General features: G+C 72.6%; 97 protein-coding genes, 1 tRNA gene and 1 pseudogene (2 of these 99 only partly in view). 40 read left to right on the top strand and 59 right to left on the bottom strand.

Features of this window, described 5'->3' with window-relative positions:
* The 5 genes from JOL79_RS04825 to JOL79_RS04805 all read right to left on the bottom strand — a co-directional run.
* Nucleotides 1-827, bottom strand: the 5' portion of a protein-coding gene (locus JOL79_RS04825) for an MFS transporter (RefSeq protein WP_210154424.1). Its footprint begins 583 nt before the window's first position; the window shows 827 of its 1410 coding nt (coding positions 1-827); the start codon lies at nucleotides 825-827; its stop codon lies beyond the left edge, outside the window.
* Between the two features lie 116 nt (nucleotides 828-943).
* Nucleotides 944-1315: a hypothetical protein gene (locus JOL79_RS04820; RefSeq protein ID WP_210154423.1), complete on the bottom strand. Its 372-nt coding sequence runs from the start codon at nucleotides 1313-1315 to the stop codon at nucleotides 944-946.
* Nucleotides 1312-1740 carry a roadblock/LC7 domain-containing protein gene (locus JOL79_RS04815; protein ID WP_307848314.1) on the bottom strand — a complete coding sequence of 143 codons (429 nt, stop codon included), beginning with the start codon at nucleotides 1738-1740 and terminating at the stop codon, nucleotides 1312-1314. The genes JOL79_RS04820 and JOL79_RS04815 overlap by 4 nt, the downstream gene beginning before the upstream one ends.
* Nucleotides 1737-2687, bottom strand: coding sequence for a MarR family transcriptional regulator (locus JOL79_RS04810; protein ID WP_210154422.1), 951 nt, complete (start codon nucleotides 2685-2687; stop codon nucleotides 1737-1739). Before JOL79_RS04810 ends, JOL79_RS04815 begins: the two co-directional genes overlap by 4 nt.
* A gap of 3 nt (nucleotides 2688-2690) precedes the next feature.
* Nucleotides 2691-3062: a roadblock/LC7 domain-containing protein gene (locus JOL79_RS04805; RefSeq protein ID WP_210154421.1), complete on the bottom strand. Its 372-nt coding sequence runs from the start codon at nucleotides 3060-3062 to the stop codon at nucleotides 2691-2693.
* A gap of 251 nt (nucleotides 3063-3313) precedes the next feature.
* On the opposite strand from JOL79_RS04805, the gene JOL79_RS04800 reads away from it, so the two are divergent.
* Nucleotides 3314-3817, top strand: a complete 504-nt coding sequence (locus tag JOL79_RS04800; protein ID WP_210154420.1) for a 2-thiouracil desulfurase family protein — start codon at nucleotides 3314-3316, stop codon at nucleotides 3815-3817.
* A 22-nt stretch (nucleotides 3818-3839) separates the two neighbouring features.
* On the opposite strand, the gene JOL79_RS04795 is transcribed toward JOL79_RS04800, so the two are convergent.
* Nucleotides 3840-5078, bottom strand: coding sequence for a DUF4032 domain-containing protein (locus JOL79_RS04795; protein WP_210154419.1), 1239 nt, complete (start codon nucleotides 5076-5078; stop codon nucleotides 3840-3842).
* 57 nt (nucleotides 5079-5135) lie between these two features.
* Between JOL79_RS04795 and JOL79_RS04790 the strand changes: the two genes are divergently transcribed.
* Complete coding sequence (locus tag JOL79_RS04790; RefSeq protein WP_230984224.1) at nucleotides 5136-6710, top strand: DUF885 domain-containing protein; 1575 nt, start codon at nucleotides 5136-5138, stop codon at nucleotides 6708-6710.
* Here the strand turns inward: JOL79_RS04790 and JOL79_RS04785 are convergent.
* Entirely contained in the window at nucleotides 6700-7317 is a 618-nt protein-coding gene (locus JOL79_RS04785; RefSeq protein WP_210154418.1) for a class II aldolase/adducin family protein, read from the bottom strand. The two genes, JOL79_RS04790 and JOL79_RS04785, sit on opposite strands and share 11 nt — an antisense overlap.
* A gap of 61 nt (nucleotides 7318-7378) precedes the next feature.
* On the opposite strand from JOL79_RS04785, the gene JOL79_RS04780 reads away from it, so the two are divergent.
* Nucleotides 7379-7645: a 4a-hydroxytetrahydrobiopterin dehydratase gene (locus JOL79_RS04780; protein ID WP_210154417.1), complete on the top strand. Its 267-nt coding sequence runs from the start codon at nucleotides 7379-7381 to the stop codon at nucleotides 7643-7645.
* Between the two features lie 786 nt (nucleotides 7646-8431).
* Entirely contained in the window at nucleotides 8432-9784 is a 1353-nt protein-coding gene (locus JOL79_RS04775) for an HNH endonuclease signature motif containing protein (protein ID WP_210154416.1), read from the top strand.
* A 325-nt stretch (nucleotides 9785-10109) separates the two neighbouring features.
* Here the strand turns inward: JOL79_RS04775 and JOL79_RS04770 are convergent, their stop codons facing one another.
* Nucleotides 10110-10814: a class I SAM-dependent methyltransferase gene (locus JOL79_RS04770; protein WP_210154415.1), complete on the bottom strand. Its 705-nt coding sequence runs from the start codon at nucleotides 10812-10814 to the stop codon at nucleotides 10110-10112.
* A gap of 84 nt (nucleotides 10815-10898) precedes the next feature.
* Between JOL79_RS04770 and JOL79_RS04765 the strand changes: the two genes are divergently transcribed.
* Nucleotides 10899-11678: a TetR/AcrR family transcriptional regulator gene (locus JOL79_RS04765; protein ID WP_210154414.1), complete on the top strand. Its 780-nt coding sequence runs from the start codon at nucleotides 10899-10901 to the stop codon at nucleotides 11676-11678.
* On the opposite strand, the gene JOL79_RS04760 is transcribed toward JOL79_RS04765, so the two are convergent.
* Nucleotides 11644-12486, bottom strand: a complete 843-nt coding sequence (locus tag JOL79_RS04760) for a spermidine synthase (protein ID WP_307848313.1) — start codon at nucleotides 12484-12486, stop codon at nucleotides 11644-11646. The two genes, JOL79_RS04765 and JOL79_RS04760, sit on opposite strands and share 35 nt — an antisense overlap.
* Before the next feature lie 31 nt (nucleotides 12487-12517).
* Between JOL79_RS04760 and JOL79_RS04755 the strand changes: the two genes are divergently transcribed.
* The 3 genes from JOL79_RS04755 to lat all read left to right on the top strand — a co-directional run bounded on the left by JOL79_RS04755 (nucleotide 12518) and on the right by lat (nucleotide 16218).
* Nucleotides 12518-14104 (top strand): penicillin-binding transpeptidase domain-containing protein, encoded by a 1587-nt coding sequence (locus JOL79_RS04755; protein ID WP_230984223.1) that lies wholly within the window; start codon nucleotides 12518-12520, stop codon nucleotides 14102-14104.
* Nucleotides 14105-14267: 163 nt separating this feature from the next.
* The gene (locus JOL79_RS04750) at nucleotides 14268-14846 is read left to right on the top strand and encodes an HdeD family acid-resistance protein (protein ID WP_230984222.1); all 579 of its coding nucleotides are present in this window, start codon (nucleotides 14268-14270) and stop codon (nucleotides 14844-14846) included.
* Between the two features lie 97 nt (nucleotides 14847-14943).
* On the top strand, nucleotides 14944-16218 hold the full coding sequence (gene lat / locus JOL79_RS04745; protein WP_210154412.1) for an L-lysine 6-transaminase: 1275 nt from the start codon (nucleotides 14944-14946) through the stop codon (nucleotides 16216-16218).
* Here lat and JOL79_RS04740 read toward each other — a convergent pair.
* The 7 genes from JOL79_RS04740 to JOL79_RS04710 form a co-directional block, all read right to left on the bottom strand.
* Nucleotides 16204-16449, bottom strand: a complete 246-nt coding sequence (locus tag JOL79_RS04740) for a helix-turn-helix domain-containing protein (RefSeq protein ID WP_210154411.1) — start codon at nucleotides 16447-16449, stop codon at nucleotides 16204-16206. The two genes, lat and JOL79_RS04740, sit on opposite strands and share 15 nt — an antisense overlap.
* 274 nt (nucleotides 16450-16723) lie before the next feature.
* A tRNA-His gene (locus JOL79_RS04735) sits at nucleotides 16724-16799 on the bottom strand.
* A 77-nt stretch (nucleotides 16800-16876) separates the two neighbouring features.
* Nucleotides 16877-17473, bottom strand: a complete 597-nt coding sequence (gene orn / locus JOL79_RS04730; RefSeq protein WP_210154410.1) for an oligoribonuclease — start codon at nucleotides 17471-17473, stop codon at nucleotides 16877-16879.
* 21 nt (nucleotides 17474-17494) lie between these two features.
* Nucleotides 17495-18658 (bottom strand): DUF2510 domain-containing protein, encoded by a 1164-nt coding sequence (locus tag JOL79_RS34895; protein WP_210154409.1) that lies wholly within the window; start codon nucleotides 18656-18658, stop codon nucleotides 17495-17497.
* A 19-nt stretch (nucleotides 18659-18677) separates the two neighbouring features.
* On the bottom strand, nucleotides 18678-20156 hold the full coding sequence (locus JOL79_RS04720) for a protein kinase family protein (protein ID WP_210154408.1): 1479 nt from the start codon (nucleotides 20154-20156) through the stop codon (nucleotides 18678-18680).
* A 13-nt stretch (nucleotides 20157-20169) separates the two neighbouring features.
* Nucleotides 20170-21783, bottom strand: a complete 1614-nt coding sequence (locus JOL79_RS04715; protein WP_210154407.1) for a serine/threonine-protein kinase — start codon at nucleotides 21781-21783, stop codon at nucleotides 20170-20172.
* 181 nt (nucleotides 21784-21964) lie between these two features.
* Nucleotides 21965-22723, bottom strand: coding sequence for a pyridoxamine 5'-phosphate oxidase family protein (locus tag JOL79_RS04710; protein WP_210154406.1), 759 nt, complete (start codon nucleotides 22721-22723; stop codon nucleotides 21965-21967).
* Nucleotides 22724-22782: 59 nt separating this feature from the next.
* On the opposite strand from JOL79_RS04710, the gene JOL79_RS04705 reads away from it, so the two are divergent.
* Entirely contained in the window at nucleotides 22783-24375 is a 1593-nt protein-coding gene (locus JOL79_RS04705; RefSeq protein ID WP_443674001.1) for an aminotransferase-like domain-containing protein, read from the top strand.
* On the opposite strand, the gene JOL79_RS04700 is transcribed toward JOL79_RS04705, so the two are convergent.
* From JOL79_RS04700 to JOL79_RS04690, 3 genes are all read right to left on the bottom strand, one after another.
* The gene (locus JOL79_RS04700; protein WP_307848312.1) at nucleotides 24350-24835 is read right to left on the bottom strand and encodes a hypothetical protein; all 486 of its coding nucleotides are present in this window, start codon (nucleotides 24833-24835) and stop codon (nucleotides 24350-24352) included. The genes JOL79_RS04705 and JOL79_RS04700 overlap by 26 nt on opposite strands.
* A gap of 293 nt (nucleotides 24836-25128) precedes the next feature.
* Entirely contained in the window at nucleotides 25129-26862 is a 1734-nt protein-coding gene (locus JOL79_RS04695) for an RNA polymerase sigma factor (RefSeq protein WP_210154404.1), read from the bottom strand.
* Between the two features lie 198 nt (nucleotides 26863-27060).
* Entirely contained in the window at nucleotides 27061-28905 is a 1845-nt protein-coding gene (locus JOL79_RS04690) for a substrate-binding and VWA domain-containing protein (protein ID WP_230984221.1), read from the bottom strand.
* 263 nt (nucleotides 28906-29168) lie between these two features.
* Between JOL79_RS04690 and JOL79_RS04685 the strand changes: the two genes are divergently transcribed.
* Nucleotides 29169-30029 (top strand): TrmH family RNA methyltransferase, encoded by an 861-nt coding sequence (locus JOL79_RS04685; RefSeq protein ID WP_210154402.1) that lies wholly within the window; start codon nucleotides 29169-29171, stop codon nucleotides 30027-30029.
* Between the two features lie 49 nt (nucleotides 30030-30078).
* Here JOL79_RS04685 and JOL79_RS04680 read toward each other — a convergent pair whose 3' ends face one another.
* Together JOL79_RS04680 and JOL79_RS04675 are read right to left on the bottom strand one after the other, a co-directional pair.
* The gene (locus tag JOL79_RS04680) at nucleotides 30079-31029 is read right to left on the bottom strand and encodes a D-alanyl-D-alanine carboxypeptidase family protein (protein ID WP_210154401.1); all 951 of its coding nucleotides are present in this window, start codon (nucleotides 31027-31029) and stop codon (nucleotides 30079-30081) included.
* A gap of 4 nt (nucleotides 31030-31033) precedes the next feature.
* Nucleotides 31034-31549, bottom strand: coding sequence for a DedA family protein (locus tag JOL79_RS04675; RefSeq protein WP_210154400.1), 516 nt, complete (start codon nucleotides 31547-31549; stop codon nucleotides 31034-31036).
* Nucleotides 31550-31705: 156 nt separating this feature from the next.
* On the opposite strand from JOL79_RS04675, the gene JOL79_RS04670 reads away from it, so the two are divergent.
* Nucleotides 31706-32050, top strand: coding sequence for a hypothetical protein (locus tag JOL79_RS04670; protein ID WP_210154399.1), 345 nt, complete (start codon nucleotides 31706-31708; stop codon nucleotides 32048-32050).
* A gap of 18 nt (nucleotides 32051-32068) precedes the next feature.
* On the opposite strand, the gene JOL79_RS04665 is transcribed toward JOL79_RS04670, so the two are convergent.
* The 3 genes from JOL79_RS04665 to JOL79_RS04655 all read right to left on the bottom strand — a co-directional run bounded on the left by JOL79_RS04665 (nucleotide 32069) and on the right by JOL79_RS04655 (nucleotide 37740).
* Entirely contained in the window at nucleotides 32069-35410 is a 3342-nt protein-coding gene (locus JOL79_RS04665; protein WP_210154398.1) for an ATP-binding protein, read from the bottom strand.
* 220 nt (nucleotides 35411-35630) lie between these two features.
* Complete coding sequence (locus JOL79_RS04660; RefSeq protein ID WP_210154397.1) at nucleotides 35631-36752, bottom strand: lysylphosphatidylglycerol synthase domain-containing protein; 1122 nt, start codon at nucleotides 36750-36752, stop codon at nucleotides 35631-35633.
* Nucleotides 36753-36873: 121 nt separating this feature from the next.
* Nucleotides 36874-37740 (bottom strand): PIG-L family deacetylase, encoded by an 867-nt coding sequence (locus tag JOL79_RS04655; RefSeq protein ID WP_230984220.1) that lies wholly within the window; start codon nucleotides 37738-37740, stop codon nucleotides 36874-36876.
* A gap of 91 nt (nucleotides 37741-37831) precedes the next feature.
* On the opposite strand from JOL79_RS04655, the gene JOL79_RS04650 reads away from it, so the two are divergent.
* Nucleotides 37832-38920, top strand: a complete 1089-nt coding sequence (locus JOL79_RS04650) for a glycosyltransferase family 4 protein (RefSeq protein WP_210154396.1) — start codon at nucleotides 37832-37834, stop codon at nucleotides 38918-38920.
* A 410-nt stretch (nucleotides 38921-39330) separates the two neighbouring features.
* Here the strand turns inward: JOL79_RS04650 and JOL79_RS04645 are convergent, their stop codons facing one another.
* From JOL79_RS04645 to JOL79_RS04625, 5 genes are all read right to left on the bottom strand, one after another.
* Nucleotides 39331-40293, bottom strand: coding sequence for an alpha/beta fold hydrolase (locus JOL79_RS04645; protein WP_210154395.1), 963 nt, complete (start codon nucleotides 40291-40293; stop codon nucleotides 39331-39333).
* A gap of 144 nt (nucleotides 40294-40437) precedes the next feature.
* Nucleotides 40438-41370, bottom strand: a complete 933-nt coding sequence (locus tag JOL79_RS04640) for an RNA polymerase sigma factor (RefSeq protein WP_210154394.1) — start codon at nucleotides 41368-41370, stop codon at nucleotides 40438-40440.
* A gap of 95 nt (nucleotides 41371-41465) precedes the next feature.
* Nucleotides 41466-42401: a nucleoside hydrolase gene (locus tag JOL79_RS04635; protein ID WP_210154393.1), complete on the bottom strand. Its 936-nt coding sequence runs from the start codon at nucleotides 42399-42401 to the stop codon at nucleotides 41466-41468.
* A 40-nt stretch (nucleotides 42402-42441) separates the two neighbouring features.
* Nucleotides 42442-43797: a cysteine--tRNA ligase gene (gene cysS / locus JOL79_RS04630; RefSeq protein ID WP_210154392.1), complete on the bottom strand. Its 1356-nt coding sequence runs from the start codon at nucleotides 43795-43797 to the stop codon at nucleotides 42442-42444.
* A gap of 132 nt (nucleotides 43798-43929) precedes the next feature.
* Nucleotides 43930-44214, bottom strand: coding sequence for a hypothetical protein (locus JOL79_RS04625; RefSeq protein ID WP_210154391.1), 285 nt, complete (start codon nucleotides 44212-44214; stop codon nucleotides 43930-43932).
* A 240-nt stretch (nucleotides 44215-44454) separates the two neighbouring features.
* Between JOL79_RS04625 and JOL79_RS04620 the strand changes: the two genes are divergently transcribed.
* From JOL79_RS04620 to JOL79_RS35735, 5 genes and pseudogenes are all read left to right on the top strand, one after another.
* Complete coding sequence (locus JOL79_RS04620) at nucleotides 44455-45939, top strand: helix-turn-helix domain-containing protein (protein WP_230984218.1); 1485 nt, start codon at nucleotides 44455-44457, stop codon at nucleotides 45937-45939.
* Nucleotides 45939-46850 (top strand): phosphotransferase enzyme family protein, encoded by a 912-nt coding sequence (locus JOL79_RS04615; RefSeq protein WP_307848310.1) that lies wholly within the window; start codon nucleotides 45939-45941, stop codon nucleotides 46848-46850. Before JOL79_RS04620 ends, JOL79_RS04615 begins: the two co-directional genes overlap by 1 nt.
* A gap of 362 nt (nucleotides 46851-47212) precedes the next feature.
* Nucleotides 47213-47416, top strand: coding sequence for a cold-shock protein (locus tag JOL79_RS04610; protein WP_210154390.1), 204 nt, complete (start codon nucleotides 47213-47215; stop codon nucleotides 47414-47416).
* 95 nt (nucleotides 47417-47511) lie between these two features.
* The gene (locus JOL79_RS04605) at nucleotides 47512-49188 is read left to right on the top strand and encodes an alpha-amylase family protein (protein ID WP_230984217.1); all 1677 of its coding nucleotides are present in this window, start codon (nucleotides 47512-47514) and stop codon (nucleotides 49186-49188) included.
* A 72-nt stretch (nucleotides 49189-49260) separates the two neighbouring features.
* Nucleotides 49261-49746: pseudogene (locus tag JOL79_RS35735) on the top strand (DUF998 domain-containing protein); the annotation flags it as partial.
* Between the two features lie 243 nt (nucleotides 49747-49989).
* Here the strand turns inward: JOL79_RS35735 and JOL79_RS04595 are convergent.
* The gene (locus tag JOL79_RS04595; protein WP_210154388.1) at nucleotides 49990-50967 is read right to left on the bottom strand and encodes a malate dehydrogenase; all 978 of its coding nucleotides are present in this window, start codon (nucleotides 50965-50967) and stop codon (nucleotides 49990-49992) included.
* Between the two features lie 313 nt (nucleotides 50968-51280).
* Between JOL79_RS04595 and JOL79_RS04590 the strand changes: the two genes are divergently transcribed.
* A complete protein-coding gene (locus JOL79_RS04590; RefSeq protein ID WP_210154387.1) occupies nucleotides 51281-53122 on the top strand; it encodes a glycoside hydrolase family 6 protein in 1842 nt (613 codons plus the stop codon).
* 236 nt (nucleotides 53123-53358) lie between these two features.
* On the top strand, nucleotides 53359-55116 hold the full coding sequence (locus JOL79_RS04585; protein WP_230984215.1) for a family 43 glycosylhydrolase: 1758 nt from the start codon (nucleotides 53359-53361) through the stop codon (nucleotides 55114-55116).
* A gap of 131 nt (nucleotides 55117-55247) precedes the next feature.
* Here JOL79_RS04585 and JOL79_RS04580 read toward each other — a convergent pair whose 3' ends face one another.
* On the bottom strand, nucleotides 55248-55427 hold the full coding sequence (locus tag JOL79_RS04580) for a hypothetical protein (protein ID WP_210154386.1): 180 nt from the start codon (nucleotides 55425-55427) through the stop codon (nucleotides 55248-55250).
* 91 nt (nucleotides 55428-55518) lie between these two features.
* Nucleotides 55519-56547: a 2,3,4,5-tetrahydropyridine-2,6-dicarboxylate N-succinyltransferase gene (gene dapD, locus JOL79_RS04575; protein WP_269143717.1), complete on the bottom strand. Its 1029-nt coding sequence runs from the start codon at nucleotides 56545-56547 to the stop codon at nucleotides 55519-55521.
* Between the two features lie 260 nt (nucleotides 56548-56807).
* On the opposite strand from dapD, the gene JOL79_RS04570 reads away from it, so the two are divergent.
* From JOL79_RS04570 to egtD, 4 genes are read left to right on the top strand one after another with little or no spacing between them, the layout of a single operon-like run.
* A complete protein-coding gene (locus JOL79_RS04570; protein ID WP_230984214.1) occupies nucleotides 56808-57935 on the top strand; it encodes a glutamate-cysteine ligase family protein in 1128 nt (375 codons plus the stop codon).
* Nucleotides 57932-59263 carry an ergothioneine biosynthesis protein EgtB gene (gene egtB / locus JOL79_RS04565; RefSeq protein WP_307848308.1) on the top strand — a complete coding sequence of 444 codons (1332 nt, stop codon included), beginning with the start codon at nucleotides 57932-57934 and terminating at the stop codon, nucleotides 59261-59263. Before JOL79_RS04570 ends, egtB begins: the two co-directional genes overlap by 4 nt.
* Complete coding sequence (gene egtC, locus JOL79_RS04560) at nucleotides 59264-59971, top strand: ergothioneine biosynthesis protein EgtC (RefSeq protein WP_210154385.1); 708 nt, start codon at nucleotides 59264-59266, stop codon at nucleotides 59969-59971.
* Nucleotides 59972-59980: 9 nt separating this feature from the next.
* Nucleotides 59981-60961, top strand: a complete 981-nt coding sequence (gene egtD / locus JOL79_RS04555; protein ID WP_210154384.1) for an L-histidine N(alpha)-methyltransferase — start codon at nucleotides 59981-59983, stop codon at nucleotides 60959-60961.
* 22 nt (nucleotides 60962-60983) lie between these two features.
* On the opposite strand, the gene JOL79_RS33745 is transcribed toward egtD, so the two are convergent.
* The 5 genes from JOL79_RS33745 to JOL79_RS04530 form a co-directional block, all read right to left on the bottom strand.
* Nucleotides 60984-62411 carry a sensor histidine kinase gene (locus JOL79_RS33745; RefSeq protein WP_210154383.1) on the bottom strand — a complete coding sequence of 476 codons (1428 nt, stop codon included), beginning with the start codon at nucleotides 62409-62411 and terminating at the stop codon, nucleotides 60984-60986.
* A gap of 282 nt (nucleotides 62412-62693) precedes the next feature.
* Nucleotides 62694-63200, bottom strand: a complete 507-nt coding sequence (locus tag JOL79_RS04545; protein WP_210154382.1) for a DUF6789 family protein — start codon at nucleotides 63198-63200, stop codon at nucleotides 62694-62696.
* A gap of 98 nt (nucleotides 63201-63298) precedes the next feature.
* Nucleotides 63299-64234, bottom strand: a complete 936-nt coding sequence (locus tag JOL79_RS04540) for an NAD-dependent epimerase/dehydratase family protein (RefSeq protein WP_210154381.1) — start codon at nucleotides 64232-64234, stop codon at nucleotides 63299-63301.
* 45 nt (nucleotides 64235-64279) lie between these two features.
* Nucleotides 64280-65227, bottom strand: a complete 948-nt coding sequence (locus JOL79_RS04535) for a glycosyltransferase (protein ID WP_210154380.1) — start codon at nucleotides 65225-65227, stop codon at nucleotides 64280-64282.
* Nucleotides 65228-65248: 21 nt separating this feature from the next.
* Nucleotides 65249-65914, bottom strand: a complete 666-nt coding sequence (locus tag JOL79_RS04530; protein WP_210154379.1) for a D-glycero-alpha-D-manno-heptose-1,7-bisphosphate 7-phosphatase — start codon at nucleotides 65912-65914, stop codon at nucleotides 65249-65251.
* A 182-nt stretch (nucleotides 65915-66096) separates the two neighbouring features.
* Between JOL79_RS04530 and JOL79_RS04525 the strand changes: the two genes are divergently transcribed.
* From JOL79_RS04525 to JOL79_RS04485, 9 genes are all read left to right on the top strand, one after another.
* Nucleotides 66097-67737, top strand: a complete 1641-nt coding sequence (locus tag JOL79_RS04525) for a carbamoyltransferase family protein (RefSeq protein WP_210154378.1) — start codon at nucleotides 66097-66099, stop codon at nucleotides 67735-67737.
* Complete coding sequence (locus JOL79_RS04520; RefSeq protein ID WP_210154377.1) at nucleotides 67734-68789, top strand: glycosyltransferase family 2 protein; 1056 nt, start codon at nucleotides 67734-67736, stop codon at nucleotides 68787-68789. The genes JOL79_RS04525 and JOL79_RS04520 overlap by 4 nt, the downstream gene beginning before the upstream one ends.
* Nucleotides 68786-69817, top strand: a complete 1032-nt coding sequence (locus JOL79_RS04515; RefSeq protein ID WP_210154376.1) for a glycosyltransferase family 9 protein — start codon at nucleotides 68786-68788, stop codon at nucleotides 69815-69817. Before JOL79_RS04520 ends, JOL79_RS04515 begins: the two co-directional genes overlap by 4 nt.
* Complete coding sequence (locus JOL79_RS04510; RefSeq protein ID WP_210154375.1) at nucleotides 69814-71025, top strand: glycosyltransferase; 1212 nt, start codon at nucleotides 69814-69816, stop codon at nucleotides 71023-71025. Before JOL79_RS04515 ends, JOL79_RS04510 begins: the two co-directional genes overlap by 4 nt.
* Before the next feature lies 1 nt (nucleotide 71026).
* A complete protein-coding gene (locus JOL79_RS04505) occupies nucleotides 71027-71578 on the top strand; it encodes a D-sedoheptulose-7-phosphate isomerase (protein WP_210154374.1) in 552 nt (183 codons plus the stop codon).
* Nucleotides 71575-73029, top strand: coding sequence for a PfkB family carbohydrate kinase (locus JOL79_RS04500; RefSeq protein WP_210154373.1), 1455 nt, complete (start codon nucleotides 71575-71577; stop codon nucleotides 73027-73029). The genes JOL79_RS04505 and JOL79_RS04500 overlap by 4 nt, the downstream gene beginning before the upstream one ends.
* A 95-nt stretch (nucleotides 73030-73124) precedes the next feature.
* Nucleotides 73125-73811 carry an SDR family oxidoreductase gene (locus JOL79_RS04495; protein ID WP_372446724.1) on the top strand — a complete coding sequence of 229 codons (687 nt, stop codon included), beginning with the start codon at nucleotides 73125-73127 and terminating at the stop codon, nucleotides 73809-73811.
* The gene (locus JOL79_RS04490) at nucleotides 73781-74806 is read left to right on the top strand and encodes a glycosyltransferase family 9 protein (protein ID WP_307848306.1); all 1026 of its coding nucleotides are present in this window, start codon (nucleotides 73781-73783) and stop codon (nucleotides 74804-74806) included. Before JOL79_RS04495 ends, JOL79_RS04490 begins: the two co-directional genes overlap by 31 nt.
* Entirely contained in the window at nucleotides 74803-75822 is a 1020-nt protein-coding gene (locus JOL79_RS04485) for a UDP-glucuronic acid decarboxylase family protein (protein ID WP_210154371.1), read from the top strand. The genes JOL79_RS04490 and JOL79_RS04485 overlap by 4 nt, the downstream gene beginning before the upstream one ends.
* On the opposite strand, the gene JOL79_RS04480 is transcribed toward JOL79_RS04485, so the two are convergent.
* The 7 genes from JOL79_RS04480 to betA form a co-directional block, all read right to left on the bottom strand.
* Nucleotides 75777-76331, bottom strand: a complete 555-nt coding sequence (locus JOL79_RS04480; protein ID WP_210154370.1) for a sarcosine oxidase subunit gamma — start codon at nucleotides 76329-76331, stop codon at nucleotides 75777-75779. The two genes, JOL79_RS04485 and JOL79_RS04480, sit on opposite strands and share 46 nt — an antisense overlap.
* Nucleotides 76324-79266 carry a 2Fe-2S iron-sulfur cluster-binding protein gene (locus tag JOL79_RS04475; protein ID WP_210154369.1) on the bottom strand — a complete coding sequence of 981 codons (2943 nt, stop codon included), beginning with the start codon at nucleotides 79264-79266 and terminating at the stop codon, nucleotides 76324-76326. Before JOL79_RS04475 ends, JOL79_RS04480 begins: the two co-directional genes overlap by 8 nt.
* The gene (locus tag JOL79_RS04470) at nucleotides 79263-79532 is read right to left on the bottom strand and encodes a sarcosine oxidase subunit delta (protein WP_210154368.1); all 270 of its coding nucleotides are present in this window, start codon (nucleotides 79530-79532) and stop codon (nucleotides 79263-79265) included. Before JOL79_RS04470 ends, JOL79_RS04475 begins: the two co-directional genes overlap by 4 nt.
* An 81-nt stretch (nucleotides 79533-79613) precedes the next feature.
* The gene (locus JOL79_RS04465; protein ID WP_210154367.1) at nucleotides 79614-80828 is read right to left on the bottom strand and encodes a sarcosine oxidase subunit beta family protein; all 1215 of its coding nucleotides are present in this window, start codon (nucleotides 80826-80828) and stop codon (nucleotides 79614-79616) included.
* A 52-nt stretch (nucleotides 80829-80880) separates the two neighbouring features.
* Nucleotides 80881-83298: a GcvT family protein gene (locus JOL79_RS04460; protein WP_210154366.1), complete on the bottom strand. Its 2418-nt coding sequence runs from the start codon at nucleotides 83296-83298 to the stop codon at nucleotides 80881-80883.
* Between the two features lie 183 nt (nucleotides 83299-83481).
* Nucleotides 83482-84930: an aldehyde dehydrogenase family protein gene (locus tag JOL79_RS04455; RefSeq protein ID WP_230984287.1), complete on the bottom strand. Its 1449-nt coding sequence runs from the start codon at nucleotides 84928-84930 to the stop codon at nucleotides 83482-83484.
* A 19-nt stretch (nucleotides 84931-84949) separates the two neighbouring features.
* A complete protein-coding gene (gene betA / locus JOL79_RS04450; protein ID WP_210154364.1) occupies nucleotides 84950-86587 on the bottom strand; it encodes a choline dehydrogenase in 1638 nt (545 codons plus the stop codon).
* A gap of 104 nt (nucleotides 86588-86691) precedes the next feature.
* Here betA and JOL79_RS04445 point away from each other — a divergent pair, with 104 nt between their 5' ends.
* Complete coding sequence (locus tag JOL79_RS04445; protein WP_210154363.1) at nucleotides 86692-87483, top strand: IclR family transcriptional regulator; 792 nt, start codon at nucleotides 86692-86694, stop codon at nucleotides 87481-87483.
* A 110-nt stretch (nucleotides 87484-87593) separates the two neighbouring features.
* Here JOL79_RS04445 and JOL79_RS04440 read toward each other — a convergent pair whose 3' ends face one another.
* Entirely contained in the window at nucleotides 87594-88214 is a 621-nt protein-coding gene (locus JOL79_RS04440) for a hypothetical protein (protein WP_210154362.1), read from the bottom strand.
* 122 nt (nucleotides 88215-88336) lie between these two features.
* Here JOL79_RS04440 and JOL79_RS04435 point away from each other — a divergent pair, with 122 nt between their 5' ends.
* Nucleotides 88337-89830 carry a trypsin-like serine protease gene (locus JOL79_RS04435; protein ID WP_210154361.1) on the top strand — a complete coding sequence of 498 codons (1494 nt, stop codon included), beginning with the start codon at nucleotides 88337-88339 and terminating at the stop codon, nucleotides 89828-89830.
* A 106-nt stretch (nucleotides 89831-89936) separates the two neighbouring features.
* Here JOL79_RS04435 and JOL79_RS04430 read toward each other — a convergent pair whose 3' ends face one another.
* The 3 genes from JOL79_RS04430 to JOL79_RS04420 form a co-directional block, all read right to left on the bottom strand.
* Nucleotides 89937-91061 (bottom strand): aromatic ring-hydroxylating oxygenase subunit alpha, encoded by a 1125-nt coding sequence (locus JOL79_RS04430; RefSeq protein WP_210154360.1) that lies wholly within the window; start codon nucleotides 91059-91061, stop codon nucleotides 89937-89939.
* Between the two features lie 105 nt (nucleotides 91062-91166).
* A complete protein-coding gene (locus JOL79_RS04425; RefSeq protein ID WP_210154359.1) occupies nucleotides 91167-92378 on the bottom strand; it encodes an NAD(P)/FAD-dependent oxidoreductase in 1212 nt (403 codons plus the stop codon).
* Nucleotides 92375-92725, bottom strand: a complete 351-nt coding sequence (locus tag JOL79_RS04420; protein ID WP_210154358.1) for a bifunctional 3-phenylpropionate/cinnamic acid dioxygenase ferredoxin subunit — start codon at nucleotides 92723-92725, stop codon at nucleotides 92375-92377. Before JOL79_RS04420 ends, JOL79_RS04425 begins: the two co-directional genes overlap by 4 nt.
* 251 nt (nucleotides 92726-92976) lie before the next feature.
* Between JOL79_RS04420 and JOL79_RS04415 the strand changes: the two genes are divergently transcribed.
* Complete coding sequence (locus JOL79_RS04415) at nucleotides 92977-93597, top strand: DJ-1/PfpI family protein (RefSeq protein WP_210154357.1); 621 nt, start codon at nucleotides 92977-92979, stop codon at nucleotides 93595-93597.
* Nucleotides 93598-93655: 58 nt separating this feature from the next.
* Here JOL79_RS04415 and JOL79_RS04410 read toward each other — a convergent pair whose 3' ends face one another.
* Nucleotides 93656-94585, bottom strand: a complete 930-nt coding sequence (locus JOL79_RS04410) for a carbohydrate kinase family protein (RefSeq protein ID WP_210154356.1) — start codon at nucleotides 94583-94585, stop codon at nucleotides 93656-93658.
* Between the two features lie 57 nt (nucleotides 94586-94642).
* On the opposite strand from JOL79_RS04410, the gene JOL79_RS04405 reads away from it, so the two are divergent.
* Together JOL79_RS04405 and JOL79_RS04400 are read left to right on the top strand one after the other, a co-directional pair.
* Nucleotides 94643-96016 carry a 6-phospho-beta-glucosidase gene (locus JOL79_RS04405; protein WP_307848305.1) on the top strand — a complete coding sequence of 458 codons (1374 nt, stop codon included), beginning with the start codon at nucleotides 94643-94645 and terminating at the stop codon, nucleotides 96014-96016.
* A 3-nt stretch (nucleotides 96017-96019) separates the two neighbouring features.
* Nucleotides 96020-99235, top strand: coding sequence for an alpha-mannosidase (locus JOL79_RS04400; RefSeq protein ID WP_210154355.1), 3216 nt, complete (start codon nucleotides 96020-96022; stop codon nucleotides 99233-99235).
* 91 nt (nucleotides 99236-99326) lie between these two features.
* Here the strand turns inward: JOL79_RS04400 and JOL79_RS04395 are convergent, their stop codons facing one another.
* The 3 genes from JOL79_RS04395 to JOL79_RS04385 form a co-directional block, all read right to left on the bottom strand.
* Nucleotides 99327-99674, bottom strand: a complete 348-nt coding sequence (locus tag JOL79_RS04395; RefSeq protein ID WP_210154354.1) for an SPW repeat domain-containing protein — start codon at nucleotides 99672-99674, stop codon at nucleotides 99327-99329.
* Nucleotides 99675-99795: 121 nt separating this feature from the next.
* Complete coding sequence (locus JOL79_RS04390; protein WP_210154713.1) at nucleotides 99796-100458, bottom strand: NAD(P)H-binding protein; 663 nt, start codon at nucleotides 100456-100458, stop codon at nucleotides 99796-99798.
* 72 nt (nucleotides 100459-100530) lie between these two features.
* A complete protein-coding gene (locus tag JOL79_RS04385) occupies nucleotides 100531-101358 on the bottom strand; it encodes an SAM-dependent methyltransferase (RefSeq protein ID WP_210154353.1) in 828 nt (275 codons plus the stop codon).
* A gap of 195 nt (nucleotides 101359-101553) precedes the next feature.
* Here JOL79_RS04385 and JOL79_RS04380 point away from each other — a divergent pair, with 195 nt between their 5' ends.
* Complete coding sequence (locus tag JOL79_RS04380; RefSeq protein ID WP_230984213.1) at nucleotides 101554-102333, top strand: bestrophin-like domain; 780 nt, start codon at nucleotides 101554-101556, stop codon at nucleotides 102331-102333.
* A 1-nt stretch (nucleotide 102334) separates the two neighbouring features.
* Nucleotides 102335-102880, top strand: coding sequence for a hypothetical protein (locus JOL79_RS04375; protein ID WP_210154352.1), 546 nt, complete (start codon nucleotides 102335-102337; stop codon nucleotides 102878-102880).
* A gap of 125 nt (nucleotides 102881-103005) precedes the next feature.
* Here JOL79_RS04375 and JOL79_RS04370 read toward each other — a convergent pair whose 3' ends face one another.
* From JOL79_RS04370 to JOL79_RS04355, 4 genes are all read right to left on the bottom strand, one after another.
* Complete coding sequence (locus JOL79_RS04370) at nucleotides 103006-106320, bottom strand: helicase HerA domain-containing protein (RefSeq protein ID WP_230984212.1); 3315 nt, start codon at nucleotides 106318-106320, stop codon at nucleotides 103006-103008.
* The gene (locus JOL79_RS04365; RefSeq protein WP_210154351.1) at nucleotides 106317-107051 is read right to left on the bottom strand and encodes a PIN domain-containing protein; all 735 of its coding nucleotides are present in this window, start codon (nucleotides 107049-107051) and stop codon (nucleotides 106317-106319) included. Before JOL79_RS04365 ends, JOL79_RS04370 begins: the two co-directional genes overlap by 4 nt.
* Entirely contained in the window at nucleotides 107044-108288 is a 1245-nt protein-coding gene (locus JOL79_RS04360; protein WP_210154350.1) for an endonuclease domain-containing protein, read from the bottom strand. The genes JOL79_RS04365 and JOL79_RS04360 overlap by 8 nt, the downstream gene beginning before the upstream one ends.
* Nucleotides 108289-108950: 662 nt before the next feature.
* Complete coding sequence (locus JOL79_RS04355) at nucleotides 108951-109688, bottom strand: TetR/AcrR family transcriptional regulator (protein ID WP_210154349.1); 738 nt, start codon at nucleotides 109686-109688, stop codon at nucleotides 108951-108953.
* A 63-nt stretch (nucleotides 109689-109751) separates the two neighbouring features.
* Between JOL79_RS04355 and JOL79_RS04350 the strand changes: the two genes are divergently transcribed.
* The gene (locus tag JOL79_RS04350; RefSeq protein ID WP_210154348.1) at nucleotides 109752-111236 is read left to right on the top strand and encodes a hypothetical protein; all 1485 of its coding nucleotides are present in this window, start codon (nucleotides 109752-109754) and stop codon (nucleotides 111234-111236) included.
* 15 nt (nucleotides 111237-111251) lie between these two features.
* Here the strand turns inward: JOL79_RS04350 and JOL79_RS04345 are convergent, their stop codons facing one another.
* The 3 genes from JOL79_RS04345 to JOL79_RS04330 all read right to left on the bottom strand — a co-directional run.
* Complete coding sequence (locus JOL79_RS04345; protein ID WP_210154347.1) at nucleotides 111252-113021, bottom strand: bifunctional metallophosphatase/5'-nucleotidase; 1770 nt, start codon at nucleotides 113019-113021, stop codon at nucleotides 111252-111254.
* Between the two features lie 157 nt (nucleotides 113022-113178).
* Complete coding sequence (locus JOL79_RS04340; RefSeq protein ID WP_210154346.1) at nucleotides 113179-114393, bottom strand: site-2 protease family protein; 1215 nt, start codon at nucleotides 114391-114393, stop codon at nucleotides 113179-113181.
* Nucleotides 114394-114571: 178 nt separating this feature from the next.
* Nucleotides 114572-114583, bottom strand: partial view of a HAMP domain-containing protein gene (locus JOL79_RS04330; RefSeq protein WP_230984211.1) — the 3' portion only. 4221 nt of this gene lie beyond the right edge of the window; only the last 12 of its 4233 coding nucleotides appear in the window; its start codon lies beyond the right edge, outside the window — the gene reads right to left on this strand; it ends in the stop codon at nucleotides 114572-114574.

Genomic DNA, 114583 nt, shown 5'->3' with positions numbered 1-114583 from the left:
CCCAGGGCGGAGAATCCGGCCACCGCCCCGACCGCGGCCCCGGCGAACGGCGCGCTACGGAAGAACCGGACGTCGATGAGCGGCTGGTGACGCCGCGACTCGTAGAGCACCAGCCCGGCGAGGGCCGCGGCGGCCACGGCGAAGCAGGCGGCGCTCACGGCGGCCCCCGCGGCCGGGCCCTCGATGATCCCGTACGTCAGCGTCCCGAGCATCGTGATGACGAGCAGCTGGCCCACCGGATCGATCCTGCGCGCCCTGGGCGCCTTCGACTCGGGCACGAACAGCCGGGTGAGCACCAGCGCGGCCACGCCGATCGGCACGTTGATCCAGAAGATGGCCCGCCAGTTGACCGAGTCGGTGAGCAGGCCGCCGACGACCGGGCCGAGGGCCATGCTGACGCCGACGACACCGCCCCACACGCCGATGGCCTGCGCCCGTTCCCGCCGGTCCGTGAACGTGTTGGTGATGATCGACATGGCCACCGGGTTGAGCATCGAGCCGCCGACCGCCTGCACGACCCGGAAGCCCACCAGCCACCCGAGGCTCGGGGCGAGACTGCACAGCAGCGAACCGGCGGAGAAGACCACCAGCCCGATCTGGAAGACGCGCCGCCGCCCGACTCGGTCGCCCGTCGAGCCGGCCAGCATCAGCAGACTGGCGAGCGTCAGCGTGTAGGCGTCCACGGTCCACTGGAGCCCGGAGACGGGCGCGCGCAGGTCGTGGCCGAGGGAGGGGAGCGCGACATTCACGATCGTGTTGTCGAGCGCCACGATGAGCAGGCTCATGCAGCAGATGAGAAGAACCAGGATCCGCCTGCCCCGGCTCATATGGCGCCCTCCCCCTGGTTAGCTGGACTAACGACACTATATGTGTACTGATCGGGCGCATCCGGACGGGGGAAGAGGGCCGGGAGACGGCGGGCGGGCGTCTCCCGGCCGCCGGTTCAGACCTCCAGCCGGTCCTCGATGGACCGGAGGTGGTGCCGGGCCATGGCGAGGTTGGCCCGCCCACGGTCCAGGGCGAGATAGAGGAACAGGCCTTTGCCCGCCCGCCCGGACAGCGGGCGGATGAGGTGATACTGGCCGCCGAGCGTGATGAGGATGTCCTCGATGGTGTCGTTGAGCTTCAGCGCGTCCATCGCCCGCAGCTTGGCCTTGACGACCTCCGTGTTGGCGGCGGACGCCACCTGGAGGTCGAGCTCCTTGGAGCCGCCCAGTGTGCCCAGCGCCATGCCGCTGCCGTAGTCGACCACCGCGGCCCCGATCGCGCCGTCGATGGCCATCATGTCCTTGAGGGACACGTCCATGTTGCTCATGTGCTCTTCTCCGTTCCGCGTTCGACGATGGCGGCGAGTGTGGCCGCCGTCTTGCGTCCCTCGATCCGCAGCAGGCCCAGGTTGGCCCCGTGGCCCGCGAGTACGGTGAGGACGAGCTTGGGCCCCGCGGCGTAACAGGCGGCGTGGCCGTGGGTGGCGGAGATCAACGTCTCCTCGAGCGCGCCGATGCGGGCCAGGCCGGCCATCCGGCGGCTCATGGACAGCAGGGCGGAGGTCAGCGCCGCCGTCTGCTCGGTGCCCTCGGGCAGGTCGGTGGTGACGAGCATCCCGTCGACCGTGCATGCCAGAACGCCGACGATCTCCGGTGTGCGCAGGCGCAGCCGGACGAGCTCCTCGTGCACGTCATGGCGCAGGTCCATCGAGACAGCCTTTCCGGTCCGCTTGAGCCAGGTACGTGTGATCACCGCAGCGCCTCTAGCGCGTCGCGCAGCCTGATGAGCAGCTCGACGTCGGAGGCGTCGCCTGTGACGGACGGCAGCGCTCCCGGCCCCGCGCCCTGGCGGGTCGATCCGGCCGGCCGATCTGCCTGATTCGCCTGGCCTGCCCGATCGCGCTGCGCCTTGGTCGCGCCGGGAGTCCGCCGGGCAAGTGCCACCGTTTCCGACGCCCCCGATGCCCCCGATGCCCCCGCCGGTGTCGCAGGTGCGGCGGAGCCCGCCGGGGGATCGGGTGACTCGCCGTCCGCCGGCTCGTCGGGGGACGCGAGCAGCCCGGCCGCCGCCAGTTCCCGTACGGCGAGCAGGACGCCGTACATCGGACGACCCAGCCTGCGGGCCAGATCCGCCGGGGTGGCCTGGGCGTCCGCCGCGACCAGCAGCTCCCACTGGAGGGACGTGAGCACCACCCGTGCGCCCGGCGGCCGGCGGACCGGGACGACCGGCAGGGCGTCCAGCGCTGGGGACGGCCAGGCCCGCTCCAGCCGTGCCCGGCGGCGGGCGCACTCCCTGAACAGGCCGGACACGGTGAAGAACCAGTGACTGCCGAGCCAGTGCGCCTCGCCGTCCTTGAACCGGGGGCGGGCGGACGACGGCCGCAGCAGGAAGAACGCCGCGTCCAGCGTGGCTCCGAGCACGCAGAACTGGAGCTCGCCCCTGCTCAGCACGCCTCGGCGCACCAGCAGGTCGCCCCCGCCGCCGGGTCCGGCCGTCTGGCGCGCCCCGCGGATCCCGCCCGCGGCGATGCGGCCGGAGGCGGCCAGCAGGTCCTCCACGCCCGGCGTCACCGCGCACTCGGCGTACGAGACCCGGCCGCGGTCGAGGAAGAGGGTGCCCTCCTTGCCCACACGCAGCGCGCCGGTGGCTCCGCCCTCGGCCAGGTCGGTGAGAAGGGCGTCGATGGTCGGTGCGGCCATGACTCAGCGGGCCGCACGCTCGCCCGGGACGGCCCGCAGCCGGAGCCGCGCGAGCGCGAGGTTCGCGCGGTCTCCGTCGAGGCGCAGGCACAGCAGCAGGGGACCGTCGACCACCGTCTCGACCGGGCGGATGAGGTGGTAGCCGGCGTCCGTTGTCACGATGACGTCCTCGACGCGCGCCGCCTGCTCAGGGGAGGCGAGGGCGATCCCGTCGAGGACGGCGCGGAAGACGTCGCCGAGACCGTCGGCCGCCCGCACCGGATCGGGCACGCCCTCGGCCGCCACCGGCATGCCGCTGGTGTGGTCCACGAGAACGGCGCCCACCGCGCCGGGTATGGACATGGCCTCGGAGAGGCATTCCTCGATTCCGATCACCCGTGACTCCTCGCCGCCGATTCAGCGGCCAACATTAGAGGAGCCGGTCCGTCTTCTCCGATAAACCCGAAACGGGTGGGATAAGCGTATTAGTAACCAGGAATAAGGATTCTTCTCCCTGGGTGGATGATTCGATTTTTGTGAGAATTTCTCGATTTTTCCGGATGCGGTTATCGGTTCCTCGAGCCGGCCCTCGGGCCGGGTCCAGAAGTAGTACAGACAGTCGTACAGAGTCGTACAGAATGGGAGGCGTGGAGCGGATTCTGGTCAGCGCGTGCCTGCTCGGCAGCCGGGTGCGGTACGACGGAGGGGCCAAGACCAGCGACGACGAGGTGCTCACCGCGTGGCGGGCGGAGGGGCGGCTCGTGTCGTTCTGCCCGGAGGTGGAGGGCGGGCTGCCGATCCCCCGGCCCCCTGCGGAGATCGAGGGCGGGGCGGGCGGCGCGGCCGTTCTCTCCGGGGCCGCCCGGATCCGCACCCCGTCCGGGGACGACGTGACCGCCGCCTACCTCTCCGGCGCGCAGCAGGCCCTGGCGGTCGCCAGGTCCTTCGGGATCCGGGTCGCGATCCTGAAGGAGGGCAGCCCGTCCTGCGGGTCGCTCCGGATCCACGACGGATCCTTCCGCGGCCGGACGACCCCCGGCCAGGGCGTGACGACCGCGCTGCTGGAGGCCAACGGCATCCGGGTCTTCGCCGAGGACCGGATCGCCGACGCCGCCCGCCACCTGGCCGATCTCACCAGATCTGACGTTTGACCGACCCGAGGTTCACGAGTGGTCAGGGAGACAGCGGGTCGGGCAGCGGCTCGCTGACCGTGATGACGGCCTTCTCGTCCGGCTTGTGCACCAGGACGTTGTCGATGTACGACTGCACCGCCGCCTCCAGCCCCACGTCCTTGCCCGCCGCCTCGGACATGTACCAGCGGTGGTCGAGCACCTCGTGGAAGAGCTGGGCCGGCTCCAGCTTGCGCCGCAGGTCGGCCGGGATCGCGTCGACGACCCGGTGGAACACCTCGGCCAGCCATCGGTGGGCCACGATGGCCTCGTCCTCGTGCCGCAGGCCCATGGACACCCGGTAGGAGTCGAGGTCGTTGAGCAGCCGCCTGGCCTGGTTCTCCTCCACGTCGAGACCCGTCAGGCGGAGCAGCCGGCGCTGATGGTGTCCCGCGTCGACCACCTTGGGCCTGACGATGAGCCGTGACGTGCCCGCCTTGCGGCGGATCATCATCTCGGCCACGTCGAAGCCGAGCGAGTTGAGCCGCCGGATCCGCTGGTCGACCCGGTGCCAGTCGACCTCCTCGATGATCTCGTCCTGGGTGAGCTCGTCCCACAGCCGGGTGTAGCGCTCGACCAACTGCTCGGAGAAGGCCAGCGGGTCGATCGTCGGGTGCAGCAGGCCGCCGGCCTCCAGGTCGAGCATCTCGCCGTAGATGTTGATGTGCGCGACGTCGATGTCGTGCGTCCGCTGGCCCTCGCTGATCGCCGGGTGGAGCTCGCCGGTTTCCGCGTCCACCAGGTAGGCCGCGAAGGCCCCGGCGTCGCGCCGGAACAGCGTGTTGGACAGCGAGCAGTCGCCCCAGTAGAAGCCGTTCAGGTGGAGCCGTACGAGCAGGACCGCGAGGGCGTCCAGCAGGCGGGTCAGCGTGTCGGGCCGGACCGACCCGGAGAGCACGGCGCGGTAGGGAAGCGAGAACTGCAGGTGCCGCGTGATCAGGGCGGAGTCCAGCTCGGCGCCGTCCGGGGTGGTCCGCCCGGTGACGACGGCGACCGGCTCGACGGCCGGCGCGTCCAGCCGGGCCAGATCCCACAGCAGCTTGTACTCCCGCTTGGCGTACCGCTCGCTGATCTCCTTGATCGCGTAGACGCGGCCCGACAGCCGGGCGAACCGCACGACGTGGCGGGAGATGCCGCGGGGCAGCGTCACGAGATGGTGGACGGGCCAGTTTTCGAGGGGGACGTCCCAGGGCAACCGGATCAGGTCCGGGTCGCTCGGCGCGCCGGTTATCTGCAGGGGCACCAATTGCTCCTTTTTCGGGGTCTTCACCACCCAGTGTCGTGGATAGAGTCTGGCGCTATGACGCTGGTGGAGGAGTTCCTGGACTGGTACCTGTCGGAGAACCCGATCAGGGCGGCGCTTCTGGGCGCGGACGGATACGACCGGACCCTTGGCGACTTCAGCGAGGCCGCCTACCTCGCGCGCGAGCGCGCGGAGCGGGACTGGCTGGAGCGGCTGTCGGCGGAGACCCCCGCCACGCCGGACGACGAGATCGACCGCGACCTCGTCGTCTCCCATCTGCGGGGAGCGCTCGCCGAGGCCCGCTGGCCCGAGTGGCGGCGTGATCCCGCGCCGTACCTCGGTGCGATCTTCGGCTCGATGTTCACGCCGTTCCAGCAGCGGCTCAAGCCCGAGGCGGAGCTGGTGGAGGCCGCCTGCGCCCGGCTCGGCGAGGTGCCCGGAGTGCTCGCCGCCTGCCGCAAGAACCTCGATCCCGACCTCGCGGCCGCCCTGCTCGTCCGGCGGGGCCTCGACCAGGCCCGTACGGCGAGGAACTTCCTGACCGTGACCCTGCCCGCCGAGGTGGCCGACCCCGGCCTGCGGGCGCGGCTCGCCGAGGCGGCCGCGCCGGCGGCCGACGCGTTCGACGAACTGGTCGGATTCCTGGACGGATTCGAGGCGCACGGCACCTGGCGCATGGGCGAGGAGCTCTACTCCACTCTGCTGCGCGAGCGGGAGATGCTCGGATACGGCGCGGCGGAACTGCACGAGAAGGGCCTTGGGGCCTGGGACGAACTCGATGCCCGGATGCGCGAGGTCGCGGCCCGGCTCGGCTCCGGCGACTGGCGGGCCGCCATGGAGTCCCTCATGGACGACCACCCGCCGACGCCGGAGGCCATGCGCGAGGAGTACGAGGCCGAGACCAAGCGGGCCCGCGACTTCGTCGCCGAGCGCGGCCTGGTGACCTTCCCCGAGGGGGAGGAGTGCCTGGTCCAGCCGTCGCCGGAGTTCCAGCGGCCCATCCTCGCCGTGGCGAGCTACCTCACCCCGCCGCCGCTCACGCCGTCGAGGACCGGCGTCTTCTTCGTGCCGTTCACCCCGGCCGGGTTCACCGAGGAGCAGGTGCGCCAGCGGCTGCGCACGAACTCCCGGGCGCAGATGCCGTCGATCTCCGTCCACGAGGCCTACCCCGGCCACCACTGGCACCTGTCGTGGATGGCCGGCAACGACCGGCGGGCGCGGAAGATCTTCCGTACGCCGTACTTCGTCGAGGGCTGGGCGCTCTACGTCGAGAAACTGATGCAGGAACAGGGATACTTCGACACCCCGCAGACCGAGCTCGCCCACCTCGACTGCCGGATCTGGCGAGCCGCCAGGATCGTGGTCGACACCGCCCTGCACTGCGGCGACATGTCGATCGAGGAGGCGGAGACGTTCATGACGACCAAGGCGTCGCTGTCGCCAGGCACGGCAGCGGGCGAGGTGAGCCGCTACTGCGCCTGGCCCACCCAGGCCCCCTCCTACCTCACGGGCGGGCTGGAGATCGAGCGCATCCGCGACGACTACGACGGCGACCTGCGGACGTTCCACGACACGATCGCCGGGTCGGGCGGGCTTCCGCTGGGCCTGGCCCGCAAGGCGGTCACGGGCTGAGCGCCCGCTCGATGACGGCGACGAGCTGCTCCTCGGTCAGGACGTGAGGGCTGCCCACGCCCAGCGCGCGCACGTAGACCTCGCACAGCCACTCCAGCAGGCGGGTCGCCTCGAAGGCCTGCTCCAGCGTCGCCCCGATGGTCACCCCGCCGTGGGAGGCCATCAGGGCGGCCTGGCGGCCTTCCAGGGCCAGCCTGACGTTCTCCGCGAGCTCCGGCGTCCCGTACGTCGCGTAAGGGGCGACCCGTACGGTTCCGCCCAGCAGCAGGGCGTTGTAGTGAATCGGCGGAAGCTCGGTCTTCGTGGTGGCGACCACGGTCGCGAAGATCGAGTGCGTGTGCACGATGGCCCGCGCCCCGGTCGACGCGTACAGCGCCAGATGCATCGGCGTCTCGGAGGACGGCTTGAGGCCGCCGTCCACCACCCGGCCGTCAAGGCCCACGATCGGGCAGTCCTCGGGCCGCAGCCGGTCCAGCGCCACCCCCGACGGGGTGACCGCCACCAGATCGCCGTCCCTGGCGCTGAGGTTCCCGGACGTGCCGATGACCAGTCCAAGGGCGGCTGCCCGCCCGCCGTATTCGCACAGCTCCCGCCGTAGCTCCTCCACGCGGCGAATCTACACAATCCGCCCAGTGGCCGCCCGGTGTGATTCGTGATGTCCTGGTGACATGTACGACGCTCCAGACTGGCGCCGTGACGGCGACACCATCCGCAGGACCGTGGTCGCCGCCGACTTCCGTACGGCGATCGCGATCGTGAACGAGATCGCCGAGCAGGCCGAGGCGCTTAACCACCACCCGGACATCGACATCCGGTGGCGGACCCTGCATCTGGCGCTGACCACCCACGACGCAGGAGGGCTCACCGAGCTCGACTACCGGCTCGCCGCTCGCATCGACGCGATCGTCGCCGACCACCAGACCCAGACACTCTGAGCGCTCGGACTGTCTCGCCGGAGCGCCGGAGCCTGTCTCCGGCGTCTGTTCCCTGGTGTCTGTTCTCTGCAGCGCCTGTTTCGCGCGGTGCCTGTCCTGCGCGGTGCCTGTTCTGCGCGGCGCGGAACGCGGGCGCACGGCCCTCCACACATTTTCGAACAGGCTTGCGGTTTTCTGATTACGTTCGGTAGTGTTGCCGTTACGTAACGGGCTGATGGTGGGGGAGGAGGTGTCTCAATGTCGGCGTTCCCTGATCCTGCTGTCGACGGCTGGGACGTTTCCGCGCGGTCGGTTCCGCCGGTGTTTGAGGGCACGTGCCTGGATCCTCGCGTCCCCTCGCAGGGACGGCCGTCAGTGCGGCCCGCGGGAGATTCGCGCGGGACCGATCCGGATGGCCGTGGCCCGAGCGGGGGTGACCAGACCAGTGTGGGTCCGGGAGCGTGGCGGGCGGCGGGTGCCGCGGCCGATGACGTCGCGGCCGGTGATGTGGCGGATGCGGTGTTGGGTTTGGTCGCGGGGATGGCGCGTGCGGGTGTGCCGGACAGTGCGGCGGTGTGTTTTCGCGAGGCGGAGACGCTGATTCAGGCGATGGATGTGATGGGTGCGCTGGTGGCGGGCCGGTTGCGTCGGGTGGATGTCACGGGTGAGGCGAAGTCTCAGGGGCATGCCTCCACCGCTTCGTGGCTCCGCTCCGACAGACCGAGCACAGCCCCACCCAGTCCGGCCGCGTCTGGGCTGGACACTCCCGCACCGGACGCGTCTGTGTCCGGCATGTCTGTGTCCGGCATGTCTGTGTCGAGCGAGGCGGAGACCGGCGCAGGGCCACCGGACGAGCCGGACGTATCGGGAGTGCCGGGGGCGCCGTGGGTGGTGCGGCGTGGTCCGGGGATGACCGGGGCGCAGGCGTCGCGATGGCTGCGGCTCGCCACAGAGGTGGCACGCCTCCCTCTGGTGGAGGAGCGTTACGGGGCCGGTTCCCTGTCCGGCGGAGCTGTGGATGTGATCACGTCGGTGACGGCCAAGTTGACCGACAAGCAGGCGACGGAAGCCGAGCCGATCCTGGTGCAGTTGTCCGGCAGCGCGTCCTGCGCGGAAGTCGCCAAGGCCGGCCGCTACCTACGCGAACTCCTGGATCCCGGCACCTTGGTCACGGAGTGCGAGGACGATTACGCCTCCCGGTTCCTGCTGGTCCGCCCGTCCAGCACCGGCGGGGTGGAAGGCGAGTTCCGCCTACCGCGGGAGGCGGCGGCGCGGCTGCGGTCGTTCCTGACCTCCTACGCCCGCCCCAAAGACAGAGACGACGATCGGCCGCTACGCGTCCGCCAGGCCGACGCCTTCGCCGCACTGCTGAGCGAGAAGGTCTCCACCGAACTCATCGTCCAGGTCCGGGTCGAATCCCTGCCCGACGACATCCTCGCCCCTACCGGCGCACAGGGCGCCCCGCCGGCCGGAACGGATGGTCCACCCGAGGTCGATCCCGAGCGGGCGGGTCCCGGCGAGGCCGGCCCCGACGATGCCGCGGAGCCCGACCATGGCGAGGGCTCTGACGATGCCACGCGGCCCGACGGCGGCACGGGTCTCGGGGGCGGGGCAGGCACAGACGCTGGCGCAGGCGCGGAGGCGCGGGTGGAGGCGCGGGTGGAGGCGGAGGCGGCCGGAGCGCGGGCTGACGCGTGCCGGACGTGTGGGCATGCCCCGGACCGGTTGGCTCCCGGTTTGCTGGTCGCGACCGGGCAGCTGCTGCCGGTCAGTGACGTTCACCGGCTGGCGCGGACCTCACGGTTGACCCGGATGGTGATGGACGCCAAAGGCCAGGTGCTGGACATGGGTCGCTCGGTGCGGCTGGCGACCCCGGCCCAGAGGAAGGCACTGCTGGCGCAGTACGCCACCTGCTACTGCCAGGGCTGCCCGATCCCGGCCGACATGGCCGAAGTCGACCACGTCCACGGCTGGATCGACGACGGCGTCACCAACCTCGACCTGCTGGCCCCCGCCTGCACCTTCCACAACCGCGACAAATTCGCCCACCCTGACCGCTACACCGCCCGCCGCAACCCCGACGACACCTGGACCCTCCTCTACCATCCCGCCCGCCGCAGGTACGAACGCGCAATATCCCGGGAGGATCCGGACGGTTGACACAACCCCCGCAGGGGCTGCCGCCCACACGGGTGCACGCTTGCGTGTCCGCCCGTGCCCTGTATTCGCGCACCGGCCGCACCTGGGCGCCAGCCACGCCCCCGCGTCGACTGCACCTGTGCGGCGGCCACCCCCCGCGTCGACTGCACCCCCGCGTCGACTGCACCCCCGCGTCGACTGCACCTGTGCGGCGGCCGCGCCCCCGCGCCCCCGCGGCGGCCGCACGCGCGCTCCCGCATCCGCTCGGGACTGAGCCGCGGTTGATCCAGCTGTGCTTCATCGGGGGATGCTTGATCGGGCCCCGGTTGATCGCGGCTGATCGCGGCTAATCCGGGCGGATCGCTGTCACGTAGCGGGTCAGTGGCCACAGGTCGCCGGTCGACTCGATGGCGAACCCGGCGTCCTCGATCAGTTCGGCGAGATTGCCGATGTCGAGGTGGGCCATCGCGGGCCCCGTCAAGGCTCCCACAAGTCGTTGCCCGGCCCAGCTCGCCGGCGGCCGATACTCGGCGATCAACAGGCGACCTTCCGGCCGCAGCACGCGGTGGGCCTGCTCCAGGGCGGTGGCCCGCGCCGCCACCGGGATGTGGTGGATGGCGTAGCTGGAGGCCACCACGTCGAACGAGCCGTCGTCGAATGCCGTGGCTGATGACATGGCTGATGACATGGCCGATGACATGGCCTGCGCCTCGCCCACGACGTAGGAGCAGGACGACGGCCCACGCCGTCGGGCGTACTCGACCATGGGCCGGGAGGCGTCGAGCCCCGTGACCCGGCCGTGCGGGCCGACTCTGGCCGCGAGGGCGCGGGTGAGATAGCCGGTGCCGCAGCCGATGTCGAGCACCTGGTCGTCTGGACGCGCACCGGAGAGCGCGGCCAGTTCCCGGTACACCCATCGGCGCCTGCCGGCGAAGGCGAGCGCCGCGACCACCTCGTACGCCCGGGGGTAGTCGATCGTGCCGCCGTGATCGGGATGGTCTCCGTGGGGCGCGTGCGTATGCCGGTCGTGCAGTAGCCGTGCGAGATTCACAACGCACTCCTTACTTAGTTGCCGCTAAGTTACCCATAACTTAGCGGCGACTAAGTTAATCGGCAAGGGTCATAGGATGCGGGGGTGAACGAAGTCCCGGCCGCCCGGCGGCGTACCCGTATGCGTCCTGAGGACCGGCGGGAGTCGATCCTGGTCGCGGCGACCGAGGTGTTCGCCGAGGTCGGCTACCGGGCGGGGAAGGCCTCGGAGGTGGCCGCGCGGCTCGGCGTGAGCGAACCGGTGATCTTTCAGAACTTCGGGTCGAAGGCGGCGCTGTTCTCCGCGGTGCTCGACCGGGCCACCCGGCTGGCCGCCGACGAACTGGCCGCGATGGCGGACCGTACGGAATCGGTGTCGGCGCTGATAGCCGATCTGCTGTCGCCCGGCCATGTTGAGCGGCTGCACAGTCCGGGCTCGCTCGGAATGCTGTTCGCCGACGCAGTCGCGCTCTCCGGCGAGCCGGAGATATCCGGCGCCGCCCGCCGAGCCGTGCGGATCGTCGCGGACCTGCTCGCCGGACTGTTCCGCAGGGGGCAGGCCGAGGGTGACGTGAACGCCGATATCGACCCGGACGCCGCCGCCTGGTGGATCCTCTCCCTGATGGAGGGGCGGGCCTTCCGCGAGGCTCTCGCCGCAGACCCCGGCCCGCTGGAGAACGCCATCGCGGAGCTGACGCTGCGCACCCTCACTGGTGCGTCGGGTGCGTCGGGTGCGTCGGGTGCATCGGGTGCATCGGGTGCATCGGGTGCATCGGGTGCGTCGGGTGCGTCGGGTGCGGCAGGTGTGTCGGGTGAGGCGGGTGTCTCCAATGGGTTCGGCGGCCGGGGGGTCACTCGAACAGCGCGGGCGGCGGAACCGGAGTGAGCACCGCGTCGCCGTCGGCGATGGGGGCGGCGCCCGCGATGAGGCGGGTCAGGTCGTCTTCCGCCACGCATCTCGCCTGGGCGAGCCCTCCGGCGGCCTTCCTGGTGAGCGGCCCGACCGGCAGCTCAGTCGCCGAGGCCGTCAGGATCAGGTTGCCGAACCTGCGTCCGCGCAGGATGCCGGGCTCGGCGAGTAGCGCCGCGTGGCGGAACGTCGCGGCGACCGTCGCGGCCACCCGCTTGACGAACGCCAGGCCCTTGCCGTCCGCCACGTTGACGAGCACGGTCCCGGTGGGCCGCAGCACCCGGGCGACGTCCGCCATGAACGTGAGGGTGGCCAGTTCGACCGGCATCGTCGCTCCGACGAAGGCGTCGACCACGAGCAGGTCGGCCGAGGCGTCGGGGAGGGCGCCCACGCCGGCGCGCCCATCGGTGACGCGGACCTTGAGGCGCGGGACCGACTTCAGCCGGAGCTGCTCGCGCACTACCTGGACGAGTCCCGCGTCGGGCTCGATCACGAGGTGCCGGGAGCCCGGCCGGACGGCCGAGATGTAGCGGGGGAGGGTGCAGGCCCCGCCACCCACGTGGACGGCGTCCAGCGGCCCCTCCGGCAGGCAGTCGATCACCTCGGCCATCAGCTGCATGTAGGGGAAGTCGAGGTAGGCCGGGTCTTCCAGGTCGACGTACGACTGCGGCACCCCGTCCATCAGCAGCATCCACCCGTCCTGGCGGTCGAGGTCGCGCAGGAGCTCCACCTCGCCGGAGTCCGCGGGGTAACGGCCCGGTAGTGGATCTCTTATCCTGCCCACCTTGTCTCCCTTCGCGTGATATGAGAACCGTATGCGGAATCGGGCTCTGCTCGCCCTCCTCGCGGTCGCCGCCACTATCTTCGCCGTAGGTGTGGTCGGTCTCATCGCGACCGCGGGCGAACCCGTGACCACCTTCGCGGAGCCCGCCCGTCCGTCCCCCACCCGGACGCTGGAGCTCACGGTCGAGGGCTCCCCGGAGGAGACGGCGAAGGCCTACCTGCGCGCCTGGGCCGACCACGACTTCGAGGCCATGCGCGAGCTGGTGGACGACCCGCCGAACGACTTCGCCGACCAGCACGAGCAGTTCGAGGACGCCCTGCTCTCCTCCCCGTTACGGCTGACGCCGGGGGAGACGAAGAAGACGGGGGACGACACGGCCGAGGTGACGTTCACCCAGACCAGGGGGGAGCAGGAGGCCGGCACCTGGACGTATGACTCCACGTTGCACCTGGCCGTCCGCGACCTGACCTGGAAGGTGCTGTGGACTCCTGCCGTCCTGCATCCCGACCTGCAGGAGGGCGGCACCGTCGAGCGGACGTCGTCGGCGGATGTGCGGGCCGCGTTCGTCACCGCGGACGGGCGGAGGTTCCCACAGGACAGCGACGCGGACGACTATCTCGCCGCCCTGCCCGGGGGCGGCGCGGACGGCACGGTGGTCTCGTGGTCGATCCGCCTCATCAATCCCAGCCAGACGGCCAGGGAACTGTTCGCGTTCCATCCGCGGGTCTCCGACGGCACGAAGACGACGATCGAGTGGCCCGTCCAGGCGGCGGCGGCCCGGGCCCTCGACGGCGTGCAGGGCGGCGCGGCCGTGGTCGCCGTACGGTCGTCGACCGGAGAGATCCTGGCCGTGGCCGACCGGCTGGGCAGCCGGAGGGCGTTCCAGGCGACGTTCCCGCCCGGCTCGACGTTCAAGACGGTCACGGCCGCGGCGCTGCTCGGAGCCGGTCTCAGCCCGGACGACACGGTCGACTGCCCGCCGACCTACCGGATCCCCCAGCACGAGCTCATCCGCAACTATCAGGAGGAGGGCCACGGCACGGTGTCGCTGCGGCAGGCGTTCGCCTACTCGTGCAACACCTCGTTCGCCCGGCTCGCCGTGGAGCGGCTGACCGCGGACACCCTGGTGGCGCAGGCCCGGACGTTCGGCTTCGGCGCATCGCTCGACCCGGGGGTGAGCGCCACCTGCGGCAGCATGCGCCCGCCGGAGAACCCGGACGCGCTCGCTGAGGACTCCTTCGGCCAGGGAACGGTGGAGGCGAGCCCCCTGTGCATGGCGCTCGTCGCCGCGGCGGTCGAGAGCGGGCAGTGGCGGCAGCCGTTCCTGCTGCACGGCCAGCCCGGCGGCGGGGACGCCACCCCGCTGCCCGCCGGGGTGGCCGACGGGCTCAGGTCCCTCATGCGCGCGGTCACCTCGGACGGCACCGCCGCCGGCGCCGGACTCCCCGACGACGTGGCGGGCAAGACCGGCACGGCCGAGGTGGGCGGGGGCAGGCCGGACCACGCGTGGTTCATCGGCTACCGGAACGACGTGGCCTTCGCGGTGTTCGTGGAGGGCGGAGGCACGGGCCGCGCGGCCGCCGTCCCGATCGCCGCCCGCTTCCTGCGCGCGCTGTGAGCCTGCTGTGGGCCTGCTGTGGGCCCGCGGTGAACCCACCGTGAGCCCGTGAGCTGAACCAGGCTCGCCGGTCAGGTGGGCTTTCTTGACCCAACTCCGCTCTCCCGGCCACCCGGATGTGGAAAAGAACCCATCACACGGGAGGAGCGGGAGGAGGGGGTCAATGCAACACATGGTGCCGCATCAGCTGATGGCCGCGCACTGGTGGGCGCCGGCCCTGCGGGGCGTGCTGGCGATCCTGTTCGGGCTGATCGCGCTGGTCTGGCCGGGCATCACCCTTCTGGCGCTCGTGCTCGTCTTCGCGGCGTACGCGGTGGTGAACGGCGTGGTCACCCTGATGCAGGCCGCCCGCGGGCACACCGGTAGGTCACGGGCGTGGATCGGCGTCTCCGGGCTGATCAGCCTCCTCGTGGGCCTCATCGCCTTCCTCTGGCCGGGGATCACGGCGCTGGCGCTGCTGCTGGTGATCGCGTTCTGGTTCGTGGTCACCGGCATCGTGGAGATCGTCGCCGCCGTGGGGCTCCGGCGGCGGATCGAGGGCGAGTGGGTGCTCGCCCTCAACGGGGTGGTCTCCGTGGTGTTCGGGCTCCTGCTCTTCGTCTGGCCGGCCACGGGCGCGCTCGCGGTCGTGTGGCTGATCGGCCTGTCGGCCGTCGCCATCGGCGTCTCGCTGCTCGTCCTGGCCTTCCGGCTCCGCGGCGGGCACCGGGCGGGAGCGGCGGGACCTGCCCATTCGGTCTGAAATATGTTCGTCGATATCGGGAATGGACCGGAAACTATTCACAACAACCCCGACCTGTGAGGGAATTGTGTTGTTCCCGGCGTGACGCGGAGGCGACATGAACCCCAGCGCTGTGCACGACGCCCTCGCACGGCATCTGCTCGTCGACGGCTACCGGCTGGTGCTCGATCTCGACCGGAGCGCGGGCTCCTGGGTGGTCGACATGCGGGACGGCCGGCGCTACCTCGACTTCTACACGTTCTTCGCGTCCTCCCCCCTCGGCCTCAACCCGTTCGCCGACGACCCCGAGTTCATGGCGCTGCTGGGGCGGGTGGCGGCCAACAAGCCGGCCAACTCCGACATCTACACGGTCCACTTCGCCGAGTTCGTCGAGACGTTCCAGCGGGTGCTCGGCGACCCCGCGTTGCCGCACCTGTTCTTCGTCGAGGGCGGGGCGCTCGCCGTGGAGAACGCGCTCAAGTGCGCCTTCGACTGGAAGAGCCGATGGAACGAGGCGCACGGCCGCCATCCCGGTCTCGGCACGCGCGTCCTCCACCTGACCCGCGCCTTCCACGGCCGCAGTGGCTACACGTTGTCGCTCACCAATACCGACCCGGTGAAGACGGACCGGTTCCCCAAGTTCGGCTGGCCCAGGATCGACGTCCCGGCCGTCCACTTCGGCGACGTGGAGCGGGCCGAGGAACGCGCGCTGGCCCAGGCGCGAGAGGCGTTCGGGAGGTTCCGGCACGACATCGCGTGCTTCATCGCCGAACCCATCCAGGGGGAGGGCGGCGACAACCACATGCGACCCGAGTTCCTCCAGGCCATGCAGGCGCTGTGCCACGAGTACGACGCCCTGTTCGTCATGGACGAGGTCCAGACGGGGGTCGGCCTGACCGGCACGCCGTGGGCCTACCAGCAGCTCGGCCTGGCGCCCGACATCGTGGCGTTCGGGAAGAAGGTGCAGGTCGGCGGCATCATGGCGGGCCGCAGGGTCGACCTGATGCCCGACAACGTCTTCACGGTGAGCGGCAGGATCAACTCGACGTGGGGCGGGGGCCTGGTGGACATGGTCCGGTCCCGGCGGCTACTGGAGATCATCGAACGGGACGGTCTGATCCCACGGGCGGGCATCCTGGGGGAGAAACTGCTCGGCGCCCTCCAGGCACTGGAGGCCGACGGCCTGGTGGCGTGCGCCCGCGGTCGCGGCCTGATGTGCGCGTTCGACGTCCCCGACCCGGCCGGGCTCGTGACCCGTCTCCGGGAGAACCACGGGATCCTGGTGCTGCCCTGCGGCGAGCGGTCGGTCCGGCTGCGGCCCGCCCTGTCGGTCCACCCCGACGAACTCGAGTATGGCCTCGCCGGTCTCCGGGACGCCCTATGCCGGGTCTGACCGCCCCTCCGCGGCACCGTTCTCCGCTCGGTCCAGCCAGTGGCGGATGGCGGTGACGCGTGATTCCACACCCAGCTTCGCGTAGATGCGGTTCACGTGGTTTTTCACGGTCTTCTCGCTCAGGAAGAGACGCTGGGCGATCTCGCCGTTCGAGTGACCGCAGGCGATCAGCTCCATGACCTCGGTCTCCCGCTTGCTCAAACGCGTTCCGGTGCGGTCGTCGACTCTCATCCGGCCTCCGTCGAAGACGTCAGAGATCGCCGAGGCCCCCGCGCGGCGGTAGACAGCGAGCATAACCCGCCGTGTCAACCTTTGGGGCGAATGTGAGTGACGTGCATCGTCAACTGCGGTGAACGGTCGAAATACGTCCGACGAGTGGCAGGCGGGGGGCGGGAAGAGGGCGAGGAAGGTGCCGGGATAGGGCGGGGCCTAAGGGTGTGGCTGGAACGTCCGGAAACGCCGGAGGCCCGGCCGATCTCTCGGCCGGGCCTCCGGCGTTTCCACCTGGGGTGAGTGATGGGACTTGAACCCACGACATCCAGGACCACAACCTGGCGCTCTGCCAGCTGAGCTACACCCACCATGTCCGCCGTTCGCGGCGTACGAGAGAAGTGTAGCGGCTTTTCTGAGTCGACCGCGCCTCCCTCGCCACCGGGGATCAGGATCCGGAGACCGACTCCGCGACCTCCCGTGCGGTGGCCGAGTCGGGGCCGGGCTGCGGCACGAAGACGGCGGCCCGGTAGTAGCGCAACTCCCGGATGCTCTCGGTGATGTCCGCGAGCGCCCGGTGCCCTCCCTGCTTCTCCGGCGAGGCGAAGTACGCCCGGGGGTACCACCGGCGGGCCAGTTCCTTCACGGACGATACGTCGATCATCCGGTAGTGCAGGAAGGTGTCGACGAGCGGCATGTCGCGGGCGATGAACGAGCGGTCGGTGGCGATCGAGTTGCCGCACAGCGGGGCCTTCTTGGGCTCCGGCACGTGCGAGCGGATGTACTCGAGCACCCTCGCCTCGGCCTCGGCGAGCGTCACCCCCGTCGCGAGCGCGTCCAGCAGTCCGGAGGCGGTGTGCATATGCCGCACCACCTCGGACATCTGCTCAAGCGTCTCGGCCGGGGGCTTGATCACGATGTCGACGCCCTCGTCCAGCTGGTTCAGCTCGCCGTCGGTGACGATGCAGGCCACCTCGACGAGCGCGTCACGGCCGAGGTCGAGCCCGGTCATCTCACAGTCGATCCAGACCAGCGGGTCAGTCATGGCTTAAGCGTAGTGGCGCGCTCACCGGGCTTCGAGCGAGTCCAGCGTGTGCTTGAGCACGGACTGGTCCAGATTGTCCGGAATAGAGACGTACAACACGGCCGGACGGAGCTGGGCACCCCGGTCAACCACGACGAACGCCCCCTTCTCGGTCTTCCACTTCCAGTCCCTGGTCTTCGCGATCTCCGTGAAGTCCATCTGATACTCCAGCACCCACGCCTGGCGGTCGCCCACCTTCATCGCCGCGTTGCGCAGGATCTTCCGCTTGTGCGGAGGGCTGTAGAACTGCTGTTCGTAGGTGCCGAGCAGTGTGCCGGCCGTCTTCTCCAGGTCGCCGGACCCGCCGTAGGGGAACAGCTGCGGGAGCTCGGCCGTGGCGAGCGACGCCACCCAGTCGCCGCCCTGGCCGTCGTAGTTCTGCTGGGACAGCGCCTGGCAGAAGCTGGTCCAGAGGAACGACGCCGGGTTGCCCGGGGCGTCGACCTCCGCAGACTTCGGCACCTGCCACGAGTCGCCGGGGAAGGCGTACGACAGGCCGGTGACGGAGTCGCTGATCCGTCCGCCTGCCGGCTGCGGCAGCGGGGGGAGCGCCGGCTGACTGGGCTGCGGGGGAACGGTCGAGTCCTGTTGCGGACCCGGGCCGGCCGCCACGGGCCCGTTGCCGAGGGACGAATCGGTGCGGGTGTTGAAAAACACCACGAAACCACCGACCACGAGTGTGAGGACGACCGCCACCGCCGCCGCCCCGATCACCCAGGGCCACGGCGACGTCTGCCGCGGGGAGCCGTAATCGGGCACGGGCAGTTGCCGCGTGTGCCCCGGCTGGTTCCAGGGCGGACCGCCCCCCCACGCGGGAGGCCCACCGGCACCGGGCTGCTGGTAGCCCTGCTGATAGCCCTCCTGGTAGCCCTGCGGACCGCCCTGGGGGCTGCTCTGCGGATAGGCCTGCGGATACGTCTGCTGGGCCGTCTGCTGAGCCGTCTGATGGGCGGTCTGGGAGATCGGGGGAGCCTGCGTGAGCTGCGGCGACGCGGGCACAGGCTGGGCCGGCCGCGCCTGCAGGGGAGGCTCCGTGGGCTGCTGCGCGGGAGCGTGCGTGGCGTCCGTCCACTGTGTGCCGTCCCACCACCGCAGCAGAGGTGAGCCGTACGGATCCGGGTACCAGCCGGCGGGGGTCGTCGTCATGCCCGCCAGACTAATGAAATCAGCATTTGTAGGCGAAACTTGCTTTGTCCTGCATTGGTTTGCCCGAGGGAGTGGGGGACAGGACGCGTAAGGTCGCCGTCCCCTTGAAGGAGCCGGGACCGTTCACGTTCCAGTGCAGGGGCAGGTCGGTCGTCGTCGAGCCGGAGGCGACCCGCTGCTCCTCCTCGGGCCTCGCGTGGCCGTCACTGGTGTGCCAGACGTAGCGGACGGTCCCCGCCTGGCCGTTGGTGGTGACCCGTCCGACGAAGTCGGCGGTGCCGTCGCAGCGCACGGTCTTCTTCGGCCCCTTGACGTCGACCGCGCTCACCGCGATCTCGTCGGGAGGCGACTGGCGCAGCCAGAGGATCACCAGCGCGATGAGCATCGCCAGCAGTACGGTGCCCGCCCAGGCCGTCCGGCCCCGCCGTCGCCGGGCGGGCTTGCCGGTGCCGGGCTGGCCCTGCAGGGTGGACGCCGTCCGGCCGGAGCGCCAGATCTGCGCCGCCGTCGTCTCCGTGGGCACGCCCGGGCCGAACCGCATCATCACCTCGTCGCCCTGCGGAGCCACGGCCGCCGCGCCGGCACCCAGCCCCGCCCCGGCAGGGCTCACAGCACCGCCAGGGCTCACAGCCCCGGCCGCGCCGTGCCCGGTGACGTCGAGCAGCGTCACCGCCTCCCCGGGGGCTCCACTGAGTGATCCGCCGAGTGATCCGCCGAGTGATCCACTGGGGGCGCCGGCAGGAGGAAAGGCAGGCGAGCCAGGCGGGGAGAGAGGCGCCGAGGCGTCCCATGCCTGGACGGTTCGCGCGAGGCGTTCCCGCGTGGAGAATCCGGGGGGCAGCGCGTCGCGGCCGGCGAGCAGGGTGTCGCGGGCCGCGCCGAGGCCGTGCGCGGCCGCCGCGGCGGCCGCCCGTTCGAGTAACAGCTCCGCGTTCCCGCCCGCCCGGCCACCGGTGAACACCCTGGCCAGGGCGACCCACGCGGCGACGTCGCGCTCCGCCGAGGCGGGGGCTCCGCGCAGCGCGTCGGCCAGCCCGCGTTCGGCGAGCAGCGCGGACCCGTCGTCACCGATCACGACGGTGCCCGGATGCAGGGAGCCGTGGGAGAGCCCGGCCCCGTGGACGGCGAGCAGGGTCTGGGCGGTCTCCACGAGGATCGTCGCCGCGCCCCCCGGGTCGAGCGCCGCGTGTCCCGCGAGCAGGTCGGCCAGAGTCGGCGTCGCCCGGCGTCCGGCGATCAGGTAGATCTCGTCCCGGGCGGCCACCAGGTCGGCCACCGGAAGGATGCCGGTCAGCCCCGACGACCACAGGCGCCGGTCGGCGGTGACCGCCGCGACCAGCCCGTCCCGTGCCCGCTGAGAGGTCAGGGCCTCCTGCTCGAACCGCAGGACCGCCGAAGGCGTCCCCGTGGGCGAGACCGCGTCGAACCATGTGCCGATCTCGCTCGTGCGGGCCCGGCCGGTGAGCCGATGCCCCGCGACCACCGCGCCGTCATCCATCTACCGCATCCATCTACCGCCGCCTCCGCTGCCTTCCGCGCTTCGTCTTCACGGCAAGTGTGGCGGGAACGAGGCCGGTCGTCACCAGGGCGGCGGCGAGCGTCGTACCCGAGGGCACGTCGGTGGACGGCGAGGCGCCGACCAGGCGTGGAACCGGCGGAGGCGAGGGCGACGTGGGCGGAGGAGAGGAGGCCGGCGGCGTGGACGGGGTGGGACGGGAGGTCGTCGCGGCCGGCGTGGGCTTGGGCGCGTCGCCACCCGGGAGGTCGGCCGTGACGGTGGGCTCGGGCGAGGAGGCCGGGCTCGGCGTCGGCTTCCGCGTGGGCCTGGTGGTCGGCCGGGATGTCGGCTTCTTCGTCGGCTTCGGGCTCGGCTTCCGCGTGGGCTGCTGAGTCGGCCGGACGGTGGGCGGGGCCGGCGGCGCCTGGGTGGCGGCGGGCGTGTGCGCCGGGCTCTTGACCGGAGACGCCTCCGGCGGCGTGGGGGAGGCGTCGTCCGGCGGCGTGGCGTCGTCGTCGAGGGCCGGATCGGGGTCGGTCGTGACCGGCTCGACGGCCACCGGCGTCGGCGACTCGACCGCGGCCTGCAGGGTCGTCCCCCGCATGGTGCCGACCAGGGCCGCCGTCCCCGCGCCGATCACGCACAGAGCCGCGACCAGCGTCAGGCCGACCTTCACCCGGCCCCGGCCGAGCAGGCCGCCGAGCCGCGTCTCCGCGAGGCTGGTGCCGACCTCCGGGGCCTCGTCGGTGAGCGGGAAGAACGGCAGCAGCAGGCCGGCCAGCGCGGCGAGCCGCCGCCGTCCGCGGTTCTCCCAGGCGGGGCCGTACTCCTCGGCGGCGACGGCCTCCAGCTCCTCCAGGAAGGCCTGGGCCGACCGCGGGCGGTCCGCGGGGTGCTTGGCCATGCCCCGCTGGATGAGGCCGCGCAGCGGCGGCGGCACCTCGTCGATCGGCGGAGGGGTGGCGTGGTGCTGGCGGGCCAGCGCGGCGAGGCTCTGCGCCCGGAAGGGGCGGCCGCCGGTGAGGCACTCGAAGAAGACGACGGTGGCGGCGTAGACGTCGGTCGCCGGGCTCGCCTGGCCGCCCTCCCACTGTTCCGGGGCCATGTACGGCGGGGTGCCCGCGGCCCGGACGCCCTCGCCCGCCTGGGCGGCGATGCCGAAGTCCACCAGCTTGCTGGTGCCGTCCGCCGTGATCATGACGTTCTCGGGCTTGTAGTCGCGGTGGACCACGCCGATCTCGTGCGCCGCGGCGAGGCCGAGCAGCGAGCCCTTGAGCACGGCGAGGGCCGCCTCGGGGCCGGTGGGCCCCTCGGACCGGATCATCGCGCGCAGGGAGACGCCGTCGATCAGCTCCATGACGATCGCGGCGCCCTGCGCGACCTCGACGTACTCGTAGAAGCGGGCGGAGTTCGGGTTTGGATCCATGGCGGCGAGCAGTCGTGCCTCGTGCCGGAACCTGGCGACGAAGTGGAGGTCCGCCATCAGCTCGGCGGACAGGTACTTGATCGCCACGAGCAGGTCGTCGGGGTCGTGGCGCGCGAGCACGACTCTGCCCCCGCCCCCCGTCCCGAGTTCGCGTATCTCGGTGTAGCCGGGGACACGCCAGGCGCCCGTCTGGCCGTACATCGCTCTCCCCTATCGCATGGGTCCCCCGCCGCGGACGACACCGTAGCTTAGTGAGCGCGGGGGTGCTGGTGTGACTAGTCACGAAATAGTAGTGAAGCGATGTCGATCTGCGCTGATGATCCCTGTGCGGTGATCCCTGCGCTGTGATCTCCGCGCCGTTCGTCTGTGACGCGGGCGTCCGCTAGCGCCGGTTCGCGACGTGCCCGGGCACGGGCACGCCGGACCGCAGCAGCGGGTCGGAGACGGGGTCGCCCCACGACATCACGAGGGGCAGCACTCCCGCCCAGTAAGGCAGCGCGTAGTCCTCCTCCTCGTCCGAGGGCGGGCCCTGGCGCGTCTTCACCGACGCCTCCGCGAGCGACACCGCGGCCACGGCGGTCCTGGCCAGCTCCTTTCGGTCGGGCTGCCGGGTGCTGTCCCACTGGCCGGGGGCGAGCTGCTCGGTGATCGCGCGGAGTCCGGCCAGCCGCTCGCCGGGGTCCTCCACCGTCCGGAGTGTGCCGTAGATCACGGCGGACCGGTAGTTCACCGAGTGGTGGACCACGGAACGGGCGAGCACTATGCCGTCGAGGTGGGTCACCGTGACGCACACCTCCTCGCCCGCGGCCTCCCGCAGCGACCGGGCTCCGGTCGATCCGTGGACGTAGAGGGTGTCGCCGATCCTCCCGTACGCCGTGGGGAGCACCCTGGGCGACCCGTCGACGATCAGGCCCAGGTGGCAGACGAGCCCGGCGTCGAGGACGGCGTACAGATCGGCCCGGTCGGTCCTGCCGCGCTCCTTTGAACGGTTCAGGGTGGTCCGTGCCGTCGATGAGAGGGGCGTCGAGGAGACGGGCGGCGCGGAGATGGGTGGCGCGGAGATGGGTGGCGCGGAGATGGGTGGCGCGGAGACGGGCGGCGCGGAGATGGGTGGTGTGAGGGGCGCTGTGCTGGAATCCATGCCCGTTACGTTAGGAAGAAGTGGACCGCCCGCCCACGTCCACTTCCCACGGAACAGAGGTGACCACTTTGCGCGCGCACATCGACCTCCCGCTGGCCGCCGACCGGTCGTCGCCGGTCCCGCTGGTCGTCCAGCTGACCGGCCAGCTGAGGGAGGCCATGCGGAACGGCGCGCTGAAGGCCGGGGAACGGCTGCCGTCCACGCGGGGGCTGGCCGCGCTGCTCGGCGTCAGCCGTACCGTCGTGACCGACGCCTACCAGCAGTTGTACGCGGAGGGCTGGCTCGACGGGAGGCACGGCTCGGGCACCTATGTGGCGGAAGGCACGGCGGACGGCGCGCTGCCCGGCACGGCGGGCGGCACAACGGGCGGCGCGGCGGATGGCGCGGCGGATGGCGCGGCGGATGGCACAGGGGGCAGGCTGCCCGGCGCGGCGGCACCGCCTGTCACTGTGCCGCCTGCCTCTGTGTTGCCTGCCTCTGTGTTGCCTGCCTCTGTGTTGCCTGCCTCTGTGTTGCCCGCCTCTGTGTCGCGTGTCTCTGTTTCGCCTGTCTCTGGGCGGGTGGTCGCGGCTCCATCGTCCAGGGCTCCGCTGGGCGTCGTCGACCTGCGGCCGGGACAGCCGTGGGTGCGCGGTTATGACGCGGCGGCGTGGCGGCGCGCCTGGCGGTCCGCCGGCGACCTCCCGCCGGGCGACCATCCCGATCCGTACGGCATGCCGCGGCTCCGCGCGCTCCTGGCCGAGCACCTGCGGCGGGCCCGGGCCGTGCCGGTGGAGGCGGCCGACGTGATGGTGACGAGGGGCACGGGCAACGGCCTCGACCTCGTCGCCGCCGTCCTCCTCGGGCCGGGAACGCGGGCGGGGGTCGAGGAGCCGGGATACGGGAAGGCCAGGAACATCTTCGCCGCCAGGGGGGCGGAGATCGTCCCGTGTCCCGTGGACGATCAGGGTGTGATCGTCGACGAGCTGCCCGACGACCTGCGCGTGCTGTACACCACGCCGGCCCATCAGTACCCGCTCGGGGGCCGGCTGCCGATCCCGCGGCGCGAGCGGCTGCTGGCCTGGGCCCGCCGTACCGGAGCGATGATCGTCGAGGACGACTACGACGCCGAGTTCCGCTACGACGTCGCGCCGCTCCCGGCCCTCTACGGGCTCGACCCCGGACAGGTGGTCCTCCTTGGCACCCTCTCCAAGTCGCTCAGCCCCGACGTCGGGCTCGGGTGGCTGGTGGCCTCCGGCGGACTGCTTGGGGCGGTCGCCCGCCGCCGTACCGAGCTGGCCGACCGCACGCCGGGTCCCGTGCAGGCCGCCGTCGCGACGCTGCTCGACCGCGGCGACCTCGACCGGCACCTGCGGCGGATGCGGCTGGAGTACGCCCGCCGCCGCGCCGCGATCGTCGAGGAGCTCGGGCCGCTCGTGCGCGGCGACACCGCCGGCCTGCACGTCATGGTCGAGCTGCCCCCCGGCACCACTCCCGGCCTCGTGCGGCGGGCGCGCGAGCGGGGCGTGCTGCTGCACCCGGTCGAGTCCCACTACCACGGGCCACCCAGGCTGGACGGCCTCGTGCTCGGGTACGGCTCGGCGTCGCTCGCCGAGGTCAGGCGCGGGTGCGCGGTGGTCCGGGAGCTTATATCACCCGTTCAAGCACCCTGAAGTCCTCGCGTGGCCGGGGCACCGGGGCCGCGCCGGGCTCCTCTCCGATGATCCTCGCGATGTCGATGGAGCCCGGGTCGCCATCCCGTGTCCCCGGCACCTGCGAGTGGCCGAAGTGCCCGCCGAGCGCCCACAGGCGCGGGTTGCGCGCGGCCGCCAGCGAGTGCGGGTACGGCAGGGGCGGCCCGGCCGGCCACCGGCGCGGCACGTCCCAGGAGTCGAGCCAGGCCAGGATCTCGTCCAGCCCGTCGAGCTTGGTGTCGGTGAACGGCTCCCGGGCCGAGCCGACGACCTGGATCTGCAGGCAGACCCGGCCGTTGCGGTCCCTGCCGCCGGTGAGACCGCCGGCCGCCCGCGACGGCGGAAGCATCTGGACAATCTCTCCGGTCACCGGGTTCCACACCAGGTGGGAAGGGCGACGCAGCTGCGCGAGCCGCTGTGCCACGGATTTGGCGGACACCGCCTGAGGATCGGCGGTCCAGATGAACCAGACGGCCCGGGGCGCTCCGCCGAGCATCGCTCCGGAGTCCTCGGGGGAGGGAATTCGGCTGGCGCAGGGCAGCCATGCTTGGGCCACAATGCCCCCTCAAATCCTCGGTCGCGACGTTTCTCCCCTTTGGAACTCCAACTGACACCTCGGTAGGCCTGATTGTTACTGGCGGGAAGGGTTCCGGCCGTAGCCCGTCACGCGCGACGTAACCGCTGGTGAGGGTGGGTTCGGGGAGGCGGGGGAGACGCGCAAGGAAGGGTCTGTCAGGACGTGGGTGACGCCGAGGCGGAGTCGGCCGACGGGCTGGGCTGCGGATCGCCGGAAGGGCCGGGATCCGGATCGGCGATGCCGGTCTCCTCGGGGCCCCGCCAGGAGATGTGGCACGACGGGGACCCGGCGGCCGAGGCGAACCGCACCACCCCGCTCCCCGGCGTTCCCGGGTCGACCACGGCCACCGTGATCCGTCCGGTGGCCCCCGCCTTGAGCCGGCCGCGGGCCGGAGAGACGGCGAGCCCGCCGGACGTCGCCGAGGTCCACTCGATCGGGGCCGCACGGGCGGCGAGCGTGATCGATGAGCCGGCGGCCGAGCCGATGTCGCCGGGGCAGTGGGCCGACAGTGACGGCGTGTCGGGGGCGCGGGCGGGCGGGCGCGCGGCCGAGCCCGACCGGGTCGCCCGGGGCCGGGGCTGGGCTGCCGTGTACCGCCGCCGTGTCGAGGGAGGCGGAGTGACGGTGGGCCGTACGGTCGTGGTGACCGCCGGATCCGGCGAACCGTCGGTGCCGTCGGTCTCCTCGGCCTCGCCGGTCCCGTCAGTCCCGTCTGTCCCGTCGGCCCCGTCAGTCGCCTTTGTGCCGTCGCCGTCCTGGATCTCCTCCGCCGGGCCGAGGGCCATGCCGTCGCCGGGGGACGCCTGCGGCAGGCGCACCGTCCGCAGATGGCCCGCCGGGGACTCACCGGAGACCAGGGCCAGGCCGCCCGCGGTGCCGAACACGCAGGCCGCCACGAGCAGCAGCGGGGCCACGCGCCGCGACCGGGGACGGGCGCTCCGCCGCGCTCCCGCCCGTCCGCCCCGGCTGGACGCGCCCCCGGTGTCAGCGCCCCGGCTGGACGAGCCCCGGCTGGACGCGCCCCGGCCGGCAGGGCCCCGGGTGGCAGTGTCTTCGGTGGCGGCGGTGGCCCAGGCGGTGGCGGCCCAGGAGGCGGTGGCCGCCACGCCGTCGGAGTCGAGGGACGACTTCAGCACCCGTCCGCGCAGGGAGAGGGGAGGATACGCGACGGGGATCAGGTCGAGCAGCCGCTCGGCCGACACCGTGCGGCGGCGGACCTCCGAGCACACCTTGCAGGCGGCGATGTGCTTGCTCAGCCGCTTGCGCAGCACGGTGCCGAGCGGGCCGTCCTGCCACGAGGCCCCCACCCCCGCGTCCACGAGCGCCGACAGGTCGGGGCAGTGGGCCCGGCCGGTCCTCGCCAGGACCACGGCCGCCGCCGTGTTCTCCACGTGCTCGCGCGCCCTCGCCAGGCGGGCGGAGACCTGCCGGGAGGTGAGCCCGAGCACTCCGGTCGCCTCGGCCGGCGACAGACCGTGCCGCACGACCAGTTCGAGCGCCTCGCGCTCGGCCGCGCCGATCTTGCCGAGTGCCTCGGCGACGAGCGCGGCGAGCACCGGGTCCTCGGTGTCCTCGGGCGGTCCCGCCCACCGCGCCACGCCGGAGGACGGCAGCCCGCGCGCGGCGCACTGGAAGCGGGTCAGCGCGTACAGCCACGACCGCAGCCGTCCGGGCTCCTCCAGCCGGCCGGCGCCTCCCTGGGCTGCCACCAGGGCGTTGTGGACGGCGTCCGCACCGGCGTCCAGGTCGTTCAGCCGGGAAGAGGCGTAGTCGGTCAGCCGATCGGCGTAGGCGTCGAACAGGCGCGCGGGCGCCGCGCCGTCGGCGCGCCGCAGTGCCTCAAACAGTCGTCGGTCGTCGGCGCGTCCGACGTCGGGCCATCCGGGCACGGACATTCCTCCCCGTGGGGCTGGATCAGGTCTCGCCGATCCCCACACGAGAAGGACGCCCTCCGCGCGCCTCCCGGTTTACCGCTTCGCAGGCCATGCCCAACCGGCATGACCTGCGAAGACTGATGTTCCAGCGATCTTTGGGGCGGATGGTGCGCAGGGGTCCTCCTGCGCTCCTCCTGCGTTCGAACTACGGTCCTACTGCTGCGCGTCCGTCGTGTTCCCCTGCGTGTTGTTCTGCGCGTTCGCGGGAGTGCTGGCGGAGGCGTTGGCGGACGTGTTGCCGGACGTGTTGCCGGACGTGTTGGCGGAGGCGTTGCTCGGCGTCTGGTTCGCCGCGGTGCTGCCGCAGTTGGGCGTGCACAGGCGCCGGGCGATGCCCTTGAGGAAGATGTTGCGGATCTCCAGCACCGTCTGCGGGAAGTAGGCCGCGCCGCCCGTCGTCTTCGCGATGGCGGTCATCTGCGCGCGGTCCTCGTCCTTGTTGGTGTTGAACGAGATGATCAGCAGGCTGACCGGCCGCTTGGGGTCGTAGGTCTGCTTCAGCCGCTGCAGGATCTGGCTGTTGGAGATGCCGCCGTTCGGGTCGTCGTTGCCGACGCCGTCCGTGAAGAGCAGGATCGTGTTGACCTTGTCGGCCTCGTACTCCTTGGTCATCTTCTGGTAGGCGGCCCAGAGCGTGTCGTTGAGGCCCGTGTTGCCGGTCGGGATCGCCTGGGCCTGCCGGAGCGCCCGGTCGATCAGGTCACGTCGCGTCACGCCGTTGAACTGCTGGGCCAGCGGGCCGATAGAGACGACCGGCTTCCAGTCGACGCCCTTGCCGCGGAGGTTGTCGGAGAAGGCCCACACGCCGATCGCGGCCTTGTCGGGGAACAGCTTGAGGCCCTCGACGCCGACGTCGGAGATGGCGCGCATGCGGCTGACCCCCGTGCTGTCGGCGGGCAGCGCCATGGTGCCGGAGATGTCGATCAGCGCGAGCAGCTTGGTGCCCAGCTTGATCTGGTGCCAGGCCTGGGAGAGCTTGGCGATGGTCGCCGTGTCCGGGGGCGGGATGTCCGCGGGCTTCTTGGCGCTGACGCCGTTCTCCGGCTTCAGCAGGCTCCCGCCCTTGCCGTCCGGGGTGCGGAAGCCGTAGTCCTGCACGGTCTTGCGGGCGGACGCGGAGGTGAGCTGGGTGGCGAAGGCCTGTGCGGCCTTGCGCACGGCGGCGTCCTTCGCGGTGACGACGATCGGATAGTCGAGGCTGACGGTGCCCTCGGTCGGATAGAGCGCGACGGCCGGGTTGGTGGGCCCGCCCTTGGTGTTGAACGCCCACACCGCCTGCTCGGTCGAGATGCCGACCGGGATCCGGGCGGCCGCCTTGGTGAGCGTGGCGAACATGCTGTCGGGGCTCGGCACGGTCGACTGGGACAACTGCCGGAGGACGCCCACCAGGGTGTCCTCGCTGCCGCCCGCCTGCTTGAGCACGGCCGCCCCGGCGAGCAGGGCGCCGAGACCGGCGGCGTTCTGGGCCGGGTCGAGCGCGAGCACGCGGACCTTGCGGGCCAGGCCGTCGGGGTTGGCCGCGTTGGCGGCGCTCATCAGGCCGGTCCAGCTCGCCGGGCTGAACGCCGCCTGGAGCTTGGACGCGCCCGCCTTCGACACCGTCAGCACGACGGGGGAGCGGGCGACACTGCCGGTGGGCTTGGGAGCGGAACCGTCCGCGGCGAGACCGGCCAGCCAGAGGCTGGAGTCGGGGATCCACACGTCGGGACTGACCGAGCCGCTGGTGGGGCCGCTGCCCGCCATCGCGTTGACGACGTCGGCCGATCCGGTGGCCTTGACGGTCACCGCGACGCACCGGCCGTCGACCTTCTTGCCGGACTGGCCGAACTTGGCGGCGATCTTCTGCACGGCCGGTTCGATGTCCGGCGAGGCGATCACCGACAGGGACAGCTTGCCGCCGCTCCCACAGGTCGCCGGGTTCTTGTTGACGACGACGTACGCCGCGACGCCGAGGAGCACAGCCAGGGCCACGGCTCCCGCCAGTGGGACGAAGACCATGCCCCGCCCATTCCGCCTCCGAGGCGGCGGATCGTGCTGGGGGTTGTACCCGCCATCGAGTTCGTCTGTGCGGTGCCGTCCGCCCACGGTGCCCTCTTCGGTGTCGATTGGCTCCCACCGGTGCGCGCCCTCGCGGGGACCATTCTGGGAGATTCCGCGTGATGCCTACGGAACGATACTGGCAAGGTTAAGTGCGGCAAAACGCCGGTTTTGGTACGTCCAGCACGTCAGTGACCCTGTCTGGCACCCCGTAACCTGGGGCGGTGGTGATCCCTGTCGACGATGTCGCCGACCCTCGCCTTGCCGATTACGTGCGGCTGCGCGACGTCGAACTGCGCAAGCGCCTGGAGGGTGAGCGCGGGCTGTTCGTCGCCGAGGGCGAGAAGGTCATCCGGCGCGCCGTGGGCGTGGGCTACCCCGTGCGTTCGGTGCTGACGACGGCGAAGTGGCTCGACCACCTGGCCGACGTGATCGAGGGACACACCGTCTACGTGGTGCCCGACGAGGTCATGGAGGGAGTCACCGGCTTCCGGGTGCACCGGGGCGCGCTCGCCGCGATGGAGCGGCGGGAACTGCCGTCGGTGCCCGCGCTCCTCGCCGGGCAGGGCTCCCCGGCGTCGAGGTCGGCGGGACCGCCCGCGCGGATCCTCGTGCTGGAGGACCTGGTCGACCACGGCAACGTCGGAGCGATCTTCCGCAGCGCCGCGGCGCTCGGCGTCGGCGCGGTGGTCCTGTCACCGCGATGCGCGGACCCGCTCTATCGCCGGTCGGTGAAGGTCTCGATGGGCGCGGTCTTCGCCGTCCCCTACGCCCGGATGGGCGACTGGCACGGCGGCCTGGGCGAGGTCAGGGACGCCGGCTTCCGGCTGCTCGCGCTGACCCCGGACCAGTCGGCCGTGCCACTGGACGACGCGCCGCTGGACGGCCGCGTCGCCCTCATGCTCGGCTCGGAGGGCGACGGGCTGACGTCGCACTGGCTGAGCGAGGCCGACCTGTCCGTGTGCATCCCGATGAGCCCGGTCGCCACGGCGCTGGGCGTCGACTCCCTGAACGTCGTGGCCGCCGCGGCCGTCGCCTGCCACTCCCTGTCACGTCCCGCCGCGGGCGTGAGGACCGCCCGCTGACTGTTGAGCCGGTGACTGTTCAGCCGATGGTTGTCTGAAGAGCGACTGTTCAGCCGGCGACCGAGGACACCAGCTCTCCCGCGAGATCGTCGCCGGAGTCTCCGGCGGCCCAGCTCAGCAGGGACCGCGCGGTGGTGTGCCGGGCCGCGTCGCTCCGCTCGCCGAGGATGACCCCGAACAGCCGGTGGCCGTCCTGGTCGGCGACGAACGCCAGGCAGTAGCCCGCCTTGATCGTGTAGCCGGTCTTCAGGCCGATCGCGCCGTCGTCGAGCAGGGTGTTGCTGTTGCGCCAGACATGGGCGCGGTGGTTGCGGCTCTTGGTGACCGACCGCTTGCGGGTCTTGGCGACCGCCGCGATCACCGGGTCGCGCATCACGACCTGCGCGAGCGCGACCTGGTCGGCGGCCGTCGAGTACGCGCTGGACGGGAGGCCGTCGGGGTTGGCGTAGCGGGTGCTCGTCATCTTCAGCCGGCGGGCGGCGTCGTTCATACCGGCGACGAACTTCGGGATGCCGGGGCCGTACCGCTGCGCGAGCGCGTGCGCGGCGTCGGCGCCCGAGGGGAGCATCAGGGCGTAGAGCAGGTCGCGGACGGTGAGCCGTTCGCCGGGGCGCAGGCCGGCGTGGCTGGCCCCGTTGGCCGCGGCGTACCGCACGTCGGCCTTGGTGATGGTGATCACGTCGTCGAGCTTCGCCCGCCGCCGCACGACGTACGCGGTCATGACCTTGGTGAGGCTGGCCACGGGCACCCTGCGCGTCTGCCGTTTCGCCAGCAGCACCGTGCGGGCGGTGGCGTCGACCAGGTACGCCTCGGCGGCCGTCACCGAGGGGGCGTCGTCAATCGGGGCGGCACCGGGTGGGATGACGCCGGGTGGGATGACGCCGGGTGGGATGACGCCGGGTGGGATGACCGCGGCGTACGCGCCGGCGGGAAGGGCGATGGGAAGCGGGCCGGTCAGGAGGAGGGCGGCGGCCAGTGCGCCGATCAGCCGGGTACGCATCCCGTTATGATCCCATGCCCGCACTGCCGGCCGGAGCGTTCCCACGGCGCCTGCGCCACATGACGAGGGCGGCGACGCACGCGGCGACGAGCACGGCGACGCCGGCCGCCGTGACCGGCGAATGGGCGGCCAGGGCCAGCCAGGCCCAGATGAGCGAGTAGAGCCCGAACGACGTCACCGGCACCCAGGTCAGGCAGCCGAGCGCGCTGGCCGCGACATACCAGCGGTAGTCGACCCGCAGCGCCCCGGCGACCCACGGCAGCGTGTGCCGCAGGCCCGGCACCCAGAAGCAGCCGTAGACGGCGAAGGCGCCCCAGCGGCGGACCAGGCCCTCGACCCTCAGGATGCGCTCGCGGCCGATCCGCTGCCCGGCCCTGGACCGGTACAGGGCGGTGCCCAGCCGCCGGCCCACCCAGTAGTACACCTGGAACGCGCCGAACAGCGCGACCGCGCCGACGGCGACGACCAGCCACAGGGGCAGGCCGAAGAGCGAGGCCGACGTGGGGTCGGGGATCCGCACGTGCTCTCACCGCCAGGGGGCCGCATCGATAAGGGCGGGCTTACCTTAACGGGTGACGACACCTTCCTTGCAAGTGAGCGTCAACCGGAGTTCAACCCACCTTTCGTACATCTTGAACGCACGAAAGGGGAGAGGGTGATGAGTCCGCGAGGAAGTGTGGCATCGATCGTGGCCTGCGGCACAGCCGCCGCGGTCCGGCTGCTCGTCCTCACCCTCGCCATGACCGCGATCTATTCCGGGGCGATCCAGGCGGTCCCGGGCGAGCGGTCAACCGGCGACGGGGCCGGGACGGGGACGACGGCGTCCTCCACGGGAACCGGCCCCGCGGGCGAACCGGCGAGCGGCACCGCGCGTCTGGCCGTGCGGATGTCCACCACAGGGGCCTTCGCGGACTCCGCCCTCCTCCCCGGCACCACGCGCGCCGCCGGCGCGCGGACGCACCGCTTCAGCGGACCGAACCTGAGCGGACCGAACCTGAGCGGACCGAGCCTGAGCAACTGAGCGTGAGCGGGCCGAGCCTCAGCGGGCCGGGTCGCTGAGAGCCCGCCGGGCGTCGTCGACCCACCGGCGCACCCCGACCCGCTCGGCCACGGCCAGCGCCTTCTCGTAGTGATCGGCCGCCGGGAGGCCCAGCCGTACGGCGAGGTCGCCGAGGGTCCGCGCCACCGGCCACAGGGCCACCACTCCCGTCCCGGCCCCCGCGATCCTGTCGGCGAACGGCACGAGCTTCTCGTACGCCTCCCGCATCCGGCCCTCGTCGTCCAGCATCATGCCGGCGAGTGCCCGCCAGATCAGGGCGAGCTCATAGAGGAAGTCGGTCCGCACGGGCTCGCGGACGGCGGCGACGGCCCGCGCGTCCCGCGAGTGGCCGGCGGAGGAGAGCGCCACGGCGTAGGCGTCGAGGGTCCACTTGGCGCCCCGCTGATGGGCTTCGCCCAGCGGCTCGGCCATCTCGGCCGCGCGGCCGTCCACCAGGTGGAGACAGAACGTCGCGATCAGCGGCAGGTCCTGGCGGCCCTCCAGCATCCCGGCCCTGGCCGTGAGCCTGGCCGCGTTGCGGTAGGCCCGCTCGGCCCCGGCGTAGTCGCCGGTGATCATGAGACGCTGCCCGGCGTACCACGCGCCGACTGCGGCGGGGGCGGGCAGGTCGTATCTGCGGCCCAGCCGTTCGGCCTGCGCGAGATGCTCGTCGGCCTCGTCGAACGCGCCTCGGGCCGCCGCGCACTCCAGCAGCACCAGGTGGGCCAGCGTCCGCACCGAGATCTGGCCGGACTCGGCTCCCACCCGCAGCAACTCCCGGCCGATCGTCTCGCGCTCGTCGACCTGGGTCAGCGTGTACGACTGGCGGAGCCGCCCGCTGAGCGCCATCGCGAGCAGCGCCGGGTCGCCGCTCGACCTGGCCAGCTCCTCGGCCTCCAGCGACGCCTGGTATCCGCGCTCGGTGGCCGACCCCTCCAGCTCCAGCGCCAGCGTGGCGAGCAGGCTGGCGCGCAGTGACTGCTCACCCGCCGGGAGCTCCACGAGCGCCTTCTCGGTGACGTCGACGATCTCCCAGGCGGTCCTGGTGAAGTCACGCGCGATGCCCTTGTGGGGGACGGCGAGCGCCGCCGCGACGCGGGCGGTCAGCTCCAGGTCGCCCAGCGGCAGCGCGACGTCCATGGCGTCGCGGCGGGTCGCGCGGGCGGCCGTCATGTCGCCGCAGAGCGCCAGCGCCCGGATCAGCCGGAGCTGTAACTCGAGCCGGTCGCGGACCGGCCCGCCGCCCGAGTGGGCGCGGTCGAGGGCGGCGATCGCCTGCTGCCACAGCGAGGCGGCCTCGCGGTGGGCGAACCGCCGCTCGGCCTGCTCGGCGGCCAGCCCGATGTACCGTACGGCCTTCGCCGCGGTGTCCACCGTGCCGGCGGCGTCGTAGTGGTGGGCCAGGGCGGCGACGTCGCCGGGGCTGCGCTGCTCGATCACCGAGGCGACCGCGCCGTGCAGCCGCGACCGGCGCAGCCGGGAGGCGTCCGAGTAGATCGTGTCCCGCACCAGGTCGTGGTCGAACCTGAGCATGCCGGGACCGGGCTCGGTCACCAGCCCGGCGAGCAGGGCGGCCTCCACCGCGTCGACGACGGTGTCCTCGTCGCCGGAGACGTCCACCAGCACGTCGACGTCCACGTCACGGCCGATCACGGCCGCCTGGAGCAGCACCTGCTGCGCCCGCTCGGGCAGCCGGGCGATCCGCCGCCGCAGCACGTCGCGGACCCCGGACGGCACCTGCGAGATGTCCGCCTCGGCCTCGAACAGCCGGGCCGTCTCCTTGGCGAAGAAGGGGTTGCCCCCGGACCGCTCGATGATCGTGTGCACGACCTCGTCGTCGACGTCCCGCACGCACGTCGCCCGCACCAGCTCCGCCACCGCGGCGTCGTCGAGGCCGTCGAGGCCCACGCGCACCGGGTCGAGCCGGGCGAGGGCGGCCAGCACGTCCTGCTGCTGGTCGTTCAGCTCGCCGTCGCGGAAGGTCACCACCAGCAGCACGCGGCTGGCCGCCAGCAGGCTCGGCAGGGCCCGCAGCAACGCCAACGTCTGGTCGTCGGCCCAGTGGAGGTCTTCGAGCACGATCAGCAGCGGCGCCTCCCTGGCCACCCCGGACAGGTAGCCGCCGACCGCCCGGTGCAGGCGGAAGCCGCCCGACGCCGCGTCGTCGGCCGTGTCGGGCGCGGCGTCGTCGAGGAGCGGCGCGAGCAGCGCGCCGTACTCACCTGGGCCCCGGCGCGAGACGAGCGCGCGCAGCACCTCGACCCACGCCCAGCCGGGCGGGGTGCTCGTGCTGTCGGGGCAGCCGCCCGTGACCGCCGTCCAGCCCTCGCCCTCCAGCCGCCCGATCAGCCGCCGCACCAGGGTGGTCTTGCCCGCCCCGGGGTCGCCGTTGACCACGGCCACGCAGAAGCGGCCCGTCTGCGCCCGCGGGGCGGCCGCGGCGAGAGCGGTCAGCTCCGCGTCGCGCCCGACGAACGGCTCCGGCTCCAACGGCGGCACGTCCCCGCTCTCCACCGGCCGGGGCGGCCAGGTGGCGGCGACCTCGACGGGCCGCCGGGGCACGGGCAGGACGAGGTCGAGCCCGGGATCCTGGGACAGGATGTCCGACTCCAGCTTCCGCAGGGCGGGCCCGGGGTCGATGCCCAGCTCGTCGGAGAGGATCGTCCGCGCCCGGCGTAGCGCGGCGAGCGCGTCGCCCTGCCGCCCGCACCGGTAGAGGCCGAGCGCGAGCAGCCGCCAGCCCTCCTCGCGCAGGGCGTGCTCGGCGGTGAGCGCCTCCAGGTCGGGCACGGTCTCCGCGTGCAGGCCCAGCCGCAGCCCGGCGTCCGCGTGCCGCTCCCTGGCCACCACCCGGAGCTCGTTCAGCCGCGCCACCTCGGACTCGGCCCACGGCTGCTCGGCGAACTCGGCGTACGGCGTGCCGTGCCACAGGGCGAGCGCCGAGCCGAGCCTGGACCGGGCGGCCTGCGGGTTGTCGTCCAGCCGCTCCCCGGCCGTGCGGACCGCGGCCTCGAAGCGCAGCGCGTCCACCTGCTCGGGCCCGGCCCGCAGCGCGTAGCCGGAGGCGACGGTGACGAGAAGGCGGTTCGGCCCGCCGCGGGGACGGTTGGGCTCCAGCACCCGGCGCAGCCGGGAGATGTAGACCTGCAGGCCGGACTGCGCGCCCTTGGCGGCGTCGTCGTCCCACAGGTCGAACAGAAGGGTGTCGAACGGCACGACCTGGCCGCGGGCGACCAGCAGGCGAGCCAGGACGGCGCGCTGCCGCAGACCGCCGAGATCGAGCTCGTCTGCCCCGTCGTGTGCCCCCACCGGCCCCAGAACCCGGAACGCGACCGTGCTCACGGGGCACTCATCCACTGCCGCGCGTGGTGCCCGCCGGCTGCTTTTCGCCGCTCCATGTCAGCCGCAACCGTATGCGCGCTCACGAAGCGCGCACAAGCCGTTTGACAACCCGGACCCCTACTCTCTCGTCGAGAGATTTTAGGGAGCTCCGTGGGCCACCGCCCCACAGGGGCACAGGGGTGGCCGCCCACAGGGTCGTCACAGAGTCGTCACAGGGGCGTCACAGGGCCCGGCTGCGGTCCGCGGCGAGAGCGGTGCCCGCGCCGGCCCCGCCGGCCCCGTCGGCGCCGTCGGCGCCGTCGGCGCCGGTCGCGCGCGCGTCGCGCCGGCGGAGCAGCGCCCACCCGCCGAGCGCGAGCCCGCCCCAGGGGATCTCGATGGTGTACGTCCAGAAGCCGAAGAGGACGGCGGCGGCCGTGGCGCCGCTCGCGGGCTGGCCGAAGGCGCCGATCAGCAGGGCGGCGACGCCGCCCTCCATGATCCCGGCGCCGCTGGGGGTCACCAGGGCGGAGGTGAGCACCCGGCTCAGGGCGAAGACGGCCACCGTCTCCGCCGGGCCCGGGTAGGAACCGGTGGCGACCAGGCAGCAGGCCATGATCAGGCACTGCAGGGCGAGGAACGCCACCATGCCGAGCGACAGCCCGGGCCACCGCCGGTGGACGATCTCCGCGGTGTCCCGCCGCAGCCGCTCGATGGCGCCGGACACCGCGTGTTCCGCGGGACGGAACCGGGCGGGGCCGAGCCGTACGAGGCGGTCGAGCGAGCGGCCGAGCAGATCGGCGGCGCGGTCCCAGTAGAGGGCCGCCGCGACGACGGCGACCAGGACCAGGATCGACACCGCGCCGACCCACCCGGCCTTCGCCACGGTGGGGTTGGTGGCCCGGCCCGCGACGAGCAGCCCGAGGATGCCGACGGCGGGCAGGATGAACCGGAACAGGGAGTTCCAGATCCCGGTGACCAGGGTGTAGACGACGATGGGCCGGTTGGCGAAACCCCAGCCGCGCGTCATCCCGAAGGTCACCGCCACCCCGGCCGCGCCGCCGAACGGCAGCAGGTTGCTGACCGCGCTGCCCGCCGCGTTGAGCGTCAGGGCCTGCGTGTGCGTCAGCCCCGGCAGTGCGGAGGTCATCACGAAGGTGTACGCCCACAGGCTCGCCAGCCACAGGACGGTCATCAGCGCGATGGTCTGCCAGCCGAGCCGGCCGAACTCGTGGCCTATCTCGTGCCAGCTCACGGTCGCGCCGGTCAGGCCGTGCACGATCTGGGGGAGATAGACGACGAGCACCACGGCGAGGGCGAGCGACACCGCCGACAGCGCCGCCTGCAGCCATTTCCTTTTCACCGTGATGGTCCCCCGTCCGCGTTCCCGTCGTCTCCAGTCTGCCGGGACCCTATCGGGGGGACCTCCTCCGGAGGGAGGATCACACCCCTAGGGGCCGGGGGTCGGGGCCCGGGGTCGAGGGTCAGGGGTTGTCGAACGGATGCCGCAGCCGGGTGCCCCTTGGCAGGCCGCGGCGTACGTACCACTCCGTGCCGAAGACGAACCGGTAGGCGGGGGCGGGGATCTTCATCATGGCGCCCAGGGTGCGCTCGCCGTCGCCGCCGGTGGCCTGAGTGGCGTGGGCGGCCATCGAGGCCCGCTTCGCGCGGGTGTGCCTGCGGACGTTGATCCGGTGGGTGATGGCGTCTCCGGGCGAGTACGCGCTCTCGAAGCTGCGCACGTCGATGGCGGGATAGAACCGGGCCGCGAGGCGCACGCCCCGCAGGAGCAGGTCGCGGTCGACCGTCGCCTCCAGCACGATCGGGGTCCCGGCGATCTCCGCAGCCCGGCGGCCCACGCGGTGCACCTGCACGTGGTCGGGGTGCCCGTACCCGCCGGCCGGATCGTAGATCGTCACGAGATCGGCCGCCTCCTCCTTCAGGACCGAGGCCAGCCGCTGCGCGGCCTCCTCCAGGTCGGCGTCGATGAACGCGTTGTCCGGCCGCTCGTCCGCCATGCCCCCGTCGACGGACAGCCCGGAGTCGCCGTACCCGAGCAGGACGACGCGGGCGCATCCGAGCGCCGCCGCCGACCGGTAGAGCTCGTTCGTCCGGGTGCGGCCCAGCTCGTTGCCCTTGGGCAGGTCGGCCAGGCCGCGTTCGCCCGCGGTGGCGACCACCAGCACGACCCGGTGGCCCTCGGCCGCGAGCATGGCCATCGTCCCGGCCGTGAGCAGGGCCTCGTCGTCGGGATGGGCGTGGAAGAAGACCGCCGTCTTCATCGCGTTCATCGCGTCCCAAGGAACGTCGTCATCGTTCACCACCAGCGTTTCGTCCGCGCTTCCGGCCATGATCCCACGTCGCGCCGGGCCGGCGTCGGCCCCCTCCCCGGTGATTCGCCGGTGGTTTGATGGCCGTGGCCCACTCTGCCAGTCTGGCTTGGTGAGGATTCTCCACGTCAGCGACTGCTACCTGCCGCGGCTTGGCGGCATCGAGGTCCAGGTCGCCGATCTCGTGCGGGCCCAGCGCGAGGCGGGCCACACGGTCGAGGTGGCGACGGCGACCCCGGGGGAGCCGCTGCCCGGCGTGCACCGGGTGGTGGCGCCCGTCCCCTTCGAACTGCCGGTGCATCCGCGTGGCACGGCCCACCTCGTCCGCCTGATCGCGGCGCGCCGGCCGGACGTGGTGCACGTCCACGCGGGGGCCGTGTCGCCGTTCGCGTGGATGGGCGTCCGGGCGGCCGTACGGACGGGGGTGCCCGCGGTCGCGACGATCCACAGCATGTGGGACCCGGTGACCCGGGGGATCTACCGCACACTGGAGACGCTGTACGGATGGCGCCGCTGGGGTCTGGTCCTCACGGCGGTAAGTGAGGCGGCGGCGCGTCCCATCCGCAGGGTTGCCGGGCCGGGGGTGCCGGTGCAGGTCGTCTCGAACGGGCTCGACGTCGCCGCCTGGCGCCCGTCAGCCGCCGCCGGGCCGGAGGAGGGCGTCCACCTCCTCGCGGTCGGCAGGCTGGCGCCGCGCAAGCAGCCGTTGCGCCTGCTCAAGCTGCTCGAAGCCGTACGGCAGCGGGTGCCCGCGGAGATCGCGATGCGGGCCACGATCGTGGGGGACGGTCCCGCGCGCGGCCGGATGGAGCGGCACATCCGCGCGCGGCGGCTCGACTGGGTGTCGCTGCCCGGCCGGTTCAGCCGGGAGCAGATCAAGGAGGTGCTCGCGTCGGCCGACGTCTTCGTCGCGCCGGCGCCGCGCGAGTCGTTCGGGCTGGCCGCGCTGGAGGCGCGGGCCGCGGGGGTGCCGGTGGTGGCGCGGGCACAGAGCGGGGTGGCCGACTTCGTCGGCCCCGGCAAGGAAGGGCTGCTCGGCCGCACCTTCGATGACCTGGTCGCGGCCGTCGCGCGGCTCGCGCGGGACGCCGACCTGCGCGGGTCGATCAAGGAGCACAACCGGGCGACCGAGCCGGTCGCGTGTTCCTGGCCGGCCGTGCTCGCCGGTTTCGCCCGTTGTTACGAGCTGGCCCGCGGCTGAACGGCTCACGCCGGAAATGTCGCGGGGGAGCGCCGGGCGCCGGTCAGAACGGGAGGACCCGCCCCGACGGGGTGCGCAGGTCGACGGGCTCCGGGGTTCTCGGCGGTCGCGGCCGCTGCACGGTCTGGACCCTCTTCATTCAGCCCTCCTTCATCGGATGACGTCATGATTCCCAAGAAAGGGTCAGGATTACCCTTCGGAGGCCAGTTCTCGTACTTGTAACATGCGGCGTTCGTCAGGCCCGGAAACCAGGCCCGGAAACCAGGCCCGGAAGCCGGGCCGGAAACCAGGCCCGTAACCGGCCCGGGACGGCTCCGGACCGGCCCGTGAACCGGCCGGGGTCAGTCAGCTGTCAGTCGGTCGCGGATCAGCCGCCGATCAGCCGCCGACCAGTCTTCAGCACAGCAGTGTCAGCCCGCCGTGGTCCCGGTGACGAAGCCGGCGACCGCGTCGGCGAAGGCCGCCGGTTCCTCGATGTGGCCGAAGTGCCCGCTGCGCTCCAGCACCACCAGACGAGAGCCGGGGATGCCCCGGTGGAGCTCCTCGGCCCAGCGGGGGCCGCAGATCACGTCGTGCCGGCCCACCACGACCAGCGTCGGCACCGAGATCGAACCGAGCGCGTCCCTGTCGTCGACCATGTCGGGGACCATCCGCTCGTCCAGCCCGGAGATGTACGTCCCGTGGATGGACGGCAGGAGCGGGAGGAACTCCTCCTCGCGGCCCCAGAAGTCCGCCATGTAGGCGGGAACGATGCCGCGGACGGCCCGGGTCATCCCCTCGTCGTCCGACAGGGATCCCAGCGACCGCCACACGTCGAGGACGTCGTCCAGGCCGGGGTTGCCGGCGCTCCGGCGGGCGAACTCCTCCATCCTGGCGTTCGCCTCGGCGAAGTGCTCGGGGCCGGTCACCGGGGCGCTGTCGTACAGGACGACTCCGGCCAGCCGGTCCGGGCGGGTCAGGGCGTAGTGCTGGGCGACGAAGCCGCCGTGCGAGTGGCCGAGCAGGTGGACGGCGGGTACGCCGAGGTGGTCGATCAGCCCGTCGAGCGCCTGGGAGTACCGCGCGCGCGTGTAACCGTGGGGGTGGGACGGCAGGCGGTCCGACCCGCCCGTGCCGACCGGCTCGACGTAGACGACGGTGACGTGCTTCTCGACCTCCGGCATCCGCAGGTCCTCCCAGGAGATTCCGGGTCCGCCGGGGTGGGCGAGCAGCACCGGGCCCGTCCCGGCCGAGTCGCCGGCGGTCTCCCCGGCCGCGTTCCCGGCCGCGTTCCCGGCTACATAGCCGGCCGGCTTTCCGGCCACGTGGTAGCGCTGGGCGACGCCGTCGACGACGACGGTGTGGGCGCCGGGGGAGAGGGGCGAGGTGTCCATGGTTGTCTCCGATCGCGATTGTGCGCTGTGCGCCCGCACGATGCGTGGAGAAGCCCGAAGTTCGGTCGCCGGCCTGTGATTCGGGTCACCTTCCCCGGATCCGGTGTGCCCGGGTGAGGACGGCGCGCGTCACGACCGGGCGGGTCAGGACGGCGCGGGGTGGAACAGCCGCAGCCGCCGCACCCGGCTCCCTTCCAGGAACATCAGCCACGTCACCGCGGGCGGGCAGTGGGCCGGATCGTCGGGCGGGCTGGTCATGTCCATCTCCCAGATGATCAGGTCACGGGCGGCGACGGTGTGCCTGAGCCGCTGGCGTACCCCCGCGGCCAGATCGCACTCCATGCCGCGGACCGCGAAGTCGCGTCCGCCCCGCTCGCCGCCTCCGCCGCGTAGCTCCATCTCCGGCCACCAGCGGTCGGCGACCACCTCGGCGAATGCGCCGCGCTCGGCCGCGGCGAGCGTCTCGAGCCCCTCCCGGTGGCGGGCGGCGGTCAGCCGGGCCGCGTCGTCGTGCGCGGCGTCGGCCGTCGCGAGCAGGGCGCGCGCCATCGTGGCCCTGGCCTGGGCGAGCCGGCTGCGCACGGTGCCGATCGGCACCTCGCACGCCGCCGCGATCTGCTCGTACGAGGTGACGCCGGTGAAGTGCCGGAGAGTGAGGGCCAGCCGGAGCTGCGGGGACAACTGGCCGATCGCGTGCCAGATCCAGTCGCGAAGCGCGTGGCCGTCGAGCGCCCGCTCCGGCGACGGCACACCCGGCTGAGGGTCCGCCGGGCGGGCCCACTCCTCGTCGAAGGGAACGTCCGCGGTCGCCCGCAGCCGCATCCGGCAGGAGTTGCGCACGATCGCCCGCAGCCACGGCCCGACCGCGGCGGGGTCGCGCACGTCGCCGATGCGGCGCAGCGCGACCAGCGCGGCGTCCTGCACGACGTCGTCGACATCCGGCCGCAGTCCGAGCAGGCTCAGCGCGACCGCCCGCATGCCGGCCTGGTGACGCTCAAGCAGCGCGCCGAGCGCGGCCACCTCTCCGGACTGCGCGGCCCTCGTCAGCTCGGCGTCGGTCAGCGTCTCACCCGGCATCGGTCCGTCCCCGTTCCGGCGGCCTCCCGGGACCGCCCCCCGATCGCCGGTGGGGCCGCGCGGGCACAGCTTAGGCGATCGCCGCGGGGCGCAGATCAGCCGGTCCGCCGCAGCCCGGCGGCCACCTCGGCGTACGTGGCCAGGACGAGCTCCCAGAACCGCGGGGCGTCGAGGGACGTGCCGACGAGGGCGTTCGGGGTGCGGCCGGCCAGATCGAAGTCGACCACGGACATCCCGGAGGTGAGACGACCGGCGGTCTCGATCTCCACCACGGCCGGTTCCACCCGGACGAGCGACGGGTCGATGAGATAGGCGACGGCGCAGGCGTCGTGGACGGCGGGACCCTCGTCGGCGGTGACCATGCCGTAGGACTCCACGCAGGGGACGAGCAGGTCGGCGCCGAGCGGGCCCATCGTCCGCATCCGGTCGACCACGGCTCCGGTGGCGAGGGCGCTCCTGGTCACGTCCAGGCCGATCATGGTGACCGTCCAGCCGGCCGCGAAGACGATCGCGGCCGCCTCCGGGTCGGCGGCCATGTTGAACTCCGCGGCCGGAGTCTTGTTGCCCCGCGTCCAGGATCCGCCGAGGATCACGAGTTCACGGGCCCACTCGACGACCCGGGGCTCCCGCCGGACGGCCAGCGCCACATTGGTCAGCGGTCCGATCGCGACCAGGGTGATCTCCCCCGGCGCGCCGCGCAGCGTGTCCACGATGTGGTCGACCGCGTGGCCGGGGGACGGCGGGAGCGCGGGCGGCGGCAGCCGCGCGTCGCCGAGGCCGCTGTGGCCGTGCACGTCGGCCGCGTCGATCGGCGCGCGCAGCAGCGGCCCCGCGCAGCCCGGCACGACGGGGATCTTGGGGAAGCCGAGATACTCCCGCAGCGCGAGCGCGTTGCCCGTCGTGCGCTCCAGGGGCACGTTGCCCCCCACGGTGGTGATGCCGACGATTTCCAGCGCCGGGCTTCCGTGCGCCAGGACGATCGCGAGGGCGTCGTCGATGCCGGGATCGCAGTCGATCAGGACCTGCTTCACGGCGGCAGCCTAGCTTCCCGGTTTCCGCCGGCGCATCGGGCTATCTGATAAGCACGGGGTGCTGGATTTGGTGGCGTTTCCCCAGTGCACCCGCGATCTGGCGTTCCATGTGCCGCGCGCGTTCGTGGTCCCCCCGCTCCGCCGCCGCCGACGCGAGATCGCGAACCGTGCGGAGTACGGCTCCGGCCACCTCCTGCAGATGCGTTTCCCTGGCCCACGTCTCGCTCATCGGATCGAGCCCGAGAACATTCAGCATGGCGCGCACCGAACGGCATCTGGTGTGCGCGCTTTCCCGATCTCCGGCGGCCTGCGCGGCGTTGCCCGCCCCCACCTCCGCGTGCACGGCGGACAGCGCCTGCGGCACGTTCAGATCGCCGTCCATCGCCTCGGTGAACTGCGGCGGAAGCTCGCGCCCGACGTCCGCGCCCACCCGCAGCACGAACCGCTCGATCCGGCGGAAGGCGGCCGCCGCCTCCTCCACCGCCTCGACGGAGAATTCCATCGGTGACCGATAATGCGCGGACGCGAGATAGTAGCGGAGTTCCACCGGCCGGACCCGGTCGAGCAGGGCGGCGACGGACAGCGGGTTGCGCAGTCGCTTGCGTATCTTCTCCCCCTTGTGCGTGACCGGCCCGTTGTGCAGCCAGAAACGGGCGAACGCGTCTCCCGCGGCCCTCGACTGGGCCATCTCGTTCTCATGGTGGGGGAATATGAGATTGGCTCCGCCGCCGTGGATGTCGAATTCCTGGCCCAGATATTTGCGGGCCATCGCGGAGCATTCGAGATGCCATCCGGGGCGTCCCTCGCCCCACGGCGAATGCCACACCGGCTCGCCCGCCTTGGCCCGCTTCCATAATGCGAAGTCGCGTGGGTCGCGCTTCCCCCGGTCGTGCTCCTCGGTGATTCTCATGTGCCGCGTGCGCTGCCGGGAAAGGGACCCGTAGCCCGCGTATGAGTCGACCGCGAAATAGACGTTCCCATCGGACTCGTACGCGTGCCCGGCGGCGACGAGTTGCTCGACGAGCTCGATCATCTCGGGGATGTGCCCGGTGGCCCGGGGCTCCACGCTGGGCGGAAGACAGCCGAGCGACGTGTACGCCCGCGCGAAGGACCGATAGACGGGGTTCGTGAGCCGCCACCAGGGGGTGCCCTCCGACAGCGACCTGGCGATTATCTTGTCCTCGATGTCGGTGACGTTGCGGCACAGCAGCACGTGGTATCCGCTCTGTTTGAGCCACCGGTTGAGGATGTCGAAGTTGACCTGCGACCGTATCTGTCCGACATGCGGCGGTGTGACGACGGTGGGGCCGCAGAGATAAATCGACACCATTCCCGGAATTCGTGGAATGAATTCACGGACGGCTCGGCGGTGCGTGTCGTAAAGGCGAAGACCCACCTAGCCCAGGGTAAGCGACTAATCCCGTCGCTGTCGATAGCGCGGGCGCGCGGGCGCCCGCACATCGGGAAATGCGCATTGTGAGAGCGGTAATAAGGGGCGGTGATGCAGGGAAGTCCCCGGCCGGAACGCTCAGCGGCGGATGACGTGGAGCACGGTGGCGATCCGCTCGGCGGCGGTGACGACGTCGGAGGCGTGCCCGATCCGGCCGGCCCAGGACAGCCAGTACCACCACTCGCCGTCGTTGGCGTTCGAGGCGAGGACGTCCTCCGCCATCGTGGGCTCCAGGGGGTTGACCACGCGCAGGCGAGGGTAAAGACCTGCGGGCGCCGACAGGCGCACCTGGAACGAGTGGGCCTCCAACTGGGCGGCGAGCCGCTCCAGATGGTCCATCGCCTCACTGCGATCTGTCTTCATGGTGGCCTCCGGGGGGACGTGTGGACCTTTCATCCGAAAGGGTGAACCCGCGAGCGACCGACCGGCAATCGCGCCGAAACCGCGAAACCGTGCAACAACCAGGGAAGTCGCCGGCATTCCGTGGAACACCAACGGGTCCGGGGGCACGATGGGATAACGGTCCGGGGGGCTTGGGTGCCTGCCGGTTTACCTTGGGGAAATATCCGTAAAGGCGAGACGGCGACCGCGGAGGGCGCACACATGGCCCGTGGAGAACACGCACCCTCATGTGCCCGCAGGTGGCGCGAGCAGGCCGAGGCCCGGCAGTGGACGCCGTGGCAGACGGCCCAGGCCATCCACGGCTGCTGCGGCGTGAGCCTGCTGAAGGCCCACCGCCTGTCCCGGGGATGGTCGGCGCGGCAGGCCATCGAGGAGCTGGAATACCTCTGTGAGCAGCAGTCGCTCGGGCTGCCCCGCGCCAGCATCGACCTGCTGAACGCCTGGGAGAACAACCGGGCGCGTCCCCGCCCCCAGACGATCGACCTGCTGGCCCGTCTCTACCGGGCCAACGCCGTCCGGCTGGGGCTGGCCGCGGACTACTGCGACGACCCGGGCGGCCAGAAGATCGTCGTGGTCGGCCCGGGACAGGCCGAGGAGACGGCCGGGACGGAGGATCTGACCGCGGACGACGCGGAGCGCCGGGCCCTCTTCCACCAGGCCATGCTGGCGGGCGCGCCGAACGGCCGGTTCTTCGCCGAGGTCGAGGGCATCCGGCACGACCTCGACCGCACCCTGGCCACCGGATCGGTGAACGAGGACCAGCTCGACCGGCTCGACGAGCAGGTGCTGCGCTACCGCCGTGAGTACATGACGACCCCGCCGACGCCGATGCTGTGCCGGGTCATGCTGGAGATCTCCGACGTGCGCAGGCTGAGCGCGGCCCGGCAGCCGTCGTCGGTGCAGCGGCGCCTGCTCACCGCGACCACCATGCTCACCCTGCTCGCGGCCGACGCCCTGATGAAACTGGGCGACACCCGTCAGGCCCACGCCTGGTACGGCACGGCCCGCGCGGCGTCCGACGACGTCGGTGACCTGCGGCTGCGCGCCCTGGTGCGGGCCCAGCAGACGATGCTGCTCTATTACTACGGCGACCTGAACGAGACGGTGCGGCTGGCCAGGGAGGCCAGGATGCTGGCCGGGTCGGCCCCCAGCTCCCCGGCCGCCCTGGCGGCGGCGGCCGAGGCCCGGGCGCTGGCGCGGATGGGAGACGGCAAGGCGGCCAGGATCGCCCTCGCGGAGGCCGAGCAGATCTTCGCCCGCATGCGCGGCATGAGCCAGGACGACCTGGCCTTCGTCTTCACCGAGAAGCGCATGATGTTCTACCGCACCGGCACGCTGATCGAGCTGGGCGACGCCCAGGAGGTGCCGGCCGCGACGGACGTCTTCCCCTCGGGCTTCCACACCATCGACCCCGCGCTGATCATGCTCGACCAGGCCAGCCATCTCGCCCGGCACGGCGAGATCGAGGAGGCCTGCCGGATCGCGGTGGACGCGCTGCGGCAGGTGCCGGCCGAGCACCGCACCTCCATCGTCGTGACCCGGGCCAGGGCGCTGCTGGCCGACGCCGACCCCGGCCTGTCCGCGGTCCGCCGCCTCAGACGGGTGCTCGCCGAGTCGTCGCCCCGGCTGGCGTCCCTCGTCCCGCCCGGAATCGCCGGCCTCGTGTCCACGATGGAAGCCCTCTAGTGGCGGCCGTGCGGACGGCGGGCCGGCCGCTGGCGGAGGAGGCGTTCGGGGTTCTGCGCGAGGTCTGCGCCCAGGTGGGGCTCGACGCGGGAGGCGCCCGCCTCATGCGGCTGCGCAGCAACGCGGTGTTCAAACTGCGCGGTGAGCTGGTCGTGCGGATCGCGACCGCGCCCGACGCGCTCACCCGGCTGCCGGTCGTGCTCGCGGTCGCCCGCTGGCTGTCGGACCGCGGTTTCCCCGCGGTCCGCCCCGCCGACGAGATCCCGCACCAGCCGATGGTCTACGAGGGCAGGGCGGTGACCTTCTGGCGCTACGTCCAATCGCTGGGGCGGCCGACCACCCGGCAGCTCGGCCGGGTGCTGCGCACCCTGCACCGCGAGCCGGTGCCGCCGATCGGGCTGCGGCGGCTGACCGACCCGCTCGCCGAGGTCAGGCAGGCCGTCTACCGGGCGGAGGTGCTCACCACCGGCCAGCGGTCGTGGCTGAGCGACCGCATCGAGGACCTCACCGTGCGCTGGCGCGAGCTGGAGTCCGGCCCTCCGGTGCTCCTGCACGGAGACGCCTGGATCGACAACCTGGTGCGCCGCCGGGACGGCCACGTGATGCTGCTCGACTGGGACGGCGTGGCGGTGGGCCCCCGGGAGTGGGACCTCGTGCACACCTATCACGGACAGCGCCGGTTCGGCCTGTCGGCGGACGACGTCGACGACTTCGCCCGCGCCTACGGCTCCGATCTGCGGCTGTGGCCCGGATACGCGACCCTGATGGAGATCAGGGACATGTACGCGGTGGGGATCCACATCCGCAACGCGTCCGGCGACCCGTTCTCCCGTCAGGAGCTGCCGCGCAGGCTCGACTCCCTGACCCGGGGGGACGGCCACGCGCGGTGGTACATGGCGGCCCCCGTGTAGGCCCCCCCGTGTAGGCCCCCCCGTGTAGGCCCCCCCGTGTAGGCCCCCCGTGTAGGCCCCCCGTGTAGGCCGCTTTACGGGCAGCCGCGTGGGCCCCCGCATGGGCCCTGAATGGCGGCCCAATCCTGCGGCGGCTTCACGGCGCATACCGAGAGCTAATGCTGGGTACTCTCCGTACAGGCTGCGAGTGTCGCAGTGGAGTTCTACGAGATTTTCCAATAGCGCACTCGGAGGGGTCTCCTCCGACAGCGGGCGTACTTGCTTTTCCTGCGTTCCACGCGGATTGCGCAGTGGTGTCCGCTGCGCGGCCTCGTGTTTCCGGACCTGGGAACACGATGTGGCATCCGAAAAAGGAGAAGCAGTTGTCTGAAGGCACTGTCAAGTGGTTCAACGCCGAAAAGGGCTTCGGTTTCATCGCTCCGGACGACGGGACCGCTGACGTGTTCGTGCATTACTCGGCGATCAACTCGAACGGTTACCGCAGCCTCGACCAGAACCAGCGGGTCAGCTACGTGACCGTACAGGGGGACAAGGGCCCGCAGGCCGAGCAGGTCACGCCCCTTTAATGGCCCGGCTGATGGTCCGGCCCGGACGCGCGCCGTCCGGGCCGGACGTTTTACCCGTCCTTGACGGGGCAGCCCGACGGGTCATGAGACTCAGCATGACCTCGGATGTGTGGTGGAAGAACGCGGTCGTGTACTGCCTCGACATCGAGACGTACGCCGACGGGAACGCCGACGGGATCGGAGACTTCCGGGGCGCGATCCAGCACATCGATCACCTCGACCGGCTGGGTGTCACCTGTATCTGGCTGATGCCGTTCTTCCCCACTCCCGACCGGGACGACGGATACGACATCACCGACTTCTACAGTGTCGATCCGCGACTCGGGACGCTCGGCGATTTCGTGGAGTTCATGCAGGTCGCCCGCGACCGGGGCATCCGAGTCATCGCCGACCTGGTGGTCAACCACACCTCCGACGAGCACCCCTGGTTCAGGGACGCCCGTTCCGGCCGGGACGCGCGCTACCGAGACTGGTACATCTGGTCCGACGAGCCGGAGCCGGACGACCCCAAGGGCATCGTGTTCCCCGACAAGGAGAACAGCCTCTGGGAGTACGACCAGAAGACCGGCCAGTACTACTTCCATCGGTTCTACCGGTTCCAGCCGGACCTCAACACGTCCAACCCCGAGGTGCGGGACGAGATCGCCAGGATCCTCGGCTTCTGGATGGAACTCGGGCTGTCGGGGTTCCGGGTCGACGCCGTGCCGTTCCTGGTCGAGCAGGTCACCGAGGCCGGGGACGGCAGCCTTCCCGACCCGCACGAGTTCTTCGCCGCTCTGCGGGCGTTCATGAGCCGCCGGGACGGCAGCGCGGCCCTGCTCGGCGAGGTCAACCTGCCGTATCCCGATCTGATGAAGTATTTCGGCAACGACCTCGGCGACGAGATCACGATGTGCTTCGACTTCATCGGCATGCAGCGGATGTACCTCGCGCTGGCCCGCGGGGACGTCCGGCCGCTCGCCGAGGCGCTGAACGAGCGGCCGCGACCGCCCAAGGACTGCCAGTGGGCCACGTTCGTCCGCAACCACGACGAGCTCACCCTCGACAAGCTGAGCGACTCCGAGCGCGCCGAGGTCTTCGCGGCGTTCGGCCCCGACGAGGATATGCGGCTGTACGGCCGGGGGCTGCGCCGCCGCCTGCCCACCATGCTCGGCGGCGACATGGACCGGATCAAGATGGTCTACAGCCTGCTGTTCTCCCTGCCCGGCACGCCCGTGCTCTTCTACGGCGAGGAGATCGGCATGGGGGAGAACCTGGAACTGGAGGGCCGCCAGGCCGTCCGCACCCCGATGCAGTGGACCCCGAACCGCAACGGCGGCTTCAGCCGCGCCGACCCGGCCAAGGTCCGGATCCCCATGCCGTCGGGGGAGTACGCCCCCGAGAAGGTCAACGTCAGCGCCCAGCAGCGCGACCCCGGCTCGCTGCTCGTGTGGATCACCCGGCTGATCCGGAACTATCGCGACTGTCCCGAGCTCGCCTGGGGCGACCACTCCGTGCTCGACACCGGGACGACGGCCGTGCTGGCCCACCGGGCCGACTTCGAGGGCGAGACCGTCGTCGCCGTGCACAACTTCGGCGAGGCCGAGGCGGAGGTGGAGCTCACCCTGGCCGGGATCGACTCGTCCAGAGTGCTGACCGATCTGCTCGTCGACGGAACCATCGAGATCTCCGGCGACGGGCGGGCCAGGTTCGGCCTCGGCCGGTACGGTTGCCGCTGGTTCCGGGTGTCGACCCCCGAGACGGCCCCGGCGGACTCCGGGGACGTCGACTAGGGGACGCCTCAGGGACGCCTCGGGTGGATCTCCGATGGGCCGCCGGCGTCGCCATGGCCATCGTGAAGAGCCATGGGGATGTTGTTTGGATTTGTCGTCATCGGCTGGGGCGTCGCGGGAATGCTGGCCCTGCACCTGTTGTCGGGTCTCGACCCGCTCCACCACATGATCAGTGAATATGTCTTCACGCCGCAGGGCTGGCTGCTGCCCATGTCGCTGGCGCTGCTCGCGGCCGGTTCGGCCGTGCTCGCCGTAGGGCTGGCGCGGCTGGACCGCCGGGTCGCGGGGCTGGTGGGGGTGTGGAGCGGGTGCCTGCTCCTGGTGGCCGGCTTCCCGACCGACCGGCCGGGCATCTCGCTGTCGATGTCCGGCGGCATCCACAGATATGCGGCGTTCGCCGCCTTCGTGAGTGTGCCGCTCGCGGGGCTGCTCGTCTGGCGGGCCACGGGAGCCCGGCTGGTCCGGCTGCTGAGCGCCGTGGCCGTGGTCTCCCTCGTGCTGGTGCTCCTGCCGTACGGCGTCAGGTTGCTGGGCCTGGATCCGGGTGCGATCCCGGCCGGTCTCACCCAGCGATTGACCGTGATCTCCGAGGTGGCCGCGCTGCTGGCGATGGCCGTCGCCGCGGGCGGCGTGCGGCCGGCGGCGCAGAGGAACGCGCTGTCGGGCACACGGACGGGTGTGCGGACGGGTGTGCGATCGGGCGTGGGGAGGGAACGGACGGCGTACGCGGCCCGTCCCCTCCGCACCCTGACGTCGGAGTGGACGTCGGAGTGGACGTCAGGGGTGACGTCAGAGCCGGCGTCAGATCAGGCCGAGGGCCTGAACGGCGTCGCGCTCCTCGACCAGCTCGTTGACCGAGGCGTCGATGCGCTGACGGGAGAACGCGTCGATCTCCAGCCCCTGCACGATCTCCCAGCGTCCGTTCCTGGACACGGCCGGGAAGGACGAGATGAGCCCCTCGGGCACGCCGTAGGAGCCGTCGGACGCCAGGGCGGCGGACGTCCAGTCGCCCTCAGGCGTGCCGAGCACCCAGTCGTGCACGTGGTCGATCGCGGCGTTGGCGGCGGAGGCGGCCGAGGAGGCGCCCCGGGCCTCGATGATCGCGGCGCCGCGCTTGGCGACGGTCGGGATGAAGGTGTCGCGCAGCCACTCCTCCTCCACCTGCTCAGCGGCGATCTTGCCGCCGACCTCGGCGTGGAAGAGGTCGGGATACTGGGTGGCGGAGTGGTTGCCCCAGATCGTCATCTTCCTGATCTCGGTCACCGGGACGCGCAGCTTGCCCGCGAGCTGCGAGAGCGCGCGGTTGTGGTCGAGGCGCGTCATCGCGGTGAACCGCTCGGCCGGCACGTCGGGGGCGGCCGACCGCGCGATGAGCGCGTTGGTGTTGGCCGGGTTGCCCACGACGAGCACGCGGATGTCGTCGGCCGCGTGGTCGTTGATGGCCTTGCCCTGGGGGCCGAAGATGCCGCCGTTGGCCTCCAGGAGGTCGCCGCGCTCCATGCCCTTCGTACGGGGACGGGCGCCGACGAGCAGCGCGACGTTCGCGCCGTCGAAGGCCCTGGCCGGGTCGTCGGAGATGTCGATGCCCTCAAGGAGAGGGAACGCGCAGTCGTCGAGCTCCATCGCGGTGCCCTCGGCCGCCTTCACGGCCTGCGGGATCTCCAGCAGGCTCAGCCGCACGGGAGTGTCCGCGCCCAGGAGCTGTCCCGAGGCGATGCGGAAGAGCAGCGCGTAACCGATCTGGCCGGCCGCGCCGGTGACGGTCACTTTGACGGTCATGACGATCCCCATTCGCGATATGTGTGACTCACGGATGTTACCCGCCGGAAGCGCCGCCACCGGGATCAGGTGGTCGTTCCGGAAGGGTTCCGGGCGTGCCTCAGACCGGTAATACGTGAAACTTTCACGAAACATAGAGGTGAATTCCGCTGTAACACGAGGATGGAATCCCTGCTCGGGACCACTGGAACGGGGGGACCGGAAGATCGGCCGGGGTGGGGGGTTGACCGGTCCCTGTACGGCGGTGAGGGCCGTGCCTATGGTCTGTGGGAGCGCTCCCAGCGCAGTTTTCCACGCCAGGAGGACCTTCCCGATGAGATCCACCCCCCGTCCGGGAGCCGCGCGCTCCTCGGTGCGCCGCGGCCTGGTCGCGGCGGCCGTGCTCGCGCTCGGTTCGACGGCGGCCGTAGCCACCGCCACATCGGCGAGTGCCGCGGTCGCCTGCAAAGTGACCTACAGCGCCAGCGAGTGGCAGGGCGGAATGTCCGCCAACCTGACTATCCAGAACTTGGGCGACGCTCTCAACGGCTGGACGCTCACGTTCACCTTCCCCAACAGCAGCCAGCGGGTCAGCCAGGGCTGGTCGGCCACCTGGAGCCAGTCGGGCAGCAACGTCAGTGCGGCCGCGCTCGACTGGAACAAGTCGCTGTCCGGCGGCGCGTCGGCGAGCATCGGCTTCAACGGCAGTTGGAGCGGCAGCAACCCGGCACCGACCGACTTCAAGATCAACGGCGTCGCGTGCAACGGCACCCCGCAGAACTCGCCGTCCTCGTCCCCGACGAGGTCGCCGGACACGTCGCCTTCGCCGCGCACGTCCCCGAGCACGTCGCCGTCGGCGAACGTGTCGCCGTCGGTGTCGCCCTCCGCTTCTCCGTCGACGTCCCCGAGCACGCAGCCCGGCACCCACGTCGACAACCCGTACGCCGGGGCCACCGGCTACGTGAACCCGGACTGGTCGAGCAAGGCCGCCGCGGAGCCGGGCGGTTCCCGGGTCTCCAACATCTCGACGGGCATCTGGCTGGACCGGATCGCGGCCATCGAGGGCTCCTCCTCGGCCATGGGTCTGCGCGCGCACCTCGACGAGGCCGTCCGTCAGGACGCGGCCAACGGCTCGGCGCCGCTGACGGTCGAGTTCGTCATCTACAACCTGCCGAACCGCGACTGCTCCGCTCTCGCCTCCAACGGTGAGCTGCTGATCTCGGAGAACGGTCTCGCCAGGTACAAGACGGAGTACATCGACCCGATCGCGCAGATCATGTCGGACTCGAAGTACGCCAACCTGCGCATAGTCACGGTCGTCGAGATCGACTCGCTGCCGAACCTCCTCACCAACACCAACCTGCCGAAGTGTGCTGAGGCGCAGTCGAGCGGCGCGTACGTCCAGGGCATCCAGTACGCCCTGAACAAGCTCCACGCGATCAAGAACGTGTACACCTACCTGGACGCGGCGCACCACGGCTGGATCGGCTGGGACACGAACTTCGGTCCGAGCGCCGACCTGATGGCGAGCACCGCGCGCGGCACGACCGCCGGCTACGCCAGCGTGGACGGCTTCATCACCAACACCTCCAACTACTCCGCGCTGAGCGAGCCGTACTTCAACATCAACACCACGGTGAACGGCACGACGGTGCGGCAGTCGAAGTGGGTCGACTGGAACTACTACGTCGACGAGCTGACCTTCGCCCAGGCGTTCCGTAACCGGCTCATCCAGGCCGGCTTCCCGTCCACCATCGGCATGCTGATCGACACCTCCCGCAACGGCTGGGGCGGCTCGGCCCGGCCGACCCGCGCGAGCACCTCGACCGTGCTGGACACCTTCGTCAACGAGTCGCGCATCGACCGCCGGATCCACCCCGGCAACTGGTGCAACCAGTCCGGTGCCGGCATGGGCGAGCGGCCCAAGGCGAGCCCGGCCGCGGGTCTCGACGCCTACGTCTGGATCAAGCCCCCGGGCGAGTCGGACGGCGCCAGCTCGCAGATCGCGAACGACGAGGGCAAGGGCTTCGACCGGATGTGTGACCCGACCTACACGGGCAACGACCGCAACGGCAACAACCTGACGGGTGCCCTGCCGAACGCGCCGCTCTCCGGCCACTGGTTCTCGGCCCAGTTCCAGCAGCTCATGCAGAACGCCTACCCGCCCCTTTCCTAAGGGACCGTCTCCCAAGAGATCGTTCTCCAAGAGATCGCGGTAGGACCGCACCGTGACGAGCCCCGCCGGCATGCCGGCGGGGCTCGTTCCACAAGGTCACAAGGTGCGGAAAGCAAGGCAAGCGTGCGACCAGGGATCACCTACAGGAAGGCGCGATTGTGAAGCCCGTGTTCCGGCCATTGGCCGGCCTCCGATTCAGGCGCGGAGCCGCCTGGATCGTGAGCCTGCTCTGTTTGATGTCATTGCTCCCGGCCACCGCGGCGCGGGCGGACAATCCGATCGTTCAGACGATTTACACGGCCGATCCGGCCCCGATGGTCTACAACGGGCGGGTCTACCTCTACACCGGTCACGATGAGGACAACTCCACGTACTTCACGATGAAGGAGTGGCGGGTCTGGTCGTCGGCGGACATGGTGAACTGGACCGACCACGGGTCGCCGTTGAACATCGCGAGTTTCTCCTGGGCGAAGTCGGACGCCTGGGCGGGTCAGGCCGTCTACCGCAACGGCAAGTTCTATTGGTATGTCCCGATGACGGTGCGGGCGACCGGTGCGATGGGCATCGGCGTGGCGGTGTCGGACAGTCCCACCGGGCCGTTCAAGGACGCCATCGGGCGTCCGCTGGTCAGCAACGGGCAGATCGACCCCACCGTGTTCATCGACGACGACGGGCAGGCCTACCTCTACTGGGGCAACCCCGACCTGTGGTACGTCAAGCTGAACGCGGACATGGTCTCCTACTCGGGCAGCCCCACCAAGATCAACCTGACCACCGCGGGCTTCGGCACCCGTACCGGCACCGCGAACCGTCCCACCCTGTTCGAGGAGGGACCCTGGGTCTACAAGCGAAACGGCCTGTACTACATCGTGTTCGCGGCCAAGTGCTGCTCGGAGTTCATCGCCTATTCGACCGCGCCCGGCCCGACCGGCCCGTGGACCTACCGCGGCACGATCATGCCGACCCAGGGAAGCAGCTTCACCAATCATCCGGGTGTGATCGACTTCAACGGCGGTTCGTATTTCTTCTACCACAACGGGGCACTGCCGGGCGGCGGCGGATACACCCGGTCGGTCGCGGTGGAGAAGTTCGCCTACAACGCCGACGGCACGATCCCGACGATCAACATGACGACGACGGGGGCGCCGCAGATCGGCACGCTCAACCCGTATGTCCGTCAGGAGGCCGAGACGATCGCCTGGGAGTCGGGGGTGGAGACCGAGCCGGTCACCGGCGGCGGGATGAACGTCGGCTTCATCGAGAACGGCGACTACGTCAAGGTCAAGGGTGTGGGCTTCGGGTCCGGCGCGTCGTCGTTCAACGCCCGGGTGGCCTCCGCGAGCAGCGGCGGCAAGATCGAGCTGCACCTCGACGGGGTCAACGGCACCCTGGCCGGCACGTGCACCGTCCCGGGGACCGGCGGCTGGCAGACCTGGACGACGGTCACCTGCCCGGTCAGCGGCGCCACCGGCACCCACGACCTGTACTTCAAGTACACCGGCGGCAGCGGCAACCTGTTCAACGTCGACTGGTGGCAGTTCAACGGCGGCGGAGCGTCGCCGAGCCCCTCGCCCAGCCCCTCGCCGTCCGCGAGCCCGAGCGTGAGCCCGTCCGCGAGCCCGTCGCCCTCCGTGAGCCCGAGTGCGAGCCCGTCGGCGAGTCCGAGTCCGAGTGTGAGCCCGTCGCCGCCGGGCAACGGCGGCGCGTGCGCGGCGACCTACAACACGGTCAACTCGTGGTCCGGCGGCTACCAGGGCGAGGTCACGGTGACCGCCGGCAGTTCGGCGGTCAACGGCTGGACCGTCAAGTGGACCCTCAGCGGAGGCCAGTCCATCACCCAGGTCTGGAACGGCACGCTGAGCACCAGCGGCTCCAACGTGTCGGTGAGCAACGCCTCGTACAACGGCTCGCTCGGGGCGGGCGCGTCGACCACGTTCGGCTTCCTCGCCAACGGCACCGCGTCGACCCCGACCGTCACGTGCACCAGCCCGTGAGGGTGACGCGGCACTGGACGGGGCACTCGACGGGGTGCTGACCGACGTCGCCGTGCGCGGGCTCCGGATGATTTCCGGACGTCCCGCGCACGGCGCTCGCGTGCCCGGCCACTGCGCCCGCCGCTGTGCGATCAGGCGTAGTGGTCGGAGCGCCCGCCCGATCGGGTCAGCTTGAAGACCACCGACACGATCAGCGCGATCGCGCCGATGATCAGAAGCCACTTCAGCGCGCCGAAGATGAGCCCGACCACGGAGCCGAGGACGAAGAATCCGACGATGACGAGTGCGGCGATGAGGAGAATGCGTCCCATGCCTTCACGGTACGGTCCGCCCCACCCGTGATCCCAGGGCCGAAGGCCAAGTTCAGGGCCGAGTCAGGGTCATCTCAGGGTGGGCCGGGCGTCAGTCGTTGGCGTGCAGCGCGGCGTTGAGCTCGATGCCCCGCCCGTCGCGCGGCACCGCCTCGACGGCCCCGGTGGTCGAGTTGCGGCGCAGCAGCAGGCCCGACTTGCCGGACAGCTCCCGGGCCTTCACCACGCCGCCGTCCGGGAGGGTGACCTTGGTCCCGGCCGTGACGTAGAGACCGGCCTCCACCACGCAGTCGTCGCCGAGGGAGATGCCGACGCCCGCGTTGGCGCCGAGCAGGCACCGTTCGCCCAAGGAGATGACCTCCTTGCCGCCGCCGGACAGCGTCCCCATGATCGACGCGCCGCCGCCCACGTCGGAGCCGTCGCCCACGACGACGCCGGCCGAGATGCGGCCCTCAACCATGGACGCGCCGAGCGTGCCCGCGTTGTAGTTGACGAAGCCCTCGTGCATGACCGTGGTCCCGGCCGCCAGGTGCGCGCCGAGGCGCACGCGGTCGGCGTCGGCCACCCGCACGCCGGTGGGCAGCACGTAGTCGACCATCCGGGGGAACTTGTCCACGCCGTAGACGGTCACCGGGCCGCGGGCGCGCAGCCGCAGCCGCGTCCGCTCGAAGCCTTCGACGGGGCACGGCCCGTGGTTGGTCCACACGACGTTGGCGAGCAGCCCGAAGATCCCGTCCAGGTTGGCGCCGTGCGGGCGGACCAGCCGGGACGACAGCAGGTGCAGCCGCAGGTAGACGTCGTGGGTGTCCGCCGGGGCGTCCGACAGCCGGGCGACGCCCGTCCGGACCGCGACCACCTCGACGCCCCTGACCGGGTCGGGCCCCACCAGGGCCCCCAGCTCGGCGGCCAGCTCGGCTCCCAGTTCAGCGCCGAGTTCGTCGCCGAGCCGGGCCGGGTCCAGCCGCTCGGTTCCCGTCGCCGGGGGCTCGCCCAGCGCCGGGGAGGGGTACCAGGTGTCCAGAACGGTGCCGTCGGCGGCGATCGTGGCGAGGCCGACGCCGTACGCGCCGGAGGCGCCGGGGTCCGTAGCGGGGTCCGTAGCAGGGTCCATGACTGTCATGTCCCCCAACGCTACCGGCATCGCGCCCGCCCCATCTCCTCCCGCGTTTCCGGCGCCGTATAGCCCCATTTCCTCCCGCGTCTCCGGCGCCGGACCCGCGCTGAGGTGGTCTGTACAGTTTGTGGCGTTCTGGTGTCTATGGGGTTAAACATCCTGATTTCGGGGAGAACCCGGGCACGGCCGTCGGGGGGCTCGCCGGGGGAGGAGATCGGCCGGGCGAGCGGCCCGGAGGGGGCGGCGTCCGCGCCGATGGAGGGCCAATGATGACCGACGTTCAGGCGTATGCCCGCAGCTGTTTCACGGGAGCCACGCCGGACCGGCTGGGCGTCGAGCTGGAGTTTCTGGTCTTCGACGCCGACGCGCCGGCCAGGCAGGTCCCCGTGGCCAGGATCGTCCAGGCGCTTCCCCCGCTGCCCGGCGGCAGCCGGGTCACGTTCGAGCCGGGCGGGCAGCTCGAACTGTCCGCGCCGCCCCGTGTCCTTCCTGAGGCCGTGGCCGCGCTCACCGCCGACGTCGACGCCGTGCGGCGCGCGCTCCGGCAGGCCGGTCTCCGCCTCGGCTGCCGCGGGCTCGACGTGCTCCGTCCGCCGGTCCGGCAGCTCCGGGACGCCAGATATGACGCGATGGCGGCCTTCCTCGGCGAGCCGTACGGGCCCGCGATGATGTGCTCCACCGTGTCCGTGCAGGTCAACGTGGACCTGGGGGACGATCCCGAGGGCCGGTGGCGGCGGGCGCACGACCTCGGCCCCGCCCTGGTGGCCGCGTTCGCGAACTCCCCGGCCGGGGGCTGGGCGTCCGGCCGCCAGGCGGTGTGGCGCCACCTCGACCCGACCAGGACCCGCCCGGTGGACGTCGGCGGCGACCCCGTACTCGACTGGGGCCGCTACCTGCTCGACGCGCGGCTGATGATGGTCCGGGAGGAGGGCGGCTTCCGCCCCGTGCTCGACGGGACCGTCTTCCGCGACTTCGCCCGCGTGGCGGGCCGCCATCCCACCGAGGACGATCTCGTCCACCACGCCACCACGCTCTTCCCGCCGGTCCGGCCCCGCGGCTGGCTGGAGATCCGCTACCTCGACGGGCAGGGCCCGGACGAGTGGCCCGTCTGCGCCGCCGTCGTCCACGCGCTGGTGACCGACGAACGGGCCGGGGAGGCGGCGATGGAGGCCGCCGCCCCGGTCCGGCGGCGGTGGGACGAGGCCGCCCGGCTCGGGCTCGCCGACCCCGGCATGCGGCGCGCGGCGGACGGGTGCTTCCGCGCCGCACTGGCCGCCCTGCCCCGGCTCGGCGCCGAGCCCTGGCTTGTCGCCCGGGTCGCCGCGTTCGCCTCTCGGCACATCGAATCCGGCCGTTCGCCGGCCCTCGACCTGATGGAGGAGATGTTCGCGTGACCGACCTCAACGACATCCGTGACGTGACCACGCTGAAGGAGAGGATCGCGGCGGAGCTCTCCGCCGCGCGGGACCGGACCCTCGCCTACACCGACACCGACGACTACCTCCTGACCCGCCAGCACTCGCCCCTGATGTCGCCGCTCGTCTGGGATCTCGCGCACGTGGGCAACTTCGAGGAGCTGTGGGTCCTGCGGAAGGCGGCCGGCCTCCCTCCGATGCGGCCCGAGCTCGACGATCTCTACGACGCGTTCACGCATCCGCGCGAGGACCGGCCCTCGTTGCCGCTGCTCGGCCCCGAGGAGGCCCGGCGCTACATCTCGGACGTGCGGAGCCGCACCTACGACGTGCTGGACACCGTCGACTTCGACGACCCCGACCCGCTGCGCGGCGGCGGCCACGTCTTCGGGCTGGTTCTGCAGCACGAGCACCAGCACGCCGAGACCATGCTCGCGACACTGCAACTCTCCCGGCAGCCGGGAGTGGTCGGCGACGGGACGCTGCCGCCCGCGCGGACGCGGAGCCGGTCGGAGAGCCCCGAGGTGCACATCCCCGGCGGGATCTTCACGATGGGCGCCGGTGCGGCCGCCGGCCTGGGCGCCGCCTCGCGGCCCTGGGCGTACGACAACGAGCGGCCCGCGCACCGCATGTTCCTCGGCAGCTACTGGATCGACCGCCACCCGGTCACCAACGGCGCGTACATCGCCTTCATCGAGGCGGGCGGCTACCGGGAGCCGCAGTGGTGGTCGCCCGACGGGTGGGAGTGGGTGGAGCGGTCCGGAGTGGAGGCCCCCCTCTACTGGACCAAAGACGAGGACACCTGGTGGCGGCTGCGCTTCGGCCGGCAGGAACCGGTGCCCGAGGACGAGCCGGTGATCCACGTCTCCTGGTACGAGGCCGACGCCTACGCCCGCTGGGCGGGCAAGCGCCTGCCGAGCGAGGCGGAGTGGGAGAAGGCGTGCGGCGGGCGCCTGTACCCGTGGGGCGACCAGGAGCCGGGCCCCGAGCACGCCAACCTGGGTCACCGCGCCTCCCGGCCCGCGCCCGTCGGCGCCTTCCCCGAGGGCGCCAGCCCGTACGGCGTGGAGCAGCTCGTCGGCGACGTGTGGGAGTGGACCGACTCCTGCTTCCGGGGCTATCCGGGGTTCCGGAGCTTCCCGTACCGGGAGTACAGCGAGGTCTTCTTCGGCGAGTCCTACCGGGTGCTCCGCGGCGGATCGTGGGCGACCCACCCGTCGGCGATCCGGACGACGTTCCGCAACTGGGATCTGCCGGTCCGGCGGCAGATCTTCTCCGGGTTCCGCTGCGCCCGGTCGGAACTCCTCTAGATGTGCCGCCACGCCGCCTGGCTGGGGCCGGTCAGGCCGGTCTCCTGGCTCGTCTCCGAGCCGGAGCACGGCCTGCTCCGGCAGTCGTACGCCCCGCGCATGCAGCGGCACGGCACCGTGAACGCGGACGGCTTCGGCGTGGGGTGGTACGACGAGACGCTGGGGCGGCCGGTCCGGTACCGCCGCACGGTCCCGCTCTGGACCGACGCGAACCTGCCGGGCCTGGCCGCCGCCGCCCGATCGGCCTGCCTCATGGCGGCCGTCCGCTCCGCCACCGTGGGCATGCCGATCGAGGAGACCGCGACCGCGCCGTTCACGGACGGCAGCCGGCTGCTCAGCCACAACGGCCGGGTGCGGCGGGGGGCGGTCCGGGCGATCGCCGGTGAGCCGGAAAGCCTGTGCGACTCCGCCTGGCTGGCCTCCGCCGTCTTCGCCCGGCTCGGCGCGGGGGCGTCCCTCGGCGACGCGCTGACCGCGGTCGTCCGGCACGCCGCCGTCGAGGACCCGCCGGCCCGGCTCAACCTGCTCGTCGTGGGAGCGGCGGAACTGGCCGCCGTGGCCTGGGGCGACACCCTGTTCACCCACCTGGACGAGGGGGTGCTGGTCGCGAGCGAACCGCTGGACGACCGGCCCGGCTGGCGGGCCGTGCCCGACCGCACCCTCCTGCTCGCGTCTCCCGACGGCGTGCTCGTGACGCCCATCGACTGAGGAGCGACCATGGCCGTGACCGATCACCTCGACCGCGACTACCTGCGGCAGGCCCTGGAGCAGGACGTCCGGACCGGTCTCACGTCGTCGCCGAAGTGGTTGCCGCCCAAATGGTTCTACGACGCGGCGGGCGGCGAGCTGTTCTCGAGGATCACCCGCCTGCAGGAGTACTACCCGACGCGCCGGGAGCTGGAGATCCTGCGCCGCCGCGCCCTGGACATCGCCTCGCTGAGCCGGGCCGACACCCTGGTGGAGCTCGGGTCGGGCACCAGCGAGAAGACCGTCCTGCTGCTGGACGCGCTCGCCGCCGTGGGCACGCCGCGCGCCTACATCCCGGTCGACGTGGACGCCGCCGCCCTGGAGGCCGCCGCGGACCGCCTCGCCCGCCGCTATCCGAGCCTCGCCGTACGGCCGGTACGCGCGGACTTCGAACACCAGTTGTCGGCGCTGCCGAGGACCGGCCGCCGGATGGTGGCCTTCCTCGGGGGGACCGTCGGCAACCTGCCCCCGGCGGCCCGCGAGGTGTTCCTGAAGGAGCTGCGCTCCACTCTCCGGCCGGGCGACACCTTCCTGCTCGGCGCCGATCTCGTGAAGGACCCCCGCAGGCTCGTCGCCGCGTACGACGACGCCCAGGGGGTGACGGCGGACTTCAACCGCAACGTCCTGAACGTCCTCAACCGGGAGCTGGACGCCGGCTTCGAGCCCGGCGCGTTCGCCCATGTGGCCCGCTACGACGAGGACCACGAGTGGATCGAGATGCGGCTGCGCGCCACCCGTCCCATGCGGGTGGAGATCCGCGCGCTCGGCCTCACCGTGTCGTTCGACGAGGGCGAGGAGATGCGGACGGAGATCAGTGCCAAGTTCAGGCCGGAGGGGCTGGCGGCCGAGCTGGGCCGGGCCGGCTTCGGGATGGTCCGCTGGTACACCGACGCCGCGGGTGACTTCGGCCTCGTCCTGGCCGCCCCGCGCTCCCGGGCGGGGGAGCCGTGATCGGCCCCGTCAGCAGGCCCGGTCAGCAGGCCCGGTCGGCGAGGCGGCGGCGGGACATGACGGCGGGCGAGGCGCCGGTCCGCTCCCGGGCGCCCGGCGGCTGAGGACCGGCGGAGGCCGGCGGGTCGCCGGCGGGCCGGGCCGAAACGTGCAGGGGCAGCCGCAGCACGAATCGAGCGCCCTTCTGCGAGTCTTCGACCCGCAGCGAGCCGTGGTGCGCCTCGGCGACGGCCCGGCTGATGGCCAGCCCCAGGCCTGTGCCGTTGGGGTCGCGGCGCAGACCGTCCTCCAGGCGGACGAACGGCTCGAAGACCCGTTCGCGATCCCCGGGCGCGATGCCGTCGCCGTCGTCGAGCACGGTCACCACGGCCTCGCCGTCCCTCCGCTCGGCCGTGACCCGTACGCCGGTGTGCGCGTGGCGCTGGGCGTTGACCAGCAGGTTGGTCAGGAGGCGGGTCAGCCGGATTCCGCTGCCGAGGACCGTCAGCGGTCCTGTGACGTCGGCGAGCACCGGCTTTCCGGGCGACCTGGCGGTCACCTCGTCCCTGACCAGCGCGGCGAGGTCGACCGGCACCGGGGCGACGTCGTGGGCGGAGTCGATGCGGGCCCAGGTGAGCACGTCGTCGATGATGGCCTGGGCGCGGTCGGTCGTGTTGAGCGCGTCCTTGATAGTGGTGTACGGGTCGACCTCGTCCCGGTAGATCAGGGCCTCCTCCAGCTGGGCGCGCAGACCCGCGAGGGGAGAGCGGAGCTCGTGGGAGACGACGGAGGCGAACCTGCGCTGCTGTATCACTGCGGCCTCCAGACGGTCGAGTGTCTCGTTCGCGGTCGTGGCGAGCCGCGCCACCTCGTCCAGGCCCGGGGGCTGGGGGACCCGCATGCTGAGGTCGCTCGCGGTGATCTGCGACATCTTCGCCCGGATGGCCGTCATCGGGCGCAGCATCCGGCGCACCAGGAACCAGTTCGTCCACGACCAGAGGGCCGTGCCGGCCACCACGGCGGCGGCGACGGCGACCTCCAGCCGGTGGGTGGACAGCATCTTGGGCTGCGCGCGCCCGACGTAGACCGCGTGCGGCTCGCCGTTCCACATCAGGCCGCTCTGGAACGGGAGAAGGCGGATCGCGGTGAGCTCGACGCACGTGTCGTCCGCGCACGACGTCCGGTACTGGATGCGGTCCTCTGCCGGGGGCATCGGCGAGGTCAGGGGAGGACGGCCCTTCGCCGCGTCGCTCGCCGCGACCACGTGGCCCGTGGAGTCGACGAGCTGGATGAGGTAGGTGTTCGTCATCGGAGGGGGTGAGACCCGGCCGGGGCGCATCGTGGCGATCCAGCTCGTGGCCACCCGCTGGGTCTCCGCACGGAGGTGATCTTGGATCTTGTTCCGGATCGCCAGGTCCGCGCCGATGCCGATCAGGGTGAAGACGATCAGGGAGAGCGCGGCGCTCGTCACGGCGGTGCACGCCTGCAGCGATCGGGGCCGGGGGATGCGGCGAGGGATGCGCCGGAGGAGGTGCCGGGGGACGCGCGGAAGGCGTGGCCTCCGTAGTGGAGTTGATAAGACGCGGTAGATCACGACACGGCCTCCCTCCGGTCTTCTTGTTGGAATGTTCAGGAAAAACACTATTGACCGTTAGGAGTTACTGACGTGTATCCGACAGTAAGGATGGTGATCCATACCGTAGCTAGGGGAAAAATCAACCGATTGTTGACCAAAATGTGCTTTTTGTCGTGATCAGCCTGCTATCGGCTGGGGCGCGGGCGTCCTGGGCGTCCTGACCTCTGCTCTGATCGCCGGGATCTTCTCCGGGCGCAGGCGATTCAGGGTGACGGTGAGGGCCGTTCCCCACATCAGGTGTCCCACGAGGAGCAGGGCCTGGCGGCCGGCGCGGTCCGCGCAGTCGGGCCGTACCGCCCCGACGGCCGGCGCGGAACCCCGGAACCCCAGATACCAGACGGCCGCCCCGTACGCCGGACCGATGGGCAGGGGGATGCGCTGCCCGGCCGACAGCAGTCCGAGGGCGGAGCCGCAGGCGGCGCCGAACGCGTAGTGCCCGATTGCGGCGAGGGCGCCGTCGTCCCGCCGCGAGCGCGCCCGCCGGAGCCGCAGGCCCATCTGGGAGCGCCGCCCGGCGGGCCGGTCGTCGAGCAGGCCAGCTCGGTCCGCCGCCATGAGGACCGCGCTGTAGGCGGCCGTCGCGAGGGCGCCGCCGACGGCGCCGTTCACCAGATTGCGCATCATGCAGGAGGCTTTTCCCGCATTGGGCGGTTCGCGCGCCCCTGTGCCGTTCCGCGTTCGGTAAACTGCGGACCGTCACGCCGTCCGGTCATGCAGCTCGGTCACGCCGTACGGTCGGGACTGCCGGCCCGCGCCCACTCGTAGACGCTCTTGACGCCCTCGGCCAGCGGGACGGACGGCCGCCAGCCGAGCTCCCGGGCCGCCCGGGACGCGTCGAGCGCGCTGCGGACCAGCTCACCGGGCCGGGCGGGGGCGAAGACGGGGTCGGCGACCGTGCCGGCGGCCCTGCCGATGAGTCCGGTCAGCGTCAGCAGGTCGGTCTCCACGCCGGTGCCGACGTTCCACACGCCCGCCCGCGGAGAGCCGGCGGCGGCGACGAAGGCGGCGGCGACGTCCGCGACGTGGACGTAGTCGCGGGTCTGCCGTCCGTCCCCGAAGACGGTGGGCCGCTCGCCGCGGAGGACGGCCCCGCAGAAGATGGCGATGACGCCCGCCTCGCCCGCCGGATCCTGCCGGGGGCCGTAGACGTTGGCGAGCCGCAGCACCGCGTGCCGGGTCCCGTACAGGCGGTTGAACAGGCCGATGTACTGCTCGGCGCAGAACTTCGCCGTGCCGTACGGCGCCTCGGGCTCGGGGCGCTGCTCCTCGTCCGAGGGGATCACGGCGTCCCTGCCGTAGATCGCGCCGCCCGTGGAGGCGAACAGCACCCGGGCGCCGGCGGCGCGCGCCGCCTCCAGCACGTTGATCGTGCCCACGATGTTCGCCTGCGCGTCGGCGGCGGGGTCGGCGACCGACTGGCGCACGTCGATCTGGGCGGCGAGGTGACAGACCAGCTCGGGGCGGACCTTCTCCACGATCTCCGCCAGCGCGGTCGCGTCCGTGACTGAGGCGCGGTGCAGCGCGGCTTCGGGGGCGAGCCGCCCGGGCCTGCCATGGGACAGGTCGTCGAGCACGTCGACCTCGTCGCCCCTGCCCAGGAAGGCGTCGGCGAGGTGGGACCCGATGAATCCGGCTCCGCCGGTCACAAGTACGCGCATGGGTCCGCAGCCTAGTGCCCGCCGGAGCGGGCTCCCGGCGCCGGATCAGGCGATCTGGGTGAGCACCTCGTCCCAGTCGGTGAGGAAGCGGGCGATGCCATACCGGGCCAGGGCGGCCTGGCGGGCGGCCTTGCCCGCCTGGGCGGCGCGCTCGGGCTCCGCGGCGAACGCCCGTAGGGCGTGGACCAGGGTGGGCACCTTCGTGGACACCACGCCGGCCTCCTGCGGCACCGCCTCGATGGCCTCGGTGGTCGCCAGGCCCACGACGGGCATGCCGATCATCATGGCCTCGATGAGCGCGAGCCCGAGCGAGGTCCAGCGGTAGGGATGCAGGTAGACGCGCCGCGCGGCGAGCCGCTCGTGCATCTGTGCCTGCGGCAGGTCCTCGAAGGCCGTCATCCGGCCGCTGAGGCCGAGCGTCGCCGGCAGGGTGGTGACCCGCATGCCGAACACGTCGAGAGGGGTGGCGACGGCGAAGGCCGGCAGCAGGTCGGTCCCCGAGACCCGCCAGCGCCGTACGGGCTCGTTGACGACGACGGCGGCGTGGGGCAGTTCGCCGGTGTAGAGATGGCCGGGGTCGACGACGCCGTGCTCGATCACGTGGGTGGGGGCCCGCCCGCTGTCCCAGAACAGGTCGTTGAAGTGCGTGACGTGGACGAGCGGGATGTCCGAGCGCCCGGCCAGCGGGTGCCGGGTCTTGGGCACGTCGCCCGCGGGGGTGTTGTGCTCGACGTAGACGCCCGGCGGCGTGCGGCCGAGCCACTCGCGGGCGAGGTCGATCTCGTGCGGCCGCTGGTAGACCACGACGTCGACGTCCTCCTCCCGCAGCCGGTCGAAGGGCACCTCGCGCACGGTGTCCGGCCAGGGGTAGGTGCGGGCGCGGCCGCGGCCGTCCGGGCCGCGATCGGGGGTCAGCGGCACCACGTAGTCGTGCCTGCCCTGGACGAACGAGGTGGTCCAGGAGCCGTGGACGTGCCAGACCAGGATCTTCATCGGATCATCACTCCCCGTCCCTCATGACGCCTCGGCACTCCGCTCCGCCTCGTCCCGCTCCGCCCGGTCTCTCTCCGTCCTGCCCCGTTCCGCCCGGTTCCTCTCCGCCTCGTCCTGCTCCACCCCGACACGTTCCACGTGGTCGCCGGGCGGTGAGATCCCCGCGATGGCCGAACTCACGGCGGCGGCCAGGTCCGCGGCGACCTCCCGCGCCGCGGCCACCTCCGCCGGCAGCGTCACCGGCGTGGGCACCAGGATGCCCCGGGCGCCCGCGGCCTCGGCCGCCGCGACGTCGCGGCCGATGTCGCCGATCACCACGCAGTCCTCCGGGCTGACACCGAGGACGCGCGCCGCGCGCAGCACCAGGCCGGGGGCCGGCTTGCGGCAGCCGCACCCGTCGGCGTCGTCGTGGGGACACACCGCCCACACGTCGAAGGGGCCGAGCAGTTCCTCCACCCGGGCGTTCACCCGGTCGAGCGCGTCGGGGCGGATGAGCCCCCGGGCGACGCCGGACTGGTTGCTCACCACCCCGATCGGCAGCCCCGCGCGGCGCAGCCGGTCGAGCGCCCGCCGCGCCCCCGGCACCGGCTCCACCCGCTCCGGATCGTCGTTGTACGGCACGTCGCGAATCAGCGTTCCGTCGCGGTCGAAAAGTACGGCCGCGGTACGGCGGGAATGGCGGAACAATGCGTCCTCCTGCGTGAATCGTTTCCCTGGCTACCCGGCGGACATGACCGCAAACCAGGCCGAAACGGCCCGGCGATTCGATGGTTGAGACCCGCTCCGCTCCCGTCGACTTCTCCGCAAAACGGTGTTTGGAAGCGCTTCTCCCGGTAACCAGACATCCACCGTGCAACGGAGGTGAACCGGTGCGAATCCTGGGAATAAACGCGATATTTCATGATCCAGCGGCGGCGCTGGTCATGGACGGCGACGTGATCGCGGCAGCCGAGGAGGAGCGCTTCAGCCGACGCAAGCACGGCAAGCGCCCGGTCCCGTTCAGCGCCTGGGAACTGCCCGAACTGGCCGCCGCCTGGTGCCTCGAACACGCGGGCCTGCGGCCCGAGGATCTCGACGGCGTCGCCTACTCCTATGATCCCCGGCTGGTCCGTCCCGGGCAGGGCGGGCTGGACGACCGCTGGGAAGACCTGCGCACCACCTACGCCCACCGGGCCCCCCACTTCCTCGCCACGGCGCTTCCCGGCCTGGACCCCGCCCAGGTGCGGTTCGTCCCCCACCACATCGCGCACGCGGCCTCCGCCGGGCTGGCCGCGCCGTACCGGGAGTCGGCCGTGCTGGTCTGCGACGGCCGGGGAGAGGCGGTCTCCCACCTCGCCGGTCACTACCGCGACGGCGAGCTGACGGTCCTGGCGAGCCAGGAGCTGCCGCACTCCCTCGGTCTCATGTACGAAGACCTCACCCAGCACCTCGGTTTCCTCCGGTCGAGCGACGAGTACAAGGTCATGGCCATGGCCTCGTACGGCGAGCCGCGTTTCCTCCGGGAGTTCCGCGAGCTCGTCCAGACGAGCGGAGACGGCGGTTTCCGGGTCGAGCCGATCGACTGGAGCGCCTACGCCAAGCCCCTCGCCAAGGGCGACCGCTGGACGGCCGACCACGCCGACCTGGCGGCGAGCGTGCAGACCCGCCTGGAGGAGGTGCTGCTGGAGCTGGCGCGCTGGCTGCACGACAGGACAGGCGCCCGCCATCTCACCATGGCCGGAGGCGTGGCGCTGAACTGCGTGGCCAACACCAGGCTGCTGGCCGAGGGGCCGTTCGAGGACGTCTGGGTGCAGCCCGCCGCGGGCGACTCGGGCACGGCGCTCGGCGGCGCGCTCCACCTCGCGCGGGCCTTCGGCGACCCGGTCGCCCCCATGCCCGGCGCCGACCTCGGCCGGAGCTGGACCGACGAGGAGATCGGTGCCTGGCTCGACGTGGCCCGCGTGCCGTACGAGCGGCCCGCCGACGTGGCCGCGGCCGTCGCCGCCGAGCTGGCCGCCGACCGGATCGTGGCCTGGTTCCAGGGACGCGCCGAATACGGCCCCCGGGCGCTCGGGCGGCGTTCGCTGCTCGCCCACCCGGGCCGGCCGCGCAACACCGAGCGCCTGAACGACGTGAAGGGCCGCGAGCAGTTCCGGCCCGTCGCCCCCATGGTGCTGGCCGACCGCGCCGGCCAGATCTTCGGCAGGGGACCGGCGGTCAGCCCGTACATGCTGTTCGTGCACGACGTGCGGCCCGAGTGGCTCGACCGCCTTCCCGCCGTCGTGCACGTGGACGGCACGGCCAGGATCCAGACCGTCGACCGGGGGCGTGATCCGCTGCTCGCGCGGCTGCTTGAGGAGTTCGAGGCGCGGACCGGGCTGCCGGTGCTCGTCAACACGAGCCTCAACACCGCCGGGCGGCCGATGGTGGACGACCCGCGCGACGCCCTCGAGTGCTTCGGCTCCGCTCCGGTGGACGTGCTGGTGCTCGGCTCGCACGTCGTGCGCCGGGGGGCGGTGTTCGCCGGATGACCCCGCGGACGGCTGGGCCGGCGGTCACCGTCGTGATCCCGACGATCGGCCGGGCCAGCCTGGCGGAGACGCTCGCGGCCATCGGCCCTGGCCTGGAGGTCGTGGTGGTCGACGACCGGCCCGAGCCGGGCCCCCGCGACCGCGCCGCTCGCCCGCTCGACGTGCCCGACGGCGTACGGGTGCTCCGCTCGGGCGGGCGGGGCCCGGCGGCGGCCCGCAACATCGGCTGGCGGGCGGCGGCGACGCCGTGGGTGGTGTTCGTCGACGACGACGTCGTCCCCGGACCGGGCTGGGCCGAGGCCCTCGCCCGCGACCTGGCCGGCCTGCCCGAGGACGTGGGCGGCAGCCAGGGCAGGCTGGAGGTGCCGCCGCCGAAGGGCCGCCGCCCCACCGACGCCGAGCGCAACACGGCGGGGCTCGCCGACGCCCGGTGGATCACCGCGGACATGGCGTACCGGAGGTCGGCCCTGGAGGCGGCCCACGGCTTCGACGAGCGCTTCCCCCGCGCCTACCGGGAAGACTGCGACCTGGCGCTGCGGGTGGAGCGCTCCGGATTCGCGCTGGTCAAGGGGGAGCGGCTGACCCGGCATCCGGTGCGGCGCGACGGCTTCTGGGCCAGCGTGCGGTTTCAACGCGGCAACGCGGACGACGCGCTCATGCGGCGCCTGCACGGCCCCGGCTGGCGCCTGCTCGCCGGCGGCGCGCCGGGGCGGCTGCGGCGGCACGCGGCGACGACGGCCGCCGGTCTGCTCGCGTTGGCACTCGCCGGGACCGCCGTCGCTCGCGGCAGGCCCATCTGTGGCGGGGCCGCTCCTGGCCGTCCCCCTTTCGGCGGGACCGCGGGGCTTGCGGGGCTTGCGGGGCTTGCGGGGCTGGCGGGGCTTGCCTGGCTCGGCCTGACCGCTGAGTTCGCCTGGGCCAGGATCGCGCCGGGGCCTCGGACGCCCGAGGAGGTCCTGCGCATGATCGTGACAAGCGTGGTCATTCCGCCGGTCGCGTGCGCGCACCGGCTGCGGGGGGAGCTGTCGGCGCGGACGGGGGGTCACGGGTGACGGGAACCGTGCTTGTGGTGCGGCCGGACAACGCGGGCGACGTCCTGCTGGCGGGCCCCGCGGTCCGCGCCGTGGCGGCGCGGGCGGCCGAGGTGGTGCTGCTCGCCGGCCCGAACGGCCGCGCCGCGGCCGAGTTGCTGCCCGGCGTCGACCGGGTGCTGGAGTGGCGCACGCCGTGGATCGACCCCGAGCGGGTGCCGATGACCGGTCCGCACGCGTCGGAGCTGATCGAGCGGGTCGGCCGGATCGAGCCGGAGGCGGCCCTGATCCTCACGTCGTTCCACCAGTCGGCGCTGCCGATGGCGCTGCTGCTGCGGCTGGCGGGTGTGCCGTCGATCGCGGCGATCAGCGCCGACTATCCGGGTTCGCTGCTCGACGTGCGGCACATGGTGGACGAGGACCTGGACGTGCCGGAAGCGGAACGGATGCTCGGCCTCGCGCGCGCGGCGGGCTTCGAGCTGCCGCCGGGCGACCCCGGCCGCCTCGCCGTACGGAGGCCGCTGCCCGAGGTGGACCATCTCACCGGGCCGCCCGGCTACGTCGTGGTGCATCCGGGCACGACCGCGCCCGCCCGCGCCTGGCCGCCGGAGCGCTGGATCGAGGCGGTCGAGGAGCTCATCGAGGCGGGGGAGCGGGTGGTGGTCACCGGCGGCCTCGGCGAGCGCGACCTCACCGCGACGGTCGGCGGGCCGAAGGCGCTCGACCTCGGCGGCCAGACGACCTTCGCGGAGCTGGCGGCCGTGCTGGCCGGCGCGTCCGTCGTCGTCGCGGCCAACACCGGGCCCGCCCACCTCGCCGCCGCCGTCGGCACGCCCGTCGTATCGCTGTTCGCCCCGGTCGTCCCAGCCGCCCGATGGGCCCCCTACGGGGTGCCGTCCGTGCTGCTCGGCGACCAGCACGCCCCCTGTCGCGGAACCCGGGCCCGAGTCTGTCCCGTCGCAGGGCACCCCTGCCTCTCCTCCGTACGTGGGGCACAGGTCGTCGAGGCGGTCCGCCGCCTCGCCGCCGGGAAAGAGAGGGTCGCATGAGGATCGCCTTGGTATCGGAGCACGCCAGCCCGCTGGCGGCGCTGGGCGGCGTCGACGCGGGCGGGCAGAACGTCCACGTGGCCGCCCTCGCCGTGGCCCTGGCGCGGCGCGGTCACGAGGTCACGGTCCACACCCGCAGAACCGGCCCCGGGCAGCCGGACGTGGTGCCGCTCGCGCTGGGGGAGCCGGGAGTCACCGTGGAACACGTGCCCGCCGGCCCGGCCGCACCGGTTCCCAAAGACGAGCTCCTGCCCTACCTGCCGGAGTTCGCCGAGTGCCTCGCGCGGCGCTGGTCGGCGGAGCGGCCGGACGTCGTCCACGCGCACTTCTGGATGAGCGGGCTGGTCTCGCTGACCGCCGCCGAGGACCTCGGCATCCCGGTCGTGCAGACGTTCCACGCCCTCGGCACGGTGAAGCGGCGCTGGCAGGGAGACGCCGACACGAGCCCGCCCCGGCGCCTGCAGGCCGAGCGGGACATCGGCCGTCGTGCCCTGGCCGTCATCGCGACCTGCCGCGACGAGGTGAGCGAGCTGGCCGCCATGGGCGTGCCTGCCGGACGGGTCGTCGTGGTGCCCTGCGGGGTGGATCTCGGCCTGTTCCGCCCGGACGGCCCGGTCGCGCCGCGGAGCGGGCGCTTCCGGGTGCTCACCGTCAGCCGGATCGTGCCCAGGAAGGGCGTCGACACCGTCGTGCGCGCGATGCCGGCGGTGCCGGGAGCGGAACTGGTGATCGCGGGCGGCGATCCGGACGACCCCCGGGACGAGGAGGTGGCGCGGCTGCGGGCCCTCGCGCGCGAGCTGGGGGTGGGCGACCGGGTTCGTCTCATCGGCAGTGTCGGCCGCGATGAGGTGCCCGCGCTGATGAGGTCCGCCGACGTGCTGGTGAGCGTGCCCTGGTACGAGCCGTTCGGGATGGTGCCGCTGGAGGCGCTGGCGTGCGGCGTGCCCGTGGTCGCCTCCGCGGTGGGCGGCCATCTCGACACCGTGGCCGGGTGCGGGGTCCTCGTGCCGCCGCGCCGGCCGGCCGCCCTGTCGCCGGTCCTGTGCGACCTGCTCGCCCGGCCGGAGCTGCGCGGCGCCCTGTCCACCGCCGGGGTGCGGCGCGCCCGCGCCCGGTACGGCTGGCCCAGGGTGGCCGAGCGGACCGAGTCCGTCTATCGGGAGCTGGTCGGCGGGCGCCTCGGCCGCCTCACCACGGCGGGAGGCTGACATGCATCCACATCTGGCCCGGCTGAGCACCGCCCTGACGGCGGTCGATCCGGAGACATCGAAGATCTACGCCTGGGGCTTCAAACTGGCGGCCGTGCTGAACGGCGGGGGCCGCCTGCTGGCCTGCGGGAACGGCGGCTCGGCCGCCGAGGCCCAGCACCTGACCGCCGAGCTGGTCGGCAGATACCGCGCCGACCGGCGGCCGTACGCGGCGATCCCGCTGCACGCCGACACCTCGTCGCTGACGGCGATCGCCAACGACTTCGGCATGGACGAGTTATACGCGCGGCAGGTCCGTGCGCACGGCCGGCCGGGAGACGTGCTCATCTGCCTGTCCACCAGCGGGACCAGCCGTAACGTCACGGAGGCCGCCGGTGCGGCCCGCCGGTGTGGCCTCACCACCTGGGCGCTGACCGGGCCCGCGCCGAATCCGCTCGCCGACCTGTGCGACGACGCCCTCGCGGTGCCCGCAGGGGACACCGCGACCATCCAGGAGGTGCACCTCACCGTGATCCACATGCTGTGCGATGTGATCGAGAAGGCGTGCTCGTGACCGGACCGCTCGTCGTCATCGGAGACAGCCTGCTGGACGTCGACGTGGAGGGCGACGCCGACCGGCTCTGCCCGGACGCCCCCGCGCCGGTCGTGGACGTCCACGCCGAGCGGTGCCGGCCGGGGGGAGCGGGCCTCGCCGCGCTGCTGGCCGCGCGTGACGGCGCCGAGGTCGTCCTGATCACCGCGCTCGGTGACGACCCGTCCGGCCGCGCGCTCGACCGGCTGCTCGCGTCGTCGGCTGAGATCGTGCGGATGCCGCTGCACGGCACGACGGCCCGCAAGACGCGGGTGCGCGCGCGTGGGCAGACGCTGGTGCGCGTCGACACCGGAGACGGGAGGCCCGCGTTCGGCGGCCTCTCCCGGGACCGGGCGGTCGCCGCCCTGCGCTCGGCCGGAGCCGTCCTCGTCGCCGACTACGGCCGCGGCGTCGCCGATCTGCACCGCGACCTGCTCACCGCGCTCCTGCGCCGCCGGGACGTGCCCGTCGTGTGGGATCCCCATCCCCGCGGATCGCCGCCCGTTCCCGGCTGCGCCCTGGTCACCCCCAGCGAGGCGGAGGCCCGCGCGCTGTGCGCCGGGGCGTACGGCACGCCGGGCCGGGCGGCGGAGCGCCTGGTGCGCGACCTGGAGGCGGCCGCCGTCGCGGTCACCCTCGGCGAGCGCGGGACGGTGCTGGCCCGCCGGGCGGCCCGCTCGTCGCGGATCCCGGCCGTCGAGGTGGCGGGTGGCGCTGTCTCGGGTGGCGCGGACGCCTGCGGCGCGGGCGACCGGTTCGCCGCCGAGGCCGCTGTGGCGCTCGGCCGCGGCGAACCGGTGGAGGACGCGGTGGCGCGTGCGGTCGAGGCGGCCGGCCGTTTCGTCGCGGACGGCGGCGCCGCGGGGCTGCGGCTGTCCGAACCGGCGGCCGGACCGTCCCCAGCGGCGTCCTCGGCGGTGTCCTCGGCGGCCCTCCCAGTGGCGTCCTCAGCCGCGTTGTCGGCGGCGTTGCCGCCCGGCGCGTCGGCGTTCGACGTGGCGGACGCGGTGCGGGCTGCGGGGGGAAGGCTCATCGCGACCGGCGGCTGCTTCGACCTGCTGCACGCCGGACATGTCAGTCTGCTGCGCCGGGCGCGGGCGCTCGGCGACGCGCTCGTCGTCTGCCTCAACTCCGACGAGTCGGTCAGGCGGCTGAAGGGACCGAGACGTCCGGTGGTGGCCGAGCACGACCGGAGCGAGGTGCTGCGGGCGCTCGACTGCGTGGACGCGGTGTTGATCTTCGGGGCGGACACCCCCTCGGAGGTGATCGCGCGGCTGCGTCCCGACGTGTGGGTGAAGGGTGGCGACTACAGCGAGTGGTCCATGCCGGAGGCCGACGCCGTGCGGCGGGCCGGGGGCGAGGTCGTCATCCTGCCCACCGTCGCCGGCTACTCAACGACCGGCCTGATCGCCGCCGTCCAGGCGGCGTCATGACACGTGCATGACCAGGCGTGCGTGACCGGCCGCGTACATGACCGCGTACATGACCGGCCGTGTGCATGAGCGCGTACATGACTGACGGAAGGGACGTGACGATGACGGGAAACATTCTGATCACGGGAGGCGCGTCCGGTCTCGGACGGGCCACGGCCGCCGCCGTGGCCAAGGACGGCGGCCGGCCGCTGGTGATCGACCTCGGCGAGCCGGAGGCGGGCGTCGACCACGTGCGGGCCGACCTGTCGGACCGGGAGCAGGCCGAGCGGGCCGTACGGGAGCTGGCCGACCGGGCCGGAGGGCTCGACGGGGTCGTGACGGCGGCCGGGATCGACTCCTGCGGGCGGCTGGAGGACGTGCCGGCGGACGCCTGGGAACGGGTGATCCGGGTCAACCTGATGGGCACCGCCGCGGTGGTCCGGGCGGCCCTGCCCTACCTGCGCCGTTCCGGGGGCACGGTCGTCACGGTCGCCTCGACGCTCGGCATCAAGGCGGTGAGCGACGCCACGGCGTACTGCGCGGCCAAGTTCGGGGTGGTCGGGTTCACCCGGGCGCTCGCGGCCGAGCTCGCGGGAGACGTGGGCGTGACGTTGCTGATCCCCGGCGGCATGCGGACCGGGTTCTTCGACGACCGCGACGAGCAGTACAAGCCCGGCCCGGACGCCCAGCTCAACCAGCCGGAGGACGTCGCCGCGACGATCCTGTTCGCCCTCCGCCAGCCCCGCGGTTGCGAGGTCAGGGAGCTCGTGGTGTGCGCGTCGGCGGAAACGTCGTGGCCGTGACCGGTGAGATGACCGGTGAGATGAATCGTGAGATGACCCGTGAGACGACCCGTGAGATGACCGGTGAACGTCCCGCGCTGCTCGTCCTGCGCGGGCTCCGGCTCGGCGATCTGCTCACCGCCGTCCCCGCGCTGCGCGCGCTGCGGCGGGCACATCCGAATCACCGGCTCGTCCTGGCCACCCCGGCGTACCTGGGCGGCCTGCTGCCGCTCATCGGCGGGATCGACGAGCTGGTGGACGTGTCCGGCCCCGGGCCGGTGCCCTTCGAGACGCCGGACGTGGCGGTCAACCTGCACGGCAGCGGCCCCGAGAGCCTCATGGCGCTCCGCCGGACCCGCCCCGGCCGCGTCCTCAGCCACGCCCACCCCGGCGTCCCCGGCGTCGAGGGGCCGACCTGGCGCCCCGAGGCGCATGAGGTGTCGCGATGGTGCGCGATGCTGGAGTGGTACGGGATCCCGGCCGACCCGGGCGACCTGGAGCTGGGTGAGACCGGCGCCAGCCCCCTCGGGGGCGGAGAGGTGCTGGTCCACCCGGGAGCCTCCGCCCGGGCGCGGCAGTGGCCGCCCGAACGGTTCGCCCGGGTGGCGGCGGAGCTGACCCGCGCGGGACACCGGGTGGTGATCACGGGCGGGGTGACGGAGACGGCTCTCGCCCGCCACGTGGCCGCGGCGGCCGGGCTGCCGGAGGACGCCGTGCTCGCCGGGCACACCGACCTGCCCGGGGTCGCGGCGCTGACCCGGCACGCGGCCCTGGTGGTGTGCGGGGACACCGGCATGTCCCATCTGGCCACGGCCGTGGGCACGCCCTCGGTGGTCCTCTGCGGGCCGGTGCCGCCCGCCCGCTGGGGCCCGCCGGAAGGCGGCCCGCACCGGGCGCTGTGGGCGGGGCGGACGGGAGACCCGCACGCCGACCGGCCCGATCCGGGACTGCTGGAGATCGGCGTGCCCGAGGTGCTGGACGCGGCGTGGTCGTTACTGGAGGTGGGGGTGCGATGAAGGGAACCAGAGTCGTGGTGACCGGTGGCGCCGGGTTCATCGGCTCCTACCTGTGCGAACGTCTGCTGCGGCGCGGCGCGGCCGTCGTCTGCATGGACAACTTCCTGACCGGGTCGCCGCGCAACGTGGAGCACCTGATCGGGCGGCCGGCGTTCCGGCTCGTGGAGTGCGACCTGACCGAGTTCGTGCACGTGAGCGGGACGGTCGACCTCGTGCTCCACTTCGCCTCGGCCGCCTCACCGGCCGACTTCCTGCGCCACCCGATCGAGACGCTGAAGGTGGGCGCCATCGGCACCCTCCACGCGCTCGGGCTCGCCACCGAGAAGGGCGCCCGGTTCGTCCTGGCCTCGACGAGTGAGGTGTACGGAGATCCCCTCGAACACCCGCAGAAGGAGACCTACTGGGGCAACGTCAATCCGGTCGGCCCGCGCAGCGTGTACGACGAGGCCAAACGCTTCGCCGAATCGCTGACCACGGCCTATCGCGTGTCCCGGGGGGCCGGCACCGGCATCGTGCGGATCTTCAACACGTACGGCCCCCGGATGCGGCCACACGACGGCCGGGCGATTCCCACCTTCATCCGGCAGGCCCTGCTGGGCGAACCGATCACGGTCACCGGCGACGGCAGCCAGACGCGGTCCATCTGCTACGTCGACGACACGGTCGACGGCGTCCTCGCGCTGGCCGGCAGCGACGTCACGGGTCCGGTCAACATCGGCAACCCGGTCGAGATGTCCATGGCCGAGCTGGCCGGGACCATCCGCGACCTCACGGGGTCGTCCTCGCCGATCCGGTTCGTCGAGCGGCCGGTGGACGACCCCGCCGTACGACGGCCGGACACCTCGCTCGCGGAGTCGCTGCTGGGCTGGCGGCCCCGCGTCGACCCGGTCAGCGGGCTGAGGCGCACGATCGAGTGGTTCGAGGAGGAACTCGGCTCGCCCCGCTCGGCTCTCGCGCACTCGTCCCCGGGTCAGAGATATTCGGCCGCGGCGTCGAGGAGCCAGGCCCACAGGTAGGCCGCGAACGACGAGCGGACCAGCACGGCGAACTCGCCGCCCTCCCGGGCGGCCAGCACGACCTGCGCCCGCGCCAGAGAGGTCTGCGCGCACCGGCCCGGCCCGAACATCCGCGGGTGCAGGTCGAGGGCGCACCCGTGGGCCAGCAGGTCGCGCGACCGGGACCCGCCGACCAGCACGGTGGTGCGCTGGGCGGACACGTCGGTCACCCCCACCCGAGCTTCGCCGGCGGCCTTGCGCAGCCGGCTCTCCAGCTCGGCGGCGCCGCCGGGCGGGCCGACCACCAGCCACTCGTCCGGACCCAGCCACAGCACGTCGGCGTCGCCGCGCGCCCACGTGCCGGGCTCGGCCGGCAGGGGGACGCCGAGGGCGTCGCCCAGCGCGGCGGCCGCCGGGCTCTCCGGATCGGCCCGCAGGTTCACCTGGGTGAGGAACGGCACCTCCGCGATGCGGAGGCCCTCGGCGGACACCGGCTCGAAGCCGGCCAGCGGGCTCACGCGCTCAGCCATCGCGGCGGGCTCCCTCGGGGTCGTAGAGGACGGGACCGGTAACGGTCACCGGCACGGGATCGTCGCCGGGCGGCCCGAGCGGCACGTACAGCCGTTCGCCGATCCGGTCGCGTCCGCCGGCGACCAGCGCCAGGGCGAACGTGCGGCCGAGCGCGGCGCTGCGGTAGCTGGAGGTGACGTGCCCGAGCGCCCGTACCGGCGGCTCAGGCAGCGGCGAGACCGCCACGATCTGGGCGCCCTCGGGGAGCCGCAGACCGGGGTCGTCGGGCAGCAGGCCGACCAGGTGCTTGCGGTCGGGCCGGGAGGTGTCGGGCCGGGAGAACGACCGCCTGCCCACGAAGTCGGCCTTCTTCTTCGACACGATCCAGTCCATGCCCAGGTCGGCCGGGGTGACCGTGCCGTCGGTGTCCTGACCGATGATCGGGTAGCCCTTCTCGGCCCGCAGCACGTGCATCGTCTCGGTGCCGTACGGCGTGACCGCGCCGGTGCCCATGACCGCCTCCCAGAGGGCGAGGCCGTCCCAGGCGGTCACGTTGATCTCGTACGCCAGCTCGCCGGAGAAGCTGATCCGGCACACCCGGGCGGCCAGGCCCGCGACCTCGGCGTCCCGCCAGGTCATGAACGGGAAGCTCGCCGCGTCGACGGCCAGGCCCGGCGCGAGGCCGGCGAGCACCTCCCGGGAGCGCGGCCCGGCGAGGGCGACGGTCGCCCAGTGCTCGGTGACCGAGGTGAGGCTCACCCGCAGCGAGGGCCATTCGGTCTGCAGCCACTCCTCCATCCAGTCGAGCACGGCCGCGGCGTTGCCGGTCGTGGTGGTGGCGAGGAACCGGTCGTCGGCCAGCCGCATCACGGTGCCGTCGTCGAAGACCATGCCGTCGGCCCGGCACATCACGCCGTACCGGACGGCGCCGACCTTCAGGGTGCTCATCATGTTGGTGTAGAGCCGGTCGAGGAACTCGCCCGCGTCCGGCCCCTGCACGTCGATCTTGCCGAGGGTGGAGGCGTCCATCGCGCCCGCGCCGTCCCGTACGGCGGCGCACTCGCGGAGCACCGCGGTGTCCATGTCCTCGCCCGGCCGCGGGTAGTACCAGGGCCGCTTCCACTGGCCGACGTTCTCGAACAGCGCGCCGTGCGCCACGTGCCAGGAGTGCAGGGAGGTGACCCGGACGGGGTCGTGCAGCGCGCCGCGGTCGCGCCCGGCCAGCGCCGCGAAGCTCACCGGCACGTACGGCGCCCGGAACGTGGTGGTGCCGAGGTCGCCGATCTCCACCCCGGTGGCGTGCGCGACGATCGCGCTGGTCAGGACGCCGGAGAGCTTCCCCTGGTCGTGGGCCGTGCCCGCCGTCGTGTAGCGCTTGACGTGCTCGACGGAGCGCAGCCCGGAGCCGGTCGCCCGCATGACGTCGGCCACGGTGACCTCGCGCTGCAGGTCGACGAAGTGGGTGCCGTAGTCGTCGGCGGGCACCAGCCACAGTGCCATCGGCGGTGTCGCGGGAGGGGTCGCTGACAGTGTCGCTGACGGTGTCGCTGACGGGGTCGCGGGTGGGGTTACAGGTGGGGTCGCGGCGGTCCGACCGGCGGCGACGGTGGCGGGGATGACGGTGGGGACGGGACGTTGCGGCGCGGGGAAGCCGGCGGCCTCGGCCGCCCGCGCCCCGGCGGCGGCGCCGTCCTCCAGACATCCGGCCAGGGTGAAGACGCCCCGCGCCGCGCCCACCGCCTCCACCGGCTGGACACTCACGCCGGGAAGGAAGGCGCCCAGCCCGTCGTCGAAGCGCAGCGCGCCGCCCGACTGGCTGAACAGGTGGACGACGGGGTTCCAGCCGCCCGACACCAGCAGCAGATCGGCCTCGATCTCCCGTTCGCCCGAGAGCCCTGATCCCGAGAGCCCTGACCCCGAGAACGCTGACACGGTCACCGAGGCGACCGACCCGTCCGGGCCCGCCCCGACGCCGGTGACCACGTGCCCGGGGAGAACGGGGCCCGCGAATACGTGCCCGGGGAAGGCGCCAGGCTCGAGCCGGGCAGGGACGGTCGTCCGCGCGTCGATGACGGCCGCGATCTCGATCCCGGCCGCGGCCAGGTCACGGGCGGCCTCGTACGCGCTGTCGTTGGCCGTGAAGACCACGGCCCGGCGGCCCGCGAGCACGCCGTAGCGGTTGGCGTAGGCGCGGGCGGCCCCGGCGAGCATGACGCCGGGCAGGTCGTTGCCGGCGAACGCGATCGGCCGCTCGTGCGCGCCGGTGGCGAGCACCACGCGCCGCGCCCTGATGCGCCAGATCCTCTCCCGTGAGGCCGCCGCCTCGCCGCGCCGTTCGACCGCGACGAGGTAGTTGTCGTCGTAGTGGCCGAACACGCTGGTGCAGGTCAGCACCCTGGCCTCCGGCCGCTCCGCCAGCTCGGCGAGGACGCCCGCCGCCCAGCGCGCGCCGGGCACCCCGTCGACCGTCTCCCCGGTGTCCGGCAGGCTGCCCCCGGCCGCCGGCCGGTCGTCGGCGAGGATCACCCGGGCGCCCGAGGCCGCGGCGGCGGAGGCGGCGGCGAGACCGGCCGGGCCCGCGCCGACCACCAGCACGTCGCAGTGGGCGTGGCACGCGTCGTAGCGCGCCGGGTCGGGCCGGTCGGCCAGCCGGCCCCTGCCCCGCAGCCCGGTCGCGACCAGCCCGTCGTACAGCTCGACCGTCGTGGCCTGCAGCATCGGTTCGGGGAACGGCTTCTCGATCTGGACGAGCGCGTTGGGCTCCTCGGTCCACGCCGCGTAGACGCCGCGCGGCCGGTCCAGCCCGGCGCTGCGGGTCACCACGCGCACGCCGTTGGCCAGCAGGGCGGCGGCCAGCGTGTCGCCCGCCCGCCCCTCGTAGTCGCGGCCGTCGTAGCGGAATCTCAGGGCCTCGCCCGCGTGAGCGGGGTGGCCGTCGCGCCGGCGCGAGGTCATGCCGTCACCTCCGGAGCGGCGGACGTGTTGGTGAACGTGTTGGTGGAGGTGTCGCGGGTGAGCGTGAACCACCTGCGGCAGCCCGCCGCGTGGCTCCACCGCTCCGCGAAGCGCCCCTTCGGGTTGTCCCGGAAGAAGAGATAACGCGCCCACTCCTCGTCGGACAGCGCGGCCGGGTCGTCCGGGTAGGCGACGTGCGCCTGCCCGCCGTAGTGGAATTCGGCCTCGTCGCGCGGCCCGCACCACGGACAGGGGATCAACAGCATCGGGGGTCGGCTCCTGGTCGTCGGTGCAGGTCTTGAGTGGTGCAGGTCTTGAGTGGTGCAGGTCTTGAGTGGTGCGCGTCTTCAGTGGGCGACGGCGGCGGCGCCGTGCTCGTCCACGAGCGCGCCGGTCGTGAAGCGGTCGAGGGAGAAGGGGGCGTTCAGCGGGTGCGGCTCGCCGGTGGCCACGGTGTGCGCGTAGCACCAGCCCACCCCCGGCGTGGCCTTGAAGCCGCCGGTGCCCCAGCCGCAGTTGACGTACAGCTCCTCGACGGGGGTGAGCCCGACGATCGGCGACGCGTCGGGGCTGACGTCGACGATGCCGGCCCAGGTCCGCAGGACGTGGGCCCGGGCGAACACGGGGAAGAGCTCCAGCGCGGCCGACATCTGCCGCTCGATGATGTGGAACGCGCCCCGCTGCCGGTAGGAGTTGTACGCGTCGATGCCCGCGCCCATGACCAGCTCGCCCTTGTGGGCCTGGCTGACGTAGACGTGCACGGCGTTGGACATGACGACCGTCGGGTGGACGGGTTCGAGCAGCTCGGAGACGAGGGCCTGCAACGGGTGGGTCTGCAGCGGCAGCCGCACGCCCGCCGTGGCCGCGACGACCGACGAGTGCCCGGCGGCGGCGAGGGCGACTCTGCCCGCCGCGATCCGGCCCCGCCTGGTGTGCACGGCCACGGCCCGGCCGCCGCTCACCTCGACGCCGGTGACCTCGCAGTTCTCGATGAGGTGGACGCCCATCGCGGCGGCGGCGCGCGCGTAGCCCCAGGCCACGTAGTCGTGCTTGGCGATGCCCGCCCTCGGCTGGTAGGTCGCGCCGAGCACCGGGTGGCGGACGCCGGGCGAGACGTTCACGATCGGGCAGACCCGCGCGACCTCCTCCGGGCCCAGCCACTCGGCGTCCACGCCGTTCAGCCGGTTGGCGTGCACCCGGCGCACGCCCTCGCGCACGTCCTGCAGGCTGTGGGCGAGGTTGAGCACGCCGCGCTGGCTGAACAGCAGCGGGTAGCCGAGGTCGTCCTCCAGCCCCTCCCACAGCTTGAGCGCGTGCTCGTAGATGCCCGCGCTCTCGTCCCACAGGTAGTTGGAGCGGATGATCGTGGTGTTGCGGGCCATGTTGCCGCCGGCCAGCCAGCCCCGCTCCAGCACGGCGACGTTCGTGATGCCGTGGTTCTTCGCCAGGTAGTAGGCGGTGGCCAGGCCGTGGCCGCCGCCTCCCACGATCACCACGTCGTACGACCGCTCGGGGTCGGGACTGCTCCACAGCCGGTCGGGCTGCGGCGGGACGTCGCGCATTCGTTCAGACTCCGGGGGAGAGCGGGTGCGTGAGGACTTTCCAGAGAGGGCGTCAGCCGCGGAGGCGTTCCATCGCCGGATCGACGAGCGGTTCCGCGGTGACGACGGCCGGGATCCGGCGGTCGAAGTAGCCGATGTGGACGGTCCGCCCGGGGGCCGCGAGGGCGGCCGGGAGCCAGGCGTAGGCGATGCCTCTGCCGACGGTGTAGCCGTAGGCGGCGCTGGTGACGTAGCCGACGCAGCGGTCGCCGTCGTAGACCGGCTCCTTGCCCATGACGACCGCCTCGGGGCCGTCGACGGTCAGGCAGGTCAGGCGCCGCCGCACGTCCGCGCGCCGTTCGAGCAGGGCGGCGCGGCCGACGAAGTCGCCCTTGCCCTCCTTGACGGCGAAGCCCAGGCCGGCCTCGTACGGGTCGTGTTCGTAGGTCATGTCGGTGCCGAAGGACCGGTAGCCCTTCTCCAGCCGCAGGCTGTTGAACGCGCCCCGGCCGCCCGCGATGATCCCGTGCGGCTGCCCGGCCTCCCAGAGGGTGTCCCACAGCTTGGCGCCCATGTCGGCGGTGGTGTAGAGCTCCCAGCCCAGCTCGCCGATGTACGACAGCCGCATCGCGGTCACCGGCACCGAGCCGACGTAACCCCGGGCGGCGCGGAAGTAGCGGAAGCCGCCGGGGCCGAAGGCGGGCCCGGCGAGCGGCGCGACGACCTCGCGGGCGCGCGGCCCCCACAGCCCGATGCAGCAGGTGCCGGCGGTGATGTCGCGGATGAACGTGTCGCCTGGATTGTGCCGGTGGAACCAGTCGAGGTCGAGGTTGCCGTTGGCGCCGACCTGATAGTGGTCGCGGCCCAGCCTGGCGACGGTGATGTCGCTGCGGATGCCGCCGTCCTCGTCGAGGAGCAGGCAGTACGTCACCGAGCCGACCGGCCGGTCCACGTCGCCGGTGGACAGGCGTTGCAGCAGGGCGGTCGCGCCCGGCCCCGCGACCTCGATGCGCTTCAGCGCGGTCATGTCGTACATCGCGACCGTCTCGCGGGAGGCCCGCGCCTCGGCCGCCACGATCGGCGACCAGTGCCGCGACGCCCAGTCGCCGGGGTCGGGGATGTCGTGGCCGTCGAGCAGGCGCGCGTTCGCCTCATACCACTGCGGGCGCTCCCAGCCGGACGCCTCCAGGAAGTACGCCCCCAGCTCGCGCTGCCGGGCGTGGAAGGGGCTGGTGCGCAGCGGGCGCAGGTTCGCCGGGGGCTCCAGCGGGTGGATGATGTCGTAGACCTCGACGTAGTTCTGGCAGTCACGGGCGAGCACGTACTCGGGGGCGAGCTGGTGCCGCTCGAACCGGTTGACGTCGCACTCGTGCAGGTCGAACGACGAGCAGTGGCCCCGGGCGAGCCATTCGGCCACGGCCCGGCCCACGCCCGCGGAGTGGGTCACCCAGACGGCCTCGGCCACCCAGAAGCCCTTGACCTCGGCCGACTCGCCCAGCAGCGGCATGTTGTCCGGCGTGAACGAGAAGAGCCCGTTGATGCCCTCCTCGACCTTCGTCTCCCGCGTGCCGGGCAGCAGCGAGAGGGTGTCGGCCCACGCGGGGGCGAAGTCGTCCTCGGTGAACCGCAGGACAGACGGCATGACCTCGGCGGCGTCGACGGAGGCGATCTCGTCGGCGTCGATCGGCAGCGGCCGGTGGCCGTAGTAGCCGACGCCGAGCCGGTCGAACCGCTCCCGGTAGTAGAGGTCGCCGTCCTGGTGCCGCAGGATGGGCCGGACCGCCTCCTGCTCCTGCCCGCGCAGCTCGGGCACCGGACCCGTCCAGGCGAGCTGGTGGGCGAGCGGGGTGAGCGGGAGCTCCATGCCGGCCATCCGGGCGACCCGCGGGCCCCAGATGCCCGCGCAGCAGACCACGACGTCGGCCGGGAGGTCGCCGCCGGAGGTGACCACGCCGGTGACCCGGCCGTCCTCGACGCGGACGTCCAGCACCTCGTGCCGTTCGAGCACCCGGACGCCCCGCTCCCGCGCCGCGGCGAGCTGCACCTCGACGGCGCGCACGGCCGCGGCCAGGCCGTCGGTGGGCACGTAGAGGCCGCCGAGCACGCGGTCGGCGTTCAGTAGCGAGTGGCGCTCGACGCACTCGGCGGGGGTGAGCAGGCGGGCGTCGAGGCCCCAGGCGACGGCCCAGCCGTGGCGGCGGCGCAGCTCGGCGAGCCGCTCCGGCGTGGTGGCCACCTCAAGGCCCCCCACCTGGAGGAAGCAGCCGAGCGCGGTCAGCTTCTCGACGGTGTAGCGGGCCATCTCGGTCATCGTCTTGGACGAATTCGTCTGGAACACGAGGCCCGGCGCGTGGGAGGACGAGCCGCCCGTCGCGGGCACCGGGCCCTGGTCGACGACGGTGACGCGGTCCCATCCCATGGCCGACAGCTCGTCGGCGAGGGCCGCCCCGACGACGCCGGCTCCGATGATGACGACGCGCGGGCCTGCCATACACACCTCCGTCGTTGCGCATTCCGAAACGACATGCGCTTTCCGCAACAATGTCCCCCGTATGCCCCGGGCCTGTCAACAAACCGGGCCTGTCAACACAGAAAGCCGGGAGCGTCCTCGGTGAGGACGCTCCCGGATATTTCCTGGCTGTTTCCGGACGCTCGCGCACGCTCGCGCACGCGGTCAGGGGCGGAACCAGTGCTGCGGCTTCGGGTCGATGTTCTGCCAGACGTGCTTGATCTCGCGGTACTCGTTCAGGCCGGTCGGGCCGAGCTCCCGGCCCACGCCGGACTGCTTGAAACCGCCCCACTCGGCCTGCGGCACGTACGGGTGGTAGTCGTTGATCCAGACCGTGCCGTGCCGCAGCCGCCCGGCCACCCGCTGGGCCCGGCCCGCGTCGCGGGTCCACACCGCGCCCGCCAGGCCGTAGTGGGTGTCGTTGGCCAGCCGCACGGCCTCGTCCTCGTCGTCGAAGCGCTCCACGGTCAGCACGGGCCCGAACGACTCCTCCCGGACCACCCGCATGTCCGGGCGGCACTCGTCGAGGACCGTCGGCGGATAGAAGTTGCCGGGGCCGGGCAGCCGCTCGCCGCCGCAGCGGAGCACGGCGCCCTCCGCGACGCCCGCGGCCACGTACTCCTCGATCTTGGCCAGGTGGCCGGCCGAGATGAGCGGGCCGGAGTCGGCCTCCGGGTCGAACGGGCCGCCGAGCCTGATCCGCCCGGCCCGCCGTACGACCTCGCCCACGAACGCGTCGTGCAGGGAGTCCTCGACGAGGAGGCGGGCGCCGGCCGAGCAGACCTGACCGGAGTGGAGGAAGACGGCCGTGAGCGCGTGGTCGACGGCGGCCTCCACGTCGGCGTCGGCGAAGACGATGTTGGGGTTCTTGCCGCCGAGCTCCAGCGCGACCCGCTTCACGGTCCCCGCCGCCGCGGCCATGATCCACCGTCCGGTGGACAGGCCGCCGGTGAACGACACCAGGTCGACGTCCGGGTGCTCGGCCAGCGGCGCGCCCGCTTCGGGGCCCGCGCCCAGCACCAGGTTGGCCACGCCGGGCGGCAGCCCGGCCTCCTCCAGCAGGCGCATCAGCAGGATGGAGGTCGACGGGGTGAGCTCGCTCGGCTTCAGCACGAACGTGTTGCCCGCGACCAGTGCGGGCGCCACCTTCCACGACGCCTGCAGCAGCGGGTAGTTCCACGGCGTGATGAGCCCGCAGACGCCGACCGGCTCGTACACGATCCGGCTGATCACGTCGGCGCGGCCGGTGTCGACCACCCGGCCCGCGTCCGTGCCCGCGATCCCGCCGAAGTAGCGGAAGCACCGCACGACGTCGTCGACGTCGTACTCGCTCTCGACCAGCCGCTTGCCGGTGTCGGTCGACTCCGCGACGGCGATCTCCTTGCGGTCGCGCTCCAGCAGGGCGGCGAGGCGCAGCAGCAGGGCGCCGCGCTCCACCTCGGGGGTGCGCGGCCACGGCCCCTCGTCGAACGCCCGGCGGGCCGCCGCGATCGCCCGTTCCGTGTCGGCCCGGGTCGCCTCGGAGACGGTCGCGACGACCGAGCCGTCCGCGGGCGAGACGAGGTCGCGGGTGCCGCCCTCGGCCGGTTCGTCCCACCGGCCGTCGATGTACAGGTCCTTCACGTGCCCGCCCTCACTCGCCGGTCTTCCGGTGCCGGTAGAACTCCACGTGCTCGGCGGGCAGCGGAGTGTTGCCCAGGATCAGGTCGGCCGCCTTCTCGGCGACCATCATGACCGGGGCGTAGATGTTGCCGTTCGTGACGTACGGCATGACGGAGGCGTCCACGACCCGCAGGCCGTCCAGCCCGTGCACCCGCATGGTGAGCGGGTCGACGACCGACATGCCGTCGACGCCCATGCGGGCCGTGCAGGAGGGGTGCAGCGCGGTCTCGCCGTCCCTGGCCACCCAGTCGAGGATCTCCTCGTCGGTCTCCACGCCCGGCCCGGGGGACAGCTCCCCGCCGTTGAACTCGGCCATCGCGGGCTGGTTGAGGATGTTCCTGGCCACCCGGACGGCCTCGACCCACTCGCGCCGGTCCTGCTCGGTGGACAGGTAGTTGAACCGCAGGGCCGGCTTCTCCCGCGGATCCGTGCTCTTGATCTTCACGGAGCCGCGGGCGTCGGAGTACATGGGGCCGATGTGCACCTGGTAGCCGTGCCCGCCGGCCGGCGAGCTGCCGTCGTACCGTACGGCCACGGGCAGGAAGTGGAACATCAGGTTGGGGTAGTCGACGTCGTCGTTGCCCCGGACGAACCCGCCGGCCTCGAAGTGGTTGGTCGCCCCGGGGCCCTTGCGCAGGAACAGCCACTGCGCGCCGACCCACGGCCGGTTGCGCCACTTCATCGCGGGCTGCAGCGACACCGGCTTCTCGCAGGCGTACTGGATGTAGACCTCCAGGTGGTCCTGGAGGTTCTCGCCGACGCCGGGCAGGTCGTGGACCACGTCCACGCCGAGCGCCTTGAGCGCGGCCGCGTCGCCGACGCCGGACAGTTGCAGCAGCTGTGGGGAGTTGATGGCGCCGCCGCAGAGGATGACCTCGCCGGCCCGGACCGTCGTGCCGTTGTACTCGACGCCCACGGCCCGGGTGCCCTCGAACAGGATCTTGGTGACGAAGGCCCGGGTCTTCACCTCCAGATTGGGCCGGTTCATGACCGGGTGGAGGTACGCGCGGGCGGCCGACAGCCGGCGGCCCCGCCGGACGTTGCGGTCGAAGGGCGCGAAGCCCTCCTGCCGCACGCCGTTCACGTCGTCGGTCAGGGGGTAACCGGCCTGCTGCACGGCCTCGAAGAAGGCCCCGAAGAGCGGATTGGTCGCCGGCCCGCGCTCAAGGACCAGCGGGCCGTCGTGCCCGCGCATCGCGTCGCCGGGAGCGGCGGCCAGGCAGTTCTCCATGCGCTTGAAATAGGGCAGGCAGTGGGCGAAGTCCCAGGTCTCCATGCCCGGATCGGCGCCCCAGCGCTCGTAGTCGAGCGGGTTGCCACGCTGGAAGATCATCCCGTTGATGCTGCTCGACCCGCCCAGCACCTTGCCCCGGGCGTGGTAGATCCGGCGGCCGTTCATGTGCGGCTCGGGCTCGGACTCGTATTTCCAGTCATAGAAGCGGCTGCCGATGGGGAAGGTCAGCGCCGCGGGCATGTGGATGAAGACGTCCCAGAGATAGTCGGGCCGTCCCGCCTCCAGCACGAGCACCCGGTTGGACGGGTCGGCGGACAGCCGGTTCGCCAGGGCACTGCCCGCCGAACCCCCACCGACTATCACAAAGTCGTACATGTCTGCCTCCCGGGCAGGATGATATTGCTATGCGCAATAGAGTGCAGCATCCGCAACGCCCGGCCGCCGCCGGTCCCGGGTACAGTCCCGTTATGGACCCGGTTATGGATGACGAATCCGCGAGCACGCGCTCGGAGACGACCGGTGGCGTCCAGTCCGTGGATCGAGCCGTCACAATTCTGGAAATCCTGTCGCGGCAGGGCGAGGCGGGCGTCAGCGAGATCGCCCTGGAGCTCGGGGTGCACAAGTCGACCGCGTTCCGGCTGCTCGGCGCGCTGGAGACACGGGGCCTCGTCGAGCAGGCCGAGGAGCGCGGCAAATACCGGCTCAGCTTCGGGATCATTCGCCTGGCCGGCGGCGTCGCGGCGCGGCTCGACCTCACCCAGCAGGGCCGTCCCGTCTGCCGCAGGCTGGCCGGGGAGATCGGCGAGACCGTCAACCTCGCCGTCGTCCGGTCGCACTACGCCGTCAACCTCGACCAGGTGCGCGGGCCGTCCGCGGTGACCGCGCACAACTGGGTGGGCCAGCTCACGCCCCTGCACGCCACCTCCAGCGGCAAGGTCCTGCTCGCCCACCTCGACGAGCGGCACCGTGACCGGCTCATCTCCGAGGCCGGCCTGCGGTCGTACACCCCCCACACCGTCACGTCCGGGGACGTCCTGCGTGAACAACTCGACGAGGCCCGCCGCCTGGGGTACGCGGTCACCGTGGAGGAGTACGAGATCGGGCTGAACGCCATCGCCGCGCCCATCCGGTCGTACGAGGGCGAGGTCGTGGCGGCCGTCAGCGCCTCCGGCCCGGCGTACCGGTTCAGCGAGGACCGCATGCGTGAGCTCGCGCCCATGCTGATCGCGGGCGCCGACGACATCAGCCGCCACCTCGGCTACGCGGGCTGAGCCGCAGGGCGTCGCCGGCTTCCCGAGGCCAGAGCCGGCCGGTCAGGGTGAGCCGGTCGGGTGAGCCACTCGGGACCAGCCGACACGGCCAGCCGATCACAGCCGGTCGATCACAGCCAGCCGGTCAGGCAGGCCGTCCAGACGAGGGCCGCCGTCAGGGCCGCCGCGGCGAGGACCGTCCGCAGCCGGGCCGGCCAGGCGGGTCTGAGGACCAGTGCGAGCACGAGTGACAGGGCGAGGCCCGCCCAGTCCTGCCAGGGGTGCCCCCACTCCACGCCGGTGCAGCACTCGCCGTCCTGGCCGGTAACGAGCGCCGTCACGGCGGGCACGAGCTGTGCCTGGAGCAGCAGGGCGCCGGACAGGTCCCCCGCCACGTCCCGGCGCCGGGTGAGACAGGCGAGCACGGCCCCCGCCGCGGGCGCGACCAGCACCCAGGCGTTCAGCGGGCTGAAGAGGCCGGACACCAGCGCGTTGGGCGTGCCCCGGAGCGCGGAGACCGTGACGTCGCCGGCGACCGCGGCGGCCGTGACGATGAGCCCGTGGACCGCCGCCCGCGCGACGGTCGGCGCCGGCCGCCCGGCCGCGACCACCACCAGGAAGTACGCGAACCTGAAGAAGAACGACGAGGCGACCAGGGCCGCATTGGGCCAGTCGCCGCCGGGGTAGGCGAGCGTGCCGCTCAGCGCGCCGAGCAACAGCCCCGCTGCCGCGTACCGCGGAACGACTCCCACGCGGCGACCTCCTCGGCCCAGTTGCGGCGGAAGTCGAAAATTGAGCCTTCCGCCCCCTTGTTAGAACGTGATTCACTTTACCCGTTTCGATCACGCTTTCATCGAGAGCCGGAGATCCCTGCATGCGCAACGCCCTACTTCGGCGTGCCGTTTTCGCGGGCGGCGTCGCCGCCCTGGCCCTGACCGCGCTCCCCTCGGTCAGCGCTACCGCCGACCCGGTCCCGATGGTCGAGGTCTTCACCGACGACCCATACGCCAACGTGACCGCCCCCGACTACAAGCTGAGCTACGCGCTCAAGGAGGCGGAGGCGCGGGCCCTGGCGAAGCCCGACCAGTACGCCCAGCCGTACGTGCAGTCCGGCGCCCTCTACATTCCCGTGACCAGCCAGGACGTGGTCTCCGAGGCGAGCCAGCCGGTGAGCCTCCCGCCCGAGCTCACCCCGCCCGACGACGGCAGCGGCGACCCGGCGGGCGTGCCCGACCCGGTCGACAAGGACGCCGTCCCGGTCAGCGAGCCGACCGCCGCGGCGACGCGGAGCGCCAGCGCCGAGCAGAAGCAGGCGGCCGCGCTCGCGGAGGCCACGAGCGCCGGCGCGAAGCTCGCGACCCAGTCGGCCCAGGCCGCCTCACCCGCGGTGACGAACCCCTGGATCGTCTACCCCAAGGTCCGGGTCGTGGCCCACAGCATCACGCAGCTCAACGCGTTCAAGGACGAGGTGCTGACCCTCGGCGCCGACGTGCTGCCGGGCGCCGCCCAGCTGCTCACGTCCACGATCCAGCCGGAGCGCGACCGCGTCCTCCTGGAGTCGACCCTCGCCTCCGACGAGCTGCGGGCCGCCCTCGCGGCCCGGTACGGCGCCGACGCCATGGCCATCCGCCTCGTGTCCGACCCGGGTGAGGTCCAGCCGTCCTCGGGACGCTGGGACGACGGCCATGTCGGCGGCTTCTACGGCGGCGCCCACATCGACACGTCGGTCGGCGGCTGCACCGACGGCTTCTCCTGGTATTCGGGCAGCACGAGGTACATGCTGACCGCCGGTCACTGCACCACCCTCGGCGGCTCGGTGTGGACGTCGGCCGAATACCTCGGCAACGTCGCCGAGGACACCTTCGCCAACGGCTCGGGCACCGTCTACATCAACGGGCAGAGCACCTACCACGGCGACCTGTCCCTCATCAAGATCACCGGCAGCTACTACGGCGCGCCGCGCATCTACGTCGGCGGCAAGACCAGCAAGACGAGCCGGCCGGTCAGCGCCATGTGGTCGCGCCGCGCCGACTACGGTGACCAGTACTGCACCGGCGGCGCGATGGCCGGAGAGCTGTGCGGATGGAAGGTCAACGCGCTCCGGATCAACTTCAAATGGAGCGACGGCCGGATCACCAAGAACATGATCCGCGGCCGCAAGCAGGGCCAGTGCATCATCAAGGGTGACTCCGGCGGCCCCGTGTACACCGTGACCTCGGCCGGCAACGTCGTCGCCAAGGGCATCCAGAGCGGCAAGGGCGGCGGTGGCTCCGACAACTGGGGCGGCGCCCTCGACCCGTGCATCGACACGTTCACTGACATCTGGGAGGCCTACTACGGCTTCCCCGGGTTCCTCAGCACGACCTGACGTGAGGAAGCGGGCGGGCGCCCGATATGGGTGCCCGCCTTTTTGGGACGTGTTGCAGTGAGGCAAGCTTCGGTGAAACGCGTTTCAGCTCACGCCAGGCTCCGATCTAGTCCGTGCCGAGCCGCTCGAGCACCCACTCGTGGAAGCCGCCGATGTGGTGCTCGGTCGGCACGAGCACGCCGCCCCGGGCATACGCGCGCGAGCCCATGGCGGGCTGGCACCGCTCGCAGGCGTCGAAGTCCTGCACGTTGACGCGGTGGAACAGTTCGATCGACGCGCTGAGGTCGCGACCGCCGTCGACCACGTCCTGGCGGAACAACCAGTCGCACTCGACCACGGTCTGATCGATCGCGACGGGGAAGATCCGGTGCAGGATCACGTGGTCCGGCACCAGGTTGATGAAGGTCAGCGGCTTGACGGTGAGGCCGTAGTAGCGGCGGTCCTGGCTCTCCGCGACCCCGGGGATGCGTTCGGCGCCGGGGGAGCCGTCCACGGTGAAGCCCTGGACGTCCGCGCCGAACTCCGCGCCGTGGCCGACGTACAACTGCGTGGCGAGTCCCTCGGCGAACTCCGGCAGCACCTCGGTGAGCTCCGGGTGGATCGTCGCGCAGTGGTAGCACTCCATGAAGTTCTCGATGATGAGCTTCCAGTTGGCCCGCACGTCGTAGACGACCCGCTTGGCCAGCGCGAGATCCTCCATGCCGTAGTTGTGGATGGAGCCGAGGTCGCCGAGCCTGGAGACGACCTGGGCCTGCACCTCGTCCTCGAACGGCTCGGGCTCGTCGGCCAGACACACCCACACATACCCGAGCCATTCACGCACGTGCACCTTCACCAGGCCGAACTCGACCCGGTCGATGTCGGGCATCTTCGTCAGGTTCGGCGCCGCGATCAGCTTGCCGTCGAGGTCGTACGTCCAGGCGTGGTACGGGCACTGGAACGCCCGCCTGACCTGGCCGGACTCCTCCGTGCAGATACGGGCGCCGCGGTGCCGGCAGACGTTCAGGAACGCACGGACCGACCCGTCCTTCGAGCGGGTGACGAGCACGCTCTCCCGTCCGATCCGGACAGTACGGAACGCGCCCGGCTTGTCCAGATCGGCCGCCCGGACGGCGCAGACCCACATCCGCTCGAATATCCGCGACTGTTCGAGCGTGAAGACGGTCTCGTCCGTGTAGTAGTGGCCCGGGAGGGTGGCGATCACGCTCGGGGGCAGGCTGTTCGTGGTCATTCCGCCTCCCTCTCGGGCCGTCGGGTAGCCGTCGCCGTTGGCTCGTTCACCTGATCTCCTTGTCCCTCGGCGCGGCCGGGCTCGTCCCGGCGGCGGCCGAGACGCTCATCGGGCGCCGGCGGGCTCGATCCGGCGCCGCCACCGGCCGAACGGGCGTACCCGGTCGACGGCCAGCACGGCGGTGGCCCGGCCGTCCCGGCGGTAGACCGCGAGGAAGCTGCGGGCGTCCACGTCGCCCTCCTCCACCGTCACCTCGTCCGCCGGGCCGGCGTGCCCGGCGAACTGCACGCGCAGGCCGTACTGGTCCGACCACAGGTACGGCGGCTCGGGCGCGCCCGGCTCGGCCGCACCGCCGGACAGCAGGGTGCGCGCCGCCGTCTCCGGCCGCCGCACGGCGCCCGTCCAGTGCTCGACCCTGTGGTGGCGGCCCAGCCCGGGGTCGTACCAGGCGGCGCAGTCGCCGACCGCGACGACGCCGGGCAGGTTCGTGGCGCCGCCCGCGTCGCAGCGCACGCCGCCGCCCGAGCCGCCCGAGGAGCCACCGGGGTCACCGGAGTCACCGCACAGGTCGACGCCGCTGCCGGCCAGCCAGCCGACGGCCGGGCTTGCTCCGATGCCGGCCAGCACCACGTCAGCCGGGAGGCTCCGGCCGTCGTCCAGCAGCACGCCGTCCACCCGGTCGCCGCCGGTCACCGCCCGTACGGCGACGCCGCACAGCACGCGCACGCCCCGGTCCTCGTGCAGCCCGGCGAGCGCGTGGCCCATCCGGGAGCCGAGCGCGCGGGCGGACGGCGCGGGCGCGATCTCCACGATGGTCACGTCGAGGCCGAGCGAGTGGGCGGTCGCCGCGACCTCCGCGCCGACGAAACCGGCGCCGACCACCACCAGCCGCCGGCCGGGGACGAGGTCGGCCCGCAGCGCGCGAGCGTCGTCGAGGGTGCGCAGCGTGTGGACGCCGGGAAGGTTCCAGGGGAGCGACCTGGCCGTGGCGCCGGTCGCGATCACGACGCCGTCCGCGGCGACGGACGTGCCGTCGCCCAGGGTGACGGCGTATCCGGCGGAACCACGCGGGGTGAGGCCGGCGGCCGGGACACCCAGGCGCCACTCGGCGCCGAGGTCCTCGCCGGCGTCCTCCAGGGCGAGATCGGCCTCGGTCATCGTGCCGGCCAGGAACTCCTTCGACAACGGCGGCCGGTCGTACGGCCGATGGGGCTCGGCGCCGATCAGGGTGAGCCGGCCGTCGAAACCCTGCTCGCGCAGCGCGCGTGCGGCCCACAGGCCGGCCAGCGAGGCGCCGACGACCGCGACGGATCTCACGCCCGCCCCGGCGTCCGCAGGCCAGGCGGCAGGTTGGGCGGCAGCTCGGACGGCACGACGTGGACCATCCCGTCCTCCACCACGACCCCGTGGGTCCGCACCGGCAGCTTGGCCGGCGGCGCGTCCACCTGCCCGGTGCGCAGGTCGAAGCGCGAAGCGTGCAGCGGGCACTCGACCTCGCAGCCCTCCAGCCACCCGTCGGCCAGTGACGCGTCCTGGTGGGTACAGGTGTCGTCCACGGCGTACAGCTCGCCGTCCTCCGTGTGAAACACGGCGATCGGCGGGTCGGTGTCGAGCCGGACGGCCTCGCCCCGGGGAAGGGCCGAGAGCGGACACGCAGGGATCATTCGGTGGTCCCCTGTTTCGTTAAGCGGAACTTGCAGCGCTATACGCAACAGGGTGGGGCCGGTCGGATTCGCTGTCAAGAGGCGACAAATCGGGCTAATCGTGTTATCGGCGCGCGCAGGGGCCTTGCCCGCGTCGCGGCCGCCGTCCGAGGATGAGGACCCGCCCAGCCGGAGCACCCGGCCCACCCGCTCAACCCGGCGAGCCGGCCATCCGGCACTGTGGAGGGGCAGACCACGTGGAGGCAGAGACCATGCGTATCGTCATCCCGCTGTTCCCCGGTTTCACGGCGCTCGACGTCGTCGGGCCGTACGAGGTGCTCCGCATGCTGCCCGGGGTGGAGGTGGTGTTCGCCGCGACGGCGCCGGGACCGGTGCGCGACGGAGCCGGCTTCGCGGCGCTGACGGCCGGCGCGGCGTTCGCCGACGTCGAGTCCGCCGACGTCCTGCTCGTGCCCGGCGGCCCCGGGGCCCGACGCGGTGTCGCCGACGAGGACCTGGTCGGCTGGATCCGCCGCGTGCACGCGTCCACGACCTGGACCACGTCGGTCTGCACCGGGGCCCTGCTGCTCGGCGCGGCCGGCCTGCTCGCCGGGCTGACCGCCACCACCCACTGGGGCGCGGCCGAGCTGCTGGAGTCGTACGGCGCCGTGTACACGGAGCGGCGGGTGGTGACCGAAGGCAAGATCGTGACCGCGGCCGGTGTGTCGGCCGGTATCGACATGGCCCTCACGCTGGCCGCCGCCATCGCCGGGCCGACCGCGGCCCAGGCGTTCCAGCTGGCCGTCGAGTACGACCCGCGGCCGCCCTTCGACGCGGGCTCGTACGCCAAGGCGCCGCAGGAGGCCAAGGACTATCTGGCCGCGCGCCGCTGATCGGCTCACCTCGGAGACGGAACTCACCTCGGAGACAGAGCTCGCCTCGAGACGACGCTCACCTCGGGATGACGTCGGAGAGGAACGCGTGGTCGCGGCGCAGTTCAGGGTCGGCGACGCCGTGCCACCAGCGCGCGATGTCCGCCCAGCCGGGCGCCGCGAGCGCCCCGCCGGCACGCCGTACGGACAGCGCGGCGGACAGGTTGGCGAACCTCAGCCGGTGGACGAGGGGCCAGCCCGCGAGCGTGGCGGCCACCAGCCCGGCGCCGAAGACGTCGCCGGCCCCGGTCGGGTCGACCGCCTCGACGGGGAGGCCGGGCACCCGCGCCCGTTCGCCCGTCCCGGAGTCGACGGCCATCGCGCCCCCGGCTCCGCAGGTGACGACCGCCACGGGCACCAGCTCGGCCAGCTTCGCCAGCGCCGCTTCGGGGGTCTCGGTCCGGGTGTAGCGCATGGCCTCGTACGCGTTCGGCATGAAGGCGTGACACCCGGACAGGCGGTCGAGCGTCTCGGCCGGCCACTCCCGCGCGGGGTCCCAGCCGAGGTCCGCGAAGATCAGCCCGCTGGCGGGGACGGGCTCGGCCTCCAGGTGCACGATCGACGCGCGGGCCCGGGGCGGGCCGCCGGACACGCCGCAGGGCGGCGGCGTTCCGTGGGTCACCAGCGCCCGGTCCCCGTCGTACGCGAGCGAGACGGTCACGGGCGTGCTCCAGCCGGGCAGGCGGCGCGACGGGGCCAGGTCGACGCCCTCCGATTCGAGGGCCGCCCAGCAGAGCCGTCCGTACGGATCGTCCCCGAAGGCGGCCGCGAGCGACGCGCGCAGCCCGAGCCGTGCGAGGGCCACGGCGAAGTTGGCGATGCCGCCGGGCCCCGACGACATGCCCGAGGTCCACGTCTCCGCGCCCGGCCGGGGCGGGTCCGCCAGCCCGGTGAAGACCAGGTCGTGGAAGAGCCGTCCGGACAGGAACACGTCCGCGTCTGCCCCCATGTCGGGTTCCTACCGTGGTCACGGCCGTTTGACGCCTCCCGCGATAGGGTCGCTGACGTGCTCGGCGACCGACGGCACGCGGGCCGGGGCGTGCGGCTGACCGTCCTCGGCGGCGGGGGCTTCCGCGTGCCCCTGCTCTACCGGGCGCTCCTGGGCGACCGGGGGAGAGGCACGGTGGCCGAGGTCGTGCTGCACGACCCCGACGCCTCGCGGACCGCCGCGATCGCCCGCGTGCTCGCCGAGCAGGCGGCGGGCGTCCCGGACGCCCCGGCAGTCCGCGTGATCAGCGACCTCGACGAGGCGCTCACCGGCGCCGGCTTCGTCTTCTCCGCGATCCGCGTGGGCGGGCTCGCCGCCCGCGCCGTGGACGAGCGGGTGGCCCTGAGCGAGGGCGTGCTCGGCCAGGAGACGGTGGGCGCGGGCGGCATCGCGTACGCCCTGCGCACGCTGCCGGTCACCGACCGGATCGCCCGCCGGGTGGCCGCGCTCGCCCCGGACGCCTGGGTGGTCAACTTCACCAACCCGGCCGGGATCGTGACGGAGGCCATGTCACGCCACCTCGGCGACCGCGTCATCGGCGTCTGCGACTCGCCGGCCGGGCTGGGTCGCCGGGTCGCGCTCGCCCTCGGGGCCGACCCGGCCGCCGTCCGGCTCGACTACGCCGGACTCAACCATCTCGGCTGGCTGCGCGCCGTCCACCTGGACGGGCACGACCTGCTGCCGGGGCTGCTCCGGGACGACGAGGCCCTGACGTCGTTCGAGGAGGGACGGCTCTTCGGCGCCGAGTGGCTGCGCGCGATCGGCGCCGTCCCCAACGAGTATCTGCACTACTACTACTTCAACCGGGAGGCCGTGGAGGCCGCGCGGGCCGCGCCGCTGACGCGCGGCGCCCTGGTCGCCGAGCAGCAGCGGCGTTTCTACGCGCGGACCGGGGGCTCCGCGCTGGAGGAGTGGGAGAGCGCCCGGCTGGCGCGGGAGGCCACCTACATGGCGGAGAACCGCCGGGCGATGGGCGCGTGCGAACGCGATCCGCGCGACCTGGCCTCGGACGGCTACGAGGGGGTCGCCCTCGCACTCATGCGGGCCATCGCGCTGGACGAGCGCGCCACGCTCATCCTCAACGTGCGCAACCGCGGTTCGATCGCGGCCCTCGACCGGGACGCCGTGGTGGAGGTGCCCTGCGTCGTGGACGGCGGCGGCGCCGGGCCCAAGGCCGTGGAGCCGCTGGCCGATCACGCCCTGGGCCTGGTCACCACGGTCAAGGCGGTCGAGCGGGCGGTCATCGAGGCGGCGTTCACCGGCTCGCGCCGGGCGGCCCTGCGCGCGCTGGCCGTCCACCCCCTGGTCGGCTCGGTTACGCTCGCCGCACGGCTGCTGGACCGCTACGAGAGTGAGCTTCCCCAGCTCGGCTACCTTCGCGGAAGGAACTGACCCATGCACGATGACCGCGAGCTCGTCGAGGCGCGCATCGACCGGGTGCTGCGGCAGCGCGTCGCACCGGCCGTCCATGCCGAACGGGTGCCGCTGGAGCTGGCGGCCTGGCACGTTCCCGACGAGCCCGTGCCGGTCGCGGAGGCGCTGGCCGCCCGCTACGAGCCGTTCGCGCCCGGCACCCCATGGGGGCGGCCGTGGTCGACCACCTGGCTGCGGGCGACCGGCACCGTGCCGCCCGAGTGGGCCGGACGGCGGGTCGAGGCGATCTTCGATCTCGGCTTCGTGAGCCCCTGGCCCGGCGGCCAGGCCGAGGCGCTGGTGTACGACCTGGACGGCCGGCCGCTCAAGGGGATCGAGCCGCGGAACCAGTACGTGCCCGTCGCCGATCCCAGCGTGGGCGGTGAGCGGGCCGGCCTGCTGCTGGAGATGGCCGCCAACCCCGACATCCTGAGCGGCGGATTCATCCCGACACCGCTGGGCGACAAGGCCACGGCCGGCGACGCGCCGCTCTACCGCCTCGCGTACGCCGACCTGGCCGTCCTCGACGAGAACGTCTGGCACCTGTCTCTCGACATCGAGGTGCTCAGGGAGCTCATGGCCGAGCTGCCCGTCGACAGCCCGCGCCGGCACGAGATCCTCCGGGCGCTTGAACGCTGCATGGACGAGATCGACCTCCAGGACGTGCCGGGAACGGCCGAGCGGGCCCGCGCGCCGCTCGCCGGCGTGCTGTCGTCTCCCGCCCACGCCAGCGCCCACATCGTCTCCGCCACCGGGCACGCGCACATCGACAGCGCCTGGCTGTGGCCCATCCGCGAGACGCAGCGCAAGAACGGCCGCACCTTCGCCAACGTCACGGCCCTGGCCGGCGACTACCCCGAGCTGGTGTTCTCCGGGCCGCAGGCCCAGCAGTACGCCTGGGTCAAGGAGCGCTACCCGGAGATCTTCGAGCGGATCCGCGAGGCGGTCGCGAAGGGACGGTGGGTTCCGGTCGGCGGCATGTGGGTCGAGGCCGACGGCAACCTGCCGGGCGGCGAGGCGCTGGCCCGGCAGCTCGTGCACGGCAAGCGCTTCTTCATGGACGAGCTCGGCGTGGAGTGCCGCGGCGTCTGGCTGCCCGACTCCTTCGGCTACACCGCCGCCTACCCGCAGATCGCCCGCCTGGCCGGCATGGACTGGGTCCTCACCCAGAAGATCTCGTGGAACCAGACCAACAAGTTCCCCCACCACACCTTCTGGTGGGAGGGCATCGACGGCACCCGGATCTTCACGCACTTCCCGCCCGCAGACACCTACAACGGCTCCTTCGAGGGCCGTGAGCTGGCCCACGCCGTGCGCAACTACGCCGAGAAGGGCGCGGGCGTCCGGTCCCTGCTGCCGTTCGGGCACGGCGACGGCGGCGGCGGCCCCACCCGCGAGATGCTGGAGAAGGCCCGCCGCCTGCGCGACCTCGAAGGCTCGCCGCGGGTGGTGATCGAGGACCCCAACGCGTTCTTCGCCGCGGCCATGGCCGAGCAGCCCGACGCGGCCGTCTGGTCCGGCGAGCTGTACCTGGAGCTGCACCGCGCCACCTACACCAGCCAGGCGCGGACGAAGGCGGGCAACCGGCGCGGCGAGCACCTGCTCCGCGAGGCGGAGCTGTGGTGCTCGGCCGCGGCCGTGCACGCCGGGTTCCCCTATCCCTACGACGATCTCGACCGCCTGTGGAAGGTCGTCCTGCTGCACCAGTTCCACGACATCCTGCCGGGCAGCTCGATCGCGTGGGTGCACCGCGAGGCCGAGGCCACGTACGCCCGGGTGCGGGCCGAGCTTGAAACGATCACCCAGGCCGCCGCCGCGGCGCTGACCGGGGGCCTGATCGGGGCGCCGGCCGGGCCGGGGCGGGGCGCGTGGGTGCTCAACGCCGGCCCCGAGGCCCGCGCCGAGGTGGTGACCGTGCCCGCCGAGCTGGTCGAGGGGGCCGGGCTCGCCGGCGGGGCCGGTCAGCCGCTTACCGACGGGTCGGCCGCGGTCTTCGCGGTGGTGCCCGGCTCGGGCGCCGTACGGCTCGGCGGTCCGGCTGAGCCCCCGGCGCCCGTGACGGTCGACGGAACGACGATGGACAACGGCCTGGTCAGGGTGGAGATCGACGAGTCGGGCCTGTTCACCTCGGTGAGAGACCTGGTCGCGGACCGCGAGGTGCTGGCGCCCGGCTCCCGGGGAAACCTGCTGCAACTGCACCAGGATCTCCCCAACCGCTGGGACGCCTGGGACGTCGACCGGCACTACCTCCGGCGGCGCGTCGACCTCGTCGAGGCCGACGCGGTGACCGTGGTGGAGACCGGCCCGCTGGTCGCCGCCGTGCGGATCGAGCGGTCGTTCGGTGCCTCCCGGATCGTCCAGACCGTCCGGGTCGCGGCGGGCAGCCCCCGGATCGAGATCGAGACGGAGATCGACTGGCACGAGCGGGAGAAGATCCTCAAGGTGGCGTTCCCGCTGGACGTGCACGCCGACCGGGCGGCGGCCGAGATCCAGTTCGGGCACGTATTCCGGCCGACGCACACCAACACGAGCTGGGACGCGGCCCGCTTCGAGGTGTGCAACCACCGCTGGATCCATGTCGCCGAGCCGGGCTACGGCGTGGCGATCGCCAACGACTCCACCTACGGGCATGACGTCGGCCGTACCACCCGGCCCGACGGCGGGACCACCACGACGGCCCGGCTCAGCCTGGTGCGGGCGCCCCGGATGCCCGACCCCGAGGCCGACCAGGGCAGCCACCGGCTGACCTACGCGCTGGTGCCGGGCGCGACCGTCGCCGACGCCGTGGCGTCGGGATACGCGCTCAACCTCCCGCTCAGGGTGACGGCTGGAGCGCCGGGTGAGGCGGCGCCGCCCGCCGGCCCCGGTATCACCCCTCTGGTGAGCACCGAGGGCTGCGCCGTCCGGGTCGAGGCGGTCAAGCTGGCGGACGACCGCTCGGGCGACGTGATCGTCCGGCTGTACGAGTCGCTCGGCGGGCGGGCCGCCACCCGGCTGCGCGCGAGCTTCCCGATCGCGTCCGTGGAGGTGGACGACCTGCTGGAACGGCCCCTACAACGACCTCAGGAACGTCCCCTGGCCGGAGCGCCGGGGCGGGAGCCGGAACGGGTGGCCCCGGCGCCCGACGCCGACGGCGCCGTCCCGCTCACGTTGCGCCCGTTCCAGGTGCTGACCCTGCGGTTGCGCCGCGCCGGCTGATCGGGCCGCCTGATCACGGTGCGACGGCCCGCCCGCGCCACGAACGGACGCCGGGCGGGCCGTGTGAGGACGGGCCGGGTGTAGAAGGGAATCAGGCGCTGGCCGCCACCCGGCCGCGGACCTGGAGGGCCGTGAGGAGCCCGACGACGACGGTGACGCCGCCCGCGATCCAGGCCGTCCACGCGGCGGCGGCGTCGCCGTCGAAACCGAAGGCCCACGGCGAGACGAACAGCAGGGCGCCGAACGCGGCCGTGACCCATGAACTGGCGCCGCCCGCGCCGAGGATCGCCCACAGGGCGGACACCACGAGCAGCGCGCCGAGGAGCAGCAGGGGAGTGTTGGCCGCGGTGACGTCGCCCGCCCAGAAGAAGGTGGCGAGCACCGATACCAGGCCGGCGATGAGGGCGATGACGTCGGACAACGATCTCGTGAGATCCATCCGTGCCTCCGAACGGGGGAGATTGACCTGTTGACCCGACGGTGGGCTTGATTGACCGGCCGGTCAACACTCTCGTTCGTGAGGATTGTCTAACTACACGTGGTCGCGTGTTGTGCGGACGTCAGCGGATGAGCACCAGCCGGATCGCCTGGTCGACGGGCGCGCCGCCGCCGATCAGTTCGAGCACCCGGTGCCGGGTGTCCGGCGTGTCGAGGAGGGCGGCGATCACCGACGCCACGTCGTCGCGGGAGACCGTCCCCTTGGGCAGTGGCGGATCGGCCAGCGTGACCAGGCCGGTGCCCGGCTCGTCGGTCAGCCCGCCGGGCCGCAGGATCGTCCAGTTGAGCTCGCGCGACCGCAGGTCGTCCTCCGCGGCGGTCTTCGCCGCGATGTAGGCCGTCCAGACCTCGTCGGCGCCGGGGGCGACCGGCGATCCCGCGCCCATGGTGGAGATCTGGATGAAGCGCGGCACGCCCGCCCGCTCGGCCGCGTCGGCGAGCAGCACCGACGCACCCTGATCGACGGTGTACTTGCGGGCCGCCCCGCTGCCGGGGCCCGCCCCCGCGGCGAAGACGACGGCACCGGCCCCGATGAGGATCCGCGCCACCTCGTCGCGGCCGGCCCGCTCCAGGTCGCACACCACCGGCTCCGCCCCCGCCGCCGCGACGTCCGCCGCGTGATCGGGATTGCGGATCAGGCCGACCGGCGCGTCGCCGCGCGCCGACAGCAGCCGTTCCAGCCGAAGCGCGATCTTGCCGTGCCCGCCCGCGATCACCACGCGCATTCCGGTCACCTCCGTCGCGATCCTTTCACGCGAGCCCGCGGCGGCGGCGGTACGGCACGGCGAAGCCGCGGATCAGGGTTTGCGGCCGACGGCGGCGTACTGCGGCACCCGTACCGGCGCGCCGACCTCCGAGACGTCCGGACGCCAGAGTGAGCACGACACCAGACCGGGCTCCAGGAGCTCCAGACCGTGGAGGAACTGTGAGATCTCCGCGCGGCCGCGCGCCGTGATCGGCGGAGTGGCGTGCGCGTTCCAGAACGCCATGGCCTCGGCGTTCGCCTCACCGCCCAGCTCCAGGGTGGGATGAGTGAGCGCGAGGTGGCTGCCCGAGGGGACGGCGTCGAGCAGCCGGCGCACGATCGCCGCCGCCTCGCCGGTGTCGAGCACGAAGTTGAGGACGCCCAGCAGCATGACGGCCACGGGCCGGGTGAGGTCGAGGGTCGCGGCGGCCTGCCGCAGGATCTCGTCCGGATCGCGCAGGTCGGCGTGGATGTACGCGGTGGCGCCCGCCTCGGCGGAGGTCAGCAGGGCCCGTGCGTGCACCAGTACGAGCGGGTCGTTGTCGACGTAGACGACGCGCGCGTCGGGAGCCGCGCGCTGTGCGACCTGGTGCGTGTTGTCGGCCGTGGGTAGCCCGGTGCCGATGTCGAGGAACTGCCGGATGCCGGCTTCTCCCGCCAGGTGGCGTACGGCCCGCCTGAGGAAGGCGCGGTCGGCCCGGGCGACGTCGGCGATCGTGGGGAACATGCTGGCGATCCGGTCGCCGACCTCGCGGTCGGCCGCGTAATTGTCCTTCCCGCCGAGCCAGTGATTCCAGACCCGGGCGTTGTGGGCGACCTCGGGGTTGACGCGGACCGCCGCGTACGGGCCCTCGTCGGGGGCGGCAGAGCCGTCGGTCACGGCGGGCTCCCTTCCATCGTGGGTGCGATCACCATCCTGCCTTGATCTTGCCGGATCCGGCGGCCCCTCCGGGGCCGGACGCAGAGCATGACGAGCCGGTTCCGCCGGCGAGGTGACACCTGCGATTACACAAAGTGATGCTAATCTTTCCCTCGGTAATCGGTAATCGCTCCTCGTCCTGTTCCGCTCCTGCCTATGGGGATGGTCATGCTCGTCTGCGTACTCGCCGTCGTGGCGGCGGTCGGCCTGGTGGGGCTGGCCGCGTTGGTGTACCGGCTGATCGGCCGGGACACCGACCCCACCGAATCGCGGGGGGTGAGCGTCGGCCACGCCGGTTCGATGCTCTCCTCGCTGTTTCTGCTGGTGTTCGCCATCGCCGTCGTCGTACCGTGGGCGTCGGCCGACTCCGCCCGGCAGAACACCTACACCGAGGGTCAGGCCCTGGTCGAGACCTACTGGGCGGCCGCCGGGCTGCCCGCGCCCGACGCCGCTCGCGTCCAGACCGAGCTGCGCGACTACGCGAGGTTCGTGATCAGCAGGGAGTGGCCGCTCATGGCCGCAGGGAGGCTCGGCGACGAGGGCACCACCCGCCTGGAGTCCCTGCGGACGGCCGTCATGAACCTGCGCCCCACGGGGGAGGACGCGCGCGCCGCCAAGGGCCAGGTGCTCGACCGGATGAGCGATCTCTTCTCCGCCCGCCGCCAGCGCGCCGCCGACGCCAAGAGCACTCCGCCGGCCGGGGTGCTCCTGCTGACCGTCGTCACCGGTGTCGTGGTCATCGTCTTCCCGTTCCTCGCGGGCGCCCGGCCCCGCGGCCTCGCCCTGGTGCCGCTGACCCTGATGGCGATGCTGCTCGGCGTCGGGGTCTACCTCGCCCAGGACATCTCCCGTCCCTTCTCCGGTGGGCTCGCGGTCAGGCCGGACGCGTTCGTCGGCGCGATCGACGAGTTCCAGCGCATCCCGGAAGGCCGCTGACATGCGGCTCGCAGCGGCTCTGACGCTCGGGTCGGCGGGCGCGTTCGCCGCCGTCGTCGTCGCCCCCATGGCCGCCCCCGCGCTCGCGTACCCGGCGGTGGCGGCTCCCGCGGTGAAGGCACACACGGCGGCGGATCAGGACGCGCAGGACGACTCCGGCGACGCGGGCCCCGGCCTCGGCCTGGCGGTGTGCGTCGAGGTCCACCTGCTGGTGGACCTGCGCGCCGGTCTCGGCCTCGGCCGGCCGCCCTGCCGCCGACCGGCGCAGAAGGCCGCGGAGCCCCCGCCGCCGCGGCACCGGACGCCGCCGCCCCGCCCGCGTCCGGTGGCCGCCGCGCCGGCGCGCAGGCACGCTCCGCCCGCGCGTCCGCGTCCGTCGCCCACACCGTCGGCCAGCCCGGCCCCGGCCCGCACGGTCGAACGGGTGATGCGCGCCGCCGGACCGCCGCCCCGGCGGGCCAATCCGCTGGGCGCGATGGCCGTCGTCGTGATCCTCTCCGTCGTGATCGCCGCCGCGGCCGGGCTCGCCTTCGGCGCCTTCCGCTGATCCGTACGCCTGATCCGTGCGCCTGATCCGTGCGCCTGATCCGTGCGCCTGATCCGTGCGCCTGATCCGTGCGCCTGATCGGTGCGCCCGATCTGCACGGCTGATCGGCACGGCCGGGGGCGGCCTCAGTCGCGGCTCGCCAGCGCGACGACCTCCTCGGTCGTGAGCGGGCTCTTCGGGTGGTGGCTCAGGCACAGCGGCGTACGGATCTTCCGGAAGGGTGAGCCCTCGGTCGCCGCGTAGAACCGGCCGGCGCCGAGGCGCGAGATGTCCGGCACCTCGCCGCCCTTGGCGGCCGCCATCTCCCGCGCGGCGGTGATGTGGACGGGGGCGTTGAGCAGGCCGAAGAACTGGGTGGCGGCGTTGCCGGGAATCCGGTTGTGCAGCCCCTTCGGAGCCTGCGTCGCGAAGACCAGCCCCAGGCCATACTTGCGGGCCTGGGACGCGAGGGCGAGCGTGCTCTGCGTGCAGGGCGTCATCGCCCCAGACGGGGCGAACGTCTGGGCCTCGTCCATGACGAACAGCCCCCCGAGAGGGCGATCACCGGCGGGGTTCCGTTTGATCCAGGCGAACAGGGCCAGCTGCAGCTGGTTGACGAAACTCTGCCGCTGCGCGTCGCCGGCCAGCCCGGCGAGGCTGATCACCGAGACCCGGGCGCGCTTGCCCGGGGGTGGGGTGAGCAGCACACCGGGATCGACCGGCTGTCCGCCGCCGCCGAAGAGCGGGTCGATGACCATGGCCGCGTTGAGGTTCTGGGCCAGCTCGGCGGCGATGCGGAACGCTCCCTCGATCCTGCTCACGTCGTCCGGCAGCGCGGACAGCAGGTTGATCAGGCCCTGCATCCCCGTGCCGCCGCGGCGCCCGTGCAGCGTGACGGCCTCGCGCAGCACCGCCCGGCCGAGATGCGCCTTCCGCGCGGTGCCCTCCAGCTTGGCGCGGGGGATCAGCGATGCGACGGCGGCCTCCACCGCCTCCTGGAACTCGTCCTCGTCGTCGGCGACTCCGGCGAAGTCGGGCAGCGGCTGGAAGCTGACCGGCCGTCCCCTGTCGCGGCCCGGCGTCCAGACGACCACGTCGGTGCCGGCGAAGTAGTCGTCCGCCCGTCCGGCGTCGCCCGGCGCCCAGTCCGCCGGCGGCTCGGGCCACCGTTCCCCCATACGTGCGAGGTCGTTGTTGGGGTCGAGGACGATCGTCGAGACGCCCTGGAGCGCGCACTCCTCGATGAGCCGGCGGATCAGCACGGTCTTGCCCGACCCCGACCCCGCGAAGATCGCCGTGTGCTTGCGCAGCGTCTCCAGCTCGATCCGGGCCGGGGCGTCGTCGGGCACCGTCGTGCCGATCGTGAGATACGGCGAGACGTCCGGGGTGTGATGTCGCCGGGCCAGGGACGACGTGAGTGAGGGCACCCGCTCGGTCCGGGGGCCGCGCGTCCTGTCGGAGTTGGCCGTCCGGACGGCCGGGATGCGCACGGGTTCCTCGTCCGGGACCGCCGCCGGTGCGGCGACGTACGGTGCGACGGCGTCGCCCGGGCCCTCACCCGCGTCGCTCAGGGCCTCGCCGAACAGCTTGACCTCGCTGGCCGGCCGCCGGGCCGACAGCCATGCCCGCAGGTGGGCAGGCCCATCGTCGATGAGCTGCCGGAGGGCGGAGAAGATGCGCAGATCCTCCTCCACGATCCGCACCACCCGGCCACCGGCCCGTTCGAACGCGTCGAGCGCCTCCCGGGTGCGCGGGCCCTTCGCCCAGTCGTGGTTGCGCAGCACGAACAGCCGGCGCTTGGGGACCGCCGCGTCGAGCCCGGCCATGACCGAGGCCGCCTTCAGGCGGTTGAGCGCCGCGACGGGGTGGGCCGCGGCGATGGCGCGGAAGCTCCAGTGGGCCTCGTCCTCGACCAGCTCGTCGAGCGTCCGGCGCAACCGCGCGTGCAACGGCGGCTTCGCGCTGGGGAGCGGGTCGAGCCCGAAGACGCGGCCCGCCGCCTCACCCCGTTCCATGATCCAGGCCGCCAGCCCCGCGGTGAGCAGCGCCGGCATCGTCGCGTCCTCCGTCGCCGGATCGAGCGCGTCCGCCACCTGCGCCTTCGCCCGGAGCTGGGCGAACCTCACGTCGAGCGCGGCGAGCTCGTCAGCCGGCCCCGGCTCGGTTGTGAGCCGGGGCGGCGTGCGCACAACGCGGGGCACAGCGACAGGCACAGCGACAGGCCCATCCTGAGGGTCTGCGGGGACCACGGGCCCGGTCGCGCCCAGACTCTCCAGCTCACGAGCCACGCCGGTGGTCAGGCACGACCGCACGTGCTCGTCGATGCGGATGAGCAGCTGCCGGGGGGTGTACTCGGCCGCCCGCGCGAAGGCCTCGGGCCGAACGGGCCAGGTCGGGTACGGCGGGGCGAACCCGGCGGCCCGATATTGCGTGGCGAACCGTTTCTCGATCAGGGCCGCACCGGTCTCGGGGTCGGGGATCATGCCGAGCGGCAGCGTCAGGCGGAACCGGTCCCGGACGGTGCCGGTGGCCTGCTTCTGGATCAGGATCCAGGTCGAGGGCAGGCAGGAGACGACGGTGAGCGTGCGGCGGGTGACCTCGCGAAGCTCCATCAGGCCGCCCGCGACCTGCTCGACGATCAGCGCTTCACGCCAGGCGTCGCTCCCGGTGCCCGGGACGACGCTGATGGAGCCGTTCGCGGCGATGGCCGACTGCGCGAGCAGCACGTCGAGCTGGTCGACGGCGATCACCGACGGGCCGGTGAGCGCGAGGAGCCGGGAAAGGTCCCCCACGACCTCCTGCGCCGTCCTGCGGACGGTGGTGAAGCCCCAGGCGGCCCGCTCGCCCGCCTCGCCCGCCGGAGACGAGGAGAGGTACGCGTCGCCGACGTCCTGGGCGGCGGGGTCGGCGCAGGCGCGCAGCACGAGTGCCCGCGCTGTGTCCCTGGCCCGGCCTGCCTCCCGGTCGTAGCGGCGCAGGGCGCCGATGAACGCGTCCAGGGCGTCCCGGGTGAGCGGCGTCTCGCCGGTCACCGCCGCGCGCGCGTCGGGCGGGGTGTCGGCGAGCACGGCGAGTCGCCAGAGCAGCTCGGCGAGCTGGCTCCTCCCGTCCGGCATCGGGCGGGACAGGCCGTCGAGCATGGAGATCGCCACGCTCTCCCAGAAGTCGCGCGCGTCGAGCAGGCTGATCAGGAAGAAGTAGCCGTCCTCCTCGTGCACCCTCCGGCGGGCCCAGCCGAGCAGGTGGGTCTTGCCGGCTCCGCGCTGTCCCTGGAGCACCAGGCCGATGGGGCTGCCGCCGAGGCTCTCCTCGGCCTCGATCAGCCCGTCCAGGATGTCTCCCACCGCGTGCCGGTGCAGGCTCTCCACGTGGAACGGCGACGGATGCCACACGTCGTCGGCCACCTGGGCGTAGTTGAACCTGAGCGCGGCCAGGCCGGTCAGCTCGTCGCCGCCCATCATGCGCCGATCATGATGAGGTGCCTGGCCTGGTCGCCGATCACGACGGCCGCGTCGTGGTCGTCCGGCGTCAGGGCCTTCTGGTTGTCGAACGGGACGATGCGCACGCCCGGCATCGCGATCATCAGGCGCAGCGCGTCGTCGACCTCCCGCCGGCCCGCGCCGCCCAGCGAGGCGCGGAGGGAGGCCAGGCCGACCCAGGCGTTCGGGGCGGACGCCAGCCGCCGATAGGCGTCCCGGATCCGCGTCTCCAGATCGGTGCCGGTGTTGGTGTCGGCGCCGGTGTCCGGCCTTGTTTCGGGGTCCTGGCTGGTTCCGGCGCCCGGCACGGTCCTGGGTTTGCCGGGCACCTCGCCCGGCGTCGCGGTCCCGTCCCGCACGTCCTCGTCGCGGGCGAAGACCTCGGCGAGGGTCTGATCCGTCCGGCGGATGAAGCGGTGCACGCCGAAGACGAGAGCCCGCAGCGCCCCGCCCACGGAGCCCTTCGGCGCGTTGACGCCGTCGCGGAACTCCTCGGCGGCCCGCGCCCACCCCGCGTCGGTGAGCATGTGGGCGTACGACCGGCCGACCTTCTTGCTCTCCACGAGCTTGAGGTCGTTCAGCTGGGTCCGGTCCTTGCCGGTGAGGGTGTGGCCCCAGCGCTCGGCGAGCTCGGGGTTGGTGACCTCGCCCGCTTCGACCATCAAAATGATCAGGGCGGCGGTCTGGGCCGGGGTCAGCGGCTTGTCAGGCATGGGAAGTCGATCCTTCGAACGTTCCAGAGCGGCGGCCGTGCAGGAACCGCTCAAGGTCATGGAGAACGGTGTCCATCTGTGTCATGAGCTGGTCGTTGGTGAAGCGCAGGACGGTGAAGCCGTCGAGTTGGAGGCGCATGTCACGCCGCCGGTCGGCCTCGAAGTGGTCGGCGGTGCGGTGCTCGGGCCCGTCGATCTCGACCGCGCAGCGCTCGGCCCGCCACATCAGGTCGACGCGGATGAGCGGCGCCAGCGGGGACGATCGATGGGTCTGGTTCCAGATCCGGCCCGCGGCCCACGGCCGCTCCCGCAGCGCGGCCTCCAGCGCCCGCTCCGCCCGGCTCGCGGGATGTGGCCGGCCGGCGACGGGCGGATAGACCAGCCGGATGAGCGGGCCCGCGGCGGCCGGTGCCGGCTGTACCCCGGGCGGGACGGGCAGGTCGAGGGTGATCGTCTCCAGCCTGTCCACGGCGGTGAAGGGGGCGCCGGTCAGCCAAACCCCGAGTCCGCCGTGGAAGGCCAGCCATTCGCAGGCGGCGACCAGCGCGTGCTCGCCGAGGTGGGAGAGCCCGGCAGGGACGGGCATCAGGATCGCCGTCCGGTCCCGGCCGAGGCCGGTCGCGACGACCCGGGCCAGCCCGGCCGCCCGTATCTCCGGCGGTGCGGTGCCTCTTCCCGCGACGGCCGTTCGCATCACGCCTGTTCCCATGACGCCTGTTCCGGTGACGTCCGTTCCCGTGACGTCTGATCCCGTGACGTCTGATCCCGTGGTGTCCGTTCCTGCGGTGCCTGTTCCCATGACGGAGGCCCGCAGCGATCGTTCGGCCAGGTCGGCCAGGAACGGACCGAAACGCGGGGCCGCCGAGACGCTCTCAGGGGCGGTCGCGGAGGAGGTGTCACGAGCGGTCTCATGGGCCGTCTCATGGGCGGGCGCGCGGGTGGTCTCGTGGGCGAGGGCGCGGGCGAGGGCACGGATGGCGGGCACGCTCCCGCCTCCGGTGTCCCGGATGTCCTCCGCGCCGGGGAGCCAGGCGGGGAACAACTCGGCGGCGGCCCGGTCGAGCTCGGCCAGTACGGCGCGGACGACGTCCGCGGTCGTTCCCGGAGGCGGGGTGTACGCGACGACGGCGGGTGCGGAGGGCGGAAGCGGTTCGGCCGGGAGGGAGACCGGCTCGGCCGCCGGCCCCACGAGCCTGACCGCACGGCCGGTCGGCAGTTCCGCCCACGAACGCGTCAAACCGCATCCCCTGATTCGAGATCGTCGAGACCGGGCCGAGGTTATCCGCCACGCGCGGGCCTCGCACGCAATTCCAGAAATGTCGGGATACCGGAGTGAGACGCCGGGAGGCTCGCCCGTCTCAAACCTCCCGACCGCCTGGATCTACGCCCGCTTTGCCAACACATGACCGAATAGCGGGGGCGAGGCCTACCTACTCTGGAACCTTTCAAGTAAGCGCGTTTGTGACTACCGTAGGACACGGCACGCAATACATCCGAAAAGGGCACATACCACCATGATCTGCGGCTCCTGTGCCGGGGCGTCGAGGAAGGAGTTGACGGAACCCGATGAGTATCTACGACCCAATGATCGGTGAGCGGCAGATGTGGCTGGTCGCGCTTATCGGCGTCCTGCTCTGGTTGTCGATCATCGGGGTGGCCCTGCTTCACCATCTGCGCTCCGGCTCCAGGCGACGGTCAGGGGCGAAGGAGGCCCCGCCGCGCGCTCGCCTCCACGTCGTGACGGACCCTCAGCCGGACGGGCGTCGTGAAACGGACGACCCTCGCGGTGTCGGTCCGAGCGGTCACTTCTCCCGGTGACCTGATCCCCAGCTCTCTCGCTCAGCCGGTCGCTCACACAGTCGCTCACACGGCGGCTCACATGGCGGCTCACATGGCCGCTCACACGGACATTCGCCCGGCCTTGAGGCGGCCCGCGATGCCGTCGAGGATGAAGTCGAGCCCCAATTCGAACTGAGCCTCGGGAGCGGCTCCTGACGGGGCGGCCAGCCAGCCGGTCAGCAGGGGCAGGCGCCCGTCCGCCGCGGCCAGGGCGTGCAGGGTCGCCACGGCGGCGTGCAGCCGGGCGCTGTCGTCCAGGCCGTAACGCCGGTCGAGCCGAGCCTCCTCCGCCTCCTGCAGTCCGCTGCCCACGACGTGGCGGTCGACGAGCGCGGCGTACGTCATCGCGTCGGCGACGCCCGCGCCCTGCCGGGTGAGTACGGCCAGCATGAACTCCAACCGGCGCATCAGATGAGGGCCGGCCGGCGGGCGGCTGTGAACGAGCAGTGCGAACCACGGATGGCGCCCGAGCATCGCCCGCGTCTCCAGGGCCATCGTGCGCATGTCGGCCCGCCAGTCGTCGCCGGGCTCGACCGGCACCGGGATCTCCGCGGCGGCGGAGTCGAGCATCAGGTCGACCAGGCCGTCCTTGTTGTGCACGTACCGGTACAGCGCCATGGGGGAGTAGGACCCGAGCCGGTCCGCCACCCCCTTCATGGTGAGCGCGTCGAGCCCGGCCTCGTCGGCGAGTCGCACGGCGGCGGCCACGATCTCCTCCCGTCCCAGCGCCCGGCGGCGCGGCGGCGGGGGTGGCTGGGTCCAGATCAGCGGGATCGGACCCTCGGTGGACTCGCGCATGAGCAAAGTATACGGTCTAAACTCAACGTGTACGACGTAAACTTTCGCGAGAGGGGACGCACCATGTCCGGATCCGCCGCCGTGACCAGCTCGTCCGACCTGCCGGGCATACGGCTGGGGGTGGTACGGGGGATCAGTTACGGCCTGTTCGGGAAGCCCGGCGAGTTCGTCCCGCAGGCCCGAGCGCTGGGGGCCACGCTGATCCGGGCGTACCTCTACTGGGGCCAGATCGAGCCGGAGCCGGGCCGATACGAATGGGACGTGATCGACGCGCTGATGGACCAGCTCTCCGGCGACGAGGAGCTCTGGATCACGCTGTGCTCCAGCTCGCCGTGGGCCACCCGGGTGCCGACCGACTTCCTGCCGCCGTCCCCCGCGCACGACCCGCGGGCGTACGGAAGCTTCGTGCGCCGGGTGGTGCGCCGCTGCGCCGGGCGCGTGCGCTACTGGCAGTGCGACAACGAGCCGAGCAACACCGGCCTGCTGTGGGCGGGCACCGCCGAGGAGTACGTCGCGCAGCTCACCACCATGTATGCCGCCGTCAAGGAGGCTGATCCGGCCGCGGCCGTCGTGCTCGGCGGTTGCGGATACGACGTGATCCACGACGAGGACGACGGCCCCGCCCGGCGGTTCTTCGCCCATGTCCTGGAGGCGGGGCGGGACGCGTTCGACCTGTTCGACGTGCACCTTTACGGCGACGCGCGCGGGGTCGAGGCCGGCCTGGCCACCGCCGGGCGGCTGCTGCGGGAGCACGGCTGCGCCCAGCCGGTGGTGGTCGGCGAGCACGGGGCGCCGGTGCCGTTCCAGTTCCCCGAGGCGGGGGCGGCGCTGTACGAGACGTTCGGGGCGGCGTTCGCGGACGCCCCGGCGACGCAGAGCACGGCGGAGCTGGCCGAACGCGCCGGGCGGGACACCGCCGAGCGGCGCGCCGTGTCGGCCCTGTACGACAGGATGCCGAGCCTGCCCCCGACGCTGGGGATGTTCCTCGACGGCTGCCCCGCCGACCTGGAGGCGAAACGGCATCGCATCAACGCGCGCCAGCTCGTGATGACCACGCTGCTGGCGCTGGCCGCCGGGGTCCGCCGCACCGCCTACTGGAACCTGGCGCCCGAGGTCCCGGGGCCCGTCGATCCCCGCCAGATCATGGCCCTCATGTTCGGGAAGCTCCCCCTGCTCGACTACTCAGGCGGCGCGCTCGGCGTGCGAAGGCCCGCGGCGGACGCGTTCGCCCTGCTCGCCGGGCAGCTCGACGGGGTCCGCCGGGTGACGCGCGTCGAGGTCCCCGGCCACCCACGCGTGTACGCGTTCGAGGTCGACCGCGCGGGGCGGGAGCGCCTGCTCGTGCTGTGGGAGGACCGCGACGTGTTCGACGGCGAGGACGAGCCGCCCGTCACCGTGGCCGTCCCCTGGCCCGTCCCGTGGGATGGGCCAGGGGCGACGGCGGTCGACGCGCTCGGCGGGTCGCCCGCCGTCGAGGTCGCGGACGGGCGCCTCCTCGTCGAGGTGTCGCTCACCCCCGTCTTCGTCACCGTCTTCGCCACCGCCTGAGGGGCGCGGGAGGCGTCAGAAGACCGGGACGCCGTCGCGCACGAGCTTCCAGTTGGCCTCGGCGAACGTCGCCGGGTCGATGACGCCGGCCGCGGTCGCGTACTCGATCAGCGCCTGGCGGATCTCCACCTGGGCGTTGTAGACCACGGGAGCGGTGGTGACGTGCGGGAAGCCGCCGCCACCCGACTGCCGGTAATTGTTGATCGCCACCACGAACTGCTGGTCGGGGGAGACCGGCTTGCCCTGGTACGACAGGTTGACGATGCGCTGGCTGACCGGCTTGGCGATGTCGATGTCATACGTCACGCCGGAGAGCTGGTCGTCGTTGTAGTCGGGGGTGCCGCCCGCGTTGGTCAGCGTGCCGAGGTCGACCGGCGCACCGGGGGCGACCTGGGCGAAGTACTTCGCCGAATACTCCAGGTAGTCCTTCACCTGGGCGCCGGTCAGCCGGACGCCGAGCAGCGTGTTGTCGTACACGTACAGACCGGCCATGTCGCGGACGCTCACCGGCCCGGCGGGGAAGACCGCGGTGCGGCTGAACGGCGCGGCGATCGACAGCACCGGCAGTGCGGCGTCGGGCGTGCCGGCCAGGGCCTTGGCGACCAGGTCGGCCTGTACCTTCTGGATGTAGTCGAGGATGGGCGTGTCCGAGTATGGCGACGCGGCCGCCGACAGCTGCGCCTTCGACTGGGCGATGACCTGGTTGACGTAACCGACCGTCTTGTCGTGCTGCGGCTTCAGGAGGGAGACGATCGCCGGGTCCTCGGCGACCGTGTTCGTGTTCAGCGTCGTGGAGGACGCGGCGGAGACGGTCCACCGGCCCCGATCCTTGGCCAGGGTGAAGTCGACCACGCTGAGGCGCTGGCCCCAACGGCCGGGCTCGGTGAGCAGGACCTGCCGCCCGGTGGCCTCGTTGGTCACGAACCGCTGCGGCACGTCGTTGTGAGCGTGGCCGAACAACACGGCGTCCACGCCGGGGACCTTCTGCGCGACGAGGGCGGCGGCGTTCTCCACCGGCAGCTCCGACCCGTACGACGACATGCCGTCGTCGCCGGCGTGGGCGGTGACGAGGACGACGTCGGCGCCCAGCCCGCGGATGACCGGCACCCACTTCTTCGCGGTCTCCACCAGGTCGAGGAATTTGAGCTTGCCGTCGACGTTGGTCTTGTCCCAGATGGCGACGCCCGGATTGGTGAGGCCGAGCACGCCGACCCTGATCGGCTTGTCGCCCTTGACCTTCATCGTCTTGATGATGAACGGCCGGTACGCGGGCAGTCCCGTCTTCGCGGACACCGCGTTGGCTCCGAGCACGGGGGCCTTCATCTGCCTGACCCACGCGGACAGCAGCGGCAGGCCGTAGTTGAACTCGTGGTTGCCCAGGGTCACGGCGTCGTACCCGATGGCGTTCATGGCAGCGGCCATGGGATGGGTCTGCCCGGTCGTGGTGATGGGCTCGACCTTGGCGTAGTAGTAGTCGAGCGGCGTGCCCTGGATGGTGTCGCCGGAGTCGAAGAGCAGGGTGTGGTCTCTCCCGCGGTCGGCCCTGATCCGCTTCACCATTGTGGAGATCTTGGCCAGGCCCACGTCGTTGTGGGCGCTGTCGTCGTACTCCGCGTTCTTGTAGTAGTCCCAGTTGAGGGCGTTTCCGTGGATGTCGGAGCTGGCCATCACGGTGATCTTGACCTGGTGGCCGGCGGAGGCGGCGGCGGGGGCCCCGGGGAGGAGGAGGCCGAGGGCCACGGTGGTGGCCGCGGCGGTCACGACCCGGCTCAAAGCTGAAGACATGCTGTGTGACCGTAGTGACCGGCGATCACCGACGTGTCACAGGATTCTTAACCGGACATGTCCGACCGGCTGACATCACCGGAGAGCTCGCCGCCTCCCGGCGACCGCTCGCCCGGATCGGGTTTCCCGGGCCCGGTCCCACGGGCCCGGGGCGCCGTCATGCGGCCGGGCGCGAGCCGCCCCGTTCGTGCCGCACCTCCGGCCAGGGCCCGGTCAGGTCGGCGCCCCCCGTCCGGTACGGATCCCCGGTGCGCAGGTCGGCCGTCTGCAGGACCCGGGTGATGTCGCTGGGCGTGACCAGCCCGACCAGCCGCCCGTCGGCGTCCACGACCACGGCACGGCCGTCGGCGCAGCCGCTCATCCGCGGCAGGAGGTCGGTGAGAGGCTCGTCGGGCCGGGCGGTCGGCACATCCCGCGGCGGGCAGGCGATCTCCCCGAGCCGGGTCAACGGGCGGTCGGGCGGGGGGACGTCCCTGAGCCGGTTGAGCGTCACCAGGCCGGACAGCCGGCCGTCGGCGTCCACCAGCGGATAGGTCGAGAGGCGGTGGCGCAGCACGAGACGGTCGACGATGGCCGCGACGGTCTCCTCGGGATGGGCGACGACCGGTTCGCGCGACATCACGTCGGCGACCCTGATGCCGTGCAGGGTCGCGCCGACGCGGGTCTGCTGCTCCTCGGCGGTGGCGGCGTTCACCAGGAACCAGCCGATCAGGACGAGCCACACCCCCTGGATTCCGAGCCCGCTGACGAGCTGCAGGAATCCCAGCGCCACCAGCACGTAGCCGAACATGCGGCCGGCCCGGGCGGCGGCCACGGCGGCCCTGACCCGGTCGCCCCACACCGACCAGAGGATGGCCCGCAGCACGCGCCCGCCGTCCAGCGGCGCGGCCGGCACCAGGTTGAACACGGCCAGCAGGACGTTGACCCAGGCCAGGTAGGTGAAGATCGATACCAGCAGCGGGACGCCGCCGGTCATGGACAGCAGCCACGCCACGAGCGCGGACACCGCTCCGAGCGCGACGCTGGTGAGCGGGCCCACTCCGGCGATCGCCAGGTCGTCGCGCGGAGAGCGCGGCTCTCCGCGCAGCTCCGCGACGCCGCCGAGCAGCCAGAGGACGATGCCGCTCACCTCGACGCCGCGCCGCCGGGCCACGATCGCGTGGGCGAGCTCGTGGGCGAGCAGGCAGGCCAGGAAAAGCACGGCCGAGACCACTCCGGCCAGCACGTACGCCCAGGCGGGCAGGCCGGGAACGTCGATGGGGAAGCGCCCGAACGCCAGCCCGAAGACCAGGATCGCGACGATGACAAGGACGCTGATGTTGATTCCGACCGCGACGCCGCCGACGCGGCCCAAGCTGATCGAGGATCGCATGGTGCCTCCCCCCGGGACGGCATGAGCCTCTCCTACCCCCGAGCCCGCAGATCACGCGCGCGGCGCACGCCCCACGTCCGGCGGCGGGGTGCCGTGGCAGGGTGCGGTGGCGGATGCGCCGCCCGGAAACCGGCGGTGCGGGGTCGGCGGTGCGGGGGCCGGCGGGTGCGGCGGCCGTCTACTCGTCCGG

It is taken from the genome of Microbispora oryzae (assembly GCF_017896165.1).
Classification (GTDB): Bacteria; Actinomycetota; Actinomycetes; order Streptosporangiales; family Streptosporangiaceae; genus Microbispora; species Microbispora oryzae.
The sequence above is the reverse complement of the archived record's forward strand: the minus strand, read 5'-3'. Positions and strand labels throughout refer to the sequence as shown.

What these genes read in the sequence shown, in the direction of transcription:
- JOL79_RS04810 (WP_210154422.1), bottom strand. Translation starts at nt 2,687, where the DNA reads ATGGCCGCACCGACCATCGACGCCCTTCTCACCGACCTGGCCGAGGGC.
- JOL79_RS04435 (WP_210154361.1), top strand. Translation starts at nt 88,337, where the DNA reads ATGCGCAACGCCCTACTTCGGCGTGCCGTTTTCGCGGGCGGCGTCGCC.
- JOL79_RS04475 (WP_210154369.1), bottom strand. Translation starts at nt 79,266, where the DNA reads ATGACCTCGCGCCGGCGCGACGGCCACCCCGCTCACGCGGGCGAGGCC.
- JOL79_RS04640 (WP_210154394.1), bottom strand. Translation starts at nt 41,370, where the DNA reads ATGCCGGGTGAGACGCTGACCGACGCCGAGCTGACGAGGGCCGCGCAG.
- JOL79_RS04570 (WP_230984214.1), top strand. Translation starts at nt 56,808, where the DNA reads ATGATGACCGACGTTCAGGCGTATGCCCGCAGCTGTTTCACGGGAGCC.
- orn (WP_210154410.1), bottom strand. Translation starts at nt 17,473, where the DNA reads ATGACTGACCCGCTGGTCTGGATCGACTGTGAGATGACCGGGCTCGAC.
- JOL79_RS04645 (WP_210154395.1), bottom strand. Translation starts at nt 40,293, where the DNA reads ATGGACACCTCGCCCCTCTCCCCCGGCGCCCACACCGTCGTCGTCGAC.
- JOL79_RS04580 (WP_210154386.1), bottom strand. Translation starts at nt 55,427, where the DNA reads ATGGGACGCATTCTCCTCATCGCCGCACTCGTCATCGTCGGATTCTTC.
- JOL79_RS04595 (WP_210154388.1), bottom strand. Translation starts at nt 50,967, where the DNA reads ATGACCGTCAAAGTGACCGTCACCGGCGCGGCCGGCCAGATCGGTTAC.
- JOL79_RS04715 (WP_210154407.1), bottom strand. Translation starts at nt 21,783, where the DNA reads ATGTACGGCCAGACGGGCGCCTGGCGTGTCCCCGGCTACACCGAGATA.
- JOL79_RS04370 (WP_230984212.1), bottom strand. Translation starts at nt 106,320, where the DNA reads ATGATGGGCGGCGACGAGCTGACCGGCCTGGCCGCGCTCAGGTTCAAC.
- JOL79_RS04380 (WP_230984213.1), top strand. Translation starts at nt 101,554, where the DNA reads ATGGGGATGGTCATGCTCGTCTGCGTACTCGCCGTCGTGGCGGCGGTC.
- JOL79_RS34895 (WP_210154409.1), bottom strand. Translation starts at nt 18,658, where the DNA reads ATGACGACGACCCCCGCCGGCTGGTACCCGGATCCGTACGGCTCACCT.
- JOL79_RS04340 (WP_210154346.1), bottom strand. Translation starts at nt 114,393, where the DNA reads ATGCGATCCTCGATCAGCTTGGGCCGCGTCGGCGGCGTCGCGGTCGGA.
- JOL79_RS04470 (WP_210154368.1), bottom strand. Translation starts at nt 79,532, where the DNA reads ATGCTGTTGATCCCCTGTCCGTGGTGCGGGCCGCGCGACGAGGCCGAA.
- JOL79_RS04605 (WP_230984217.1), top strand. Translation starts at nt 47,512, where the DNA reads ATGACCTCGGATGTGTGGTGGAAGAACGCGGTCGTGTACTGCCTCGAC.
- JOL79_RS04375 (WP_210154352.1), top strand. Translation starts at nt 102,335, where the DNA reads ATGCGGCTCGCAGCGGCTCTGACGCTCGGGTCGGCGGGCGCGTTCGCC.
- JOL79_RS04655 (WP_230984220.1), bottom strand. Translation starts at nt 37,740, where the DNA reads ATGGCCGGAAGCGCGGACGAAACGCTGGTGGTGAACGATGACGACGTT.
- JOL79_RS04620 (WP_230984218.1), top strand. Translation starts at nt 44,455, where the DNA reads ATGGCCCGTGGAGAACACGCACCCTCATGTGCCCGCAGGTGGCGCGAG.
- JOL79_RS04520 (WP_210154377.1), top strand. Translation starts at nt 67,734, where the DNA reads ATGACCCCGCGGACGGCTGGGCCGGCGGTCACCGTCGTGATCCCGACG.
- dapD (WP_269143717.1), bottom strand. Translation starts at nt 56,547, where the DNA reads ATGACAGTCATGGACCCTGCTACGGACCCCGCTACGGACCCCGGCGCC.
- JOL79_RS04510 (WP_210154375.1), top strand. Translation starts at nt 69,814, where the DNA reads ATGAGGATCGCCTTGGTATCGGAGCACGCCAGCCCGCTGGCGGCGCTG.
- JOL79_RS04625 (WP_210154391.1), bottom strand. Translation starts at nt 44,214, where the DNA reads ATGAAGACAGATCGCAGTGAGGCGATGGACCATCTGGAGCGGCTCGCC.
- JOL79_RS04390 (WP_210154713.1), bottom strand. Translation starts at nt 100,458, where the DNA reads ATGCGCGTGGTGATCGCGGGCGGGCACGGCAAGATCGCGCTTCGGCTG.
- JOL79_RS04740 (WP_210154411.1), bottom strand. Translation starts at nt 16,449, where the DNA reads ATGAGAGTCGACGACCGCACCGGAACGCGTTTGAGCAAGCGGGAGACC.
- betA (WP_210154364.1), bottom strand. Translation starts at nt 86,587, where the DNA reads ATGTACGACTTTGTGATAGTCGGTGGGGGTTCGGCGGGCAGTGCCCTG.
- JOL79_RS04585 (WP_230984215.1), top strand. Translation starts at nt 53,359, where the DNA reads ATGTCATTGCTCCCGGCCACCGCGGCGCGGGCGGACAATCCGATCGTT.
- JOL79_RS04445 (WP_210154363.1), top strand. Translation starts at nt 86,692, where the DNA reads ATGGATGACGAATCCGCGAGCACGCGCTCGGAGACGACCGGTGGCGTC.
- JOL79_RS04775 (WP_210154416.1), top strand. Translation starts at nt 8,432, where the DNA reads ATGTCTGTGTCGAGCGAGGCGGAGACCGGCGCAGGGCCACCGGACGAG.
- JOL79_RS04540 (WP_210154381.1), bottom strand. Translation starts at nt 64,234, where the DNA reads ATGCGCGTACTTGTGACCGGCGGAGCCGGATTCATCGGGTCCCACCTC.
- JOL79_RS04820 (WP_210154423.1), bottom strand. Translation starts at nt 1,315, where the DNA reads ATGAGCAACATGGACGTGTCCCTCAAGGACATGATGGCCATCGACGGC.
- JOL79_RS04590 (WP_210154387.1), top strand. Translation starts at nt 51,281, where the DNA reads ATGAGATCCACCCCCCGTCCGGGAGCCGCGCGCTCCTCGGTGCGCCGC.
- JOL79_RS04755 (WP_230984223.1), top strand. Translation starts at nt 12,518, where the DNA reads ATGCGGAATCGGGCTCTGCTCGCCCTCCTCGCGGTCGCCGCCACTATC.
- JOL79_RS04355 (WP_210154349.1), bottom strand. Translation starts at nt 109,688, where the DNA reads ATGCGCGAGTCCACCGAGGGTCCGATCCCGCTGATCTGGACCCAGCCA.
- JOL79_RS04535 (WP_210154380.1), bottom strand. Translation starts at nt 65,227, where the DNA reads ATGAAGATCCTGGTCTGGCACGTCCACGGCTCCTGGACCACCTCGTTC.
- JOL79_RS04430 (WP_210154360.1), bottom strand. Translation starts at nt 91,061, where the DNA reads ATGACCACGAACAGCCTGCCCCCGAGCGTGATCGCCACCCTCCCGGGC.
- JOL79_RS04465 (WP_210154367.1), bottom strand. Translation starts at nt 80,828, where the DNA reads ATGCGCGACGTCCCGCCGCAGCCCGACCGGCTGTGGAGCAGTCCCGAC.
- egtC (WP_210154385.1), top strand. Translation starts at nt 59,264, where the DNA reads ATGTGCCGCCACGCCGCCTGGCTGGGGCCGGTCAGGCCGGTCTCCTGG.
- JOL79_RS04790 (WP_230984224.1), top strand. Translation starts at nt 5,136, where the DNA reads ATGACGCTGGTGGAGGAGTTCCTGGACTGGTACCTGTCGGAGAACCCG.
- JOL79_RS04395 (WP_210154354.1), bottom strand. Translation starts at nt 99,674, where the DNA reads ATGGATCTCACGAGATCGTTGTCCGACGTCATCGCCCTCATCGCCGGC.
- egtD (WP_210154384.1), top strand. Translation starts at nt 59,981, where the DNA reads ATGGCCGTGACCGATCACCTCGACCGCGACTACCTGCGGCAGGCCCTG.
- JOL79_RS04365 (WP_210154351.1), bottom strand. Translation starts at nt 107,051, where the DNA reads ATGCCTGACAAGCCGCTGACCCCGGCCCAGACCGCCGCCCTGATCATT.
- JOL79_RS04485 (WP_210154371.1), top strand. Translation starts at nt 74,803, where the DNA reads ATGAAGGGAACCAGAGTCGTGGTGACCGGTGGCGCCGGGTTCATCGGC.
- JOL79_RS04415 (WP_210154357.1), top strand. Translation starts at nt 92,977, where the DNA reads ATGCGTATCGTCATCCCGCTGTTCCCCGGTTTCACGGCGCTCGACGTC.
- JOL79_RS04480 (WP_210154370.1), bottom strand. Translation starts at nt 76,331, where the DNA reads ATGGCTGAGCGCGTGAGCCCGCTGGCCGGCTTCGAGCCGGTGTCCGCC.
- JOL79_RS04350 (WP_210154348.1), top strand. Translation starts at nt 109,752, where the DNA reads ATGTCCGGATCCGCCGCCGTGACCAGCTCGTCCGACCTGCCGGGCATA.
- JOL79_RS04460 (WP_210154366.1), bottom strand. Translation starts at nt 83,298, where the DNA reads ATGGCAGGCCCGCGCGTCGTCATCATCGGAGCCGGCGTCGTCGGGGCG.
- JOL79_RS04410 (WP_210154356.1), bottom strand. Translation starts at nt 94,585, where the DNA reads ATGGGGGCAGACGCGGACGTGTTCCTGTCCGGACGGCTCTTCCACGAC.
- JOL79_RS04400 (WP_210154355.1), top strand. Translation starts at nt 96,020, where the DNA reads ATGCACGATGACCGCGAGCTCGTCGAGGCGCGCATCGACCGGGTGCTG.
- JOL79_RS04720 (WP_210154408.1), bottom strand. Translation starts at nt 20,156, where the DNA reads ATGGATGACGGCGCGGTGGTCGCGGGGCATCGGCTCACCGGCCGGGCC.
- JOL79_RS04750 (WP_230984222.1), top strand. Translation starts at nt 14,268, where the DNA reads ATGCAACACATGGTGCCGCATCAGCTGATGGCCGCGCACTGGTGGGCG.
- JOL79_RS04690 (WP_230984221.1), bottom strand. Translation starts at nt 28,905, where the DNA reads ATGGTCTTCGTCCCACTGGCGGGAGCCGTGGCCCTGGCTGTGCTCCTC.
- JOL79_RS04780 (WP_210154417.1), top strand. Translation starts at nt 7,379, where the DNA reads ATGTACGACGCTCCAGACTGGCGCCGTGACGGCGACACCATCCGCAGG.
- lat (WP_210154412.1), top strand. Translation starts at nt 14,944, where the DNA reads ATGAACCCCAGCGCTGTGCACGACGCCCTCGCACGGCATCTGCTCGTC.
- JOL79_RS04345 (WP_210154347.1), bottom strand. Translation starts at nt 113,021, where the DNA reads ATGTCTTCAGCTTTGAGCCGGGTCGTGACCGCCGCGGCCACCACCGTG.
- JOL79_RS04505 (WP_210154374.1), top strand. Translation starts at nt 71,027, where the DNA reads ATGCATCCACATCTGGCCCGGCTGAGCACCGCCCTGACGGCGGTCGAT.
- JOL79_RS04710 (WP_210154406.1), bottom strand. Translation starts at nt 22,723, where the DNA reads ATGGATTCCAGCACAGCGCCCCTCACACCACCCATCTCCGCGCCGCCC.
- JOL79_RS04420 (WP_210154358.1), bottom strand. Translation starts at nt 92,725, where the DNA reads ATGATCCCTGCGTGTCCGCTCTCGGCCCTTCCCCGGGGCGAGGCCGTC.
- JOL79_RS04680 (WP_210154401.1), bottom strand. Translation starts at nt 31,029, where the DNA reads ATGCGTACCCGGCTGATCGGCGCACTGGCCGCCGCCCTCCTCCTGACC.
- JOL79_RS04545 (WP_210154382.1), bottom strand. Translation starts at nt 63,200, where the DNA reads ATGATGCGCAATCTGGTGAACGGCGCCGTCGGCGGCGCCCTCGCGACG.